Source organism: Herbaspirillum sp. NPDC087042 (genome assembly GCF_044745245.1).
GTDB lineage: Bacteria > Pseudomonadota > Gammaproteobacteria > Burkholderiales > Burkholderiaceae_D > Herbaspirillum.
Window position 1 is genome coordinate 341514 of record NZ_JBIUZW010000001.1, and the last position, 115343, is coordinate 456856.

A 115343-nucleotide genomic window follows, 5' to 3' on the forward strand; every position below is an offset into this window, starting at 1 on the left:
CTCCAGGCGGCCGATGTGTTCGGCGCTGAACTTGCGGGCGCCGTGACGCAGGGCCAGGATTTCCAGCGAACCGCGCATTTCGGCATTTTCCTTGACCGCGGCCCGGTCCACGGTGGTCACCCGTACCCCGCGACGGGGCAAAGTGAGGACCAGTCCCTGGGCTTCCAGCTGGCGAAACGCCTCCCGTACCGGGACATGGCTGGAGGCGAACTCCTGGGCCACATGATCCTGCCGCAGCGCCGCCCCGCCGGCGATTTCGCCCCGGATGATGCGTGTGCGCAAGACCTCGGCGATGCGTTCGACGGTGCTGGGATGCTCGTTTTTCAGGCTGTTCATTTATAGATAATCTATAAAAAAAGAAATTGTTAAAAGAAATTGACCGAAGATAGAATCCGCCAAAACGCAATTCTAAGCTTTTTAACCCTTGCCTCGGATTTTATCTATGAGTCATTGCGATACCCCCGCCCACGGCCAGGCCTGCACGCCGCTGCGCTTCGTCCCATCCCGGCAGCCCGCCAACGCCAGCGATTCCCCCACCCTCAGCGCCACCGAAGCCCTCTTCGAGCTGCCCTTCCTCGACCTGCTGTACCAGGCCCAGGGCGTGCATCGGGCAAACCACCCGGCCAACGAGGTGCAGTTGTCCAGCCTGCTGTCGATCAAGACCGGTGGCTGCGCCGAGGATTGCGGTTATTGCTCGCAGTCGGCGCATCACAAGGACACCGGTGTGCCGGCCGGCAAGCTGATGGCCGTCGACGAGGTGGTGGCTGCCGCCCGTGCCGCCCGCGAGCAGGGCGCGACCCGCTTCTGCATGGGCGCGGCCTGGCGCAATCCCAAGGAGCGCGACATGGCAGCCCTGACCGACATGGTCCGCGAAGTGCGCGCCATGGGCCTGGAAACCTGCATGACCCTGGGCATGCTGGAACAGGCGCAGGCCGATGCCCTGAAGCAGGCCGGCCTGGACTACTACAACCACAACCTCGATACCGCCCCCGACTTCTATGACCAGGTGATCTCCACCCGCAGCTACCAGGATCGCCTCGATACCCTGCAACGGGTACAGGAAGCCGGCCTGAACGTCTGCTGTGGCGGCATCATCGGCATGGGCGAGAGCCGCCGCCAACGCGCCGGGCTGATCGCGCAACTGGCCAGCCTGCCGGTGCCGCCGCAATCGGTGCCGATCAACCACCTGGTGCCGATCGCCGGTACGCCCCTGCAGGATGTGGCGCCGCTGGACGAGTTCGAGTTCGTGCGCACCGTGGCGGTGGCCCGCATCGCCCTGCCGCATGCGGTGATCCGCCTGTCAGCCGGGCGCGAGAGCATGAGCGACGCCACTCAGGCGCTGTGCTTTGCGGCCGGGGCCAATTCCATCTTCCTGGGCAGCAAGCTGCTGACCACGCCCAACGCGCCGGTGTCGTCGGACCTCGACCTGCTGGGCCGTCTGGGCCTCACGCCGGCAGCCGCGGCGGCCTGATGCCAGTCCAGTGGAGCCCCGCCCATTGTGGCGGCGCCTGGGTCATCAGTGGCTACGACGAGGTCGCCGGCGCCCTGCGCGATCCGCGCTTCTCGGTGCGGCGCGCGGCGCGCTGGATCAACAGCGGCCTGGGCGAGCATGCGGACAAGCCGGCGCACACCGCAGCGCAACGGCGTTTCAAGCGCATCTTTTCTCGCTCGCTGCTGTTCCTGGATGGGCGCGCGCATCGCCGCTTGCGCAGCATCCTCCATCTCGGTTTCAAGCCCGCCGCACTGGAGCACCAGCGCGACGCCATCGCTGCGCTGGCCGGGCAGCTGATCGCCGACATCCTGGCCGACGACGATGCGCGCCAGGGCTACGATTTCGTGACGCGCTTTGCCCGCCCCCTGCCGGCGCTGGTCATTGCCACGCTGATGGGCTTGCCCGAGCGGGTGCCCGATGCCTTCATCGGCTGGGCCGCGGATCTCGCCGGCTTCATCGGCAGCCCCACGCCGGATGCTGCCCAGACCGTGGCCGCGCAGGCCGCACTGGAAGCCCTGTGCGACTACTTCGAGGAAGTGCTACGCCAGCCGCAGGACCTGCCGCCGCACTGCCTGCTGGCCGATATCGTGCAGGCGCGCCAGCGGGACGCCCTCACCCAGGTCGAAGTGCTGGCCCAGTGCAGCACCCTGCTCTTCGCCGGTTACGAGACCACCCGCAACCTGCTGGGCAATGGCTTGCTGGCGCTGCTGCGTCATCCTGCGCAATGGACCGCGCTCAAGTCCCAACCGCAAGCGCTGCGCGGCGCCGTACGCGAGATGCTGCGCTATGACAGTCCGGTGCAATACACCGGTCGCCGCCTGCTGGCCGATATCACGCTGGACGGCCAGCCGCTGCGACGCGGTGACCTGGCCATCCTGCACATCGGCCAGGCCAACCATGATGCGCGCCGCTTCAGCGATCCGGCGCGCTTCGATATCGCACGCGACCAGGGCATGCACCTGTCCTTCGGCCAGGGCGCACACGTCTGCCTGGGCGCGGCGCTGACGCAGATGGAAGCCGAGATCGCCTTCACCGCCCTCATGCAGGCCATGCCCACACTGGCGCTATCGACCGAAGCGCCGAGCTGGCAGCCGGCCGGGGCTTACCGCGCGCTGCAACGATTGCCGCTGGTTTTCCAGGAATAAACACCATGATCGACTTTGACGATGCGCTGGCCGACCTGGCCAGCCAGGGACTCTTGCGCACCCGGCGCGTAGTAGATGGGCCGCAAGGGCCGTTGCTGACGGTGGAGGGGCGGGAGTTCCTGTCCTTCTGCAACAACGACTATCTGGGCCTGGCGAATCATCCGCAGATCGTGGCGGCGGCACAGGACGCCCTGCGCGACTACGGCGTGGGGGCGGCCGCCTCCGCCCTCATCAGCGGCCACGGCGTCGCCCACGAACAATTGGAGCATGCGCTTGCGGCCTTCACCGGCTGGCCGGCGGCACTTTCCTTTACCAATGGCTACATGGCCAATATCGGTGTCATCGGCGCGCTGGTCGGTGCCGGTGATACGGTGGTCGTGGATCGCCTCAGCCATGCCTCGCTGATCGATGGGGCGCGTTTGTCCGGAGCCAGCCTGAAGGTGTTTCCCCACAACGATGTCGCCCGGCTGGAGCAGGTACTGGCACGCTGCAGCAGCCCGCGCAAGCTGGTGGTCACCGATGCGGTCTTCAGCATGGATGGCGATGTGGCACCACTGGCGGCGCTGGCGGCAAGCTGTGCCCGCCACGGCGCCTGGCTGCTGGTGGACGATGCCCACGGCCTGGGCGTGCTGGGTCCGCAGGGACGCGGCAGCCTGGCCCATGCCGGCATCACGCCAGCGCAGGCACCGCACGTGCTGCTCATGGGTACGCTGGGCAAGGCCGCCGGTGTGGCCGGCGCCTTCGTCGCCGGTGAGCGCAGTGCGATTGCATGGATCATGCAGCGCGCCCGTACCTACATGTTCACCACCGCCCATCCACCGGCGCTGGCGGCGGCCACCTCGGCCAGCCTGGCCATCATCGCCCGCGACGACTGGCGGCGCGCCCATCTGCGCGCGCTGGCCGAACAGTTGCGCGCGAAGCTGGCCGGCCTGCCATGGACGCTGCTGCCCTCCGACACCGCCATCCAGCCGCTCATCGTGGGCGACAACCATGCAGCCCGCAGCCTGATGCAGCGCCTGCGTGAACAAGGCCTGTGGGTGCCAGCCATCTGTCCGCCCACCGTTCCCAAGGGCAGCGCCCGGCTGCGCATCAGCCTGTCGGCACTGCATACCGATGAGCACATTGCGCGACTGGCCGATGCGCTGGCCAGCGCCGCCCGCGAAAGCACCGCATGACGACCGCCACCCATTCCGATACCGATACCAGCCTGGTCGCCCGCAGCCTGCGCAGCGTCTGGCATCCCTGCACCCAGATGCGCCGCCATGAAAGCGCGCCACCCATCGCCATTGCCCATGCCCACGGCGCCTGGCTGCATGACAGCCAGGGCCGCCGCTACCTGGACGCCATCAGTTCCTGGTGGGTCAACCTGTTCGGCCACACCAATGCGCGCATCAATGCCGCGCTGGTGGACCAGCTGGGCAAGCTGGAGCACGCCATGCTGGCCGGTTTCACCCATGAGCCGGTGGTGGCCTTGTCGGAACAGTTGTCGGCCCTGACGGGCCACGCGCTGGGGCATTGCTTCTATGCCTCCGATGGCGCCTCGGCCGTGGAGATCGCGCTGAAGATGAGCGTGCACGCCTGGCGCAATGCCGGCCAGACCGACAAGAACCAGTTCATCTGCATCGCGGGCGGCTATCACGGCGAGACCGTGGGCGCCCTGGCGGTGACGGACACACCGCTGTTCCGCCAGGCCTATGAAGCACTGCTGCGGCCGGCCCATATCGCCGCCTCGCCCGATGCGCGGCAAGCCCGGCCCGGTGAAAGCGCTGCTGACGTGGCTGTGCGCGCGCTGGCCGACGTCGAACGCCTGCTGACGCAGCACCAGGGCCGCATCGCCGCCGTGATCGTGGAGCCGCTGGTCCAGTGCGCCGCCGGCATGGTCATGCATGATCCGGCCTACGTGCGCGGCTTGCGCGACCTGTGCGACCGCCATGGCGCGCACCTGATCGCCGACGAGATCGCCGTCGGCTGCGGTCGCACCGGCAGTTTCTTCGCCTGCGAGCAGGCCGGCGTGTGGCCGGACCTGTTGTGCCTGTCCAAGGGCATCAGCGGTGGCTACCTGCCGCTGTCGCTGGTGATGGCCAGCGAATCCATCTACCAGGCTTTCTATGATGACGATGTCAGGCGCGGCTTCCTGCATTCGCATTCCTACACCGGCAATCCGCTGGCCTGCCGGGCCGCGCTGGAAACCCTGGCCATCTTCGCCGACGAGGATGTGCTGGCACGCAACCGCGCCTTCGCGCCGGTGCTGGCACAGGCCATGCAGCCGCTGGCGCAGGAAGCCTATGTGCGCCATGTGCGCCAGACGGGCATGATCTGGGCCTGCGATGTGGTCATCGACGACGCCCAGGCGGCGGCCACGTTCTCACGCCGACTGGCCGCCGAAGCAGCCCGTCGTGAACTGCTGGTACGGCCCATCGGTACCACCATCTACCTGATGCCGCCCTATGTCCTCAATGCGCAGCAGGCCCACTGGCTGGGCCAGCAGCTGCATCAGGCCGTGGTCGCCGTGATGGAGGGCGCATGAGCGGCAGCCTGTTCGTCACCGGCACCGATACCGGCGTAGGCAAGACCCTGGTGGCATCGACACTGGTCCACCTCTATGCCGCGCAGGGCCTGCGCGTGACGGGCATGAAACCGGTCGCCTCGGGGGCCTTCCAGGCAGGCGGGCGATGGTGTAACGAGGATGTGCAAGCCCTGCAGGCTGCCGCCAATACCGACCTGCCTGCCGAATGGATCAATCCCTACCTGCTCAGGCGTGCCACCGCGCCGCATATCGCCGCCCGCGAGGAAGGCGTGCGCATCGACATTGATCACCTGGCGCATTGCCATGCGCAATTGCGGCAGCGCTGCGACCGGGTGGTGGTGGAAGGCGCCGGCGGCTTCATGGTGCCGCTGGATGAGCACAGCAACAGCGACGACCTGGTGGCGCGGCTGGCACTGCCGGTGGTGCTGGTGGTGGGGGTGCGACTGGGCTGCATCAATCACGCGCTGCTCACGCAGCAGGTCATCCGGGCGCGTGGCTTGCGCCTGCTGGGCTGGGTCGCCAACGAGATCGATGCTGCCGAGCCCTGCCGGGACGCCATGGTCGAGAGTCTGCTCTCGCGCCTGCAGGCGCCGATGCTGGCGCGCTTGCCGTGGCAGCCGGGCATGGAGGCGAGCCAGGCGGCAAGATACTTCGATAGCGCGCTGTTGCCCGCCTAGCGCCTAGCTCACACCGGTCGCACCATCCAGCACGATGCGGATCTTGCGGGCCAGTTCGTCGTGACGATAGGGCTTGTCGATGACCGGGAATTCACCATCGGCGCCATACCGCTCTATCGATTCGCTGGCGTAGCCGGTGGTCAGCAATACCTTGATGCCCGGTTGCAGGCGGCGCGCCTCGCGTGCCAGCACCACGCCATTCATGTTGCCGGGCATGATCAGGTCGGTGAACAGCAGGTCCACCGGTCGGCCGCTGCGCAGCAGCTGCAGGGCCTCGGCCGGGGCGTTGACCATGCTGACCCGGTAGCCCAGGCTCTCCAGCATGGTCTGGGCCAGCTCGGCCACTTCGATGCGGTCATCCACCACCAGGACGTGTTCGTTGCCGCCCTGGTGGTGCTGGCGGCTGTCGTACTCGAAGACGCCGCCGACCTGCTCCTGGGTAGCCGGGAAGTAGATCGCCACCTGCGTGCCCTCACGCTGGCCCGAGGTAATGCGCACCGAACCACCCGACTGCTTCACGAAACCATAGACCATCGACAGCCCCAGTCCGGTACCCTTGCCTTCGTCCTTGGTGGTGAAGAACGGATCCATCACCCGTGGCAGGATCTCGGGGGGAATGCCGGGGCCGTCGTCGCTGATGACGATGGAGACATACTGGCCGCGCTTGATGCCCAGTTGCAGTGCGCGCCCGTCGCTGTCGAGATCCTGGTTGGCGGTGTCGATGCGCACCCTGCCCCGGCCATGCATGGCGTCACGGGCGTTGATGAGCACGTTCAGCAGCGCCACTTCCATCTGGGTCGGATCGAGGCGGCAGTTCCACAGGTCTGGCGCCAGGTGGGTCTCCACGGCGATATCGCCGCCCAGGGTGCGGCGCACCAGGTCGGTAAAGCCCTCGGTGAGCGAATTGAGATTGATGGTGCGCCCTTCCAGCCGCTGCTTGCGGGCGAAGGCCAGCAATTGCTGGGTCAGCATGGCGGCCTTGCCGGAAGCCTTGCGGATGCTGTCGGTGCTGCGCGCCACGCGGTCGAGGTCAGGCACGTCGCTGCGCAGGGCCAGCTGGATGATGTCGAGATAGCCGGTGATGACTTGCAGCAGGTTATTGAAATCGTGGGCGATGCCACCGGTCAGTTGCCCCAGCGCCTCCATCTTGCGCGCCTGTCCCAGCGCCTGTTCGGCGTCGCGGCGGCGGCTGATGTCGAGCTGGGAGCTGAAGAAATACTTGAGCTCGCCACGCTGGTCATAGACCGGCGAGATGAACAGCGCATTCCAGAAGGTCGAACCGTTCTTGCGGTAGTTCAGCAACTCGGTGGCGATCTCGCGCCGTTCGGCCACGGCCTGGCGCACCTGCGCCACCACCGCGCGATCGGTCTCCGGCCCTTGCAGGAAGCGGCAGTTACGTCCCATCACCTCCGCCCGGCTGTAGCCACTCATGTTGATGAAGGCGTTGTTGACGAAGATGATGGGATTGTCGGGCTCGCGCGGGTCGGACACGATCATGGGCATGCGTGTCATTTCCACGGCGGCAAAGAAGATATCGTTGGCGTCCTCGCCCACTGCGACCTTGGCCAGGTCATTGCGCATGCCGGCGTCGTTGCTGTCGTCGGCGGGGCAATGCAGGGGCGCGCGCTTGATTGGATTGCGCATCTGATGTTCTCCGTATGGCTGGGCTTGCGCCCCCAGCCATACAGCGGCGGGTGGCAAGCCTTGACTACGGATTGGACACGGGCATGCTCAGCGGTTCCGACGCAATTGCAACAGGCTTGAAACACATGGCGGCAAGCCGCGTCAGAGGCCGGATTCCCACTGATGAGCTTGTACGGAAGCCAGCGTCCCCTGATGCCGTACATGGCCCAGATCGAGCAGATAGGCGCGGTCACTGACGAGCTGGGCAAAATGGAAATTCTGCTCGCACAGCAGGATCGCCATGCCGGCCTGCTTGAGCTTGACGATCATCTCGGCCATCTGTTCGACGATGAGCGGGGCCACGCCTTCCGAGGGTTCGTCCAGCAGCAGCAGGTGCGGATTGCCCATGAGGGTGCGGGCGATGGTGAGCATCTGCTGCTCGCCACCGCTCATGCGCCCGCCCAGCCTGTCCGGCATGGCGCCGAGGTTGGGAAAGAGTTCGAACAGGGCCTCCGGCGTCCACTGCGGCGCGCCGGGACGCGCCGGCTGGCGGCCGGTTTCCAGGTTCTCCAGCACGCTCAGTCCGGTGAAGACACGCCGGTCTTCCGGCACGAAGCCCAGGCCCAGCCTGGCCCGCTGGTAAGGCGCCAGGCGCGTGATATCGCGACCGTCGAAATGGCACTGGCCACGCGTGCCGGGCAACAGGCCCATGAGGGCCTTGAGCGTGGTGGACTTGCCCGCGCCGTTGCGCCCCATCAGCGCGACCACCTCGCCACGTGCCACCGTGAGATCGAGATCGAAAAGGATGTGGGCACGGCCGTAGAAGGCGTGCAAGCCCTGTACCTGCAGCAGTGGCGAGTTCATGCCTGCCCTCCAAAGCTGGCGCCCGAGCCGAAGTAGACCTCGCGCACACGCTCGTCGGCACGTACCGCGTCGGGCTCGCCCTGGGCAATCAGCTGGCCGCGCGCCAGCACGATGATGCGGTCGGCAAAGGCGAAGACCACGTCCATGCTGTGCTCGGTGAACAGGACCGAGAGGCCTTGGTCGGTGACCAGCCGGCGTGTCAGGGCCATCAGCTCGCGTCGTTCGCGTTCGGCCATGCCGGCCGTGGGTTCATCCATCAACAGCAGGCGCGGTGCGTTCGACAAGGCCATGGCCAGCTCCACCCGCTTGATATCGCCATAGGCCAGCACGCCACAGGCACGGTGCGCCTGGGCCGCCATACCCACCTGTTCCAGCAGGTGCATGGCCTCATCGCGCAGATAGCTGGCCGCCGGGCGCCAGAAGCGCCACAGCTGGCGTCGGTGCGAGAGCAAGGCGGCCTGGACGTTTTCCAGTACCGTCATGGAGGCAAAGGCGGCCGATACCTGGAAGGTGCGCCCTACCCCGCGCTGCCAGATGCGGCGGGCGTCGAGGCCGGCGATGTCCTCGCCATCGAGCAGCACGGCGCCGGCATCGGGCGCCAGCTGGCCGTTGATGACATTGAAGCAGGTCGATTTGCCGGCGCCGTTGGGGCCGATCAGCGCCAGCATCTGGCCGGCCGGCAGATCGAAGGAGACCCCGTCCAGGGCGGCCACGCCACCGAAGGACTTGGTGAGATTGGATACGCTCAGGAGGCTCATGCGTCCTCCTCCTGCCGGCGGCGTCGGAATACCCCGGCCACGCCACCCGGGAAGAGCAGCACCAGCAGCAAGATCACGCCGCCCAGCAAGGCGCGCCAGTAGTCGGTCTCACGCGCGACCAGGTCTTGCAGCCAGGTGAACAGCGAGGCGCCCAGCAAGGGACCCAACAGGCTTTGCACCCCGCCCAGCATGACCATCACCAGGCCGTCGACGGAGCGGCTGACGCCGGCGACTTCGGGCGAGATACTGCCCTTGGAGAAGGCGAAGAGTACGCCGGCCAATCCGCAGAAGAGGCCCGCCACGGCAAAGCCGCCCCATTGCAGCGAACGTACATCCATGCCCAGCGCCTCGGCGCGTGGGGCAGCGTCGCGGGCGGCGCGCAAGGCCAGGCCGAAGGGCGCATGGATCACCCGGCGCAGCAGGTAGACGCCCAGCGCCGCGCAGGCCAGCGCCAGGTAGTAATAGGCCAGCGGCGACGACACGGCCTCGGCGGGACGGATACCGACCAGCCCGTTGCTGCCGCCGGTGAAGTCATCCCACTGGAAGATCAGGGCCCAGACGATCTGGGCAAAGGCCAGTGTCAGCATGGCCAGGTACACGCCGGACAGCCGCACGCAGAACCAGCCGAACAGCAAGGCGCCGAGCATGGCCGCCAACGCACCTGCGGCCATGGCAGCGGGCATGGGCCATTGAAGCTTCAAGGTGACCAGGGCCGCCGCATAGGCGCCCAGGCCGAAATAGGCGGCGTGACCGAAGGACAGCATGCCGCCCGGCCCCATCAAGAAATGCAGGCTGGCCGCGAAGAGCACGGCCACCAGGATTTCCACCATCAGCACCGGCAGGTAGGGGAAATAGCCGGCCACCAGCGGCAGCGCCAGCAAGACCAGCATCAGCGCCCATCCCGCCAGCCGCGCGCCGCGACCGGCGACGTGCAATGGTGCTTCCTGCAGGCCGCTGGCACGCACGGCCGTCGGCGCCTTGCCGAACAGGCCCCAGGGCCGCACCACCAGCACGGCCGCCATCACCAGGAACTCGACCACCAGGGTCAGTCGCGACAGCGAAATTTCCATGCCGAACAGGGAGACATTGCCCAGCGCAATGCACAGGGCCTTGACCTCGGCAATCAGCAAGGTCGCCGCGAAGGCGCCGCCGATGGAACCCATGCCGCCGACCACCACCACCACGAAGGCATTGCCGATGGTGTCCAGGTCGATGGCCAGGTTGGCCGGCATGCGCGGGCCTTGCAGCGCCCCGCCCAGCCCGGCCAGGAAGCAGCCCAGCGCGAACACGGCGGTAAAGAGCCAGGCCTGGTTCACGCCCAGCGCGCCCAGCATCTCGCGGTCCTGGGTGGCGGCGCGAATGAGCGTCCCCCAACGGGTGCGATTGAGTAGCAGCCACAGCAGCGCCAACACCAGGGGGCCGATGAAGATCAGCAGCAGGTCGTATTGCGGCAGGCGTCGTCCCAGCAGGTGGACCGCGCCGGCCAGGCCGGGTGCGCGTGGGCCGAACAGGTCTTCCGGGCCCCACAGCCAGAGCGAGCCATCCTTGATGACCAGCACCAGCGCAAAGGTGGCCAAGAGCTGAAACAGTTCCGGCGCCCGATAGATACGACGCAGGACCAGCATTTCCACCAGCGCCCCCAGCCCTGCCACGACCACGGCCGACAGCAGCACCGCCGTCCAGAAACCCAGCGGCGTGGCGCCGATGGCGTTGACCAGGGTATAGGCCAGGTACAGCCCCAGCAGGTAGAACGAGCCATGCGCGAAATTGACGATGCGCGTGACGCCGAAGATCAGCGACAGGCCGGCCGCCACCAGGAACATGGCGGAGGCATCGACCAGGCCGTTGAGCAACTGGACGGTGAGGCTGGCCAGGGTCATGGAATCAGGCGCAATCAGTCGGCCGGACGCAGCTTCCTGACCTCGGCGTCGGGCAGTTGCAGGGAGGCGCCATCAACATAGCTGAAGCTGGTCATGATGCCCTTGCCATCCTTGACGCCGGTGCGGCCCACGAAGGCGCCCAGGGTCGATTGATGGTCTTGCGCACGATAGACGATGGGCGCCACGGGCGTGTCCACCTTCAAGCCCGAGAAGGCGGCGGCGAGCTTGTCGGCATCGGTGCTGCCAGCCTTGCGGATACCGGCGGCGATCGACATCAGTGCGCTATAGCCCACCAGCGAACCGTTGCGCGGATAGTCGTTGAATTTCTTGCGATAGGCGTCGACGAACTTCTTGTGTTCGGGGGTGTTGATGGCGTACCAGGGGTAGCCGGTCACGATCCAGTTCTGCGGGGCTTCGTTCTTCAGCGGATCCAGGTATTCGGGTTCACCGGTCAACAGCGACACCACTTCGACGTTCTCGAACAGGCCACGGGTATTGCCTTCACGCACGAACTTGCCCAGGTCGGCGGCGAACAGGGCATTGAAGATGGCATCGGGCTTGGCATCGGCCAGCGCTTGGGTGACCGCGCCGGCATCGATCTTGCCCAGCGGCGTGGCCTGCTCGGCCACGAATTCGACATCGGGCTGGGCTTGCTTCATCAGGGTCTTGAAGCTGGCCACGGCCGACTGGCCGTATTCATAGTTGGGATAGACGATGGCCCAGCGCTTCTTCTTCAGCCTGGCCGCTTCCTTGACCACCGAGGCTACCAGCATGTAGGTGGAAGGCCGCAGGCGATAGGTGTACTTGTTGCCGTTCTGCCAGACGATCTTGTCGGTGAGCGGCTCGGCGGCGAGGAAGAAGACCTTGTGCTGGCGCGCGTAGTCGGTCAGCGCCAGGCCGGTATTGGAGAGGAAGCCGCCAAAGAGCAGCGCCACGCGTTCGCGCGCCATCAGTTCTTCGGCCACGCGCACGGAGTCGCCGGGGTTGCCGTTGTCGTCACGCGCCACCACTTCCAGCTTCTTGCCCAGCACGCCACCGCTGGCGTTGATTTCGTCCTGTGCCATCTCCCAGCCCCGGCGGTACGGTTCCAGGAAGGCCGGCTGGGCCTTGTAGCTGTTGATCTCGCCGATGCGGATGGTGTCCTGGGCGATGGCGCCGCTGGCGGCGCTGGCCAGGATGGCGGCGGTCGTGGTCCACAGGATGCTGCGCGGGAAGTTGAACTGGTTCACGTCATTTCCTTCTGGTGAAGTTGCCGGGCGAGCCTGGCGGTCGGCAGATGCAATCGCGGGCGTAATGATAACCGCTGGCCGGTGCTGGCGCAGGACCCGGTTTGCGCCAGGTCATGCCGCCGCCATCCGGGCGGCGGCTGGTCGCGCCACTTGACCCGCTACTTGACCCGCTGCTTTTCCAGCTTGCGGGCCAGGGTGCGGCGGTGCATGCCCAGTCGGCGGGCGGTTTCGGAGATGTTGAAATCGGTGTCCACCAGCACTTCGTGGATGCGCTCCCATTCAAGGGTCTTGATGGAAGTGGCGCGGGCAGACAGCTCCACCTCGGCCAGTCCAGCGATGTGGCCGAAGGCGGCTTCGATGTCGTCGGTGTTGGAGGGCTTGGCCAGGTACTGGCAGGCGCCCAGCTTGATGGCCTCGACCGCGGTGGTGATGCTGGCGAAGCCGGTCAGGACCACGATCAGCATGGTCTCGTCATGGGCGTGCAGCATCTGCACACAGGCCAGGCCGGAGGCATTGCCACCCAGCTTGAGGTCGACCACGGCATAGCCGGGTTGATGCTGTTTCAGGTGTTCGGCCGCCTCTTCCTGATTGGCGGCGAGCAGGACGGTGTAGCCACGACGTTCGAACGAACGGCCCAAGGTGCGTGCGAAAGCGGCATCGTCCTCGATGATCAAAAGCAGGCGATCAGCCGGCATGTTGCATTCCCTATTTCTTCTATCTACTTTCCCAGACCGCTATTGTAGTGCGAGTCGGGCCCGGGCATTGGCGCCGTTACAAGAAAAAGGGAATGATCCGCATCAAACGCCCGGCCGATGCGGCTTGAGGCAGGTCAAGCACCGCCCGTAAAAGCACCCGGGTGGCCGCCGAGCGCGGGTTCGGCCGGCTCTTCCAGGCTGATCGAGGACAAGGGCAGCTCCAGCGTGACGCGCGCACCGGCGGTGGGCAGGTTGCTGGCCGAGACGCGTCCGCCCAGCTTGCGCGCCACATTGACCACGAAGAACAGGCCCAGGCCGCGCCCCGGCTTGCCCTTGGTGGATTGATAGGGCTTGCCGATCTGGTTGATCATCCAGTCCGGGAAGCCAGGCCCCTGGTCACTGACCTCCATGACCAGCGACTCTTCCTCGCCGCGCACTTCCAGTGAGAGCCAGCGTGGCGAGACTTCGAAGGCATTGTCCAGCACATTACCCAGCATCTGCTTGACGGCCGAGTCGAAGGCCACCGGCAGGTCCTGCTCGATCAGGTTGCGGTAGTCAAACATCTCGACCGGACGCGACTTGCGCCAATCCTCGGCGACGCTGTCGAGGAAGGTGTTGAGCGTGGTCTTGATGGACGACTCTCCACGTGCCTGGCCGGCCGACAGCAAGACGCCGCTGACGATGGACTTGCAGCGTTGCAGCTGGGCTTCCATTTCGCTGATGTCGTCGAGCATGTCGGGGCGTTGGCTGATCTCGGGCATGCGCTTCCAGTCGCCCAGGATGACCGAGACGGTCGCCAGCGGCGTACCCAGCTCGTGGGCCGCACCGGAGGCGAGCAAGCCCATGCGCACGATGTGGTCCTCTTCGGCGGCGCGCTGGCGCAGGTCGGCCAGCAAGGCATCTCCGGCGCGCAGGTTGCTGCTGATGCGGGTGATGAAGAACACCATCAGTCCGGCATTGAGCAGGAAGCAGATCAGCGTGCCCTCCACATATAGGCTCAGGAGACCTGCATTGTGATCCGGCGGCAGCGCCAGCGGCTCCGAAAACAGCGCCAGCCCTGCCAGGCAGGCCATGGTCACACCGACGATGGCCCAGCTCGACCAGGGCTTCAGGAGCACGGCCGAGAGGATGATCTGCATCAGGTAGAGGAAGGCGAAGGGATTGGTGAGCCCACCGCTGAGATAGAGCTGGAAGGTCAGCACGGCCACATCCACCAGCAAGGCCAGGAACAGCTCGGCATTGGTGGCGATGCGTCGCTCATGCCAGCGCAGATGGCTGGCGATGTTGAAGGCGATCAGGCAGGACAGCACTTCCAGCATGTGCGGCAAGGGCAGGTGCAGGTCGAACACCAGCACCACGAAGGCGATGGTGGAGACCTGCCCCAGCACGGCCAGCCAGCGCAGCTGGATCAGCAGCAGCATGTTCTGGTGGCCGGCCGGGTTCTGCTCGCCCTGGCGCAGACGCTGCCAGCGCTCCCGCAGTGTCTTGCGCTTGGCGACGGTATCGGCGGAGGTCATGATCTCGGTCTGTTCAATGCTGTCCAGGTGGGGACTGGCTGTCCCGGATACGCTCACGCCAGCGGCGTTCGTCGCGGATCACCCAGTAACCGGCGCCGGCGGCCATCAAGGCCAGGGCATACCAGGTCAGGGCATAGACCAGGTGGCTGTTGTGGAAGGCAATCACGGTCAGGCCGCCGACCGGCTTTTGCGCATCGGGTGCCACGGCCGCATTGGCTTCGGAGGAGGCCTTGTCGGCATCGACGAAATACGGCGCCACCGCCTCCTGCGGCAAGGCCCGTGCCTGTGCGATGGCACGCACATCACGCGAATACCAGCGGTTCTGCGCGGCGTCGTTGCTGCGCAGGAAACCACCGCCCTGCTCGCTCATGCGCATCAGGCCGGTGACCTGCACGGTCTGTGCGGCCTCGCCATCGGGCAAGGCCAGGTCGGTCAGCTTGAGCGGCGAGATCGCCACGAAGCCACGGTTGACCAGCACCAGATCGCCATCGGCGGTCTGCAGCGGCGTCACCAGCCAGGCACCGGCACCGAGGTCGGTACTGGCCTGCACCGCCGTGGTCTTGCTGTAGAGATAGCGGCCGACCAGGCTGACGCGGCGATATTCATCGCCCTCGACCGTGACCTGTGGCCAGGCCTGGCGTCCGGGTGCGGGTACCGGAGCGGCGTGGACACGGCTGTCGACCTTGGCGATCAGGTCCAGCTTCCATTGCAGGCGATAGACCTGCCAGGTTCCCAGCGCGACGAAGACCAGAAAGAAAAATCCCGCGCAAAGGGTCAGCAACAGCAGGCTGGCCTTTGAGCGGGATACCGGGGCGGCTTGCGCCGCCCCCTTTTCTTTGCCGGGCGTCACGCTATTGCGTGGCGTCGGTTTCATTTCGATTGCGGCGCCTCTGCAGGTTGCTGCTGCATGCTGTGCATGCCCTGCATCGATTGCGGGACAGTCTCGGTGGGCATGTTTTCCGGCGACATGGTCGGCATCATGTTGTGGTTCATGTGATACATGACCCACTGCGAACCGGACAGGGTGATGACCACCAGGATGATGGTGAAGATCATCGCCAGCATGTTCCAGCCACCTTCGGACTTGCCGTTCATGTGCAGGAAGTACTTGATGTGCACCACGATCTGCACGGCTGCAAAGATCAGCAGCACGATACCCAGGGTCGCCGTGCTGGAGATGGCCTTGTTGATGACCAGCCAGAACGGGATCGCGGTCAGGATCACGGCCAGCACGAAGCCGGACACGTAGTCCTTCATCGAACCGTGCGGGACGTGGTCCTCGTGACCATGACCGTGGCCATGGTCGTCGTGTTGGCCCATCGGACGGGCCGGGTGTTCTTGGTGGCCGCGGCTCATGGCAGGACTCCCATCAGGTAGACAAAGGTGAAGACGCCGATCCAGACCACGTCCAGGAAGTGCCAGAACATCGACAGGCACATCAGGCGGCGGCCGTTGGCCTCGGTCAGACCATGCTTGTTGATCTGGAACAGCAGCACGATCAGCCAGATGATGCCGAAGGAGACGTGCAGACCGTGGGTACCGACCAGGGCAAAGAACGAGGTCAGGAAACCGCTACGGGCCGGGCCGGCGCCTTCGTGGATCAGGTGCATGAACTCATAGAGTTCGAAGTAGATGAAGCCGGCGCCGAGCAGGCCGGTGATGATCAGCCAGAAGATGGTGCCCTGCTTCTTCTTGGCTTGCATCGCCAGCATGGCGAAACCGTAGGTGATCGACGACAGCAGCAGCAGCGCGGTGTTCAGCGCCACCAGCGGCAGGTCGAAGAGTTCCGCACCGGTCGGACCGCCGGCGTAGTTGCGGCCCAGGACCGCATAGCACGCAAACAGGCAGGCGAAGATCAGGCAATCGCTCATCAGGTACATCCAGAAGCCCAGCAGGGTGCCGTTCTCCGGATGATGATGGCGGACGAAGTAGCGCGAGCTTGGCGTCGCGTCGGCCGTGTGGTTAATCGCTTCAGACATGGCTATTCAACAGGCGAGTGCGCTCTGCTTCGACACGGACGACTTCGTCGGCCGGGATGTAGTAGTCGCGGTTGTAGTTAAAGGTGTGGACGATGGTGGCCACGCAGAGGGCCACGAAACCGGCCACGGCGGGCAGCCACATGTGCCAGATCATGGCAAAACCAACCGCTGCCGACAGCGCAGCGATGATGAAGCCGGCACCGGTGTTCTTGGGCATGTGGATTTCCACGAAGTCACCCAGGGGACGCTTGTAGTCATGCTTCTTCATGTCGGCCCAGGCGTCGTTGTCATGCACGACCGGGGTGAACGCGAAGTTGTAGGCCGGCGGCGGCGACGAGGTCGACCATTCCAGGGTTCGGCCGTTCCACGGGTCGCCGGTGACGTCGGCCAGCTTCTTGCGGTCGCGGATCGAAACGGCGATCTGGACGAGGAAGGAACCGATGCCCAGGGCAATCAGGCCGGCGCCGATGGCGGCGGTGACGAACCAGATCTGCAGCGACGGATCATCGAAGTGGCTCAGGCGACGCGTCACGCCCATCAGGCCCAGGACGTACAGCGGCATGAAGGCCAGGTAGAAGCCCACGAACCAGAACCAGAACGAGCACTTGCCCCAGAAGTCGTTGAGCTTGAAGCCGAAGGCCTTCGGGAACCAGAAGTTGATGCCGGCGAACATGCCGAACACCACGCCGCCGATGATGACGTTGTGGAAGTGGGCAATCAGGAACAGCGAGTTGTGCAGCACGAAGTCGGCCGGAGGAACGGCCAGCAGCACGCCGGTCATGCCACCGATGACGAACGTGATCATGAAGCCGATGGTCCACAGCATGGGCACTTCGAAACGGATGCGACCACGGTACATGGTGAACAGCCAGTTGAAGATCTTGGCACCGGTCGGGATCGAGATGATCATCGTGGTGATGCCGAAGAAGGAGTTCACGCTGGCGCCCGAACCCATGGTGAAGAAGTGGTGCAGCCACACCAGGTAGGACAGGATGGTGATCACCACCGTTGCGTACACCATGGAGGTGTAGCCGAACAGGCGCTTGCCGCTGAAGGTCGAGACGATTTCAGAGAAGATGCCGAAGGCCGGCAGCACCAGGATGTAGACCTCGGGGTGGCCCCAGATCCAGATCAGGTTCACGTACATCATGGCGTTGCCGCCCATGTCGTTGGTGAAGAAGTTGGTACCGAAGACGCGGTCCAGGGACAGCATCGCCAGCACGGCGGTCAGCACCGGGAAGGCCGCGACGATCAGAACGTTGGTGCAGAGCGAGGTCCAGGTGAAGACCGGCATCTTCATCATGTTCATGCCCGGGGCGCGCATCTTGACGATGGTCACCACCAGGTTGATACCGGAAAGCAGCGTCCCTACCCCGGCCACCTGCAAGGCCCAGATGTAGTAGTCCACCCCCACGTCAGGGCTGTACAGGATGCCCGACAGCGGCGGGTAGGCCAGCCAGCCGCCGCCCGCAACGGCCTCCCCCAATCGCGCGCCCCTCACCCCCAGCGCGCCGAAGGTGGTCATCCAGAAGCTGAAGTTGTTGAGGAACGGGAAGGCCACGTCGCGCGCACCGATCTGCAGGGGCACGACGTAGTTCATCAGGCCGGTCACCAGGGGCATGGCCACGAAGAAGATCATGATCACGCCGTGGGCGGTGAAGACCTGGTCGAAGTGGTGCGGCGGCAGGAAGCCGGCGTTGTCACCGAAGGAGATGGCCTGCTGTGCACGCATCATCAGCGCGTCGGCGAAGCCACGCAGCAGCATGACGATGGCCAGCACGATATACATGATGCCGATGCGCTTGTGGTCGATGCTGGTGAACCAGTCGCGCCAGAGCATGCCCCACAGGCGATATTTGGTGAGCAGGCCGAGTACGACGACTCCACCCAGCGCCACCATGGCGAAGGTACCGATCAGGATGGGCTCATGGTATGGAATCGCTTCCAGGCTGAGCCGCCCGAAGATCAGCTTTATCAGATCAAAATTGTCAGACATCTTTACTTCCCGGGGAAAAAGGAAATTGGGGCGCGGCAATGTGCCGCCGCGCCAATACGACTACCAGACTCGCAAACTCAGTCTTGCTTCTGCTGGCCGGGCTTCACGTTCAGGTCCGACGCCATCATCTTGTCCAGGCACACCGTGTTGGCGGCCACGCAACGATTCAGGATGGCATGGAACAGGCCGGGCTCGACGCTGCCGAACAGACGGGCGGGCTCGCGCTCGCTGGGCTGTTCCAGCTTCAGGTAATCGGCGCGCTGCATGCTGCCCGGCTCGGCCTTGGCCTTCTTGACCCAGGCGTCGAAATCAGCCTGGCTCATGCCGTGGAACTTAAAGCGCATGTGGGAGAAACCGGCACCACTGTAGTTGGACGAGAAACCCTCGTACTCGCCCGCCTTGTTGATGACGCCGTGCAGCTTGGTCTGCATGCTGGGCATGGCGTAGATCTGGCCAGCCAGTGCCGGGATGTAGAACGCGTTCATCACGTTGGAGGCCGTGATCTTGAATTCGATGGGCACGTCCACGGGCGCAGCCAGTTCATTGACGGTCGCAAAACCTTGCTCCGGGTAGATGAACAGCCACTTCCAGTCCAGCGCCACCACTTCCACGGTCAGCGGCTTGACGTCGGCCGGCAGCGGACGCTGGGCGTCGATGCGCGAGAGCGGACGGTACGGATCCAGCGTGTGGGTGGTGATCCAGGTCAGCAGACCCAGGGCGATGATGATCAGCAGGGGAGCGCCCCAGATGACCAGTTCCAGACGGGTCGAGTGATCCCAGTCAGGCTCGTAGGGAGCGGAAGTGTTGCTCTTGCGATAACGCCATGCGAACAGCAGGGTCAGGATGATCACCGGGACGATGATCAGCAGCATCAACGCAGTGGAGATGACGATCAGGCGCGCTTGCTGGTTGGCAATGTCGCCGGAAGGATTCATCACGACGGTGTTGCACCCAGCCAACAAAAGCGCAGGAAGCAAGAGCAGTCCGCGACGGAGGATTTGAGAAACCATGGAGGAAATTTCCAGTCGTATGTATCAGAGCATGGTAATGTAACGCCAATAAAGTGTGTTGGCGATTGGACGTTTTGTCCCACCCTGTCACTTGCCACCTGCCAGGTTGGGATTAGTAGTACGTACTGCGACTAAACCTCTAACAGTGGGAGACAAAACCATGGCAAGTACCAGCATCCACAACAGTCACGGTTCGGGCGAAATGAAGCAGAACCCAGACCATCCTTCCACTTCCCACGACCACGGTCATATCGAGCCGGGTGAAATCGCCGTGGGTGTCGTGCTCGGTCGAGCGGGCGAGTATTTCGACTTCTTCGTCTACGCCCTGGCATCGGTACTGGTGTTTCCGACGGTGTTCTTCCCGGACTCTCCGCGCCTGGAAGGCACCCTCTACGCATTCGTTGTCTTTTCCTTCGCTTTCCTGGCCCGTCCTATCGGGACCACGATCTTCATGGAGATCCAGAAGACCTACGGACGGGAAGTCAAACTGACGCTGGCGCTGTTCATGCTCGGTTTCTCGACTGCGGGCATTGCGTTATTGCCAACTTTTGAACACATCGGTGTCTGGGCTATCCTGCTGCTCTCGCTGCTGCGAGTGGGACAAGGCATTGCGCTGGGCGGGGCCTGGGACGGGTTGCCGTCGCTGCTGGCCATGAATGCCCCGAAACACAAGCGCGGCTGGTATGCCGCGCTGGGCCAACTGGGGGCGCCTCTGGGTTTCGTGGTGGCGGCCAGCCTGTTTGCCTACATGCTGTCAAATCTTACCACGGCTGACTTCATGGATTGGGGCTGGCGTTATCCTTTCTATGTGGCTTTTGCCATCAACGTGGTGGCGCTGTTCTCGCGTTTGCGCCTGGTATCGGCCCCGGAATACGCCAAGCTGCTGGATGAGCGCGAGCTGGAGCCGGCCGGCGTGGTCGAATTGGCGACGACGCAAGGACGCAACATCATCATCGGCGCCCTTGCCGCCCTGGCCAGTTATGCGCTGTTCCACCTGGTGACGGTGTTCCCGCTGTCCTGGATCAAGCTGTATTCGCTGCGCGATGCCTCCGATTTCCTGGTGGTGCAGATCTGGGGTGGCGTCATCATGGCGGTTGGCATCGTGGTCTCCGGCCTGGTCGCCGACCGCTTCGGCCGCCGCAATACCCTGGGCGCGATGGCCTTGCTGATCGCTATCCTGTCGGCCTTCGTGCCGACCCTGATGAATGGCGGCGAAGCTGGCCAGAACACCTTCATCCTGGTCGGCTTCGCGTTGCTGGGCTTGTCCTATGGCCAGGCTGCCGGTGCCGTGACGGCCAACTTCCAGAACCGTTATCGCTACACCGGCGCGGCGCTGACCCAGGATCTGGCCTGGCTGGTCGGGGCCGGTTTCGCACCGCTGGTGGCACTGGGCCTGTCGGCGCACTTCGGCATGGCCTATGTGAGCTTCTACCTGCTCTCGGGTGCGGTCGGTTCGCTGGCGGCGCTGAGCCTGAACCGGGCGCTGGAGGGACGGGACGACTGAGTCGGTCTTTCTTCAGCAAGCGCCAGTAAAGCAAAACCCCGGAAGCCTGCTTCCGGGGTTTTGTGCTTTTGCCGCCCCACCCCAGCTCCAGCCTAGGTCGGCGCCCTCACCTCGCCACCAGCTTCGCCGTTGACCACTGCATGGACAAAGCGCAATTTCTCCAGCACCGGAGTAGACAAGGTGAAGGGATAGGAATCCGGCATGCCGATGCTGCGGTTCAGACTGTTGAGCACATAGGTCAGCGCAAACCACTCCCGCGTCAGTTCGTCGAAAGAGCCGGCCGCCACCGGCGGCGCCGTGATGACCAGCTTCTGCTCCCCGGCATGGCGGGGCTTCAGTTGCACGCCGCAGGCGTAGGCCGTTTCCAGGGTATCGAACATGTGCAGGTAATGCGCCCAGGTCTCGGCCCAATCCTCCCAGGGATGGCTGCTGGCATAGGCACTGACGAAACGCTCTTCCCAGTCAGGCTGGGGACCGTTCTCGTAGTGGCTTTTCAGTGCCTCGCCATAGTCCTGGCGCTCATCGCCGAACAAGGCGCGGAAAGGCGTTATCCAGTCCGACGCCGCCACCAGCCGGTCGAAGTAATAGTGGCCGCTTTCATGGCGAAAATGTCCCAGCAAGGTCCGGTAGGGTTCCGCCATCTGCTCGCGCGCCTGTTCGCGATAGGCTGGATCGGCCTCGGCAATGTTGATGGTGATGACGCCGTCGGCATGCCCGGTCAGCACCCGCTCGCCGTGCGGCAAGTCCTGCAGGAACTCGAAGGCCAGCCCGGTTTCCTCATCCTCCGCCTTCGGCACCGGCTGCAGGGCCAGCGTCCACAGGGAATGCAGCAGGCGCCGCTTGGCCGTCTCCAGACGGCTCCAGAGTACGCGATTGTTGCCCTCGTCCAGCGTCGGAATCACCCGGGTGAGACGGCAGGAGGCGCACAGGTCGTGCGTTTCCTGCTCGTCGAGCATCCAGTTGCAGATGTTCTCGCGCCAATAGTTCAGGCATTGCTTGAAGACCCTGCCCTGGTTTTCCGGCTTGATGCTGCGCCAGCGGCCGGGGCCGGGCTCGACTGGCTGGACCGGAACATCTGGCGTCTCCAGCGGTGAAAAACTGGCAATGGCCTGCAAATGGGGCTGATAACCCAGTATCCACCCGCAATTCCCGCACACCGTATTCTCGAAGAAGACCTGGCTACCGCAATTGTCGCAATGGAAGGTTTTCATCTATCCCCCTGTTTCATGATCGTGGCCGCCCGTGGTGGGCGGGCGCATCAGGCACTCATTGGAAGAGTATCGTGGGCATACGTTCCAGAGCTTTCTTCAGATGAAATCAATGGAAGCTGAATACCCGATACCAGGTGCTATATTCAGAATCCTTCATCTTCTGGAGTAGCGCCATGCTGTATCTGCTCATGTACGACTTCGTCGACGACTATCTGGAGCGCCGCACCGCGCTGCGCCCGGAGCATCTGGCATTGTGCCGGCAGGCCGTCGAGCGTGGCGAAATGCTGGCCGGCGGCGCGGTCGGCAATCCTCCCGAAAGTGGATTGTTGCTCTTCCAAGGTGCGGCCGAGCATGCCGAAAAGTTTGCAGTGGCCGATCCCTATGTGACCAAGGGCCTGGTGAAGCGCTGGCAGGTCAAGCCGTGGACCACGGTGGTGGGGATTGCAGAGCTGGTCCCCAATCCGCTCTGAGTGACGCCAAGCGTTCAATCCCGCTCCGCATGGGCGGGGTCGCGACAAGCTCCCGCAAGCCCATGCTATCCCGTCCGCACCGATTAAAAACATTCATCAGCACACCCGTCCCGAACGCGCGATAATTCTGCCTACTGAATACAGATCGACGGCCAGACAAGGCCGCACACCCCCGCGACCGCAGCCAACACTGCCCAGGAGACCGCATGCCAGCGCCACAAGCCTTTGCCCGTACCGTCCGCCATCCCGGCCAACCCGAGCCTGAACGCATCGTCACCCTCGAAGGCCAGGCCATGCAGCTCGATTTCACGCTGGAAGCGGGACTGAGCCTGCGCGACGCCATGAGCATCCCGCTCTCCCGCGCCGGACTGGATGGCGGCACCGTGCGCTTCGCCAATCTACCCATCGCCGAACTACATTTCCTGATGCCGGCGCTGGCGGTGGACGACCAGCATGCCGCCTTCTACAGTGCCCCGCAGGCCATGGAGGAAGGCACCCTCATCGAATATGCCTGCGCCACCTATGGCCGCAAGGATGGCGAACCCTTCGTGCATTGCCACGCCGTCTGGCGCGGGCGCGACGGCCAGCGCCAGGGTGGCCACCTGATGATGGACAAGACCATCGTCGGCGCCGCCACGCCGGCCCAGGCCTGGGGCCTGCATGACGCCACCATGGCCACCCGCTATGACCCGGAAACCAACTTCACCCTCTTCTACCCGACCCGCCTGAGCGATGCGGCACCCGCCGCCAGTGGCAAGCGTGTGGTACTGGCCCGCATCCGCCCGGACCAGGACCTGACCATCGCCGTCGAGCAAGCCTGCGCAGCGCATGGGATAGTCCACGCCATCGTGCGCGGCAGCGTGGGCAGCATCATCGGCGCCGAGTTCGAGGATGGTCGCGTGCTGGATGACCGCGCCACCGAGATCCTGATCCTGTCAGGCGAGGTGCGGCAAGGTCGCGGCCGCCTGGAAATCGGCCTGATCAACCCGCAGGGCCAAGTCTGCGAAGGCGTGCTGGCACGTGGCGGCAATCCGGTACTGATCTGCTTCGAGCTGGTCCTCGAAGAACAATGAAAAACGGCAGCCCGCCATGGGCTGCCGTTCTCCCCCCTACTCCCCTGCCGATCAGGCGCCGACCAGCTTCTTGAAGGTCGGCAGCACGGCCTCACCCTTGAAGGGCTTGACGATCCAGCCCTTGATGCCGGCGGCCTTGCCACGTTCCTTCATGATGGGCGAGTTCTCGGTGGTCAGCATGATGATGTTCACGCTGGCGTTACCCAGTTCGCCGCGGATCTTCTCGGCCATGGTCAGGCCATCCATGTTGGGCATGTTCACGTCGGAGACGACCAGCTTGATCGACGGATCGCCCTTGAGCTTGGCCAGGCCATCACGGCCATCGACGGCCAGCGCCACGTCCAGGCCGTTCTTCTTCAGGAAGTCGCCCACTTCGGCGCGCACGGTGCTCGAATCGTCCACTACCAGGATTTGTGCCATGTTGAATTCTCTCTCGATGATGAAGATGATGATGTGTCGTTGATGGATGCGGATGGGCTCAGAACAGCTCCAGCTCACCCGATTCGAACAGGTCCTCGACCGATGCCTGGTTCTCGGAGAAGTCCTCGGGCGACCAGGAGAGGTTGAAGATGAAGCGTTGCAGCAGCACCAGGGGCGCGCCATCGTCACGCCGCAGCACGTACTTGAAGCACAGTTGCGCATCGTCCGAGCCGAACGAGATATAGCGGTGCTGGTGGTTGATGATGATGGGTACCTGGCTCAACTGCTGGATGGGCTGGCTCTGGTTGATGAAGCGGTTCTTGAACCAGCCCCAGATCAGGTTGGTCAGCTCGCCCAGGGAATTGTTGAGCTCGCGGAAATCGCCCGCCTCGCCTGGCGCCAGCGCCTGCAGGCTCTTCTGCTCGGCCTGCAGCATCATGTAGCCACGGCACCAGCTGCTCTCCAGCGGAATGAGCGTGAATACCTCGCCGAAGATGATGCGGTCACGCACCAGGTAAGGCTGTTCGATCTCCACTCTGGCGCCGGGGAACTGGTTCTCCAGCACCATGCGGCTGATCTCGGCGATGCCGCGCACCAGTGCATTCGGGTAGCGCAAGCTGAAGATCGAGGCCTCCAGCGCCGGCGCCAGGGCATCGATTTCCTCGATGCGATAGACGGCACAGAAGAGTTCGCTTTCGCCGGCACCCAGCGGTGCATCCGGTGCCTCGCGGCGACGACGCAGAAAGATCGGCAGCTCCGGGCGGATCTCGCGGATGCGGCGCGCCAGGCCACGGCCGTCCTCGCCCAGCCCGGCCAGGCTTTCCGAGAGCATGATGCCGCCCAGGTCGACGTTGCTGCGCAAGACTGCCATCACATGCTCTTCATGTGCCTTCAGGCCGACCAGGTTGTGGCGCTCGCAAAAGGACTTGATGGTGTCGTAGCAATCGGCATCCTTGTCCAGGACGAGAACCTTGCTGGTGATGGCCGTATCCAGGCTGGCGACTGTTGCTTCCATGGTGGGACGTTTTCCTTGCATCGTTGAGGTTGATGTCGATCTTGCGGCTGCCTGGTTCGGCTAGATCGGCTAGAACAATTCCAGCTCACCCGTGGTATCGACCTGCTCTTGCGCCGACACGGCAAAATCCAGCGTGTCGTAGGCCGAGACGCACAGCGAGACATACAGGCGCGGGGAATCCGGCATGTCGATGGCCAGATGGCGGATATGCGCACAATTGAGCCGTTGCAGATAGGCCGCGCATTGACGGTCGATCACATTGGGCGTGGACATGCCCAGGTGCGGGAAGAAGCGTCCCAGCTCGCGGTTGAAGATGCCGCAACACAGGTTGCCACACTCGGCGATGGCATCCATGAAGCCCTGCTCGCCCATCTCGGCCACGCTGCTGCGACTGAGGCGGGCGAAGTGCTCCCGCGTCGGCGCGTCGGGCGTGAAATGGAACATCACCATCAGCCTGAACAGATAGGACGAGATGGTCAGCACCACCATTTTCTTGCCGTCGATGTCGGCGACGTCGTCGATCACCACGATCTCGGCGCTGCTGTCGGAGGGGACCAGGCTGGCGCGCAGCGACTGCTGCAGCAACACATCGAAGCCCTCGCGTGCGGAGGCTGAGATCGGCTCCTCCTGGCTCAGTTCTTCCATGCTCAGGCCGCCTCGGCCAGGGTTTCCCTGGTTTTCCTGTTGATCAGGTCCAGGCCGATGACCGCCCCCATGATCATCTTGCCGCCCGCCTGCAGATCCTGGAAGGTGGTGGTGGTGATCAGGTCGTTCTGGTACAGGTTGGCGCGATAGCTCTTGGAGAGCTTCTCGGCGCGCTGGGCCAGGTCGCGCACCTCGGAAGCCACCACGGCAAAGCCGCGGCCATGCGCACCGGCCCGGGCAGCCTCGATGGAGGCATTGAGCGCCACGATGATGACCTGGTTGACGATGAGCGCAAATTCATCGTTCTTGTGATGCATCTCGCGGTTGTGGGCGATGAGCACGTTCATGTCATCGTGCCAGCGCTCGAAGGTGCGTACCAGGCCCAGCAGCTTGGCGATGGTGTCCTGCGAGTCGTCGCAGTTCTGCATGACACGCGTCATGCTGTCGGACTGACGCTCCTTCAGGCGCGCCACCATGGTTTCGCTGTCACGGTGCATCTGCGCCAGGTGCTGCTCGGCGGCGATGCGCTCCTCTTCCATGTGCTGCTGGCGTTCATCCCACTGCGCCTGCTGTTGCGCCAGCGCCTCCTGGGCACTTTGCCTGACGCTTTCCATCTGCGCCAGGTCGATCATGCGCAAGGCACGGATCTTTTGCCGGCGCCACATCCAGGTCATGGGCACGCCTGCCAGCAAGGCACCCAGCGCCACCAGGAGTATCGAATTGAACATGTCTTTGGGTTCCTGCCTTTGGTTCTTGCTTGGGTTGGCGAGCTCAGGCCACCTGCGGATCGCCACCTTGCGGCAGGACCTGCGGCATGGCGATCTCGTGGGCGCCCACCGGGTAAGGCACGTCGATGCCGTCGACTTCCACCGCGACGTTCTCGGGCAGCATCACGATGATCTGGAAGGGGCGCAGCGGCGCGCCTTCGGCGGTATCGGTGAAGCGGATCTCGATCTTGCCGTGTTCGCGGGTCACGAAGTCCAGTACCGCATCCATGCCCACGCCACGGCCAGAGACGTCAGTGACTTCGCTGCGGGTAGAGAAGCCCGGCTGCAGGATCAGGCGCGCCAGTTCGGCATCGCTCAGGGCCTGGTCGACGGTGATGAGATTCTTCTCGACACCGATCTGGCGCACTCTTTCCAGCGCCAGGCCGCGACCGTCGTCGGACAGGGCCATCTGGAACATGTCATCCATTACGCCCATTTCCAGCTTGATGGTGCCGGCCTCCGGCTTGCCCTTGGCCTGGCGCTCGGCGGCGTCTTCCAGGCCATGGTCCATGGCGTTGCGGATCAGGTGCATGAAGACGTTCTGCAGCAACGGCGAGGCAAAGCTATGCACCACGTAACCGTTATCCTCGATCTGCACGGTCGGGGCGTGCTTGCCCAGGTCGGCCGCCAGGGCCGGCAGCGAGTCGGTGACCGGTGCCAGCACGTCCTGCACGGTCTCGGTACCGAGCAGGCGCAGCGTGCGGCGCACATCGTTGCGCACGGCCACCAGTTCGTGCAGGTTGGCGGTGTTGACGTTTTCCAGGCGCAGCAGGCTTTGCTGGATATGCTTGCGATCGACGGTCAGGACATGGCGCTCATAGCCCGGCAGTACCGGCTCGGCGGCAGCCGAGGCAGCGCGACCCAGGGTGACGTCGTTGATGCGGGCATAGCGGTCGATCACTTCGCGTACCTGGGCCAGCTGCAACAGCAGTTGCTCCTGGTTCCAGACCGCACCGCTGTCGGCATGGCGCAGGTCGTCGTAGTGCTGCTCGGTGTGATGGACCACGTTGGCCAGGTGCAGCAGGCCATAGGTACGGCCATTGCCCTTGATGGTGTGCATGTTGCGGAACAGCTTGGCGATGGCGAAGGCGGTGGCATCCGGATTCTGATGCACGATCTGCTCGTTCTCGTCCAGGAAGCTGCGGGCGCTGGCGATGAACTCGCCGAACTTGGCCGGTGCCACGGCCAGGATCTCGCCGATCATTTCCAGTTCGCGCTTTTGCTCGTTGGCTTCGGCGGCCAGCTGGCGCAACTCGGTCACGTCACGCACGCACAGCATCAGGCGGATCACCATGTCCTGCTCGTCGGTGATCGGCGACCAGGACAGATCAAGGATTTTCTTGCTGCCGTCGGCCGTGGTCTTCTCGATCTCGCCCACCATCAGGTGTTCGTTGAATTCGAAGTTCATGACATCTTCACCGATGCAGGCGCCGCCGATGGCCTCGATCTGCGACAGCGTGTCGGCACCCAGGTTGGTGTCGGCAAAGACCAGCTCCATCACATTGCGACCGGCGATATCGCTGGTGCCGAAGACGGTTTCCAGGAAGGCCGAGTATTCCGGGTGGATGGTATTGCCCTCGACGATGGTCAGGATGCCCTGCGGGATGTTCTGCAGCATGGCCTGCATGTCGGCGGTCTTCTGGCGCACCTGGGCCGAGGCTTGCTCGATCTTCTCGACCATGCCGTTGAAGGCGACGATGGAGTGCCCCACTTCATCCATGCGTTGCACCGGCAGGCGGCGAGTAAAGTCCTGGCTGGTGGCGATCTCGCCCATCATGCCCGCCATGCGGCTGATGGGGCCGGTGATCTGGCGATACAGCAGGAAGCCGATCCCGCCCAGCAGCAGCACCGCCACCACGGTGACGATGCTGATGGTGGTGGTGGTCTGGGCCAGCTTGCCATTGAGCGAGGCAATGGCCGTGTCCTTGAAGCGGTTCTTCTCGATGCGCAGGGTATTGACGATGCCTTCGAGCTCGGTCTGGTACTGCATCACGCCGCCGAAGAACTGCGCCTGGGCAATCTCGTTCTTGCCGGCCAGCTTGAACTTGGCCACGGTATCGATGGCGCCGAAATAGTTGTCCAGGCTTTCCTTGGCCTGTTCGATCAGGCCGCGCTGGGCCACGCCTTCAGCCTGCTGGGCCTGGGCTTCCAGGGCCTTTTCCAGCACGGCCTTCTTCTCGGCCAGCTTGCCATTTTCCTGCTCCACCAGTTGTGTATCGCTCTCGGTGGCCATGACCATGGCGGCCAGTTGCACGTCCTTGAGCTGGCCCATCAGGTCCGACGACGCCAGCACGCTGGGCATGACCCCCTCGGTAACCGAGCGGACCTCGACGGCACTGCTGCGAGACTGGTACATGGCGTAGCCACCGATACCGGCGATGGCAATGAAGGTCAGTATCACCAGAAGCGTGATACGCATGCGGATGGTCATGGAATTCCCCTTGAGATGGCGGAGCGTGGCGCTGTTTCACTTTCTTCCCAGGAAAGTGAACAGACGGCCAGGCCGGTCTGGATGCGGGGCGCATTGTTGCACTCAAGTATTACTGGTGCGTGACAGGAAGATGCAAATTTTTCACCTGCGCAGGGGCTCGCATTCCTGCGTGCGGCAGGCGGCAGGTGACCATCTCGATGGGGAGGCGCGCCTGGCGGCGCGCGGGGAAGGACGGCGTACGGTCGCTCAGCGCAGGCGGCGCTTGCCGCTCCAGAGCTTGATCGCCAGCGCGACCCAGATCAGCAGGAAGAGCATATTGCCCGGCAGCCAGATCATCTGGGTCCAGACATAGTCGCTGGCCCATAGCGCCAGCACGTCGCGGCAGCCGCAGACCTGGTCGGCATACAGCCATTCGCTGCCACTGCGGGCGGCCGCAAACTGCAGCCACAGGAATCCCAGCAATACCGGAATGACGACGAAGCCGGCCATGCACCAGCGCCGTGTGTGCCGGTGGCGCCGGCACCAGTCTATCGTGCGTGCAATGTCATCGCTACCGCCGGATGAGGTGCTGCCTGCGGCCGTGCATTCCTGCATCGCTTCGCTGTGCATATTTCCCCCTTGCACTTGCATGTGTGTGTACCCCTGAGCTGCCGCACCGCCGTCACGAGGACGCCCAAGTGCGAAACGGCAACCGTTACCCGGCCTCCCTCGCGGGAAGCCAGTCAAATCTGTCTATGGTGAACGCAGGTATGGAGTCGGCCTGCCTGTGCAGGCCAGACGGGAGAGACCAGCCGCGCAATTGCGCGACTCGCATTCCCATTGGGCGATTCCGTCGCGCTTCTTTCGAAGACGAGGGAATGAAAATGACACCTCAGGTGCCATCAAGCGTCATGCACATCGCCGCCGTTTTTTACGACTGCGATTTTTTTGACGCAAAAGCTCACTTGCCCAGAACCAATACGATACGTTTCGTCTCGGATTCTAGGTGCAAATTATCTGCTACTCAACAAAATTTACGCTTGTTGACTCGAAATTTTACTAGTCGCTAAAAAAGGTTGGGAAAGCGAGATGCTTCCGAGTACCAGCTTCAGTTGGGACTGGATCTGGCGTTCATCGATGTCGGCACTGCCGGTCAGGAGTCGCTGCAGCAAGGGGGCATACAGCAGATCGAAGACCAGGTTCAGGTCGGCATCGTCCCTGAACTCGCCGCGTTGGGCACCGCGGCGCAGCACATTGACCAGCGCCTCCCGGCGCGGTGCGAGGTAATTGTCATTGAAGATGCGCATCGTCACGTCATCGAACTGGGCCAGCGCGATCATCTCGCGCACCACCCTCCCCGACTTGCCGCGCAACAACTGCGAGAACTGCATCATGTGCAGTTCGATATCGGCACGGGCCGAGCCACAGTCACCGATCGGCGGTGTCGGCTCCACCGCGCGCAGCAGGGATTCCATGGCCAGGGCGCTCTTGTTGGGCCACCAGCGATAGATGGTGGCCTTGCCAACGCCAGCACGCGCCGCCACCCCTTCCAGGGACAGCTTGTCGAAACCAATCTCCTCGAGCATCACGTAAGTGGCATCGAGGATGGCGTCATGACTGACGGCATTCCTGCGGCGACCGGTGGCCGGATCGGAGATGAAGGTGAGAGAAATGATGTGCTCCAGATGGCAATTGCATGTTTTCCGTGTCTGGTAACGGCATGCTTTGCGACAACTTGAGCGATTGACAGCAAAAAAAGCGAATATATTTGATCCAACGACCGGATCAGGACAGTGCCTCGTCGCTTGCTACCTGAATTTATTGTTGCTTTGCCGCCGGGCTGGCCTGGGCCGACTTGTCCAGCAGGCGCCCGAAGCGTTCGAAGCGGGGCCGATAGGCATTGTCCGTGTCCAGGGAAAAGGCGATCCGGGTGGTCCTGCCCATCAGCTCATTGCGCGCAAAAAAGCCGAAATAGCGCGAATCCATGCTGTTATCGCGATTATCTCCCAGCATCATGTAGTGATCTGCCGGCACCACCACCGGCCCGAAGCTGCTATGCAGGCTGGGGTGGGATTGCGAGAGGCGCACCAGGTGGTTCATGGGGCCGAACTGCTCGTCCCGATACGCGGCCTGGTCTACTCCGTCGCCCGATTGGGCTGGCAAAGCGGTCTGGCCATAGCTTGCCGGCTGGCCATTGATGTAGAGGGTATTGTCGCGCAGCTCCACCACGTCACCGGGCAGGCCGACGATGCGCTTGACCAGCAGCTCGCCGGCCTGGCGCGAGTCGACGGTGACAATGTCGCCGCGCTGTGGCTCGCCCATGCGCAGCAGGCTGATATGGGTCAGCGGCAGGCGCAGGTCATAGGCCATCTTGTCGACCAGGATACGGTCGCCGATCATCACGGTGGGCAGCATGGAGCCACTCGGAACCACGTTGTAATCCGCAATGGCACTGCGGAAAACGATCATCAAGGCGATGGTTCCCTTGTTCTCGGTCAGCAGCTTGCGGAATGTGCTCATGATGTCCTGCGCAGGCGATAAATGGTCAACTTCGCAGGATTATAAGACGCCTGTCAGCGCACAGCACAGGCGTAATTTGTGACAATTCCTAACACCGGCATCAGATCAGATTCACGCCCTCCAGCGGGCGGGACTGGCGCGCAAGGGCGACGCCGGCAGATCCCAGTGTAGTGGCGCCCCCGCCACCTGCAAGGGCGCCAGCAAACGATGGGCCGGCCCCCAGACAGTGCGCTCCACGGCCGGATCGAAATCGGCGGCCACTTCCCCGTCCAGGGCCGCCTCGTCGCTACCTTCGGGCAGCGGATAGTCGGCCAGCAAGCGCGCCGTACGCGCCAGCGAGAGCCGTGCCTGACTGCCCTTGCCGGCCAGTTGCCTGCGACTCAGGCCACGCAGTGCGGCGGCGGCCAGCACATAGCCGGTCGCGTGATCGAGCGCTTGCACCGGCAAAGGCACGGGCTTGCTGGCGCCGCGCCGCTGCATGCCGGTGTGGGCAATGCCGCTGCTCATCTGCACCAGGCTGTCGAAACCGCGTCGCCCGGCCCAGGGACCGCTCCAGCCATAGGCGTCCAGCGACACGTCGACCAGTGCCGGATTGAGTTCACGCCGCCGCGCCACGCCCAGCCCGAGCTGCTCCAGCGCCTGCGGGCGATAGCCGTGCACCAGTACATCGGCCTGCGCCAGCAGGCCTTCCAGGAGGGCGCGGTCGGCCGGCTGGTCCAGCGCCAGATGGGCGCAGCGCTTGCCCAGGGTCATCTCGGGCACCACACCCGGCTCGTCCCACGAGGCCGGATCGATGCGCAACACCTCGGCGCCGAAGCCCGCCAGCAAGCGTGTGGCGGTAGGACCGGCCAGCACCCGCGTCAGGTCCAGCACGCGAATCCCGGCCAGCGGACGAGCAGCATCGATCGCCGGCAGCGGCCTGGCACCGGCATCCCAGGCCTGCCAAGCCACCAGCGGCTCGGCGGCCACCGCCGCCCCTTGCGGATGAAGCGCCCATTGCGCCTGGCTGCGCATCTCGGCGGCACAGCCGCCGTTGGCGACGATGGCGCTTTCCAGCGCGGTGCCGTTCCAGCGCTGTACCGCCTGGGCTACCTCTTCGCGCGTGGCGCGTTGTGGATCCAGATCCAATACCTGCAAGGCAGCCGCGCGATGGTGCGGGGCATTGGTGTGCAGCCGTATCCAGCCATCGGCACTGCGATAGTCGCCGGCCACCGAATCCCAGAGTGCGGGCGGGGTCCAGCCCTGCGCACGCAGCGAGCTTGAAAACCACATCGACGCCAGGCGCCGGTCGCATTGCACCGCCGGCAAGCCAGCCCCAGCGGCCTGCATGAATTCAGCCAGCGCCAGTCCGGCCGCCGCCACCGAGGCTTGCGCCAGGTCACTGGTGGCGAACACCGAGGGCAAGCCGCCCTCACCCTGCAGGCGGACCGCTGCCAGCAGCTCGGGAGCGCCGTCGAGGGCTGACCAGATCCGGGCCAGCATGGCGTGATGGGGGGCTGCGGTGTGTTCGTCCGTGTGCGCTGACATGAGCACTCCTTGTGCAAGAGAGATGAAATGAAAAGAAAGGGCTTGAATGGCAGCTTACTCCGCTTGAATTAATCGTCAATATTGATTAATTTAATCAACCTGTCGACTTGCCAAGTGATCCCTCATGGCCACCTATCTCTCTTCGGCCGAAGCGGCCACGCTGCTGGGCGTCTCGCGCCAGACCCTGTATGCCTACGTCAGCCGAGGCCTGCTGCACGCCCATCCGGGCGAAGAACAGCGCGAAAGCCGCTACCTGGCCAGCGAGGTGGAACGACTGGCCACCAGCCGTACCCGCGGTCGCAAGCCGCGCGAAGTCGCCCGGGCGGCACTGGACTGGGGCTTGCCGGTGCTGGAGTCGGCACTGACCCTGATCGAGGATGGGCGCCTGTACTATCGCGGCCACGACGCCGTCACCGTCAGCGTCGGCGCCAGCGTGGAGCAGGCCGCCGCGCTGCTCTGGGATTGCCGGGAGGAAGATGCCTTCGGTCCGCATGCGCCGCCCCTCCCCGAGGGCGTCGATACCCTGCGCGCCCAATGGCAGGGTCGCCGTGCCGAACAGACCCTGCTGCCGCTGTTCGCCCTGGCCTGCGGCGACGACATCGGCGCCCAATGGCGCCTGCCACCCGAACGGCAGCTGGCCAGCTGCGGCCTGCTGGTACGCCGCCTGGCCGCCTGCTTGCTGGGGATAGCCCCCTCGGCAGCCCCCATCCATCTGCAATGTGCGCAGGCCTGGCAACTCGATGCCACGGGGGCCGACCTGGTCCGGCGCGCGCTGGTGTTATGCGCCGACCATGAATTGAACGCCTCCGGCTTCACCGCCCGTTGCATCGCCTCCACCGGCGCCAACCTGCAGGCGGCCGTCATCGGCGGGTTGGCGGCCTTGAGCGGCCCGCTGCATGGCGGCACCACGGCACGCGTCGAGGCCCTGCTGGATGAACTGGATACGGCTGCCGATCCGGGGATTTGCCTGCGGGAGCGCCTGGCGCGTGGCGACGATCTGCCCGGCTTCGGCCATCATCTCTATCCGCAAGGCGATGTGCGCGCCAGCGCCCTGCTGGCCGACCTGCTACCCCTGCATCCGCACTGGCGTACTGCCACCGAGGTGATGCGCGAGCTGACCGGCCATGCGCCCTCGGTCGATTTCGCCCTGGCGGCGTTGCGACGCCATCTGGGTCTGCCGCCTGGCAGTGCCTTCGGCCTGTTCGCCCTGGGCCGCTCGCTGGGCTGGATCGCCCACGCCCTGGAGCAGGGGCGCACCGGCAGCCTCATCCGGCCACGCGCCGCCTACGTTGGCGTGATGCCCATCGCTAACTGACAAAATTGTCATATTGGCGTCAGCGTGATGTCGACCGGTAACGATTACAGTTGCGACCAGTAGCAGCAGTGGCCGATGCATTCGCGCTGAGGGGCGCAGATGGCGGCCTGTCCGTCATCCGCAGCCATTTCCGTGAGCCTTATGGTCGTCCCGTTCCGCCGCAGCGCCGCCAGTACCAGCACGCGTCATTTCACACATCCCCAACATCAATCCCCCTTCCGCGCCACAAGGGGAATGAGCGTGCTGTTGCTGGCGGCGCTGCTGGGCGGATGCGCCGTCGGTCCCGACTATGTGCGCCCGCGCATGGACCTGCCGCAGGCCTACAAGGAAAACGGCCCCTGGAAAGTGGCCACGCCGCGCCAGATCGATGACAGCCAGCGCTGGTGGGAAGCCTATGGCGACCCCATCCTCAACGACCTGATCACCCAGGCCAACGCCGCCAACCAGTCCATCCTGCAAGCCGCCGCCCAGTATCGCCAGGCCCAGGCTACGGCCCAGGTGGCGCGTGCCAGCCTGTGGCCCACCGTCGGCCTGCAAGCCGGGCCGACGCGGGCACAGACCAATACCAACGGCGTGCAGCGCCTGGCCGACACCTATGCGGTGGGCCTGAACGCCTCCTGGGAAGCCGATATCTGGGGTCGCATCCGGCGCGGCGCCGAGGCTGGCGACGCCACTGCCCAGGCCAGCGCGGCCAGCCTGGCGGCGGCGCGACTGTCGATCCAGGCCACCCTGGCTCAGGATTACCTGCAACTGCGCGTGACCGACCTGCAAAAGGATCTCTACGGTCGCACCGTGGAGGCCTATACGCGCTCGCTGCAACTGACCACCCACCAGTACGAAGCCGGCACCGCCCTGCGCTCCGACGTGGCCCAGGCCGAGACCCAGTTGCGTGCCGCCCAAGCCCAGCTGATCGACCTGGACGCCACCCGCAACCAGCTCGAACACGCCATCGCCATGCTGATCGGCAAGGCCCCGGCGGCCTTCTCGCTGGCGCCGGTGTTGCCGGTCGCGGCCAGCGACAGCGCCATGGATGCCAACGCCCAGCGCCTGCAGGCCAGCCTGCCGCAGATCCCTACCGGCCTGCCCTCGGACCTGCTGGAACGTCGCCCCGACATCGCCAATGCAGAACGCCTGGCAGCCGCCGCCAACGCCAATATCGGCGTGGCACGCGCGGCCTACTTCCCGACCCTGACCATGGCCGCCAGCGGCGGCTACAGCAGCCTGGCTTTCGCGCAACTGTTTGATACCCCCAGCCGCGTCTGGTCGCTGGGTGCCCTGCTGGCCGAGACGCTCTTCGACGGTGGCGCCCGCAGCGCCCGCAACGATTCGGCCCTGGCCGCCTACGATGCCGCCGTGGCGCAGTACAAGCAGACCGTGCTGGGTGGCCTGCAGGAAGTGGAAGACAACCTCTCCACCCTGCGCGTGCTCGACCAGGAAAGCGTGGTCCAGGCCCAGGCCGTGAAATCGGCCCAGCTGGCAGAACGCTTGGCCCTGAGCCAGTACCAGGCCGGTACCACCACGTATCTCTCGGTGGTGACCGCCCAGGCCACCTCGCTGACCAACCAGCGTAGCGCCGTCACCCTGCTGGGTCGCCAGCTGGTGGCCAGCGTGGCGCTGGTCAAGGCGACCGGCGGTGGCTGGCAGGCTGGCCAGATCGACCAGGCCGCCACTGCGGCGGCAACCCCGGTGGCCGCGCGCTAGCGTCTCCATCATCCATTGCGACGTATCACGTATTCCGACTTACCCAGCGATCATTTCAGGACGAGTTTCAGGCATGACCACATCCTCCCAAGCTCCCAAGCGCTCTTCTACCGCCGTCGCCGTGGCAACGGCCCTGATCCTGGCCGCCGGTGCCGGTGGCTGGCTGCACATGCAGCGCGCCAGCGCCGCCGACCAGGCCCCCGCCAAGGCCGCACCGCCGGTATCGGTCAGCCTCACCACGGTGCAGCAACGCGACTTGCCGCTTTACCTGGCCGGCGTCGGCACGGTCACGGCCAACGCCAGCGTGACGGTCAAGACCCGCATCGATGGGCAGCTCGACAAGGTCGGGTTCAAGGAAGGCGAAGACGTCAAGAAGGGCCAGCTGCTGGCCCAGATCGATCCGCGCGCCCTGCAGGCCCAGCTGGCCCAGGCCGAAGCGCAGCGGGCCAAGGATGCAGCGCAATTGCTCAATGCGCGCCTGGACCTGCAGCGCTACACCACCCTGCGCGGCCAGGATGCGGCCACCCAGCAGCAGCTGGATACGCAAAAGGCCCTGGTGGCCCAGCTCGAAGCGGCTGTCAAGACCGATGACGCCCAGATCGCCTATGCCAAGGTGCAACTGAGCTACACCACCATCACCGCCCCCATCTCGGGCCGGGTCGGCGTGCGCCTGGTCGATCCGGGCAATATCGTCCATGCGGCCGATGCCAATGGCCTGGTGGTCATCAACCAGATCGATCCGATCACCCTGCTCTTCACCCTGCCTGAAGAAGCCGTGGGCACCATCAACCAGGCCCAGCGCGACAGCCAGCATCCGCTCAAGGTGGTGGCCTATGCCCGCGACTCGCAGGACACCCTTGCCACCGGCAAGCTGATCTTGCTGGACAACCAGATCAATACCAGCAACGGCACCGTGCAACTGAAAGCCCGCTTCGAGAATGCCGACCACAAGCTGTGGCCGGGCCAGTATGTCAACGCCCGTCTGCAGATGAATACCCATGGCGAGGTGCCGACCCTGCCGGCAGCGGCCATCCAGCGCAACCAGCAAGGCACCTATGTCTACGCCGTGGATGCCCAGGACCAGGCCTTCGTGCAGCCCGTCAAGGTGGAGCGTATCCAGGACGGCATCGCCGTGCTGGTGGCCGACGCCGCCCTCAAGCCTGAGTTGCGCGTGGTGCTGGACGGCCAGTACAAGCTCAAGCCGGGCACGCGCATCGTGGAAAGCAAGCCTGCTGGCGCCAAGCCGGCAGCAGCTGCTGCTGCCAATCCGGAAGCGAAAGGAAGCACCAAGTGAGCGTTTCCGCAGCCTTCATCAAACGCCCCATCGGCACCACGCTGCTGGCCATCGCCATCCTGCTGGTCGGGGTGGCGGTCTGGCCGCTGCTGCCGGTGGCACCGCTGCCGCAGGTGGACTTCCCGACCATCCAGGTGACCGCGCAGTTGCCCGGAGGCAGTCCCGAGACCATGGCCTCCAACGTGGCCCAGCCGCTGGAGCGCCAGTTCTCGCTCATTGCCGGCCTCTCGCAGATGACCTCGCAGAGTACCCTGGGCAGCACCCAGATCACCCTGCAATTCGACCTGAACCGCAACATCGATGCCGCCGCACTGGACGTGCAGGCCGCCATCAATGCGTCGACCGGGCAATTGCCGGCCAACCTGCCCAATCCGCCGACCTTCCGCAAGATCAACCCGGCCGACTCGCCCATCATGATCATGTCGGTGCAGTCCGATGAGCTGCCGCTGACGGTGGTCAACGACTACGCCGACAACATCCTGGCCCAGCAGATCTCGCAGATCTCGGGGGTGGGCCTGGTCAACGTCAACGGCCAGCAGAAACCGGCCGTGCGCATCCAGATCGATCCGGCCAAGATCGCCACGCTGGGCATCAGCCTGGAAGACATTCGCGGTGTCATCGCCACCACCACCGTGAACCAGCCCAAGGGCACGGTCGATGGCGCCAACCAGAGCTTCACGGTCTATACCAACGACCAGTTGCTCAAGGCCGCCCAGTGGAATGACATGGTCCTGGCCTGGCGCAATGGCGCGCCGATCCGTGTCAAGGACATCGGCGTGGCCGTGGATGGCCCCGAAAACAACAAGATCGCCGCCTGGGCGTTCTCCGGCGCGGCCGCTGGCAGCGACCACAGCATCACCAATGGCCGCTCCATCGTGCTGGCCATCACCAAGCAACCCGGTGCCAACGTGATCGAGACCGTGGGTCGCATCAAGGCCGCCATGCCGCGCCTGCGTGCCGCCATTCCGGCCGCCATCCACGTCAATACCCTGATCGACCGCACCCAGACCATCCGCGCCTCGGTCGAAGACGTCGAATTCACCCTGATACTGACCATTGCCCTGGTGGTGATGGTGATCTTCGTGTTCCTGCGCAATGTGGCCGCCACGCTGATCCCCAGCGTGACGGTGCCGCTGGCCATCATGGGCACGGCCGCCGTGATGTATGTGGTGGGCTATAGCCTCGACAACCTGTCATTGATGGCCTTGACCATCGCGGTGGGCTTCGTGGTGGATGACGCCATCGTGATGCTGGAAAACATCTATCGCTACGTCGAGGAAGGCATGTCGCCGATGGAAGCCGCCCTCAAGGGGGCGGGCGAGATCGGCTTCACCATCATCTCGATCTCGGTCTCGCTGGTGGCGGTGTTCATCCCGCTGCTGCTCATGGGCGGCATCGTCGGCCGCCTGTTCCGTGAGTTCGCCGTGACGGTGACCCTGACCATCGGCGTGTCGGTGATCATCTCGCTCACGCTCACGCCCATGCTGTGCTCGCGCTTCCTCAAGAGCGAGCACGCCAACCAGCACGGCAAGCTGTACCAGCTCTTCGAGCGCGGTTTCGACGCCATGCTGCGCGGCTACAAGCGCGGCCTGGACGTGGTGATGAAGCACCAGTTCATCACCCTGATGAGCTTCATCGCCACGGTGGCATTGACGGTGGTGCTGTTCATCTTCATCCCCAAGGGTTTCTTCCCGCAGCAGGATAACGGTGTGATCGTCGGCTTTGCTGAATCGGCCCAGGACACCTCCTCGGCGGCCATGCAAAAGCGTCTCCTGAAGGTCGCCGAGATCGTGCGCCAGGATCCCGACGTGACCGGCTTTGCCATGAGCGCCGGCTCGACCACCTTCAATACCGGCCAGTTCTTCATCGCCCTGAAACCCAAGGACGAAGGCCGCACCGCCAACGCCGACGAGATCATCACGCGCCTGCGCCCCAAGGTGGCTGGCGTACAAGGGGTGAACCTGTTCATGCAGGCCAGCCAGGACATCAACGTCGGTGGCCGCCTGGCACGTACCCAGTACCAGTACACCGTCACCGATACCGACCTGGATGAATTGAACGTGTGGGCGCCGCGCATGCTGGAACGTTTCCGCCAGCTGCCGCAATTGACCGACGTCGCCTCCGACCAGCAGAACCAGGCCGCCGCCGCCGTCATCACGATCGACCGGGCACGCGCTTCCAGCTTCGGCATTTCGCCCTCGCTGATCGACGCCACCATCTATGACGCCATCGGCCAGCGCCAGGTCGCCCAGTACTTCACCCAGATCAACAGCTATCACGTGGTCATGGAAGTCACGCCGGAGCTGCAGAAGGACCCGGCCCTGTTCGACAAGCTCTACCTGACCTCCCCCCTGACCGGTCAGCAAGTGCCGCTGTCGACCTTCGTGAAGGTCGACACGACCAAGACTTCCTACCTGTCGATCAGCCACCAGAGCCAGTTCCCGGCGGTGACGATCTCCTTCAACCTGGCCAAGGGTGTGTCCCTGGGCGAGGCCGTGGATATCATCAACAAGACCAAGGAAGAAATGGGCGCGCCGCAGACCCTGGTGGGCAACTTCCAGGGCACGGCCAAGGCCTTCGGCGATTCGCTCTCGTCGCAACCCTACCTGATCGCGGCTGCCCTGATCGCCGTCTACATCGTGCTGGGCCTGCTCTATGAAAGTTACATCCACCCGCTGACCATTCTCTCCACCCTGCCCTCGGCCGGCGTGGGGGCGCTGCTGATCCTGATGGCGGGCGGCTACGACCTGTCGGTGATCGCCCTGATCGGCATCATCCTGCTGATCGGTATCGTCAAGAAGAACGGCATCATGATGATCGACTTCGCCCTCACCGCCGAACGCACCCAGGGCATGAAGCCGGAAGAAGCGATCTACCGGGCCTGCCTGCTGCGCTTCCGCCCCATCATGATGACTACCATGTGCGCCCTGCTGTCTGGCCTGCCGCTGATGCTGGGCCACGGTGCCGGCTCCGAGCTGCGTCGCCCGCTGGGCTTCTCGATGGTGGGTGGCCTGGTGCTGTCGCAGGCACTGACGCTGTTCACCACGCCGGTGGTCTACCTGTACCTGGATCGAGCGCACTACTGGTACATGGACAAGAAACAGGCCCGCCAGGAACGCAAGGCCGCCCGGCTGGCCAAGGCACAACCGCCAGGACACTGATGACCGAAAAAAGCCGGACAGGTAGAATCCGGTCTAGGCCGCAACCGGGGAGTCCTGCCCCGGCGCGGCAGGTGGAGAGCGCATGAAGATCCTGATAGTCGAAGACGAGCAAAAGATGTCCGAATACCTCTGCAAGGGCCTGACCGAGCAGGGATGCGCGGTCGACCTGGCCTCCAACGGGGTGGACGGACAGCACCTGGCGATCCAGCATGATTACGACGTGATCGTGCTCGACGTCATGCTGCCGGGGCTGGATGGCTTCTCGGTGCTGCGCTCGCTGCGCACCATCAAGCAGACCCCGGTCATCATGCTGACCGCCCGCGACAGCGTGGAAGACCGCATCAAGGGTCTGCACGAGGGCGCCGACGATTACCTGATCAAGCCCTTCTCCTTCCTCGAACTGCTGGCCCGCCTGCAGGCACTGACCCGGCGCGGACGTTCGCAGGAGCCGGCGCAGTTACGCATCGGCGACCTGCAGATCGACCTGCTCTCGCGCAAGGCCTTCCGGGGCGGCTTGCGCATCGACCTCACCGCCAAGGAATTCGCGCTGCTGGCCGTGATGGCGCGCCGCCAGGGCGAGATCCTGTCCAAGACGGCCATTGCCGAACTGGTCTGGGACATGAATTTCGACAGCAATACCAATGTGGTCGAGGTCGCCATCAAGCGCCTGCGCGCCAAGATCGATGCGCCCTTCGAGCAGAAACTGCTGCATACCGTGCGGGGCATGGGCTACGTGCTGGAACCACGCGCCGCCGGCGAGGCCAGCGATGACTGACCAGGTCTGACCATGACCGATCCCGCCCAACCGCACCAACCCTGGCTGCGCCTGCCGCTGCGCCAATCGATCACGGCCCGGCTGGTGCTGATGTCGGCGGCCTCGGCACTGTTCATCTTTGCCCTGGCCGGGATCGTGCTCTACACCGTGCTCAAGGGCGAGCTGATGCGCCACGAGCGCGACGGCCTCTTTACCACCCTCAACGACATCAGTTACCAGATCAGCCGCGCCGGCAATACCGAGCGCTGGGGCCGGGTGCAACTGAAGCTGGCCACCCTGACCCAGGCCGACCAGCACGTCTCCTTCTGGATCGATGGCAAGGATCCGCGCTTCACCTTCGGCGACCTCACGCACCTGCATTCCAGCCACATCACCGAGGACGACGGCAAGTCGGTGGGCCGCCTGCACCTGCCGGGGCGGCAATACCCGGTCCACATCATGACCCGTACCCTGCCGGCCTTCGAGGAGAGACCCGAAGTGCAGGTCACCGTGGGCGTGGATGGCGCCCCCTACTTCGAGATGCGACGCACCTTCCTGCTGGCCACCACGGTGTTCTCGCTGCTGGGGATCGTGCTGGCCGTCATCTCCAGCTACTGGATCGCACGGGCCGGGCTGGCGCCCCTGCGGCGCATGTCGGCGCGAGCGCAGAACTTCACGCCGCGCAAGCTCTCGGCGCGCATGCCGGTGGAGTCGTTGCCGGAAGAACTGTCGGTGCTGGCTGAAGCCTTCAACGGCGCCCTCGGCCGTATCCAGGAAGCCTATACCCAGCTGGAAGCCTTCAACGCCGACGTCGCCCATGAATTGCGCACGCCCCTGGCCAACCTGATCGGCGAAACCCAGGTGGCGCTGGCGCGTGAGCGCAGCGCGGGCGAATTCAAGGATGTGCTGCAATCGAACCTGGAAGAACTGGATCGCATCCGTTCCATCATCAACGACATGCTGTTCCTGGCCCGTTCCGACCAGGGCGAGGCGGCGACCGCGCGGGTGCCGGCGCGCCTGGCCGACGAGGTGCAGAAGACCGTGGATTTCTTTGAGTTCGTGCTCGATGACGCCAGCATGATCATCACGGTGGCCGGCGATACCGACGCCACCGCGATGATGGAGACGGCCCTCTTCAAGCGCGCCCTGACCAACCTGATCCAGAACGCCATCCAGCATTCGCCGGTCGGCGCGCTGATCCGCATCGATATCGCCAGCCAGGAAGAAACCGTGCGCGTGGCCGTGACCAACCCCGGCGCGCCCATCGACGAGCAGCACCTGCCGCGCCTGTTCGACCGCTTCTACCGCGTCGACAGCGCCCGTCAGGATATCAATGGCAGCCATGGCCACGGCCTGGGCCTGGCCATCGTCAAGGCGGTGGCGCGCATGCATGGCGGGCGTGCTTTCGCCTACAGCAATGGCGGGCACAACAGCATCGGCTTCACGATCGCGCGCGACTGAGCTTGTGCGCTGTGGCGCCGTTGCTGTATCTGCAACGCGTGCAAACATCTGTACACGCCAGCCGCCGCCCGCCGCACTATCATGGAATCCCTGCACAGGACAGGCCCGGCCTGTCCCAGCGGCTTTATCAGGAAACCACCGCCATGATCGTTCGTCCCCAGCCCCACTGGTTCCGCATGCTGTTCGTCTGGAACGGCTCCGTACTGCGCGCCATCATTCCGCAGATGCTGCTGATGACGGCCGTGTCGACCCTGGCGGTCTTTACCGGTGGCAAGATCTTCGGCGACAAGCTGCCGCTCAATACCTCCACATTCACCTTGCTGGGTGTGGCGCTGGCCATCTTCCTGGCCTTTCGCAACAATGCCAGCTATGACCGCTACTGGGAGGGACGCAAGATCTGGGGCGCGTTGCTGATCGCCGCACGTGCATTGGGCTCACAATGGCTGCACTATGCCGGCGGCGACACTGCACAGCGCCAGCTGTTCATCGACCGTATCGTCTTGCTGGTGCATGCGCTGAAGCACCAGTTACGCAAGAGCTCACCGCAAGCCGACCTGGAGCGCCTGCTGCCGGCGGCGCAGGCACAGCAGCTGGGTCAGGCCCGCTATCTGCCGGTGGCGGTGATGGACCAGCTGCGCGGCCTGCTGGCCCGCGCCAATGATGAAGGACGGCTATCGGATGCCCGCCTGTGGGCCTGCGACCAGCAGCTCAACGAGATCAACCACTGCATCGGTGCCTGCGAACGCATCGCATCCACGCCCATTCCCTTTGCCTATGGCGTGCTGCTGCACCGTACCGTCTACATCTACTGCCTGTTGCTGCCCTTCGGCCTGGTCGATGCCATCGGCTATGCCACGCCGCTGATCTCGGTGTTCGTGTCCTATACCTTCCTGGCGCTGGAGGCGATCGCCTGCGACATCGCCGAGCCCTTTGCCATCAGCCCCAACGGCCTGGCACTGGAAGCCATCAGCGTGGAAATCGAGCGCTCCCTGCGCGAACTGGCCGGCCAGCCCCTGCCGCCGGCCGTACGCTGCGGCCCGGACTATCGTCTGGACTGATCAGTAGCCTCGCTTGAGATCGACGTTGGCGGGGATCTCGCCACTGTTGCGATAGTGCGCGATATTGGCCGCCACGATGGCCGAGGCGGTCTGGCAATCGGTCGGGGCCGAGCAATGGGGCAGCACCGTCACGCCCGGATGCGACCATTGCCAGGCCGTCGACGGCAAGGGTTCGATGGCGAACACATCGAGTACCGCATGACGCACCTGTCCCGCATCCAGGGCCACACGCAGCGCGGCATCGTCGATGATGGGGCCGCGTGCGAAGTTGATCAGCTGCGCCTGTGCCGGCAGTAGTGCCAGGCGCTCTGCGCCCAGCAAGCCCCGGGTATCCTCGGTCAGGGGCAACAGGCAGACCAGGATATCGCTCTCTTTCAGCAGTTGATCCAGGCCCTCCATGCCGCTATAGGTCTGCACGCCCGCCACGCTGCGCGGGCTGCGGCTCCAGCCGCTGACCGGGAAGCGCGCCTGGCGCAAGGCCTGCGCCGCCGCCTCGCCCAGCGCGCCCAGACCCAGCAGGCCGATGCGGCGCTGCTCGGGCAGGACATAGTCGAGCGAGTCCCAGCGCGCCTCACGCTGCTGGCGCGCATAGGCCGGCATGTCGCGATGCAGGTAGAGGCTCCAGGCCAGCACGGCCTCGGCCATGGTCGCGGCCAGGCGCGGATCGACCAGGCGGGTGAGCTGCAGGCCGCTGTCACCCAGGTCGGCCACCAGCCTCTCGACACCGGCCCAGACGCTATGTACCCATTGCAATTGCGGCAGCAGCTTCAGCTGTGCCGGATCGGGATTGGCAACGATGGCCAGCCGGCATTGCGCGCGCTGCACCTCGTTCAGTTCCGAAAACGCCAGCAGTTCTTCGTCTGGCATGGCCGACCGCAGGGCCTGCAACCAGGTCGCTACCGACGCGGCATCGCCCTGGCTGACGAAGGGGATTGGGGTCTTGCCGCTCATTGCGCGTAGACCTGCTGCAGGTCCTGGAAGCCCTTGACCTCGATGGGATTGCCGAAGGGATCCAGGAAGAACATGGTGGCCTGCTCGCCCGGCTCGCCGGCGAAGCGGATCTGCGGTGCCAGCACGAACTTCACTGCGCCGCTGGCAGTGAGGGTATCGGCCAGCTGCTGCCAGTCCTGCATCTGCAGGATCACGCCCAGGTGCGGCATCGGCACCATGTGGTTGCCGACCTTGCCGGTATTGCTCACGGCAAAGGGCTCGCCCAGGTGCAGCGACAACTGATGGCCGAAGAAGTCGATGTCGACCCAGGTATCGGTGCTGCGGCCTTCCTGGCAACCCAGCAGGTCGCAGTAGAAGCGGCGCGCCTGGTCGAGGTCGCGGACGTGATAGGCGAGGTGGAAGATGGATTTCATGGAATCTGGCCCGGTGGAGGTGGAAGTCAATCATGGCACGGCCGCCCATGCCCTGCATCGGTATGGCCAGGCATGGGGCGAGCGGGAACGATCTGTCAGCATAGCGATCCATGAACAAAAGAGATAGCATTTAATTCTTATTGAGTTCAAAAGGATTTCTTATGGAGAGCCGCTACCTGAAAAGCCTCATCGCGGTGGTCGACAGCGGCTCCATCGCCGATGCCGCGCGCAGCGAGCACCTCACCGCGGCCGCCATCAGCCAGCGCATCCAGGCGCTGGAACGCGAACTCGGCTGCGCCCTGCTCTCGCGTGCCGGCCATGCGGCCCTGCCCACCGAGGCTTGCCTGGCGCTGTTGCCACGGGCGCGCCGCATCGTGCGCGAGGTGGCCTTGCTGGCCGGTGACACCGACGACGAAGGCCTCACCGGCGTGCTGCGCATCGGCGCCATCTCCACCGCCCTGACCGGCCTGCTGCCGGCTGCCCTGCGCGCCCTGACGGCACAGGCGCCGGGCCTGCGGCCCACCATCGTGCCGGGGACCTCGCGCGGCCTGTACCAGGCGCTGCTGGCCGGGGACCTGGATGCAGCCATCCTGGTGGCACCGCCCTTCGCCCTGCCGCGCAGCCTGCAAGCCCGCCTGTTGCAGCGGGAAGAACTGGTCCTGCTGGCGCGCCGCAGCTTGCGCGGCGACATCGACGACTTGCTGCAACGACAGGCCTACATCCGCTACGATCCGGCCGCGTGGGGGGGACGCCTGGGCCAGCGCTACCTGGACGACCAGGGCCTGCGGCCCACCGTCCTGTGCGACCTCGATGCGCTGGAGACCATCGCCATGCTGGTCGCCGATGGCGTGGGCGTGAGCCTGGTACCGCGCTGGAACGGACTGGAGAAGCTGGCCCGGGCTTGCCGCGTGGAAGCAGTAGAACGCGCGCCGGGAGATCTCTACACCCGCGACATCCTGCTGCTGACCCCGGCCCAGAGCGAACGCCCGACCATGCTCAGGGCGCTGGCCGAGGCGCTGCCGGCGGCGTGACAACGCACCAGCCCGATATGCCGGCGGTGCTTGACGTGCGTCAATGAGCCTGTGAATTGGAGTGGACGACCTGACGGGCAAGGCCTAGTCTGAAGCTATGGCATTGCGTTGTAGATGCCGCCCCACCCCCACCTCCCGAGGAGCTAGCATGAGCTACAAGTCCATCCTGGTCCATGTCGACCAGTCGCGTCACGCCGCCCAGCGCATCCGCATCGCCGCCGAACTGGCACGCACCCAGCAGGCCCACCTGATCGGCAGTGCCGTCAGCGGCATCTCCAGCTTCATCACCATCGAAGGCGCCGCCTATGTGGCCGCACAGATGGATGGTTTCCGCGACCGCGCCCTGGCCGCCCTGGAGAATTTCGACAAGATCGCCGAGAGCGTCGGCGTGCCTTCGCACGAGAAGCGCTTCGTCGATGACGACGCCGAAGGCGGGCTGGCCCTGCAGGCCCGTTACTCCGATCTGGTGGTGGTGAGCCAGGCCGATCTCGACGACGCCGACGACAGCTTCCTTACCGACCTGCCGGAATACGTGATGCTCAATTCGCCCCGTCCGGTGCTGATCATCCCCAGTGCCGGCGAATTCAAGCACGTCGGCAAGAACGCCCTGATCGCCTGGGACGGCAGCATGGAATCGACCCGTGCCGTCACCGCCGCGCTGCCGCTGCTGCGCCAGGCCGACAACGTGACGGTAGTCATCTTCAACTCCGACAAGCGCCTGGGCACCCACGGCGAGCAGCCGGGCGCCGACATCGCCCTGTACCTGGCTCGGCACGGTGTGAAGGTGGAAGTGGCCCAGGAAAAGACCACCCTGGACATCGGCAATGCCCTGCTCTCGCTGGCGGCCGACAAGGGTTCCGACCTGCTGGTCATGGGCGGCTACGGCCACACCCGCTTCCGTGAAGTGCTGCTGGGCGGTGTGACCCTGACCATCCTCAAGACCATGACCATCCCGGTCCTGATGGCGCACTAAGCCTGTTGTCAGCGCAGGTCTGCCACCGGCCCTTCGCGGGCCGGTGTCTTTTCTGCCTTGAGGCGCGCGCGTTGCTGCAGGCGTGAACGACGCTTGCGCACCCAGATGATCACGCCGGTGACCGACAGCATCGCCACCAGCGCGCCCATGAAGGAAATCAGGATGCGCCCCGGCAAGCCCAGGATGCGCCCCGAATGCAGGGGGAACTGGGCCTGCAGGAAGATATCGCCGGCACTGCCACGGCCCGGCACCCGCCCGCCTTCGTAGGCGCCGGTATTGGCATCGAAGTACAGCCAGGCATTGCCCAGCCCGACGTCACCATGATCGTTGCCCGGCTGGAAGAAGCCCACGCCATAGACCCCGAACATGCCCGAATAGAACACGCCGCCCACCGGATCGGCCAGTCCCATCCGGCGCCCCTGCTCCGCCCCCAGCGCCACCGCCTCTTCGCGCGAGATGCGCGGCTCGCCCACCTTCTCGGGCGCGACCGGTGTACGCGTATCGAAGGGGCCCGGTGTCAGCGTGGAGACGGTCTGCAGCAAGGGCCGCATGACCTGGCGCTCCAGGTTCATCGACACCGAGGTCACCGCCAGGACCAGCAGCAACCCCCACACCCAGACACCACCGGAGCGATGCAGGTCGAAGTTGAGCTTGTGGCCGCCATCGCGCCAGCGGAAGGCAAACGATTTACGCCAGCTGCGCCAGTTGGGGAAGGACAGGTAGAGCGCGATGAAGCAATCCAGTGCCCACACGATACCGATGAGGCCCATCAGCCAGATCCCGGTCTCGATGCCACCCATGTCGGGCAGGTGCATCGTGTAGTGCAGCTTGTAGAGGAAGGGCAGCAGGTTCTCGCGCGAGAGCGAAATGGCGCCCCACATGCGCCGGCCCTGGATCTCGGCCGTCACCGGATCGACCGCGATCTGGTTGTAATCCAGCGCATACGGCTTGCCGGTGGCGGCATCGATGCGCGGCTCCACCATCATGCCGATGGTATGGCCGGGTTCGCTATCGGTGAGCACGTAGGTTACGCGCAAGCGTGGCTCGGCTTCTTCGACCAGACGCGCCAGCGCCAGCCCCGGTTGCGGCGAACCGGCGCCGGGCTGGTCGGCGCTATGGGCGTGGAACAGTTGCGGGTTCAGCCAGGCGTCGAGCTCATGGTCCCAGGAAATCACCGCGCCGGTGGCGCCGGCGATGAACAGGAACACGGCCACGGCCAGGCCGAACCAGCGATGGAGGAGGACTAGCGATGCGCGCATGAGGATGACCTGGCGAAGTAGCTGGGCGAAAAGCAATAGGACGACAGCGGCATCAGAAGTCGACCTTGGCGGTCAGGCTGAAGGTGCGCGGATCGCCGGGCTTGATGTAGTTCTCGTACTGGTACTGCCAGTAGCGCTTGTCCAGCAGGTTGTTGACCGCGACCCGGAAGGTGGTGTCGTACTTGCCGATGCGCGTGGTGTAGCTGGCGCCCAGGTTGAACAGGGTATAGCTGGCCAGCTCGATATCGTTGGCCGCTCGCAGCATGGTGTTGCCGGTGTACTTGGCATCGGCCATCAGTTTCAGGCCAGCCACCTGCGGCACCAGATAGGAAACCTGGGCCGTCGCCATGTTCCTGGGCGCACCCGCCACGCGGTTGCCGTTGTAGGTATTGCCCTTGTCGTACTTGGCATCAAGCAGCATGAGGCTGCCCGCCACCTGCCATTGCTGGGTGGGACGATAGGCCGCCCCCAGCTCCAGGCCCTGGTAGTTGGACTGGCCATCCTGCACCAGCGTATTGTTGAGCGTGTACTCGGCCGCACGCTCGATACGGAATACGGCCGCCGTGGCGCTCCAGCGCTCGTGATCAGTCTTGGCGCCGAGCTCGTATTGCTTGCTCTTGAGCGGATTGAGCTGGCTGCCGTAGTTGCTGTTGGTGATGGCCGGCGTGCCGCCCTGCTCCAGCGATTCCACGTAGCTGGTATAGAGCGTGGTCGAACGATCAGGCTTGAACATCAGCGCCACCGTGGGCGTGAAGGCCGACTTGTCATAGCGCGAGGTCAGGGCCCCGGCCGTGCTGAAGCTGTCCTGGCGGAACTGGTTGTAGCGTCCCCCGGCCAGGACCGACCAGGCCTCCGAGAAGTTGATCGTATCGCTGGCGAACAGTGCCTGCTGGGTGATGATGCCGCTGTGATAGGTCTGCAGGTCGGTCGAGCTGTCGTGGCTGTTGGTGTTCTGCGTATAGAGGTTGCCGGTGCCGATCTGCTGGTAGTACTGCGAGATCGAGTAGTCGTTGACCTGCTTCTGCCAGGAAGCACCCAGCACCAGTTGGTGCTCGAGGGAGCCGGTGCGGGCATTCCCTTCCAACATGGCTTGCCACTGGTCGAAGACATGGCCCTCGCGCGAATCCGAACGCCAGTCCTGGTAGTTGCCCGCGGCATCGGTGAGCATGGCGATGCCCTCGTTGCGGAAGCGCTTGGAGGTGCTGTGGCTATAGCTGAGGTTGGCCTTCCAGTCGGGGTTGATGCGATAGGTCAGGCCGGTCTGGTAGAGCTGGAAGTTGGTATCCAGATGCTGGCCGCCGCCCACCAGGGTCTTGTCGCCGCCGCTGACCACCGAGGGCAGGCGGCTGCCGGTCAGGCTGCTGGTGACGATGGACGGGGTCTGGTCGGTCGAATTGCTGTTTTGCCAGATGGCCTCGAAGTCCCAGGTCAGGTCGCGCGTGAGGCGCGCATCCAGGGCCAGTGACACCGAGTCACGCTGGATACGGCCCTGGTTGAAGGTCTCGCCCTGGTCATGGGTGGCATTGAGGCGGTAGCCGAACATCTGGTCGTTGCCGAAGCGCCCGCCCAGGTCGATATGCTCGGTCCAGATATTGTTGCTGGTAAAGCCCACGCTGACGCTGCGCACGGGGGTCTCGGTGGGTTTCTTGGTGACGTAGTTGATCACGCCGCCCGGGGTGCCGAAACCGTACATGAAGCCCGACGAGCCCTTGAGCAGGTCGATGCGTTCGAAGTGATCGTAGGGCAGTGTCAGGGCATAGCTGAGGAAGGGCTTGCCATCGATGCGGAAGGAATTCTGCCAGTCCGCCGGCAGGCCACGGATGGTGATGTAGGACGCCCAGGCACTATAGCCACCGCTGTTGTCGCTGACCGAGGCATCGTTGTAGAAGATGTCGCCCAGCTTGAGGATCTGCTTGTCGGCCAGCTCGGCCGCGGTCACGCTGGTGACCGAGAATGGCGTATCGAGCAGCGTGCGCGCGCCCAGCGCACCGGCCGAAGACTGCGTCTGCAGGTGCTGCTTGCCCTCCCCCTCGGCCGACACGGTCACGACGGGCAATTGCTTGTCATCGGCGTCCGGGGTTGTCGACTGGGCCTGTGCCAGCAGCGGCGAACCGGCCAGCGCCATGGTCACGAAGACCGGGCGCAAGGCACGGCACATGGCACGCGGACGCGCGCCGAGGGAGGAATGCAGGGTCAAGGAGGGGCCTTTTTTGTCTATATTTTTAAATACGAACAAGAATAGTTCTTATTTATTTTATGAAATATGACAAAAAAAGGGAACAGGTCTTACACAATTTCTCACGAGGTGGCCTGCGTTGCCAAACGCACAAGTGCCCGAGGAACCGCGGGGAGCGTGGCCGCAGCCCTCACCCCGCCGCGATCTTCCCGAGGATTTCCTGCAGCTGATCGATATCGTAAGGCTTGGGCAAGGAGTGCGACGGGAAGCCCACATTGCGTGCCACCATCGCCCCATAGCCCGATGCGAAGATCACCGAGATCTCCGGGAAACGCGCCAGCGCGCCCTTGGCCAGTTCCACGCCGGACATGCCGGGCAGGTTGACGTCCGTGAAAAGCACATCGAAGGCCTGCTCCCCCAGCGCCTGCTGGGCGTCTTCACCGCTGGCCACGCCCCTGGCCTGGTGGCCCAGCGTCTCCAGCAGTTCGCACACCAGTTGCTGCGAGTCGATATTGTCCTCCACCACCAGCAGGCGCAATCCGGCCACCGCGGTGGCACCGGGCTGTCCATGCAGCTCTGCCGCACCGCTGCCATCGGTGGTGCCATAGGCCTGCTGCTCCAGCGCGACCGGCGATACATCCGCCTGGCGCTGCCAGTCGGCAACCGGCAATTTGTGGATGGTCGCCGAGCCCTGCTCACGCTCGCGGGCCATCTGGGACAGGCCGATACGCTGCGCCCGGTTCGACAACAGGTGACGGATGCGCCGCGCCAGCTGGTTGATGCGGTAAGGCTTGGAGAGCAGCTCCACGCCCGCATCCAGCCGCCCTTCATGGACGATGGCGTCGCGCGGATAGCCGGAGGTGAACAGGATCTCGATATCCGGCAACCATTGCCTTGCCTGACGCGCCAGTTCGGTCACGGCCACGCTGCCTGGCATCACCACATCGGTAAACATCAGGTCGATCGGCATGCCGCTCTGCAAGATGGCCAGCGCACGATCGCCGTTGTCGGCCTTGAGCACACGATAGCCCAGCGAGGAGAGTGTATCGATGACCGTCAGCTGCAGGTTGGCGTCGTCTTCCACCACCAGGATGGTCTCGTCGCCACCACGAACTTCCATCTCGCGATGATCCTCGATCAGCACCTCTTCATCGACGCAGCGCGGGAAGTAGATACGGATGGTCGTGCCCTTGCCCGGCTCGCTGTGCAGGCTGATGTGGCCCTTGCTCTGCTTGACGAAGCCATAGGCCATGGACAGGCCCAGTCCGCTGCCCTCGCCTTCCCGCTTGGTGGTGAAGAAGGGCTCGAAGGCACGCTCGCGTACCTCCGGTGACATCCCCGCGCCATTATCGGAGATCTGCAGTTCGACATAGTCGCCCGCCGTCAGGTCGGCCTGCGACAGGAAACCCGGATCGCTCAGTTGCACATTGTCGATCTGCACCGTCAGGCGGCCGCCGCTAGGCATGGCGTCGCGCGCGTTGATGGCGGTATTGATGATCAGGTTCTCGACCTGATTGGGGTCCAGCATGGTATTCCACAGCTCACGCGTGACCACCGTGGAAATCTCGATGTGCTCACCCACGGCGCGACGCAGCAGGTCTTCCATGTTCTGTACCACGCGTTCGAGATTGATGCTGCGCGGCTGCAGCGGCTGGCGCCGCGCAAAGGCCAGCAGTTGCGACGACAGCTTGGCGCCCCGGTCGACGGCGCCGGTGGCGATACGGATGCGCTGTCGGCCGCGCTCGTCCAGTTGCGGATCCGATTGCAGCAATTGCAGGTTGCCACCGATGATCTGCAGGACATTGTTGAAGTCATGCGCCACCCCACCGGTGAGCTGCCCCACCGCCTCCATCTTCTGCATCTGCCGCAAGGCCGCCTCGGCGCGACTGCGTTCGACGATTTCCTCGACCACGCGCTGCTCCAGCGTATCGTTCAGTTCGCGCAGCGCTTCCTCGGCGCGGCGGCGTTCGGTGATGTCGGTGGAGACCGCGATCATGGCTTGCGGCCGGCCCTCGGCATCGACGATGCGACTGATGTCGCTGGACACCCAGAAGGTCGAGCCATCCGGCCGCAGGTAGCGCTTCTCCAGCGTGAAGGAGCGACCATCGACGATGCTGCGATTGAACAGCGACATGTTCATCGGCACGTCATCGGGATGGGTGACGTCGGCCAGGGTCATCTGCAGCAGCTCTTCTTCGCTGCGGCCGAGCATGCGGCACAGCGCCTTGTTCACGCGCAGATAGCGGCCATGCAGGTCCAGTTCGGAGAAGCATACCGAGGCCTGGTTGAAGATGGCGGTGAGACGGTTCTCGCTCCAGGACAGGGCCTGCATGCCGCGCCTGCGCTCGGTCAGGTCCACGAAGGTACACAGCGCGCCCTGCAGGCGGCCATCCTGCCAGACCGGATGGGTCTGGTATTGCACCGGGAAACTGCTGCCATCGACACGCAGGAAATTCTCGTTGTCCACCTGTGCGCTCACCCCCTCGCGCGCGGCCTTGAGCACGGCGCATTCGGTGCAGCTGACCGCCGCCGCCTCGGCTGGCACCGTGATCACTTCATGCAAGGCGCGGCCCAGCACCTCCTTCTCGCTGGCATAGCCCAGCATGCGCAGGAAGGCGGCGTTGCATAGCGTGATGGTGCCATCACGGTCGATGGAGAAGAAACCCTGGTCGGTGGAATCCAGCAGCTGCCGCACGAAGGCATTGTTGGCACGCACGCTGGCCTCGGAAGCCGCCAGCGCCTGCTCCATCAGCTTGCGTGAGGTGACATCGAAGACCACCCCCGCATAGCGGGTGCCGGCCCGTGGATCGTCCTGCACCATCTCGCCCTTGCGCGCCAGCCAGCGTTGCTGGCCGTCGGGACGGGTGATGTGGTACTCGGTGTATTCAAGCGGATTCCTGCGCGCGGGCTCCTTGATGGTGGCCGTCCCCAGGTTGGGATGGAACTGCTCGTCGATCATGGCCACCAGATCTGCTGCCCTGACCTCGCCGCTGGCCTCCAGGCCCCACAGCCGGCGGAAGCGATCCGATACCGACAGCTTGTCCGTCTGCGGAAACCACTCGAAGATGCCAATGCCGCCGGCCCGATCGACGATGCGCAAACGCTCTTCGGCGACCACGCGCTCGGTGACGTCATGCCCTTCGATGAGTATGCCCTCGACCTGCCCGCCATCATCCGTGATGGGCTGCAAGGCCAGTTCCAGCACGACGCCGGCGTAGGGGCTGTCGTCCTCGCGACGCAGGAACAGGCGCAGTCCATGCACCAGATGAGGCTGGCCACGTTCGCGCACCTGGTCCAGCAGCTTGAAGAGTTGCCCATCCAGGAGTTCGGGCAAGGCCTCGCGCGCCGGCAGGCCCACCAGCGGACGTCGCCCCAGCAGCCTGGCACAGGCTTCGTTGACGCTTTCGAACACATGCTGCGCACCGCGCACCACGGCCTTGAAACCAGGCGAAGGCCCCATCAGCGCATGCAACAGGCCATCCTGCCGCACCGGTCTTGCTGCGCCATTCCGGGCCACACCCTGCCATGTGCACAGCACACCAGCGGGTACGGCGGCATCGTCTTGCGGGATGGGCATGCAGGAGATTTCTTCGGATGCCTGGCCGGTGCTCGCCGCCAACATGACGGTACGCTGCTGCTGGCCACTGGCAAAGACGGCGTCGATCGTCGACCTCAGCAATGCCGCCATGCCGCTGGCATCGTCGCCCCACAGGGACGCACTGCCGAGGGGCGCATTGTCAAGGGGGGCCCCGAAGAGCGCCGGATGCGCACTGCCCAGCCGCGACGCCAGGGTATCGTTGTAGAGCATGTTGCGGGCGGCGCCCCAGACCAGCAGCATCGGCGTAGAGGATTGCAGCGTGATGGCCAGCGCAGCGCGCAGCGCCGGCGACCAGCCTGCCGGCTCACCCAGCGCGTTTGCCGTCCAGTCGGACGTGGAAAGAATGTGCGCGGCCAGGCCACCGTCGCGCAACCAGGAGAGTTCTGCCATGTCGTGAAACGTACCTTTTGCCTTGCGTTGAGCATTGAGGTCTGTTGATGGCGGTCTCGCACCATCCTGCCTGCGCATGTTCATGGTTGTTGTATGCGTCCGTATCCTCATCCCGGCATCACCAGAAGAGAGCAGCTCTCTCCGGGACCGGTATAGCCCTGCGAAGCATCACCGGTCGGTCACCGGCGCGCTCGATTATACGGGAAGCGGGTAGCGCGGCACGCCCCCTGTCTCAGCCCGCGAAAAACACCGTGCCGATGGCAACATCAGTCCTGGCAAGGCTTTGCGGGAGCCTCCTGTTTTCCTACAAGACGTTGCGCCACTCTCCTACACGCGCGACCCGGCGCATTGCCGGGCTCACGCATGGCGGCGCTCAACCGGATTTCTTTTTCTGGGCCCGCTCTTCGCGCAGCAGGCGATTGAGCTCGGCCAGTTCCTGTACCGCATCCTGCGTCAGGATCACCGGTTCGTTGGCATGATAGGCACGACCGCCAAGCCGGCCATTCATGCCGATGTAGGCACGCGCGCAGCGGCGCCGGTAGGCCAGGATATCTTCTTCGCCATGCAGTGGCGGGCCGGCGGCATCCTGGCCTGGATCAGGATAGGCGACGCGCGTATCATCCTCGCGCTCGTCGACCCTGTCCGGTTCCGGGACATGCCCGGCCTGGGTGGGAATGTGGTTGCCGATGTGGTTGCAATACGCCGTCCAGTCGCCTTGCTGGATGGCGATCTGGAGTTCGGACGAATGGGCGGAATCAGACTTGTCCATGAGGCTACCCTGCTCAAAGTACCGGCACATGCAGCGTGCACCGGGCTGGTTGCAACGTAAGCTTGACAGATACGGCACCGTACCTGATCCCGCAAGGCAAGCGCGCATCACCAGCGTGGTGCGCAAGCCGCGCGGAGGGTCCGGCACGACGATCGATTGCTTCCCTGAACTTCATCGCCAGCATACTGATTGACTCCCTGTGCTATCCCGTACGCTGCGCTTTCCGACGACTTCATTTTATCCCGAACGCGCAAAACTGGAAGAGCGGCGTGAGGGACACATCGCATGCGCAGTGCCTGTTTTTTCTTCGCATCATCCTCGGACGTTTCCAGCCGGCAGCATGACACCGGACTTGCACCGTTCCGGTCTGCCGACACGCAGCGCCACTATCCTCCAGATCGCTGCACAATGACGGCGATTTCCACGGCGATATTAGGACCGGGTACGGATGAGTCCTATCGGACGCCGCCGGATAAACGTGTAGGACAAAGCGAAAGCGGTCGCACTGGCGAGACAGGACGGATCGCTCTGCCCCTCTCTGCTGACGATAAAAAATGGGATGCTGACGCACGCAAACAACATGGCACGCCCGTGCTGCCTGCGGCGCCGTTTCCCTGTGACAAGGATTGCTGCGACCCCGATACGAGGCCATCACCACTGCTCAAGGCGACGGCGACGCGGCATCCGACAGCAAGGGCAGGACGACATGGAAGCTCGCCCCCTGGCCGTGGCCGGCGCTCTCGGCGCGCATGCGTCCGCCATGCGACTCCACCAGCTGGCGTGCAATCGACAGGCCCAGTCCCAGCCCGCCCGTGTTGCGCATACCGTGATCGTTGTCCTGGCTGAAGCGTTCGAAGACATGCGCCAGAAACGCCGGTTCGATGCCTTCGCCGTTGTCGGTCACCACCAGCTCAAGTTCGTCACCCCGCGGGTGCAACGTCACCGAAACCTGCCCCTGTCGCGGCGTGAACTTGATGGCATTGGTCAGCAGATTCCATACCACCTGCTGCAGGCGCGCCGGATCGCCAAGCATCAGCGTGCCAGCGGCCAGGTCGGTGGTGATGCCGATTTCCTTGGCGTTCGCAGCCGCCTGCACCGTACCGATGGTCTCCAGCACCACGGCCGCCAGGTCCATGCGTTGCACCTCCATGCGCAGCTTGCCGGAGAGGATGCGACTCATGTCCAGCAACTCCTCCACCATCTGCGACTGTGCAATGGCATTGCGCTCGATGACCTCCAGGCCGCGGCGCAACTGTTCCGGATCGGATGCGTCGCGCAGCAGGTATTGCACCCAGCCGAGGATGGCGTTGAGGGGCGTGCGCAATTCGTGCGACAGCGTCGCCACGAACTCATCCTTCAGGCCGATCATGCGCTCGGCCTGCAAGCGTGTCGCCTGCTCCGCCTGCCGTTGCAGCGCCAGCTGCTGCAGCACGCGCTCGACCGCCTCGGGCAGGTAATCCAGATAATCGCTGGTCTTGGGCAAGACATCGGCCACGCCAGCGCGCAGGGCTTCGATGATGCGCAACTCGTCCGACACCCCCGAGACCATGATGGCGGGGATGCCGATCCCCTCAGCGCGCAGTCCCCTGAAGAAATCCAGGCCGCTATCGAGTGCCTGCAGGTTGTAGTCGACGATGAGCAGGTCCGGCAACTCCAGGGCCACGGCCTCGCGCGCCGCCTCCGACTGGGCCACCGCGGTCACGCGGTGGCCATGCTTGCGTAACACCCGGCTGGCCAGCGCCAGCAGGCCATCATCGTCTTCCAGGATCAGAACATGGGCAGCACTGGCGGTCATTGCGATTCGGTTCCCTTCTGGCTCGCCGCCAGTACCGGCAGCTTGACCACCTGCAGGAAGAAGCCCAGGCGACGTACTGCCTCAATGAAGTCGTCGTATTCCACCGGCTTGGTGATGTAGACGTTGCAGCCATACTCGTAGCAGCGCCCGATCTCGCGCGGATCGTCGGTGGTGGTCAGCATGATGACGGGAATGGCACTGGTGCTCACATCCTCCTTCATCCGCTTCAGCACCTCGACCCCATTGACGCGGGGCATATTCACGTCCAGCAGCACCACGACCTGCTGCAGGTCACCGCGACTGGTACCCCCCTCGAAGAAATGATCCAGTGCCTCCTGGCCATCCCTGAAGCGCATGAAGCCATTGACCAGGCCGGCACGCCGGAGATTCTTTTCCACCAGGACGGCATGGCCGTCGTCGTCTTCGACCAGGATGATATTGACGCTCTGCTCAGTAGCCATGATGTCTTTCCCGCTCCACTTGATTGATTGTCCGTCCGGCCTGCTATCAGGATGAGGCCGGCGCCTGTGCCTGCAGGGCCAGGAAGAAGCAACTGCCCTGCCCCTGAACCGACTCCACCCAGATACGCCCTCCATGCCGCTCCACCACGCGCTTGACCAGCGCCAGGCCGATCCCCTCGCCTGGCGCGGCATTGCCATGCAGGCGCTGGAAGGCGATGAACATCTTGCCCATGTAGGCCGCCGGGATACCCAGGCCGTTGTCGCGCACGAAGAAGGTCACCAGTCCCGGTTCAGCCGCTGCCTGCTCGCCCTTGGCAAGGCCGAGCGTGATCTGGCCGGGGCGCGCGGGATCCAGGTAGTTGACCGCATTGCCCACCAGGTTGCCGAAGACCTGCTCAATGGCCGTCGGGTCGCCCCAGGCTGCCGGCAGACCGGGTTCGATCTCCACCACGGCGCCCTTGGCGCGTATGCTGCCGCTCATGGCGGCGATGATGCGCTGGCCAATGGCATTGATATCCAGCAGCACCGGCTGGAACTCCACCCGCCCCACGCGCGAGAGCCGCAGCATGGCATCGATGATGCCGGCCGAGCGCGTGACCGCATTCTGGATGAAGCGCAGCGAGGTATCGATATCGTCCTGCACCAGCGTGCGCAGCCTGGACTTGTCCGCTTCCGGCACGTCCAGGCGCTCCACCTCGCCGACCAGGTCGCGGGTGGCATGGGTGATTTCCTTGCTGAATCCCTGCAGGTTGACCAATGGCGAGCGCAGGTCATGCGAGACGCTGTAGATGAACATCTCGTTGTCCTGGGTCTGCTGGCGCAGGTCGGTATTGACCTCGGCCAGTTCGGCGGCGCGGTGCTCCAGCTCGGCGCGATAGATCAGCGCCAGCCGCGAAGCCTCGTTGAGGCGCTCGCTGCTGCGATGCAGGGCATTGTCAAGCTGGCAGATCTCGTCGTCGCCACCGACCCGCGCGGCCAGCACCTGGCCGTCGGCCAGCCGCTGGGCATTGTCGGTCAGGATGGCGATGCGGCGGCCGATACTGCGGGTGAAGGCCAGCGAGGCCAGTCCTGCTGTCACGATGGAGCCGAGCACGGCGGCGATCAACAGCCAGGTCTGGGAGGTCCGCGCCGCCTGCACTGCCTCGTTGCGCAGCACGCCCAGGTGCCGTTCTTCGGCGATGAAGCTGTTGAGGCGATTCAGGAAACTGGTGAGCCGGTGCGGCCCCTGTTCATCACGCAACTGGCGTACCAGATCATCGCGCTGCCCCCGTTGCATCAGGGCGCGGGCACTGTCGGCCCAGCTGCGGTATTGACCGATGGCGGCGTGGATCTCGCGCACCAGCGCCGACTGCGAAGGATTGTCGGACACCAGCCGGGCGAGCTCACCGACCTTGATCTCCAGGTCCGCCCACATCTCGGGACGGCCGATCGGCTCGGATTGGTCCAGCAGGATGGCATTGCGAATGCGGGCTGACTCCACCAGCATGGGTTCGCGCACCTCGGCGGCCTGATTGATCACCTGCGCCGAATGCGCGGCCCAGCGCTCGGCCTCTGCTGCATCTGCCTGCGACTTGAACAAGCTTGCCAGCAGCAGCACCTCGAACAGGCTGGGAATGGCAACGATCAGCAAGCCCTTGGTCAGTAGTTTCATGTGCCCTCGTCCGCTGGATAGCCTGCTCTCTGGCGCGGCCCTGCCTGCTGCCCAGCGCCCCCTATCGGCATTGCTGTACCGCTGCACATCATAGTGCCACCGCATCGGAAATGCAGACCTGGCAGATCACCATCGCGGTGGGTGCATTTCTGGTAATCAATTATTACGGTCAATTATAAACTCACAAAGACACACTGCGTCCATGGTGTCCGCGTCTGCTGATCCCACAACGTAAAAAAGCCCGAAGACACAAGGTCTCCGGGCCGACATGCATCGTCTGTCCAGCAAATGAACGGGCGCTATGTCCGTGTCACGGCAGTCGCCTGCGTTCTGTGCGCTCAGGCAGCCCTGGCGTGCGTCCCCCACGGACGGTTGCAGGCACGATAGCGGTGGATCAGGGCATTGGTAGAACTGTCGTGATGCAGGGGCTGCTGGTGATCGATCAACTGGCGCGCCGTACGCTTGGCCAATTGCTTGCCCAGCTCCACGCCCCATTGGTCGAAGGAATCGATATTCCAGATCACGCCCTGGGTAAAGACGCTGTGCTCGTACAGGGCCACCAGCGACCCCAGACTATAGGGCGTGAGGCGATCGAGCAGCATGCTGTTGCTGGGCCGGTTACCATCGAAGACGCGATGTGGCACCAGCGCCTCGGGCGTCCCTTCCTCGCGCACCTGCTGGGCATTCTTGCCAAACGCCAGCGCCTCGCCCTGGGCGAACATGTTGGCCATCAGCCAGTCATGTTGCTGACCCAGTGCTTCCAGCGGGCGGCAGAAGCCGATGAAATCGCAAGGCACCAGTTGCGTCCCCTGATGCAGCATCTGGTAGAACGAATGCTGGCCGTTGATGCCATTGTCGCCCCAGTAGACCGGCGAGGTCTGGTAGTCAAGCTGCTGGCCGTTGACGCTGATGTGCTTGCCATTGCTCTCCATGGTCAGCTGCTGCAGGTAGGCCGGCAGCCGCTTGAGATACTGGCTGTAAGGCAGCACCGCCTGACTGGCCGCGCCAAAGAAATTGGTGTACCACACCGTGAGCATGCCCAGGATGGCCGGCAGGTTGCGCTCCAGCGGCGTGCTGCGGAAATGTTCGTCCATTGCATGAAAGCCGGCCAGCAATTCACGGAAGTGCTGCGGCCCGATGGCGATCATGGTGGAGAGACCAATGGCACTGGTCATCGAATAGCGTCCACCGACCCAGTCCCAGAAACCGAACATGTTGCGCGGATCGATGCCGAAGCGGCTGGCCTCCTCGATATTGGTGGTCACCGCCACGAAGTGGCGCGCCACGGCCTGTTCATCGCCCAGTTGCTGCACCAGCCACTGGCGCGCGGCGTTGGCGTTGGTAATGGTTTCCAGGGTCGTGAAGGTCTTGGAACAGACCACGAACAGGGTCTCCTGCGCCGGCAGCTCGCGCACCGTTTCCAGCAAGGCCGCACCATCCACATCCGAGAGGAAATGCAGCGACAGCTCGCGCTGGCTGTAATGGCGCAAGGCCTCATGCGCCATCATCGGCCCCAGGTCGGAGCCACCGATGCCGATATTGACCACATGGCGGATCGGCCGCCCGGTATGGCCCAGCCACTGGCCATTGCGTACCTGCGTGGCAAAGGCTTCCATGCGCCCCAGTACCTCCTGCACCTGGGCCACCACGTCCTCGCCATCGACCACCAGATGCTCCTGGGCCGGCATGCGCAAGGCCGTGTGCAGCACCGAACGGTCCTCGGTGTGATTGATGCGATCGCCACGGAACATGGCGTCGATACGATCCTGCAGACCGCACTGGCGCGCCAGCTGCATCAGCAGCGCCATGGTCTCGCTGGTGACCAGATTCTTGGAATAGTCCAGGTAGATCCCCACCGCTTCGGCAGTGAAGCGCTCACCGCGTTTGTCATCGGCGGCAAACAGCCGGTCAAGACGGAAATGGCGGGCGCGCTCGCGATGATGTTCCTGCAGCGCGATCCATGCGCTCTTTGCCGTCAGGTCGTCCTTCTGGGCATACACGAACAGCGGCAACTGCAGATCGGCGGCGGGTAAGGTCGTCATGGGGAGGGCTCCTTGGGCTGGATGTTCTGGAGTGTGAGAGCGGGATTTCTGGTGCGGCGCGTCAGCACTTCTTTCAGGCTGCATCAACATCAGAAATACGCGCAAGCTCACTGATTCCGGTGACATCGGGTGGCGTGAATCACCCGCTACACGCCCAGCCAGTGGGCCGGACGGCATGCAGGGCTTGAGCGATGTTAGCGGTGCTCCGGCGCCAGCCAACATAGGACTGAGGCCCATTTGCCTGTAGGAAAAGCGGCAATTGCTGCTTTGCAACAAACGGTCAGGCACAAGCATCAGGCAAGCCGGAAAAACCTCTGTCAGCCCTGGCCAGCATTGCCTTTCCGGAGGTCAGCAAGTGACAGCCCCTGAGCATTTTCAGGGACTACTCTGCACGCATTGGCGAGCAATTGTGCCGCCATGTCCGAGGAGATGATCATGTTCATGAATCCGGTATCGGTGCCACGCAATCACCCACCCGTACAGGTCAGTTCCAGCGTCAATACCAATGTCAGTACGCAGCCGGTACAACCTCCGCCCAAGATCAATGTCCGCAATTGTGCGAAGGGATCGCGATACATTTCCGCGACGTCCTGGAGGCAAACGTGAAAGCCCTTTTTGCACTTCACGCCTGCTGTTCTCTGGCCATGTTTCTTCCATCACCCCAATCGCTCAAGACCATCACGATCACGAAATCTCCGGTGACAGCGCAGGCACCTGCTGCCGGATTGCGCCAGGCAGCAATAGACGGGCGGGATCAGGCCGACACTGCTGCATTGCCGTCATTCCTACACGCAAATCAGCCACGGGCCACCTGTTGCAGTGCAACCAGAACGGCTACCCTGCCCTCATCGTCCGACCCGCTCCTGCTGACGGTGGCAGGCGGGCCGACACGGCATTTTCATCCCTTGGAGATCATCATGTCGCAACTCAAGCATCCTTCCCACGGCGCGCTCGGTGCCCCCGCCACGGCCCTGCCGGAGCACGTCGCCGGCGCGCCTGACCAGGCGCTCCAGCACGTCAACGAGGACGTCGCTGCGGCGCGTCATCTGACGGCCATCCGCATCCGTGGTCAGCTGGCCGAACCCGACGGCGAGGCTTCTCCGGCCTGATCCGTAGCGAAACTGACCGCCCCGGCGCAGCTGGCCGCGCTCAGCGCAAGCCCAGCCGCCGCGCCAGCCGGTTGAGGTTGGCGCGGTCCAGCCCCAGTTCGCGGGCGGTGGCGGCGAAGTTGCCGCCATGGCGCTGCAGGCTCTGCTCCACCAGCCCGCGTTCATACCCCTCGACCCGCTCGCGCAGACTCCCTGCCGACGTCGGCTCGCCCTCCTCCGGCACGGCCGCACCGGGCTGCGTCGCCGCTTCTGCCGCGTGTAGTTCCAGCGCGGCTGCATCCAGCGTCAGGATCGCCGGACGTGTCTTGTGCGCCGCCAGGGCTCGCAGGGCGCTACGTCCCACCAGGTGCTCCAGCTCGCGGATATTGCCCGGCCATGGATAGTCCAGCAGCGCACGCTGCGCATCGGCCGACAGGCGCAGGCTGGCCAGGCCCAGCCGTGCGCGGTTCTCCTCCAGGAAATAACCCGCCAGCAGCAGCACGTCACGACCGCGCTCCCGCAACGGCGGCACACGGATCGGGAAGACCGAGAGCCGATGGTAGAAGTCGGCCCGGAAATGTCCGCGCTTGACCTCCTCGGCCAGGTCGCGATTGGTGGCAGCGATCAGACGCACATCGACGCGATGTTCGCGGTCCGAACCGACCCGCTGCAACTGCCCGCTCTGCAGCACGCGCAAGAGCTTGGCCTGCACGGCCAGCGGCAACTCGCCCACCTCGTCGAGGAACAGGGTACCGCCATCGGCCATCTCGAACTTGCCGCGCCGGTCCGCCACCGCGCCCGAGAAGGCACCCCGCACATGGCCGAACAATTCGCTCTCCACCAGGGTGTCGGGCAAGGCCGCACAGTTGAGGCTGACCATAGGCTTGTGCGCACGCGGCGAGGCTGCATGCAGGGCATGCGCGACCAGCTCCTTGCCGGTGCCGGTCTCTCCTGCCACCAGCACGGTCATGTCGCTGGGGGCGGCCATGCGGATTTCTTCCATCAGCTGACGCTGCGCGGGGCTCTGCCCGATCAGCTCGCGCTTGCCCTGGCTCTCTTCCAGCCCTTGCCGGTAGAGCTCGGCGCGCTGGCGCGCCTGCTCACCGGCTTGCGCCAGATCGCTGATGCGCTCGGCCACGTTGACGGTGGCCGCGGCCAGCGCCGCGAAGGCCTGCAACGAGGCCATGTCCACGCCATCGAAACGACCGCGCCCCAGGGCATCGAGAGTCAGCAAGCCCCAGGGCCGACCGTTGACGGCCAGCGCACAGCCCATGCAGTCATGCACTTCGAGCTGGCCGGAGTGGAGGTCGTTGAGCCCATCGACCAGGCCATCGTAAGGGTCAGGCAAGGGCGAGTCGGCGGCAAAGCGGGTCGGCGTGGCATTGGATAACAGGATGCCGAAACGCGGGTGGTCGGCCACGCGGAAGCGTCTACCCAGCGTGTCGCCGGCCAGCCCATCAATGGCCAGTGGCACCAGGATCTCGCCTTCCAGGCGCAGCAGGGCCGCCGCATCGCAAGGAAAGAGCGTGCGCATGGTGTGCAGCAGGCGTCGATAGCGCTCGCGGTCATCGATCTCGCGCGAGAGGTCGGCCACCAGCGGCAGCAAGGCATCCAACAGCACTTTTGAGGTCATTATGACTACCCATCCCAGAATAAGGAGTCATTATGACACGAGTCCACATGACTCCACACTGACGCAAGTCATTGATTCATAAGGATGCAGGGCATGGCACGACTCTTGTAATAACGGAGGGTAGACCGGACCGCCGGCATATCCACTCCACCATCACTGAAAGGCCTAGCATGCTTACCGATGCCCAACTCGCCATTGTCAAATCCACCGTTCCCCTGCTGGAGTCCGGCGGCGAAGCCTTGACCACGCATTTCTACAAGCTGCTCATGCGCGACTACCCGCAAGTGCGTCCGCTGTTCAATCGCGCCCACCAGGCCAGCGGCGACCAGCCGCGCGCACTGGCCAACGGCGTACTGATGTATGCCCGCCATATCGATCGCCTGGAAGCACTGGGTCCGCTGGCCGCACAGATCATCAACAAGCACGTCGCCGTGCAGGTCCTGCCGGAACACTACCCGATGGTGGGCGACTGCCTGCTGCGCGCCATCCGCGAAGTGCTGGGCGCCGAGATCGCCACCGATGCCGTCATCGATGCCTGGGCAGCGGCCTATGGCCAGCTCGCCGACATCCTCATCGGTGCCGAGCGCCAGCAATATGAAGACCTGGCCCAGGCCCCGGGCGGCTGGCGCGGTGCCCGCAATTTCGTGGTCACGCGCAAGGTGGCCGAGAGCGATGAAATCACCTCCTTCTACTTCGCCCCGCAGGATGGCGGCGAGTTGCTGGACTTCACCCCGGGCCAGTATATCGGCATGCGCATGGTGGTCGGTGGCGAGGAACAACGTCGCCAGTATTCGTTGTCGGCCTTGTTGCGCCAGCCGGGACAGGCACCGCAGTACCGCATCAGCGTCAAGCGTGAAGCAGAGGGCAAGGTGTCGCGCCAACTGCATGACCAGATCCAGGTCGGATCGGTGGTCGAGCTGTTCCCGCCTGCTGGCGAATTCACCTTGACCGAGGGTGACAAGCCCCTGGTGCTGATCAGCGGCGGCGTCGGCATCACGCCGATGATGACCATGCTGGCCGCGGCACTGCCCAGCGGCCGTCCGGTGCACTTTATTCATGCGGCGCGCCACGGCGGCGTGCATGCCTTCCGCCAGCAGGTGGAAGAACTGGCCGCGCACAATCCGCAGCTGCAGGTCCATTTCTGCTACGAGCAGCCGCGCGCGGGTGATCCGGCACCGCAAGCCACCGGCTTCATCGACCGTGCCCGCCTGCAGCAGTGGCTGCCCAAGAGCAGCGACGTGGACGCCTACTTCGTCGGCCCCAAGCCCTTCATGAAGGCCATCAAGCGCTATCTCGGCGAACTCGGCGTGCCGTCTGCGCAAAGCCGTTACGAGTTCTTCGGCCCGGCCGCGGCACTGGAGTGATCCAGGCAGCATCTTCGTCATCACAAGGCATCAGGAATCGCAATGAATCTAGACAAGTACCGCCGCGAACACGCGGACATCCTCGATCACGTGCAACAACTCAAGGCGTTGTCAGCGCAGGGCATCGCCGCGCAGGCGGCGGCCATCGCCCGCGTGGTGATCGCCATGAGCTCGGTCATCAAGCTGCATCTGTCGGTGGAGGATCGCTTCCTCTATCCGGCCCTACAGCAGGCCGATGCAACGCTGGCGACCAAGGCGCGCCAGTACCAGGAAGAGATGACCAGCATCTCGACCGAGTACGGCCAGTTCTCCCGCCAATGGAATGATGCCCAGCGCATCGCCGAGCAACCCGAACATTTCCGGACCGAGGCCAATCGGGTCCTGAAGATGCTGTTCGAGCGCATCGTGCGTGAAAACCGCGAGTTCTATCCGATGGTCGAAGCAGCCTGAGCCACGGGGCAGCGGAGCCTGGCTTCGCTGCCCTGCAACAGTTTTTTGCACTCTTTCACAATGAATTAACAAAAGTGCTTGATTCAACTGGATTAAATTGACCTTCAACAACTTTCGGCGCTGCAGCAAATGCTAATCTGAGGTTAAGCTGTACTCCCCCCTCTTCCGCCGAAAGACCATCATGAGCGAAAAACTGGGCGCCGAGCGCCACACTCCCGATGAGCTGACCCAGGAGCTGGAAGCCCTGGACATGGAAATCGTGCGTCATGCGGTGATCTGCCAGGTCCGCCTGTTCGATCCCGGCGTGCTCGACAACGTACTCAACAACAATGCCCTGGTCTGCGGCGAAGACCATCCGACCGCCTTCCAGAGCCTGCGCGGGCTGCTCTATCTGCATTTCGAGCTGCACCGGCAACTGGCCGAAACCTATGGCCAGGCCGATGCCAGCGAGATCATCCAGCGCGTACGCCAGCATCTGTTGCCACGCATCGGTGAACAGCTTGAATCGCTGTTCAACCGCCACCGCCCGGGCTCCTGATCTGGTCACGCCACCAGGCGCTCTCCCAGGCTGGCACCGGCGGCAAAGTCATCCAGGTTGTCGATGGTGGTCTGCATGATCTGGCCAATGGCTTCCTCGGTGAAGAAGGCCTGGTGCCCCGTCACGATCACGTTGGGGAAGGACACCAGGCGCTGGATCACATCATCGGTGATGATGGTCGAGGACAGGTCCTGGAAGAACAGGCTGGCTTCCTGTTCATAGACATCGATGGCCAGGCCGCGCAGGCGACCACTCTTGAGAGCCACGATGGCGGCCTCGGTATCGACCAGGCCGCCGCGACTGGTGTTGACCAGGATGCAGCCGGGCTTGGCGCTGGCCAGTGTCTGTGCGTTGACGATATAGCGCGTGCCCTCGGTCAACGGACAGTGCAGGGAAATCACGTCGCTGGCGGCGAACAGCTCGGCATGGCTCACGTAGCGTCCACCCAGCGCCTCGAAATCGGGATTGCGATGCACGTCGCTGCCCAGGATCTCGCAGCCGAAGCCGGCCATGATGCGGGCAAAGAGCGTACCGATCTTGCCGGTGCCGATGACGCCCACGGTCTTGCCATGCAAATCGAAGCCCATCAGGCCATCGAGCTCGAAGTTGCCTTCGCGGGTGCGCATGCTGGCGCGGGCGATCTTGCGGTTGACCGCCTGCAGCAGGCCCACGGCAAACTCGGCCACCGAATACGGCGAGTAATCGGCCACGCGCGCCACCGCGAGACCCAGTCGTCGTGCTGCCTGGATGTCGATATGGTTGAAGCCGGTCGAACGCGTGGTCACGAAGCGCACGCCCAGGGCCGAGAGGCGTTCCAGCACCGGCGCGCCGAGGTCGTCGTTGACGAAGGCAGCCACCGCCTCGCAGCCGGCGGCCAGCTGGGCGGTATTGATATCGAGACGATCCTGCAGGAACACCAGTTCGTGGGCGCCGCGGGCATTGGCGCGGGCCAGCAGGGTCTGGTCGTAGCGACGGGCACTGAAGACGGCAGTTTTCATGAATACCTTTCCGATCGTTGCGAAATGTTGCGAAGCGTTGAGGATGCCGACAGCATCGATGCGGCATTGCACCATGATTGCGCCGGGTGCGCATTGACGCAACGCATCTGGCAGCACCAATGCTGCTTTTTCGGACGATTTTCCTTCTGAAGCTTTCATCCAGCTATCGAAAAAACCGAAATCTGCATCACGGCCCCCTCCGACCTGTCCACATGCCGGAATTCGGGGATAGAATCGGCGGCGCAATAGCTGTCCAACAAAAAAGATCCTGACACAACCTGCCTGACCGGCTGGACGAGACAGGCGCAAGACCGGAATCAACACGGTCCGCCCACACCATAAATGAGGCACATACCATGAGTACATCCACTTCTTCGCAATCGAAGTTTTCCACTGTGCTGCGCGTGACCAGCGGCAACTTCATGGAAATGTTCGATTTCTTCCTGTTCGGTTTCTACGCGACCCATATCTCGAAGGCCTTCTTCCCCAGCGATAACGAGTTTGCCTCGCTGATGCTGACCTTCATGACCTTCGGCGCCGGCTTCCTGATGCGTCCGCTGGGTGCCATCATCCTGGGCGCCTACGTCGACCGCGTCGGTCGTCGCCAGGGCCTGATCGTGACCCTGGCGCTGATGGCACTGGGTACCATGCTGATCGCCTTCGTCCCCTCCTACGCCACCATCGGCGCGCTGGCACCGATGCTGGTGCTGATCGGTCGCCTGCTGCAGGGCTTCTCGGCGGGCGTGGAACTGGGCGGCGTCTCGGTCTACCTGGCCGAAATGGCGACCCCGGGCAACAAGGGCTTCTATGTGAGCTGGCAGTCGGCCAGCCAGCAGGTGGCCATCATCGTGGCAGCGGCCATCGGCTATGTACTGTCGACTTCGCTGACACCGGCGCAGGTCGGTGACTGGGGCTGGCGCGTGCCCTTCTTCATCGGCTGCATGATCGTGCCGGTGCTGTTCGTGATCCGTCGCTCGCTGCAGGAAACCGAAGAGTTCATGCGTCGCAAGCATCGCCCGACCACCGGCCAGATCTTCCGCTCGATGATCGACAACTGGAAGCTGGTGATCGCCGGCATGATGCTGGTGTCGATGACCACCGTGTCCTTCTACCTGATCACGGTCTACACCCCGACCTTCGGCAAGAACGTGTTGAAGCTGTCCACCGAAGCCAGCCTGATCGTGACGCTGTGCGTGGGCCTGTCCAACTTCATCTGGCTGCCCATCATGGGCGCGCTGTCGGACCGCATCGGTCGTCGCCCCATCCTGGTGGTGTTCACCGTGCTGACCATCCTGACTGCCTACCCGGCCGTGAACTGGCTGGTGCATGATGCCAGCTTCTCCAAGATGCTGATCGTGGAACTGTGGCTGTCCTTCCTGTACGCCAGCTACAACGGCGCCATGGTGGTCGCGCTGACCGAAGTGATGCCGGCCGATGTGCGTACCGCAGGCTTCTCGCTGGCCTACAGCCTGGCCACCGCGGTGTTCGGCGGCTTCACCCCGGCCATTGCCACCGGCCTGATCGAGTACACCCACGACAAGGCAGCGCCTGGTATCTGGATGAGCATTGCTGCCGTGTGCGGTCTGATCGCCACCCTGATCCTGTATCGCAACAAGGCGGCGCGCCAGGCGGCCGCTGCCTGATACGGCGATTTACCTGCACTAGCTATTGGACGGGCCGCGCAAGCGGCCCTTTTTTATTGGCGGCGCTGCACGCCTACGCGCATCAGGCCGTCCGGATCTCCTCCAGCAGGTCGGGATGCCGGTCCAGCAAGCGCAACAGCTTGACCAGCGCCAGCGGCGGCTTGGTCTTGCCATTTTCGTAGCGAGAGAAGGCGTTCACACCGCCACCGAACAATTCGGCCGCCTGCCGCTGATCCAGGTCGAGCTTGCGGCGCACCCGGGCAATGTAGTCGGGATCGACGTAGGCAGCATTCACCTGACGCTGGAAGCGTCCGATCCGCTCGCTATAGCGGTCGCCATGCTCCCGGTTGAGCAGGACTTCGCCGCACGCGGGACAGTAGTCACCCGTGACCGCCTCGATGATCGTTACCTGCCCTTTATAGGTATAAGGCAGGTCACGCGTATCACGGACCAATCCGGCCGCACCACAGCTTGGACATTGCATTTCATAGCTCCTTGAAGGACACGACAAGCAGGTCGTCGATGACCGTCAGTTTCAGATAGACCATCCGGCCACTAAGCAGCCGGGTGCGATAGACGTCCTGCCACAGGCGATGATCAGCATGTGTGGTCATGCTTTTGTGGAAGTCACGCGGTGCCAGCCTGAGGACGACCTGGCACATTCCGTCCAGGTCATCAATGCCCAGCGCACGCGCTCCCTGGTAGGCCGTCATGGTGGCCCTGACCCGGCCGGCCTGGATCAACGACCTGACGACGCTGAGCCGACAATGCGGCGTTGCTTTTTCCATGGCGATTGTAACCTAAGAGGTTTTTAAACCTAAAAGGTTAAATAACGCACCCTGCAATGGCAAACTGGCAAGGCCAAGATCAAGGCCAACATAAAAATTTCTTCAACTCTTATATAAGAGTTGAAGCTTTTCCGCCCGCTTAGGAGTAAACTACCGCTGTTTTTTGCCGCGGCCTCCAGGCACCAGTACGCCGGGATGTCGCCACCGGAGACGAGTTTCCGCGCAGCAAGCCGACAAGGAGATGGGAAATACCCAGGCCGTCAGAGCATGGGCAGCCCATCCGGCACCGCGCGGATCGCACCAACGCATATCAACACACCAACGCAAGGACATCATCGTGACTACTGGCAACCCGACCATCATCTATACGCTGACCGACGAGGCACCCTATCTGGCGACCCACTCGCTGCTGCCCATCGTCAAGAAGTTCACCGCCCCGGCTGGCATCGACGTCGTCGAAAGCGATATTTCGGTGGCCGCGCGTATCCTGGCGGAATTCCCCGAGTTCCTCACCGATGACCAGAAAGTCCCCGACAACCTGGCCGCACTGGGCGCACTGACCCAGAGCCCGGACGCCAACATCATCAAGCTGCCCAACATCAGCGCCTCCATCCTGCAGCTGCAAGCGGCCATCCGCGAACTGCAGGCACGTGGCTACAAGCTGCCCGACTATCCGGAAAACCCGTCCAACGACGAAGAAAAGGCCCTGCAGAAGCGCTACGCCAAGGTCACCGGCAGCGCCGTGAACCCGGTCCTGCGTGAAGGCAACTCCGACCGTCGCGCACCCAACGCCGTCAAGAACTACGCCCGCAAGCACCCGCACTCGATGTCCAAGTGGTCCATGGCCTCGCGCACCCACGTGGCGCACATGCATGGCGGCGACTTCTACGCCGGCGAAAAGAGCCTGACCCTGGACAAGGCCGTCGACGTCAAGATGGACCTGGTCACCAAGTCCGGCGAAACCATCGTCCTGAAGTCCAAGGTTTCCCTGCAGGCCGGTGAAATCATCGACAGCATGTTCATGAGCAAGAAGGCCCTGTGTGCCTACTACGAAGAACAGATGCAGGATGCCTTCGACACCAACCTGCTGCTGTCGGTGCACGTCAAGGCCACCATGATGAAGGTCTCTCACCCCATCGTCTTCGGCCACGCCGTGCGTACCTACTACAAGGACACTTTCGCCAAGCACGCTGCCCTGTTCGCCGACATCGGCGTGAACCCGAACAACGGCATGTCCGGCGTCTACGAAAAGATCAACACCCTGCCCGAAGCCAAGAAGGCTGAAGTGCTGGCCGACCTGAAGGCTGACGAAGCCAAGCGTCCGCGCCTGGCCATGGTCGACTCCGCCAAGGGCATCACCAACCTGCACGCGCCCAACGACGTGATCGTCGACGCGTCCATGCCGGCCATGATCCGCGCAGGCGGCAAGATGTGGAACGCCGCTGGCAAGACCGAAGACACCAAGGCCCTGCTGCCGGAATCGACCTTCGCCCGTATCTACCAGGAGATGATCAACTTCTGCAAGACCAACGGCGCCTTCGACCCGACCACCATGGGTACCGTCCCCAACGTCGGCCTGATGGCTCAAAAGGCCGAGGAATACGGTTCGCACGACAAGACCTTCGAAATCGCCCAGGCCGGCGTGGCCCGCATCGTCACCCTGGATGGTCAGGTGCTGCTGGAGCAGAACGTCGAAGAAGGCGATATCTGGCGCATGTGCCAGGTCAAGGACCCGGCCGTGCGTGACTGGGTCAAGCTGGCCGTCACCCGCGCCCGCCTGTCGGGTATGCCGGCAGTCTTCTGGCTGGACCCGTACCGTCCGCACGAAGCCGAGCTGATCAAGAAGGTCAATACCTACCTGAAGGATCATGACCTCACCGGCGCCGACATCCAGATCATGTCGCAAGTGCGCGCCATGCGTTACACCCTGGAACGCGTCATCCGTGGCCAGGACACCATCTCGGTGACCGGCAACATCCTGCGCGACTACCTGACCGACCTGTTCCCCATCATGGAACTGGGCACCTCGGCCAAGATGCTGTCGATCGTCCCGCTGATGGCCGGTGGCGGCATGTTCGAAACCGGTGCCGGCGGCTCCGCCCCCAAGCACGTGCAACAGCTGGTCGGCGAAAACCACCTGCGCTGGGATTCGCTGGGTGAGTTCCTGGCCCTGGCCGTGTCGATCGAAGAAGTGGGCATCAAGAACAACAATGCCCGCGCCAAGATCCTGGCCAAGACCCTGGACGCTGCCACTGGCAAGCTGCTGGACAACAACAAGTCGCCCTCGCCCAAGACCGGTGAGCTGGACAACCGTGGCAGCCACTTCTACCTGGCCATGTACTGGGCCCAGGAACTGGCCGCACAGAAGGACGACGCCGAGCTGGCCAAGCAATTCGCCGCACTGGCCAAGGCCCTGACCGAGAACGAGCAGGCCATCGTCGCCGAACTCAACGCGGTGCAAGGCAAGGAAGTCGACATCGGTGGCTACTACCTGCCGAATCGCGAAAAGACCTTCGCCGTGATGCGTCCTAGCGCCACGCTGAACAAGGCGCTGGAAGCCATCTGATCAGTGATGACGCCATAGCGGCCTGAGCCACACCGGGTCGCTGCAGGAAAAACCAAGGGCCGCGAACGCAAGTTCGCGGCCCTTGGTCATTGGCACGCCCGACTTCGTTCGGGCTCAGTCCTCTCCCAGCAAGAAATTGCGGCGCACATCCAGCTCCGCGCCCTCACCAGCCGTCTCATCCTTCAAGGCCACGCCTGAGAGGCTGCGCCGGTGCGCCTGCGCCATCAGGTAATGCAGCTTGTAGGCGGCCTCGGGATAAGGCAAGCCTTCGGGGCGCACATTGGAGATGCAGTTGCGGTTGGCATCACTCAAGCCGCGCGCAGGCATCCAGGTCAGGTACAGGCCCATGCTGTCGGGAGAACTGAGGCCAGGCCGCTCGCCAATCAGGATCACCACCAGCCGGGCGCCGAGCAGTTCACCGATCTCATCGGCCACCGCCACCCGCCCCTGTTGCACGATCACCGGTGGCGCCACCGACCAGCCTTCGGGGGCAATGCGCCGCCTCACCTCGGCCAGGAAAGGTGCGGCATTGCGCACGATGGCCAGCGCCGACAAACCATCGGCGATCACGAAGGCCACGTCGTAGCGGCGTTCGGCCATGCTGCCGAAACGCTCAAGCAGCTGCTGGCGCGAACGCTCGCACAGGCGCCGCCCCAGGTCCGGCCGTTGCAGGTAGACCTGGCGGTCGCTCGCCGCGCTATGTACATCGAGTACTTCCTCGGCGTTGCCAACATCCTGTTGCTGCAGGGCCATGCGCAGCGCCGCCACATCCAGCGGCAGGTGCACCGCATCGCGCGCCTGTGCATGGGCCAGCTGGAAAGCCAGTTGCGGTTGCGTCGGCAAGCTCACGCCGCTGCGGCCCAGCGCGATGCGCGCAGCCGTAAAGCGGCGCAGTGCCTCCCAGGGATTGGCCGTGACCGGTTCTGCACCGGGGCTGACGTTTTCGGCACCTTGGCCGCTGAGATCCTTGTCGTCCATGGTCAATGCAAGCGCAGCAAGGTATCGCGAAAACCGGGTGGCATGTCCGCATGCAGCCTGAAGCTTGCCTCCTCGCCACTGCGGTTGAAGATCTGCATCCGGTGCAGCCAGTCCTCGAACTCCGGGGCCGGACGCGAGCCCAGCACGCGGCGCGCATACAGCGCATCGTGAAAGGACGTGGTCTGGTAGTTCAGCATGATGTCATCCGACCCGGGAATGCCCATGACGAAGGTGCAGCCGGCCACGCCCAGCAGGGTCAGCAGCACATCCATGTCGTTCTGGTCGGCCTCGGCATGGTTGGTGTAGCAGACATCGCAGCCCATGGGCAGGCCCAGCAGCTTGGCGCAGAAATGGTCTTCCAGCCCGGCGCGGATGATCTGCTTGCCATCGTAGAGATATTCGGGGCCGATGAAACCGACCACCGTATTGACCAGCAGCGGCTTGAACGCCCGCGCCACCGCATAGGCGCGCGCCTCGCAGGTCTGCTGGTCGATGCCGTGATGGGCGTTGGCCGACAGTGCGCTGCCCTGCCCGGTCTCGAAATACATGACGTCCTCGCCCACCGTGCCGCGCTTCAAGGACAGTGCCGCTTCGCGCGCCTCGCCCAGCAGCGCCAGGTCGATGCCGAAGCCGCGGTTGGCCGCCTCGGTCCCGGCGATCGACTGGAACACCAGATCCACCGGCGCACCGCGCTCGATGGCGGCGATCGTGTTGGTGACGTGGGTCAGCACGCAGGATTGCGTGGGGATCTCGTAGCGCGCGATCACATCGGCCATCATGCCCACCAGCTTGACCACCTGCGGCACATTGTCGGTGGCGGGATTGATGCCGATGACGGCGTCGCCATTGCCATACATCAGGCCGTCGAGCATGCTGGCGGCGATGCCGCTGGCGTCATCGGTCGGATGATTCGGCTGCAGGCGGGTCGAGAGCCGCCCGGGCAGACCGATGGTATTGCGAAAGGCCGTGACCACACGACACTTCTTGCCCACCAGGATCAGGTCCTGGTTGCGCATGATCTTGGAGACAGCCGCAGCCATCTCCGGCGTGATGCCCGGCGCCACCGCCGCCAGCACGGCGCTATCGGTGTCGTCGGCCAGCAGCCAGTTGCGGAAGTCGCCCACCGTCAGATGGGCGATGGGTGCAAAGGCGACACGGTCGTGACTGTCGATGATGAGTCGGGTGATCTCGTCCTCTTCATACGGGATCAGCACGTCGTTCAGGAAAGTCTTCAGCGGCAGCGCCGCCAGCGCCATCTGGGCCACCGCCCGCTCCTCGGCGCTGGCGGCGGCCACGCCGGCCAGCAGGTCACCCGAACGGGCCGGACTGGCCTTGGCCATCAGGTCGCCAAGATCGCGGAACACGTAGGTGGTGCTCCCCACGCTATGCCGGAATCGGTGTTCGGCCATGCTCTTGCTCCTTCTTCTGCGAGACCGGGGCCATACCTGCCCCCGGCGTTGCCCCTCAGCTGGTCAGCAGCTGCGGCGTGGTCTTGCCGTACTTGATGCTGGTTTCCACCGGCAGCCAGTTGCCGGTCGACTCCTGGCGTCCCTGCAGCAGGAAGCGCGGCTTGACGGCACTGATCTGGTCAGCTGCCAGCTTGGACAGTTCGCCGATCTTGCCATTCTTCATGCGGTTCACGATGAGGCCATATTGCGTCTCGGGGAAGTCCCTCAGCATATCGTAATCGCCATCGCTGTCGCCGGCCACGAAGAGCGGACCATAGCCCTTCTGCGCCACCAGCACCTGCTTGATGGCCACCGTCTTGCCCGGCCCCCAGGTCAGCGGCCAGTCCTTCAGGTAGGCGTTGCGCAGGCGTTCGCCATTGCGCTCCAGGCGCAAGCCGATGACATTCTCGCGGGCCACGTCATAGCCATACTTGGGCTGGGTGGCGAAGACCGCCACCACATCCTCCAGCGAAGCGGTACAGACATACACGTCGATGCCGTTGCGACGCAGGCTATCCATCAGCGTCGCCACCTCGGTACACAGGCGGATACCGTGGAAATGCGACACGCTCACCACGCCGGCGCGGCCGGGCCGTTCGGCCGGACTGGTGTACTTGACCTTGGTCAGCGACGCCCCCAGGGCGGCGTCATTGGACGCCTCGGCCAGCGCGCTCACCTCGGCCACGCTCATGTTGGCAAAGAAATAGATCACCCAGGGATAGCCGACGTTGACGCCGTGGGTGTCATTGACAGCTTCATAGAGGTAGTAGAGCTTGGCCCGGAAATCCTGGAACTCGACGCTGCGGCTCACCTCTTCCAGCGACTGGCTGCCGGCCAGACCCTTGTAGCTGGCGTGCAGGTAAGCGTAGTCGGCATCAAGGTCGGCGCAGATGGCATCGAGATCGACGACGCTGCCGGCGGCGTTCTTGAAGTCCTTGCTGAACGGGCCAGGCGGCACGTTCTGGCGGATGATGGCGGCGAACTCGGACGGCGTGAGCTTGAAGGACAGCGTATTGATCTGGTACATCAGCAGCGCTTCTTCGCAGTCATTCATGATGCTGGTGTTATCCCAGTCGAAGACCGCGTAGGGACGCTTGCCGGACTGGTAGCCCGGCGCCAGCCGGCCATGCTCGGCGATCATCTGCGCCACCAGGTCGTGATTGCGCATGGCCCACTTGGCACGGTCCAGCGCCACCTCTGCGCGGGCAGCGGCCTGCCCGGGGGTGGCGATGGTCGCCAGCGCACCACCGGCGGCGGTGGCCAGCAGGCTGCCCAGGAAGCCACGGCGCTTGAGCACGGGGGCAGGCGATGTGGTCGTCGGTTTGTGTTTGTTGTTCATGATGGCCCTTGTTCGATCAATGGAATGGAATACGTCGTCCAGCAATTGCGCACTACCGCGCAGTCAGAATTCGGCCACCGGCGCGGCGCCCTCGGCACGGTGTCGCCGGGTCGCCAGGAACCAGGCGTAGCCCAGTGCCAGCAAGGCCACGAAGATGCCGAAGATCAATGGGTTGTAGTAGATCATCGTGCCCATGCAGACCAGCGCGCCGAACAGCGCGAAGGCCGGGAAGTACGGATACAGCGGTGCCCGGAACGGCCGTTCCAGTCCGGCCTCGTTACGGCGCAGGCGGAACAGTGCCAGCATCGACAGGATGTACATCAGGATCGCGCCGAACACCGACATGGTGACGATGTTGGCCGTGAGCGTCTGGCCGCCGATGGTGATGAGCTCGTCGCTGTAGATGGCGGCGATGCCCACCACGCCGCCGGCCAGGATGGCGCGGTGCGGGGTCTTGAAGCGTGGATGCACGCGGGCGAAATAGGTCGGCAGGTAGCCTTCACGGGCCAGCGCAAAGATCTGGCGCGAGTAGCCCAGGATGATGCCGTGGAAGGACGCCACCAGCCCGAACAGCCCCAGCCACACCAGCATGTGCAGCCAGTTGCTGTTGCTGCCGACGATGAGCTTCATGGCTTGCGGCAGCGGATCGTTGATATTGGCCAGCTTGGTCCAGTCACCGGCGCCACCGGCAAAGAGCATCACGCCGATGGCCAGCACCACCAGGGTCAGGATGCCGGTGATGTAGGCGATGGGGATGGAGCGTCGCGGATCCTTGGCCTCTTCGGCGGCCATGGCCACGCCCTCGATGGCGAGGAAGAACCAGATCGCGAACGGGATCGCGGCAAACATCCCCGGCACCGCCGCCAGGCTGAAGCCATCGCTGCCCGACCAGCCGCCCTTGGTGAAGTTGGCCAGCGAGAAGCCCGGCGCCACCACGCCCATGAAGACCAGCAGTTCAAAGATCGCCAGGAGCGTCACGAAGAGTTCGAAGGTGGCAGCGATCTGCACGCCCACGATGTTGAGCGTCATGAAGACCAGATAGGCGCCCAGCGCGGCCAGCTTGGGATCGAGCGCGGGGAACTGCACATTGAGATAGGCGCCGATGGCCAAGGCAATGGCCGGCGGCGCGAAGACAAACTCGATCAGCGTGGCCGCCCCTGCCAGGTAACCGCCCACCGGCCCGAAGGCGCGCTTGCTGTAGGCGAACGGGCCGCCCGCATGCGGGATCGAGGTGGTCAACTCGGTAAAGCTGAAGATGAAGGTGGCATACATGGCCGCAATGAACAGCGCCGTCACCGTGAACCCCAGCGTGCCGGCGCTGGCCCAGCCGTAGCTCCAGCCGAAGTACTCTCCCGAGATCACCAGCCCGACCGCGATGGCCCAGAGCTGGAGGGTGGACAGGACCGGCTTGAGGGTATGCCCCTGCCCTGATGAGCTTGCATCCATAGGTCTCTCCTGTTGGCGCGAAGATGGCGGCCATGGGTCGGCCGCGCTGTTGTAGGAAAACGTAGCGTCGGGTGGGCATGGCGTTTGCTTCTTTCACGCAACGCCATGCCAACGCGCCAAAATATAACAACCGCGCAGATGGAAACGTTATCGAAATTCGGCAAACCTGCAGGGCCGGCCCGGCCCCGCAGAGAGCCGGGCAAGCCATGGAGCCTCCACATGTCGCATCTCCAACTGTCCCAGACTGACACACCCGGCGCGCACACAAAGCGGGCACTGCGCACTGCAGTCGCGCGCGATGTCGACGAACACGCCCACAATCTCACTGACTGGGAGCAGCGCTACGACCAGATCGCCAGCGGCAGCTTCGAGGGTGTGCTGCAGGAATGGCAGAGTCAGGGCGTGCAGATCTTCAGCGAGTCCAGCAGCTGTGCCATCCGCCAGTCCTGCCAGGTCTGGCCGGATGCCTACTGGTTCGGCATCGAGGCGCGCACCACCGGCATGCGCATCAATGGCCGTCCGGTGGGCGAGGATGTGGTGATGACGCGCCCCGGCGCCTGCGAGTTCGAGCTGGTCACGCCCGACCACCACCAGATCTACGGCATCGTGGTGCAGCGCGATGCGCTGCAGGCCAGCGCCTCCCGTCTGGGTTGTGCGCCTGACTGGAGCCGGCTGGGCCAGGCCGAGATGCTCAAGGTCGGACAGGCCGGCCTGGACGAATGCCGCCACCACATCGCCACCCTGCTGGCCTTGGCCGGCCAGGCCCAGGGCCCGGGTGCCCATGCGGCGCTGCAACTGGGTCAGGAAGCGGTGCTGGTATCGCTGCTGGCCCTGCTGGACGATGGCGAGATCGAAGCCGAGGCGGGCGCCAGCTTCCTGCGCCGGCGCCGCATCGTCAGCGATGCCCGCGAATTTGCCATGGCCCAGCAGGAGTGCCCTGTCACCGTCCCCATGCTGTGTGAGGCTGTGCATGTGAGCCGGCGCACGCTGCAATACTGTTTCGAGGATGTGCTGGGCATGAGCCCCATGACCTACCTGCGCTCGCTGCGCCTGAACGGCGTGCGCCGGGCGCTGTGCCAGGGCGATGGCAGCCAGGCCGTGGGCAGCATCGGCGATATCGCGGCCGCCTGGGGCTTTACCAACTTCAGCCAGTTCTCGTGCGACTACAAGAAGCTGTTCGGGCAGACGCCCTCGGCCATGCTGCAGGCGCGCACCCGGCATTGAGGGCGTCTGGCGCAGACGCTGCATTTGGGCGCTATATTGCGGGTGTATGCATGTGCATGCCGACCTACACCTGAAGATATGCCACGTTATATGGCTCGTTACATGGCGAGTTTAGCCGCCCTGCTCTTGAGCGCCGCCCTCTCCTTGAGCATGGCACCAGCCCAGGCTGCCTCGCCCCCGGAGCGCCAGCCGCTCTCCCTGGGCGGCGCCACGCCCTACACCATGGCCGTCTATGCCAATGCCAACCTGCACCAGTTGCCCGCTCATGTACAGCGGGCGGTCATCATCGTGCATGGCGTCAGGCGTAATGCCGTGGATTACTTCGCCCTCGGCCAGCACCTGCTGGACATGGCGCAACTGACCCCGGCCGATACCCTGCTGCTCGCCCCCAACTTCATGGCGCACAAGGACCCGGGCCTGCTGCCGGACATGCCGATCTGGGGCAGCGATGCCTGGATGCAGGGCGATGCGTCGAACCGGGGCGTGACGGGCATCACCAGCTTCCAGGCGCTGGACGACCTGCTGCGCTGGCTGGCCGCGCCCGGCCGCTTTCCGGACTTGCATGAGGTGGTGCTGATCGGCCATTCGGCCGGCGCCCAACTGATGCAGCGCTATGCCCTGCTCAATAACCTCACCGAAGGCCTGCAACAGGCCGGCATCCACCTGCGCTACGTGATCTCCAGTCCCTCTTCCTATCTCTACCTGAGCCCCGAGCGTCCCCAGGGCGAGGACTTCGTGACACCCGCCGCCCAAGCCTGCCCGCACTATGACGACTATCGCTACGGACTCGGCCAGCCGCCCGCCTACCTGGCGCAACAGCATCTCGACGGGCGCCAGCTGTTTGCCCGCTATGCCGCGCGCGACGTACGCTATCTGGTGGGTGCACGCGACATCGACCCGCAGCACCGCTTCCTCGACCGGTCCTGCGGCGCTGCCTTGCAAGGCGCCACGCGCATGGCACGGCAAATGGCTTACCTGGGCTATGAACAATTCCTGGCGCGGCAATGGCAGATCCCGGTAAGCCACCCGCAACAGCTGATTCCGGATGCCGCCCACGGTTCGGCCAAGCTGTACCGCTCACCGCTGGCGCTGGGGCTGGTCTTCCCCTGGCTGGCCGAGCCCCGCTCCGCTCAGCGTTAAAGCACTGGCAGTGATGCGGGAGAGACGGCACAATGCCGGCTGCCTTTGCCTGATCAAGAGAACCCGCCATGACGGCCAGCCAAGACGAGATTTTCTCCCTGGAAAAATTCGAGTACCTCTGCTATTCGCGCCAGCAGGAACCGGCCGCGCGCGAACTGGTGCGCCTGCTGGTGTTGATTGACCGGCAGTATGGCCAGCTGTCCGACCAGTTTTCGCTATCGGTCTCGCCGGCCATCCCCGCCGCCGAACTGGAGCAGCACATCCTGACCCGCATCACGGCAGCCATCTCGGCGCTGTTCTCGGATCCAGGCTTCCATGTCAGTCCCGATGGCTTCGGCCAGCTGATCAATTTCCAGCGCTGGCTGGCCGCCCTGTTCGGGGCCAGCCATTTCATCAACGCCGACCATATCCTGCGCTCGCTCAATCTGGGCGGACCGCAAAACCAGGTGGTCGAAGTCAGGCCGCTGGACCTGGTGAAGTTCTGCCTGCTCTATTCGCCCGAATCGGAACTGCCGCTGGATGTGGAAATGCTGTGGGCGCAGAACAAGTCCCTGGCCGCCGCCCTGTTCCTGGCGCTGATGTCGCCGCGCTTCCTGGGTACACCTGCGGCCCATTCCAAGCGCGAGGCGCTGCTGGGCTGGCTGCCGCAGCGCCTGCTGGAGCTGGAGTCGCTGGATGGCTTGCCGGTGGCGGTGCTACATGACGTCTACATGCATTGCAGCTACGCCGACCTGCCGCAGCGCCATCGCATCAAGGGCGCCATCAACACCCTGATCGACAAGAAGCTGCGCCGGGAAGGATTGCTCGACCTGACCCACGAGGGCGATGGCCGGGAGAATGGCAAGCCGGTCATGCTGGTGCTGCTGGAATGGTTTTCCGGTGGACACTCCATCTACCGTACGCACTCCAAGACACTGGAGGCGGCGCGCCGCCACTACCACGTGGTCGCCGTCGGCTACGAAGCCAATACCGATGAACTGGGACGCGCGGTCTTCGACGAATTCGTCGCCCTGGGCAAGCCCTCCGACCTGCTGGGCTGCATGCGGCAATTGCGCGACCTGGCGCAGGAGCGCCGTCCCCAGGTGTTCTACATGCCCAGCGTGGGCATGTTCCCCATCACCATGTTTGCCGCCAACCTGCGCGTGGCGCCCTTGCAGGTGGCCGCGCTGGGCCATCCGGCCACGACCTGCTCGGCACGCATCGACTACATCAGCGTGGAAGACGACTTCGTGGGCGACCCGGCCTGTTTCACCGAACAGTTGCTGCGCCTGCCCGCCGATGGCCAGCCTTACCGCCCCTCGGCCATCCCCGTCGAGGTGCCCAGGCTGCAGCGCAGTGAGCAACCGTATGTGAACGTAGCCATTGCCGCCACCACCATGAAGCTCAACCCGCGCTTCCTGATGGCTTGCCAGAAGATCGTGGAACTGGCCGCCCAGCCACCTGGCGGACAGCCAGGCAAGCAGGTGCGGCTGCACTTCCTGGTGGGACAGGCGCAGGGGCTGCTGTATCCGCAACTGCAGCGCCTGATCCTGCGCTATGTACCGGGTGCACAGGTCTATCCGCACCAGCCCTACCAGCAATACCTGACGATCTTCAACCAGTGCGACATGTTCCTGTCGCCGCTGCCGTTCGGCAATACCAATGGCATCATCGATGCCTTCACGGTGGGTTTGCCGGGGGTCTGCAAGACCGGGCCGGAGGTGTTCGAGCATATCGACGAGGGCCTGTTCCGCCGCGTCGGCCTGCCCGACTGGACCATCGCCGCCACGCTGGACCAGTACATCCTGGCGGCCGTGCGCATGGCCACCGACTATGCGGCCCGCGCAGCACTGTACCGGCACCTGGCCGATCCGCAATATCTGCAACGACTCTTCGAGGGACGTCCGGAATCCCTGGGCGACGCGCTCATCGCCTTGCAAGGCCAGAACTAGCGGGCGGGCGCGGCCTGTTCAGCCGGCAAGGGAGCCAGCGCTGGCAGGCCCAGGCCGGTGCGCAAGCGCTGACAGATGGCATTGGGTTGGCCGTCGGCATCCCAGGCGGAGAATTCGCGGCAGGTGCTGGGACGTTGGGAATAGATACGGCAAGCGATGCCCGGTCGGCCCAGTTCGCCGGCCAGCGCGATGCAGCGGCCATGACCGGATTCCGTACCTTTCATGCAGGCGATGGTGTCGTTGACCTTGCTGGTCAATTCCACCGGCACGAGGCCGCCCGAGCCGTCGCTGAGTTCGCCGCAGTAGAAGGAGACGCGGAAGATGGCGCAGCAGGCGCCACACGAGATGCAAGGGTTACCGGGGGAATCGGGCATGTCGGCGAAGAGCCGGTCTTCGTCGACGATCCATTGGACGGCAATGTTCTCACGCATAGATCGGGCCCAGGCAACACAAAGGCCCATGATACGACAACGGCGGCCCGGGCGGCCCGGGCTCCCCGGTGTCATGGTGTTGCGAGGGATCAGCTACCCTTGCGGTCCTTGAAGACCGGCACGAACATGTCGTTCCATACGGCCGGCTTGGTCTTGATGGTGCCGGCTTTGCTCATGAAGAGCACGTATTGCATGATGTCCACGGGCGTCGTCGAGAACTCGGTACCGGGGTCGGCCAGCATCTGTTCCACTTCTTCCTGGGGCAGCTTCAGCTTGGAGACGCGCAGGAATATCTCGGCAGCCCCCTTGCGGTTCTTGGCGATGTAGCTGTTGGCCTCTTCCTGGGCAGCCATGAAGGCCTGGGTCAGCTTGGGGTTCTTGTCGGTGAAGGACTTCAGGGCGAAGACCACGTCGATGGTGATATGGCCCAGCACATCGGTGGAGTTCAGCACCCGGGTCACGCCGGGGGCCTTGGCCTCCTGGTAGGAGAACGGCGGCGAGGTGAAGTGCGCGGTGATCTCGGTCTTGCCCGACACCAGCGAGGCCATCGCCTCAGGGTGGGACAGGCTCACCGTCAGCGGGTCCAGCTTGGCGTAGTTCTCGATGCCGAAGGTCTTGGCGGCGGCCATCTGCAAGAGCACCGCCGACAGCGAAGTCTTGATGCCGGGGATGGCGATCTTGTCCTTGGGCGTGAAATCCTTCAGCGACTTGACGTTGGGATTATTGGTGTTGAGCCACAGCGGCGAGGTCGACAGCGCGCCCAGGCCCACCACTTCCGAGCGCGGGATGCCGTGCGCCTTGGACCACAGCGTCACGAAGCCAGGCGCACCGGTGCCGGCGATATCGAGGTTGCCGGCCAGCATGGCGTCATTGATGACGTTGCCGCCGTCGAGCAGCACCCACTTGGTCTTGACATCGCCCAGGCCCATCGCCTTGGCGTGCTTCTCAAGCAGGCCCTGGTCGCGGATGACCATCAGCGGCAGGTACAGCAAGCCATAGCCGTGCGAGATGCGCACCTCCGGGGCTTCGGCGCGGGCCGCACCGGCAGCGGTGGACAGCGCCAGGGTGGCGGCGATCATCATGCTGGAAAAAGTACGTCGTTTCATGTTTGTCTCCTGTAAGGCTTCAGTTTATCGGTCTGGATGAAGTCAGTCTTGGTCAGTGCTGCATGCCCCAGCGACGGATGGTGCGCTTCTCGATCTGGGCAAAGATCAGGTTCTCGACCACCAGGCCGATGATGATCACGAAGAACAGGCCCGAGAACACGTTGGCCGTTTCCAGCTGGTTGCGGTTTTCGAAGATGTACCAGCCCAGGCCACCGGCGCCGGACGAGACGCCAAAGACCAGTTCGGCCGCGATCAGCGTGCGCCAGGCGAAGGCCCAGCCCACCTTCAGGCCGGTGAGGATACTGGGGAAGGCGGCAGGGATCAGGATGGACTTCACCAGCGAGAAGCGGCGCAGGCCATAGTTCTGGCCGACCATGCGCAGGGTGTTGGACACCGCGCGGAAACCGCCATGGGTGTTCAGGGCCACGGCCCACAGCACCGAGTGCACCAGCACGAAGATGATGCTGCCGGTACCCAGGCCGAACCAGATCAGGGCCAGCGGCAAGAGCGCAATGGCCGGCAGCGGATTGAACATCGAGGTCAGGGTTTCCAGCAGGTCGTTGCCGATGCGCGAACTGATGGCCACCGTGGTCAGCAGACCGGCCAGCAGGATGCCCAGGCCATAGCCCACCAGCAGCGTCTGCATCGACACGGCGGCACGCTCCAGCAGCACGCCGCTGCCGATGCCCGAGAGGAAGGCTTGCACGGTCTCGCTGAAGCTGGGGAAGAGCAGCGCATTGTCCAGCCAGCGGCCATAGACTTCCCAGATCAGCGCCAGCACCAGCAGGATCACGGTCTTGCGCAGCCAGCCCATCCGATAGAGCGACTCAAAGGCCGACAGCGGACGCTGGACTTCGGCGGTGGCGTTGGGATTGGGTTCCACCACGATTTCGGGGCGGATGAAGGGTAGATTGTTGTTGTGCATGATCGGTGTCTCCGGGCAGCCTCAGTGATGGGCAAACAGCATGTCGTTGATGCGGGTTTCCAGCTCGGCCTGGGCGGCCGTCCCCATCTGGCTGGGCGGGATGCTGTTGAGCTCGGCACGTACCTGGCCCGGATGCGGGGTCAGCAGCAGGATGCGGGTTCCGATGCGGATGGCTTCCTCGATGGAGTGGGTCACGAAGAGCACGGTGAATTGCGTGTCATCCCACAGGCGCAGCAGTTCATCCTGCATCTTGCGACGGGTCAGCGCGTCCAGCGCGGCGAAGGGTTCATCCATCAGCAGCACATCGGGCTCCATGGCCATGCCACGCGCAATGGAAACACGCTGCTTCATGCCGCCGGAGAGCATGTGCGGATAGCTGTCGATGAACTTGGCCAGCCCCACCTTCTCGATGTAGTACTCGGCGCGCTCGGCAGCAGCGCGGCCCTGCAGGCGGCCACTGGCATGCAGCGCGAACTCGACGTTCTGGCGCACCGTCTTCCAGGGCAGCAGCTGGTCGAATTCCTGGAACACCATCATGCGGTCCGGGCCTGGCTCGTGGACCTCCCGGCCCTTGAGGCGGATCGCGCCCGAGGTCGGCTGCAGATAGCCACCGATGGCCTTGAGCAAGGTGGATTTGCCGCAGCCCGAGGGGCCCAGCAGAATATAACGGTCGCCCGGATGGACGTTGAAACTGACTTGCTGGGTGGCGGTGACCAGGGAATCGCTGGTCTTGTATTGCAGGGTGACGCGATCGATCTCCAGCAGCGGACGGGATGGATCGACGACGGATGCGCCATGGGCGTGATCGCTCATGCAAGTCTCCAAATGATTTATAGGAATTTTTGATATTGGGTCGGATGCTAGGCCCCGAAGCTGTAACGAACCTGACTAATCGCTGACGCGCCGCACCGCCAGCGGCGATCAGGCATACAATGCAGCCCTGCCCAAGCAGCGCCCACAGCTGCGGCATCGCAACAATACTGGAGATCCCCATGCGCATCCTGCTGGTCGAAGACACTGCTGACGTGGCCGAGGCCATCATTTCCCATCTTGCCCGCATCGGCCATACGGTCGAATGGGAGAGCAATGGCGCCCAGGCCAGCCAGCGCCTGGGCGACTCCTACGACCTGCTGATCCTGGATGTGATGCTGCCGCAGCAGGACGGTTTCTCGCTGCTGGAGCAATTGCGCGGACGTGGCCAGCATACGCCGGTGCTCATGCTCACCGCCTGTGCCGAGATCGAGGAACGCGTGCGGGCGCTGGACCTGGGCGCCGACGACTACCTGGTCAAGCCCTTCGACTTCCGCGAGCTGGATGCCCGCATCCGCGTGCTGCTGCGTCGCAGCGGCGGCGAATCGACCAACCAGATCCAGTGCGCCAACCTGCGCATCGACCGCAAGAGCCGCACCGCCACCCTCGATGGCGCACCCATCGAGCTGACCCGGCGTGAAGTCACGCTGCTGGAAATCATCGCCGCCCGCCCGGGGCGCATCTTCAACAAGGATGAGTTGATGGATAGGCTCTTCACCGTGGACGACACCCCCAATGCCAACACGGTGGAGCAATACGTGGCACGGCTGCGCAAGAAGCTCGCGGGCGCGGCCTTCGAGATCCGCACCCTGCGCGGCCTGGGTTACCAGCTGGTGCTGCAGGCGCCGGCCGAGGCGGGCGCCACCGCCGGCGCGCGCCTCTGATGCAGGGCCGCGCGCAGGACGTCGTTGCCGGGCGTTCGCTCTATACCCGGCTGGTGGTTCGGGTCGGTGCGGTGCTGCTGGTATCGGCCGCCGTCCTGCTGATCGCCATCTGGATCTCCACCCAGTTCGCCGCGCGCCAGGCCTACGACCGCATCCTCACCGGCAGCGCCCTGCAGATCGCCGAAAACACCTGGTACGACCACGGCGAGGTCAATGTCGATGTGCCGCTGGCGGCGCTGTCGATGCTGGGCACGGGCGACCACGCCATCTATGCGGTGTTCGATCCGCAGGGCCGGGTCATCGCCGGGGATGGCGAATTCCGCCCCGAGATTCCCTGGGACGCGCTGGAACAGGGCCCGCTGCTGCGGGATGGCGAATACCTGGGCACGCCGGTGCGCATGGCCATCATCGGCCGCCGCATGCCGGTGGCCGGCCCCCATCCCTGGGCCGTGATCGTGCTGGCGCAGACCAATAACGCCCGCATGTCCTTCGCCCAGAGCCTGGGCAGCAAGGCGCTGCTGGTGATCGTGGCCATGAGCGTGCTCACGCTGGTAGCGGCCATGTTCACCCTCTACCAGGCACTGGCGCCGTTGAAGCGCATCGAGGCCGCCATCCGCGAGCGCGATCTCAATGACCTTTCGCCGCTGGTGTTGACGGTGCCAGCCGAGACCCATGCGCTGGTATCGGCCATCAATGCCTTCATGCAGCGACTGGCCGTGCATCGCGCCACGATGCGCCGGGTCATCGGCGACGCCGCCCACCAGTTGCGCACCCCCGTTACCGCACTGGTGGCGCAGATGGAATTGCTGGAGGGGGATACCACCGAGGCGCAGCGCCGGCGCCATCTCGACCAGTTACGTGAACGCACCCGTCACCTGGGCGCGCTGGTGAACCAGCTGATCAACCACGCCATGGTCCAGCACCGCAACGACAGCCGCCTGCAGGAGCGCATCGACCTGGGCCAGCTGGTGCGGGCAAGGATGAGCGAAGTACTGTCCCACCGTGAGCGCATGCCCGCCGAGCTGTCGCTGGAAGTGCCACCCCTGCCCTGCCTGATCCTGGGCGACGCCATCAGCGTGGGCGAGGCGATCAAGAACATCCTCGACAATGCCCTGCAATACGGGGCCGTGGGATTGCTGCAGGTACGCCTGGACAGCGATGGCGCCAGCCATCAATTGCATTTCGTCGACGATGGCCCCGGTATCGATGCCGCGGACTGGGAGCGGCTGCGCAAGCCCTTCTCGCCCCGCAGTGGCGAGCGCATGGGCGCCAGTCTTGGCCTGTCCATCGTCGAGGAAGTCATGCGCGCGCATGGCGGCGAGATGCGCTTTGCCTATCTGCCCGACGGGCATTTCTCGGTGGCGCTGGTGTTCCCGGCCTGGCAGGCGGATTCAGGGCAGGCTGGCTGAAGGCTGTTACGGCACGCTACTGCTAGCGTTTTACTTCCATTCCAGGATCGCGCTGCGGCGGTCCAGCCAATGTACCTTCACGCCAGCCGGCGCGACCTTGCGACCGGCGCAGGCGCTGGCGGCCAGCGCAAAGGGCGCATCGTAATAGCGCCCATTGGCCGAGGAGCGCAAGGGCGTCTGCGGCGCATTGCTGGCGATCCAGTCCGCCGGGTTGGTACGCAGGAAGATCATGCAGGCGCCGCCTGTGGCCTCGGCTACCTGGCAGCTGCAGCTATTGCCGGAGGTGGTGATGGGCTCACTCGGGGGCGCATTGCGGTTCAGGCTGTCGGGAATCGGTACGGGGACCGGGACCGGCACAGCCTGCTGGTGCGTGCCATAGTGGCCGCCGAGGTCACGCGTGGTGACCTGGGCGACGGCCTGGAGGCTGCTTGCGGCAAGCAGCAGGACGAGGATACGGGATGCGATCATGGTAAGGGATCCAGGGCGGCAATGATGGCTCAGGCCCGCGCGCGCAGGCGCCACAAGCTGGTGGTCTCCTTGCTGCGCGCAACGAACAGCGGATCGTCGCGATCGGCGGCCTTGCCGTGGCGCGGCTTGATGTCGTGACGCGCCACCACCTCCAGCCCGGCGGCGGCGATGGCATCGGCCAGCATGCCGGGGGCACGCAAACCCAGGTGCTCGGCAAAGTCCGACATGATGAGCCAGCCCTCGCCTTGCGGTTCCAGGTGCTGCGCCAGACCATTGAGGAAGCCCAGCAGCATGCGGCTGTCCGGGTCATAGACCGCATGTTCGATGGGCGAGCTCGGACGCGCCGGCAGCCAGGGCGGATTGCACACGATCAGGGGCGCGCGTCCGGGCGGGAACAGGTCGGCCTGCTGCAGCTCGACCTGGCGCAGTAGACCCAGCGACTGCAGGTTCTCGCGGGCGCAGTCCAGCGCGCGTGCATCCATATCGGTGGCCACCACCTTGCGCACGCCACGCCGTGCCAGCACGGCCGAGAGCACCCCCGTGCCCACGCCGATATCGAACGCCAGCGTGGTCGACGGCAACGGCGCCTGCGCCACCAGATCGACATACTCGCCGCGTACCGGCGAGAACACGCCATAGTAGGGATGGATGCGACCGCCCAGCGCGTCGATCTCCACGCCCTTCTTGCGCCACTCATGCGCGCCGATCAGGCCCTGCAGCTCACGCAGCGAGACCGAAAAGGCGGTGCCGGCCAGATCCGCGCCATAGGCTTCACGGCAAGCGGCCTGCACATCGGGAGCACGTCGCAGCGGGATGCTGAAGCCCGCCTCCAGCGGGATCAGCAACATGCCGAGGATGCGTGCGCGCTGGGCCTGCATCTGGCGATGGTGATGGAAAGCCTGCGCCGGGGTCTCGGCAGCCGCCTTGCCGCGGCTCTTGGCCAGGGCGCGCTCGCGCGCACGGTCAACGCGACGGCCCAGCGCCTGCAGCAACAGCCGCGCATTCTGGAAGTCGCCGCGCCAGAGCAGGCCGGTTCCCTCGCAGGCCAGCTTGTAGGCGGTATCGGCGGCAATCTGGTCGTCCGCCTCCTGTACCCGCTTAGGCGGCGGGTTACCGGCTTCGGAATGCCAGTGCAGGCGTTGTTCGGTGGCGCCGGATTGCCAGGCGAGATAGGCGGTGGAATCGTCTTGTAAGGTCATGAATCAGGGTCAACTAGGGCCGCGCAGGAAGCGCCGCACACAAACAGCCGTCAGTGTAACAAAGCATGCGTATCCGCCGGGTCGGAACTTACTTTCGTCGATGGCGGCCAAACAAGAGAAATTTGACGCCGGGCAAACCCTGGCGGCTTTTTTTCGCCGGCTCCGTCGCAATGCGCCTATGATGGAGCCGTTCCATCATCGAAGGAGAATCTATGAGCGAGCAAGCGCAAACCCCGCGTTTCGATCACCAGCGGCTGCTGGATATGGTCGGCGAATTCGAGCAGGAATTGGCCAAACTGCCCGCTGGAAGCGCCGAGGCGCAGCAGCTGGGTGATGACATTGCCCGCCTGCGGCAACACCTGAGCGATCCGCAGCCCCACGCCGGCGCGGTGCAGGACTCCTGGCAATCGCTGCGTCGCGCAGCCGACAGCCTGGAAAACCAGGTCCTCAAGGATAGCCCCTACATCACCGAGATGGGACGCATCATCGGCCTGCTATAAACTGGGAACTGGGCCGCAGGCAACAGACGCCCCGCTCTTTCGGAAAAAAACCGCCTGACGCAGCACTGCGTCAGGCGGTTTTCTCTTGGGGGGCGTTCTCTATGGAGGGGCCGCCATCAATGCGCTGGCAAGGGAATCCACTCGGTCTCCCCCGGGATATCGGGGAAGACTTCCTTGTTACGATTGTTCCAGGCCTCCTTGGCAGCCTCGATCTTCTCGCGCGAGGTGGCGACGAAATTCCACCACACGAAGCGCGGTCCATCCAGCGGTGCGCCACCGAGCAGCATGAAGACCGTCTCGCCCACTGCCTTCAGGCGGACCGTGGCACCCGGCTCCAGGATCGCCAGGGTGCCGGCCTCCAGGGGCTCGCCATCCAGGCTCACATCCCCCTTGACGACATAGACGGCACGCTCCTGCGTCTCGGCCCCGATGTCCAGCTCGGCGCCCTCACGGGTGCTACCGGCCACGTACAGCGTCGGGCTGGCGCTGACCACCGGGGAAGTCACACCGAAGGCCGAGCCGGCCAGCACGTGCAGCCTGGCGCCACCGACCTCGGTCTCGGGCATGTCGTCGCTGGCATAGTGGCGGAACAGCGGATCACCATCTTCCTGATCTGCCGGCAATGCCACCCACATCTGCAGGCCATGTACCGGCACCTTCTGTTCGCGAATATCGTCGGGAATGCGTTCGGAATGGACGATGCCGCGACCGGCTGCCATCCAGTTCACCGCGCCCGGGGTGATGCGCTGGACCACGCCCAGGCTGTCACGATGCATCATGGCGCCCGAGAACAGGTAGGTGACGGTCGCCAGACCGATATGCGGATGCGGACGGACGTCGCCTTCGGTCGTGCCGGCGTCGAATTCCACTGGCCCCATGTGATCGAAGAAGACGAAGGGACCCACGGTACGGGCCGCAGCGGCCGGCAGCAGGCGACGTACCGGGAAACCGATGTCGCGGGTCAGGCCGTGGATCTTGTGGCGGATGTTGCTCATGTTGTTCTCCTGGTGGGGATGGGCGCCGCAGCGCCCGCCTTCGGTAAATGGACTTGCCTGTGAGGGATCAGAAACGACCGGCGCGGAAATCGTCGATGGCTTCTTCAACCTGTTCGCGGGTATTCATCACGAACGGGCCCCACTGCGCGATCGGCTCGTTCAGGGGCTTGCCGGCAATCAACAGGAAACGGCTACCCTGCTCGGCCTTGACCGTGACACCAGCGGCCCCCTCCACATTGCTCAGCACCGCCATGCGACCGGCATCTGCGGCACGGGGCTCGCTGCCCGGGGCGCCGACGGCCAGCCGGCCTTCATACACGTAGAGGAAGGCATTGTGCGTGGCCGGGATCGGCAACTCCAGCGTGACGCCGGCTTCCAGCGCCAGATCCAGATACAGCGGCTCGGTGGTGTCGCGGCGGATGGCGCCGTCGGTGCCGAAGGCACTACCGGCCAGCACGCGCACCTTCACACCCGGTTGCGGCGAGGTCTCGGGGATACCGGCCGAGGGGATGTCCTGGTAACCCGGCGTGGTCATCTTGTCGCGACCGGCCAGGTTCACCCAGAGCTGGAAACCGCTCATGAGGCCATTTTCCTGTTCCGGCAGTTCCGAGTGCACCAGGCCCCGGCCTGCGGTCATCCATTGCATGCCACCCGGCTCCAGCAGACCTTCGTTGCCAGCATTATCGCGGTGACGCATGCGGCCGGCCAGCATGTAGGTTACGGTCTCGAAGCCACGGTGCGGATGGTCGGGGAAACCGGCCAGGTAATCGCTGGGCTCGTCCGAATGGAAGGCATCGAGCATCAGGAAGGGATCCAGACGGCGTTGCAGGTCATGGGTCAGAACGCGGGTCAGGCTCACGCCAGCGCCATCCTGGGTAGGGATGCCGTTGACCAGGCGCTCGATCTGGCGGGTGTAGGGGGTGCTCATGCTGCTCTCCTTGTCATGGGCCGGCGCCGGGTAGGCGCGGGCCGCTCATTGGAATGTCGTTATGGTGTGGCTTAATCAGTGGGCTTGTTCAGGCTGGGCGTCGGGTTCGATGGAGGACACCAGCAGCAAGGCGCCGATCAGGGCCACGTTCTTCAGGAAATGAATCAGCTGGGCCTGCGCAGCGGCGCCTTCCAGGGTCCAGAAATGGTGGGCCGACAGCGTTGCGCCCACGGTGAACAGGGCAATCACCAGCGATACCGGACGTACGCCACGCCCCGTCATCAGCAGCAGGCCACCACCGACTTCGACCAGGATCGTGACCAGCACGGTCAGGGTGGGCAGCGGCAGGCCGATACTGCCGAAGTAGCCGACGGTGCCGGCGAAGCCGACGATCTTGAAGATGCCGGAAATGACGAACAGCGATGCCAGCAGGACGCGGCCGATGCGATAGGTAGTGAAATTGGTGATCATGGTAAGCCTCTCAGTATGGGATGTTGTGTTGTATTGGTTTTCTTGCGACTGCCCGGTAATGCGCCGGCCTTGTGCTTTGCCCTTTCGGCGTTTCGCTGCAGCCAGTGACGACAGAATAGGCAAATTCGACCAAACAACAAACTGATTATCTTTTTATAATCACTATCGAATTATTAGATATAGTTGACTTTCTGTCCTTTACCCATGCCCCGCCCATGAATATCGAACGCCTTTCCCTGGACCAGTTGCGGGTCTTCGTCCAGGTCGCCGACAGTGGCAGCTTCCTGGCGGCCGCCCGCAAGCTGGCGCGCGCGCAATCGGCCGTGAGCTATGCCATCGCCTCGCTGGAAGACCAGCTGGGGGTACTGCTGTTCGACCGCAGCGGCTACCGGCCGCAGCTCACCGATCCGGGCGTGGCCTTGCTGGCCGATGCCCGCCAGGTACTCGATCATGTGGATTCGCTGCAGGTGCGAGCCAGCTCCTATGCCCGGGGCCAGGAACTGGAAGTGGCGCTGGCGGTGGATGTGTTCTTCCCCAGCGATTGCCTGGTGGACCTGCTGCAGCGCTTTCGCGATGCCTTCCCTGCCGTGACGGTGCGACTGGAGGTGGAAGCACTGGGTGCGGTGGCCGAGCGGGTGCTGGACGGACGGGCGATGCTAGGCATCCTGGGCACCCTGCCGACCACGCCCCCCAACCTCTTGCGCATCACCCTGCCCAGCGTGCGCCTGGTGGCGGTGGTGGCGCCACATCATCCGCTGGCAAGCGTCAAGGGAAGGATCTCCGAAAAACTCCTGCAGCAGCAGACCCAGCTGGTACTGAGCGACCGCAGCGAACTGACCGCGCGCCAGGACTTCTCGGTGCACTCGCGCCTGACCTGGCGCATGAGCGATCTCGGCACCAAGCATGCGCTGCTGCGCGCCGGCATGGGCTGGGGCAACATGCCCCTGCATGTGGTCAAGGATGACCTGGCAGCGGGACGCCTGGTCACCATCAGTACCATCCATCATCCGCCACAGGGGGCCGAACTGCCGATCCAGTGCGTCTACAAGCCCGATCATCGTGCCGGGCCGGCGCTGTCATGGTGGCTGGATTCGCTGGCAGCGCTGAAGGCGTTGGAACCGGGCGGCTAGAGGCCAGGATGTGTATTAAGGGATATTTCCTATAATATCAATTTATAAGACAAAGACGATAATTGGTAAATATAAGTTTTTTCTTGTATTGCGTATTTATCGCTCTTGTCCTATATTCTTGCCATGAAGGACCGGCGTCGCATCACCGGCCCGACGCTGCCTCCTGGAGTCACCATGGCCAATGATTTCCCTATCAGTATCTCCGCCCAGCTCAGGGAGCATCTGCGTGCCCTGCGCAAGCAACAGCACCTGACCCAGGCCCAACTGGGCCAGCGCATTGGCGTGAGCCAGGCCCGCATTGCCGAGATCGAGGCCAATCCCGGCGCCGTGAGCGTGGAGCAGATGCTGTTGCTGCTCTCCACCTTGGGGGCCTCATTGCACCTGCACCTGCATCTGGACCCGCGCTCCGACCCGCCCGCGCAGCAGGTTGCCGAACCGGCGGCGGCCCCCTATACACCCGGCACGCCCATCCCACGCAAGCGGGGCTCCTGGTAATGCGGCAGCTCGATACCTGGATGAATGGTGAACTGGTCGGCACCTGGAGCATGGACCGCCAGTTGCACCGCTTCCGCTATGCCCCGGGCTGGTCGGCCTCGCCGCATTTCCGGCCGCTCTCGCTATCCATGCCGCTGACCGCCTCGGGCGAACTGCGCGGCGACATGGTGCGCCACTACTTCGACAACCTGCTGCCGGACAACCAGGCCATCCGCGAGCGCCTCCTCAACCGCTATCGGCTGGCCTCGACCGAGGTGTTCGACCTGCTGGAAGCCCTGGGGCGCGATTGCGTCGGCGCGGTGCAACTGCTGCCGCCCGGGCAAGCGCCACAGGGCTGGCAGAGCATCCACTGCGACACCCTGGATGAAGAACGCATCGCGCGCCTGCTGCAGGAACTCCCTTCGGCCAACCCGCCGACCGTGCAGCAGGAAGACATGCTGCGCATCTCCATTGCCGGCGCCCAGGAAAAGACCGCTCTCCTGCGCCATCGTGGCAAATGGTGTCGCCCCCTGGGTGCCACACCGACCACGCACATCATCAAGCTGCCGCTGGGCCTGATTGGCGGCGTGATGCAACGGGTCGATGCCGGGGATTCGGTACACAACGAATGGCTGTGCTCGCGCATCCTGGCCGAGTTGGGCTTGCCGGTGGCACCGGCCAGCGTGGAAAACTTCGGACGGCATACCGTGCTGGCGGTGGAGCGATTCGATCGCCAGCGCATGCGAGGTGGCTGGATCGCCCGGCTGCCGCAGGAGGATTTCTGCCAGGCCTTCGGGCTGCCGCCGTCGCGCAAGTACGAGAGCCAGGGCGGCCCTGGGCTGGAGCAATGCCTTGGCCTGCTCAATGCCAGCAGCCAGGCCGGTGACAAGACGTTTTTCCTGCTGGCGCAGCTGGCTTTCTTCCTGCTGGCGGCCACCGATGGCCATGCCAAGAATTTCTCGCTGCACCTTCATGCGGGAGGCCGCTACGAGATGACGCCACTGTATGACGTACTGTCCATGTGGCCCTATTTCGGCCGTGGTCCCAACCAGTTCAACCTGCGCCACGCCGGCCCGGCCATGGTGCTGCGCTCACGCAACCAGCACCGGCATTTCCATACGATAGAAGCCCGTCACTGGCATCAGCTGGCGCAGCGCCATGGTGGCGAAGCGACCTGGCAAGCCATGCTGGCCCTGGTGCAAGCTGCCGATGGCGCACTGGCACGGGTCGAAGCAGCCCTGCCGTCGGACTTCCCGGCCCGCACCTGGGAACGCATCGCCCAGGGCGTGCGCAACCATGCCGAGCGCTTCCTGCGCGGCAGCGCCTAGGCAACGTTCACAGCGCCGCAAAGCGCTCGCGGTACTGCCCCGGGCTCACCCCCAGCTGACGCAGAAAGACCCGCCGCAGGTTCTGTTCCTCGCCATAACCGGACTGGCTGGCGATACGCTTGATCGGCAATGACGTCTCTTCCAGCGCCCGGCGCGCCGCTTCCAGACGCATCAGCTCCACCGTACGCGCCGGTGTGCGGCCGGTCTCGGCCACATAGCTGCGGGCAAAGCTGCGCGGACTCATGTTGACCTGGCGCGCCAGGTTGTCCACGCGCAGGTCGGCATCGAGGTGGGCGGCCACCCAGGCGTGCAGCTCGGCAAAACGTCCCGTCCCCATCGATTGCGCTGCCAGCGGCGTGCTGAACTGCGATTGTCCGCCCGGGCGCTTGATGAACACCACCAGTTGGCGCGCGGTGGCGATGGCGCTCGGATGGCCCAGGTCCTGCTCCACCAGCGCCAGCGCGAGGTCGATGCCGGAGGTCACGCCGGCAGAGGTCCAGATACGCCCCTGGCGGATGTAGATCGGATCGGGATCGACCTGCAGGGCCGGATAGCGGCGTTGCAACTGTTGCGCCGACGACCAGTGCGTGGTCACCCGCAAACCATCCAGCACGCCCGCCTCGGCCAGGTGGAAGGCGCCGGTACAGACCGAGCAGATGCGCCCGGCCAAGGGCGCCACCCGCCGAATCCATGCCACCAGTGCCGTATCGAGCGTGAATTCCTCGCCATTGCTGCCACCCGGCGAGACCAGGGTATGCAGCCCCTGCCCGTCCTCCAGCAAGCCATCGATCTCGGCCAGCGACTGGGTGGCCACCGGCAGTCCGGCACTGGTGACGATGGCGCCGCCACGGGCCGAGGCCACATGCAGCCGATAGACCTCCCGCCCCTGCAAGCGGTTGGTGGTAGCCAGCACCTGAAGAGGGCCGGACAGGTCGAGCAGGTTCATGCCGTCATAGGCCAGCAGGACCACGCGATGGGCAGAAGGATGGAATGTCATGCCAGCCATACAGTGAAAACAGTGAAAATAAGGAATGAAAACCCGGTCGCAGGATCTTAGCGCAGGCCGGTCGCCAGTGCCGCGCCAGCGCTACGCTGCACCCGCATCCAGCGCACGGTGGCCAGTGCCGACAGCAGCAGGATGGGCAGGATCGCCAGGTTCAGGCTTTGCCAGCCGAAGCGTGCCAGCAAAGGGCCCGCACCCAGCGTGGCCACGACAGTGGCACCGTAGCGCATCAGCTCGGACAGGCCCTGGGTCTTGGCGCGTTCAGACGGGGTATAGGACTGCGCCAGCAAGGTGGTGCCGCCCACGAACATGAAATTCCAGCCCACGCCCAGCAGCAGCAAGGCCACATAGAAGGCCGGCAGGCTGGTCGAGCTCATGGCGGTGACGGCGCAACCCAGGTTCATCAGCAAGCCGGCCAGCAGCACACGGCCCAGCCCGAAGCGCTGGATCAGCCGCCCGGCGAAGAAGGAAGGCGCATACATGCCCATGAGGTGCCACTGGATGATGGCGGCGCCATCGTCGATGCCATGGTGGCAGGCCACGGCCGCCAGCGGCGCGGCGGTCATGATGAACATCATCACCATGGAGCCGGCCACGTTATTGGCCACCGAAGCCATGAAGACCGGCGTGCGCACGATACGCGCCAGCGGCCTGGCCGGTGCGTGGGCCTGCGCATCGGCCACCACCGTCACGGCCTGGTCGCGGTAGAACAGCAGCAGGGTCAGCACCGACAGCAAGCCCATGAGGGCCACCACCAGATAGGCACCCGAGAACAGCGTCGCCGGGAACCAGTCCTTGCTCCACGCCGCCAGCGCCGGACCGACCAGGGCGGCAATCACGCCACCGGCCAGGACGGTGGAGATGGCGCGGCCCTTGGCCTCTTCCGCCACGGCATCGGCTGCCGCCAGCCGGTAGTACTGGGCAAAGGCCTGGAATACACCCACCAGTGCCGTGCCCATGCAAAAAGTCCAGAACTGCGCATGGAATACCGACCAGACCGAGACCAGGCCACCCACGCAGCAACTGGCGGCCCCCAGTACGAAGGACCAGCGCCGTCCCAGGCGCTGGATCAGGAAGGCCGCGAACCAGGTCACCAGCGCGCCCGCCACCGTGATCAGGGCAAAGGGTAAGGTTGCCAGTGCCTTGTCGGGCGCGAGTTGCCAGCCGGTCAGGGCCGTCAGGGTCAGGTCGATCGAGATGGCGCAGGTGAACAGGCCCTGGCAGACCGCCAGGACAGTGGCGTTGCGGCTGGTAGTGGCACGAGGACGATCGGGGGAATTCATCGGGTTTTGCTCCTGGCGTTCGGTGACGTGGGGGACGTGGAAATGAAGGAAAATGATGGGAAAATTGTCGGATCGACGCAAAATGGCGTCAATGACACTAAACCTTCAATTCCTGCCAGGCAGCCTGATCGAGGCATGCCGGCAGTCCAGCCAGAGCAAGGAGGCTTTGCATGTTGATACAGGCCAGTGAATCCGCGGTACTGGTAGTCGATCTCCAGCAGAAACTGTTGCCGGCCATCCATGAGGGCCAAGCCGTCCTGGCCCGCACGGTGCGCATGGCCACCATCGCCGGCCTGCTCGGGGTCCCGGTGATCGGCACCGAACAGATGCCCGACAAGCTCGGCCCCAACCATCCCGATATCGCCCGCCTGTGTGACAAGATCTTGCCCAAGCGTCATTTCGATGCCTGCGCCGAGGGCTTGCTGCCGGCCCTGCCGACGGCGGTGCGCCAGATCATCGTGACCGGTTGCGAGGCGCACATCTGCGTACTGCAAACCGCGCTCTCGCTGTTGCATGCGGGCTATCGGGTGTTGCCGCTGATGGAAGGCTGCGGCTCGCGCCGGCCGGCCGACCGTGACGCCGCCTTCGAGCGCCTGCGCGCGGCAGGCGCCACGCTGGTCACGCTGGAAATGGTGGCCTACGAATGGATGCGTGAGAGCGGCCACCCGCAATTCCGCAACGTCCTGCAACTTATTAAATAGACAAAATTTATCTCATATGATGAGATAGTGTTGGCGTAACTGAAAAGTACTTCCGGTGTTGAAGCGATGAAAGTTTGTCTCCCGCCATGCATGGATACGTTGCAGTGCGGGGAACTGTGGTAAAACAACGGCATAAAAACATCGTGATGACGCCAAGCTACGTACCGTAGACGCCGCCACAACAAAGAGGAATTCGAAACATTTATGTCCAGCCTACCCGCTCCTTCGCCCACGCGCGCGCCTCCACCGCTGACCCTGCATGCCTTGCGTGCCAGTTGCTCGACCTGCAGCATGCACCAGCTATGCCTGCCAATGGGGCTGGACCAGAATGATATGCAACGTCTGGAGCAGGTCATCAACCGCCGCCGCAAGGTCAAGCGCGATGAACCGCTGTACCGCTTCAACGACAAGTTCGAGATGCTCTATGCCATCCGCCTGGGGCATTTCAAGACCTTCCAGCACAATCCCAATGGCGGCCAGCAGATCACCGGCTTCCAGATGGCTGGCGAATTGCTGGGCATGGATGCCATCGGTGGCGGCCAGCACCTGTGCGAAGCCGTGGCGCTGGAAGACAGCGAAGTCTGCGAGATTCCCTTTGCCAGCCTGGAAGACCTGTTCCGCGACATGCCCGCGCTGCTGCGCCAGTTCCACCGCATGATGAGCCTGGAAATCTCGCGCGAGCAACGCGTCATGCTGACCCTGGGCAGCATGACTGCCCAGCAGAAGATGGCGGCCTTCCTGCTCAACCTGTCCTCGCGCTATGCCAGCCGGGGCTATTCGTCGACACGCTTCCAGTTGCGCATGACCCGCGAGGAAATCGGCAACTACCTCGGCCTGGCCGTGGAAAGCGTGAGCCGCCTGGTCACCAACTTCAAGAAGACCGGCGTGATCGACGTCAACCACCGCGACGTCGAGTTGCGCGACCTGCCTGCCCTGCGCTCCATCGCACTGGGCGAAGACCCCTGCACCTGAGCGTGCAAGCGGCCTCTTGCACCCCGGCCATGGCCGGGGGCAGGCGGTAGAATGTTCGGATGACCGAATCCAAGCCGCCTCAAACGCTCCTGAACCGCTTCCTGCGCGCCCGCCTGGCGCCGCATCATCATCTGGGCCTGCCACTGACCACGGGCGTGTTGACCCTGCTGGCCTGTACCCTGTTCTTTGCACTGGTGGCCTACGAAGTCCACACCCATGGCGCACTCACGCACCTGGACCAGTCCGTGGCCGACTGGTTCAACCGCCATGCCTTCTCACCGCTCACGCAAGTCGTCCTCGGCTATACCCATCTGCATGGCACGATAGGTGTACTGGTCATGGGGGCAGTGCTGTTGCGACACATGCTGCGCACCCGTCAATGGCCCTGGGTAATTAATCTGATGCTGGTATTGCCCGGTGGCATGCTGTTCAATTTCACCCTCAAGCAGCTCTTTGCCCGCCTGCGACCGCATGTCGATGACCCCATCCTGGTGCTGCACAGCTACAGTTTCCCCAGCGGTCACACGATAGGTGCGACCTTGTTCTATGCCATGCTGGCGGCCTATCTGCTGCACCGGCCAGGCCGACCACCGGTCCGTGGCGGCAGGAGAGCAGTCATCATCGGCACAGCGACATTGCTGGTGGTGCTGACCGGTTTTAGCCGCGTCTATCTGGGAGCGCACTTCCTCAGCGATGTGCTGGGGGCGGCGCTGCTGGGCATGGCCTGGTTCGCGCTATGGACGACGCTGGTTTTCACGCTGCAACGGCACTATTGTGTGAGAGCGCACTCCAACTGACTTTCCCACGACCTTCGCTGCGGATGCCAGAACCGACAACCATCTACCAACATGCAGCAGCAGCCACCCTGCCCCGTCCCGAGGTGGTGGCCACCATCAACGCCCGTGCCGGTGGCGGCCATGCCCAGGCGCTGGCCGCCCATATCACCGAGCGGTTCGCCCAGCACGGACTGCACGCCACTGTCCACCTGGCCCACAGCGGTGAAGAGATGCTGGCCGTGGCGCGCCAGGCGGTCGCCGATCAGGTGCCGGTGGTGGCGGTCGGTGGCGGTGACGGCAGCATTAATGCGGTGGCCTCGACCTTGCTGGCCGCGGCCACCTGTCACAGCGCCCTGGGCGTCCTGCCGCTGGGTACCCTGAACCATTTCGCCAAGGACCTCAACATCCCGCTGGACCTAGACGAGGCCATCGCCAACATCGCCACCGGCCGACGCCTGCGGGTCGACAGTGGCGAAGTCAACGGCCAGGCCTTCATCAACAATTCCAGCCTGGGCCTCTATCCCGATATCGTGCGCGAGCGCGAAAAGCAGCAGGCCCGGCTGGGACGCGGCAAGTGGCTGGCCTTTGCCTGGGCCGCGCTGGGGGCGCTGCGCCGCTACCCCTTCCTGCGTGTACGCCTGCACATCGATGGCCAGCCGCACTGGCGACGCACGCCCTTCGTCTTCATCGGCAACAACCGCTACCTGATGCAGGGCCTGGATATCGGCAAGCGCTCCACCCTCACCGAGGGCCAGCTCAGCCTGTACGTGTGTCACCACACGGGTCGCTGGGGTTTGCTGCGCCTGGCGCTGCACGCCCTATTCGGACGCCTGGAGCTGGCCCATGATTTCGACGTATTGACGGCCACCGAGATCCATATCGAGACCCACCGCAAGCGCATGCGCGTGGCCACCGATGGCGAGGTGCTGATCATGCAGACACCGCTGCATTACCGCATCCGCCCGGCCTCGCTGGAGGTGATCGTGCCGCAGGAGGCAGCGTTGGCACCCACGCCCGGCCGCGCCGACAAGCTGTGGGCGGACGACTGATGCGTACCCTCATCCACCTCTCCGACCTGCACTTCGGCCGCACCGATGCCGCCATCATCGAACCGCTGATCGCCCAGGTCCATGAACTCAAGCCAGACCTGGTCGTGGTCTCCGGCGACCTGACCCAGCGCGCCCGCGCCAGCCAGTTCAAGCAGGCGCGCCAGTTCCTGGACGCCCTGCCGCAGCCGCAACTGGTGGTACCGGGCAATCACGATGTGCCGCTGTTCAACATCGCGGCTCGGCTGATGCAGCCGCTGCGCAAGTACCGCCGCTATATCACCGAAGAGTTGCAGCCCATCCACCTGGACGAGGAAATCGCGGTGGTCGGCATCAACACGGCGCGTGTGCTGACCATCAAGGATGGCCGCGTCAATGACCGCCAGATCGAGATGGCCCGGCGCCAGCTGGCCACCGTGGGCGACCACCTGGTCAAGATCATCGTCACGCATCACCCCTTCGACCTGCCGCCAGGGCCACAGCATCACGGCCTGGTCGGCCAGGCCCTGCCAGCCATGCGGGCCTTCGCGCTCTGCGGCGCCGACCTGCTGCTGGCCGGGCATGTGCATACCAGCTCTGCCGTCAGCAGCGCCGGACGCTATCGCATTGCCGACTATTCCGCGCTGGTGGTGCAGGCGGGTACCGCCACGTCCACACGCGGACGCGGCGAAACCAATTCCTTCAACGTGCTGCAGGTGGAGGCGCACCAGATCGTGGTGCACCGGCTGGGTTGGATGGAAGCCGAGCGCTCCTTTGCGCTGGCCGGCTCCCAGACCTTCGTGCAGCGGGGCAGCGAATGGTTCGAGCAGCAGGACGATGGCCAGCTTATCGGCTAGCCAGCTTCCAGCGCATCACATCCACCAGCAGGAACAGCAGCAGGCTGGCGCCCATCAGGGGCAGGTTCCAGCCCAGCAGGATGGCCAGCACCACCAGGCTGGCACGCGCGACCGGCGGCAAGCCCAGGAAGGCCCCGGTCAAGGGCGCCAGGCTGGATCCGGCCGCCGGACGCCGCCGCCACCACATCACATATCCCAGCACGATCAAGCCCGTCAGGGCGATGCCGAAAGCGGCCATCAGGATCTGGTTGGCCAGGCCGAAGAGCACGCCCATGTGCGCATCCACACCCCAGCGGATCAGCTTGGCGATGAGCGGGAAGCTGGCAAAATCGGCACGGCTGGTGATGCGCATGCGATCGGCGTCGATGGCCACCGTATCGACCTGCGTGGGCCAAGAACGGTCCACTTCGCGCACCGTCCAGGCCTGGTTGGCCGCACGCGGCGGCCGGATCTCGATCTCGCTGGCATCGATGCCACCGGCACGGGCGATGGCTTGCACCAGATCGAAGCGGGCCGGATCACCGACGGCAGGCATGGACATGGTCATGCCATGGGCGGCCATGTGTTCGGCATGTTCGCCCATGTCCATCGCAGGCGCGCCCGGCTGCAGCTGGGTCGAGACCGAGGGCGTGACCCAGCCCAATTGGGTACGCATCATGCTCACCCGCTCCCCGGCCCAGCGTGACCAGGTCAGGCCGGTGGCCGAAAAGAACACCAGTCCGATCACGATCCACAAGCCCACCAGCGCATGCAGGCGCCGCGCCGTCAGGGGCCGCCGCACCGAGGTGCGAGTACCGCGCTTGCGCGCCCGCCACCACAGCCAGACCCCGCCCAGCGCCCCCAGCCACAGCCAGGAGGCGGCCAGTTCACTGTAGTTGCGGCCCAGCTCGCCCAGCATCAGGTTGCGGTGCAGATAATCCAGCGTAGTGCGCAAGGGCAGCACGCCGCTGGTGCCATAGACGATCAGGTCACCCCTGACCTGCAGGCTGACCGGATCGACGAAGATGGCCCGACTCTCGGAGTCGCCCAAGCCCTTCTGGCTGAACATGACGCGGGTATTGAAACCATCGGCCTTGGCCGGGCGCACCGCAAACAGCTGCGCCTGCGGTCCCAGGAAAGCCTGGGCCGCCGCCACTTGGGCCGCCAGCGGCTGCGGCGTTCCCTGCGAGCTGTTGTACAACTGGCTGGCATAGAGCCGGGATTCGATCTGGGGCGTGAGCACGTACAGGGTGCCGGTCAGCGCCGCCACCAGGATGAACGGGCCGACAAACAGACCGATGTAGAAATGCAGACGCATCAACAGCGCCTGCCATGCGCTCACGCTCTGGCGCCGGGCGATGGCCTGGCCGTCCTGCGCGGGCTGGAAGGATTGGGTGGTCATGGAAGGAGGAAGGCCTGCGCACCGCTGGCGCACAGGCTGGCTGACTGGAATGGCGCATTGTAGGCGGCGTCCCGGCCGCTGCGAATGTGGCAATTTGTCGCACCATGAAAAAGAGCCGCCGGAAAAACCAGGCGGCTCTTGCATCCTCCAGCCGGCAGGCACGCCGTCAAGGGCGCGCCACGCGGGGCTTACAGAGGGTTTTCGTCGATCCAGTCGCCCGAAAAGTCGAGGATGTAGGCAATCGCCTCGTCTTCGGTATCGAATTCATTGGTCGGCGCCTTGCGCTGGTAGCGCAGCTTGCCGCTGCCATCCTTGCCTTCGTGAATCACGAAGCAAGCCATGATTTTTCCGCTGTCGAGTTTCTTGAGCTCCGGGATGACGACGTTTCCCCTATACGGGAAGAGTTGGGACATGAATGAAAGCCTCCTTGTTGCGAGGCGCAATGCTAGCACAAGCGCGACCAGCCTACCTAAGCGCCGCGTTTTCCTCAGCCCGTCACGATATTTGCAACTTTGTTGCATTTGTGAGATATTCGCAACTCTGTTGCATTTAAGAGATGCATTCGAGAGATCTTCCTGCCCTGGCCGGGCTCCCCTGATTTCCCTCGGCCGAGGCGCTTAACCCGATCCCGCACATCATGACCAACGCCCAACGCCAGCCCGCCGACCGCCGGCTTCCCGTCACCGTGCTTTCCGGCTTCCTCGGTGCCGGCAAGACCACCCTGCTCAACCACATCCTCAACAACCGCGAGGGCCGCCGCGTGGCGGTCATCGTCAATGACATGTCGGAGGTCAACATCGACGCCGCGCTGGTACGCGATGGTGGTGCCGACCTCTCCCGCACCGACGAAAAGCTGGTGGAGATGAGCAATGGCTGCATCTGCTGCACCCTGCGCGAAGACCTGTTGCTGGAGGTACGCAAGCTGGCGCGCGAACGTCGCTTCGACCAGCTGGTGATCGAATCGACCGGCATTTCCGAGCCGCTGCCGGTGGCCGAGACCTTTACCTTTACCGATGAAGATGGCGCCAGCCTGTCCGACATCGCTCGCCTGGATACGATGGTGACCGTGGTGGATGCCTTCAACTTTCTGAAGGACTACAGCTCCCAGGACAGCCTGGGCGAGCGCGGCGAATCGATGGGCGAGGAAGACAACCGCACCGTGGTGGACCTGCTGGTCGAGCAGATCGAGTTCTGCGATGTGATCGTCCTCAACAAGCTGGACCTGGTGCGCCCGGATGAGCTGGACCGACTACACGCCATCCTGCGCAAGCTCAATCCACGCGCCCGCATCGTCAGTGCCGAGTTCGGCAAGGTGGCACTGGACCAGGTCCTGAACACCGGCCTGTTCGACTTCGAAGAGGCCAGCCAGGCCTCGGGCTGGCTGCAGGAGCTACGCGGCGAACATGTACCGGAAACCGAGCAATACGGCATCACCAGCTTCGCCTGGCGCGCCCGGCGTCCCATGCATCCGCAGCGCTTCTTCGCGCTGGTCAACAGCGAATGGCAGGGCGTGGTGCGCTCCAAGGGCTTCTTCTGGCTGGCCTCGCGCCCCGCGCAGGCCGGGTCCTGGTCGCAGGCCGGGGCTGTCTGCCGGCATGGACTGGCCGGTAAATGGTGGGCGGCGGTGTCACGCGACCAATGGCCGCAGGACCAGGAATCAATCGATTTCATCCTGCAGCAGTGGGATGACAATGTCGGCGATGCACGCCAGGAACTGGTCCTCATCGGCATCGACATGGACCAGCAAGCCCTGCGCGAGCGCCTGGACGCCTGCCTGCTCAGCGACGCCGAGATGGCGCAAGGACCGATGGGCTGGGCGCGCATGCCCGATCCCTTCCCGCTGTGGGGCCAGGCATGAGGCCTGCCTTGCCTGACGTGGCGCGCGAGCAGCGCGCCGACATCGCCTTGCCGCTGGACTGGGTCGGCATGCGCGGCATCGCCCTGCCCGTGCGCCTACCGGATGGTGCGGCGGTCGCCGCCCGCGCGGAAGTGGCCGTGGACCTGCCCGATGCACAGGCCAAGGGCATCCACATGTCGCGCCTGTACTTGCTGCTGGAAGAATTCTCGGCACGTGCGCGCAGTACGCCGATCGCCCTGCGCAGCTTGCTGCACCAGATGCGCGAAAGCCATGCCGATTGTGGCTCGCGGGGTGCTGCCGTCAGGCTGGACTTCGAGCTGTTGCAACAGCGCCCCGCCCTGGTCACACCCGGCCTGAAAGGCTGGAAGAGCTACCCGGTGACGCTGGCGGCCGAGCTGCATGAAGCCAGCACCCGTATCACCCTGCGGGTGCGCATTGCCTATTCCTCCACCTGCCCCTGCTCCGCCGCGCTGTCACGCCAGGCCTTGCAGGATGCCTTTACCGCCGACTTCGCAACGCAAGCGAAGATAGACCAGGCAGAGGTCCTGGACTGGCTGTCGCGACGTGCCAGCCTGGCGACGCCGCACAGCCAGCGCAGCGAAGCCGATCTCAGCATCGCGCTGTCCGGGGACAGCACGCATTTGCCGGTACTGGCCTTGATCGACACCGCCGAGCAAGCGCTGGGCACACCCGTGCAGACCGCCGTGCGGCGCGCCGACGAGCAGGCCTTCGCCCTCAGCAACGGCGCCAACCTGATGTACGTGGAAGACGCCGCCCGCCGATTGCGCCAGGCCATCGAAGCGCGCTTCGGCGCCTGCGCGGTACGGGTCAGCCATGTCGAGAGCCTGCATGCCCACGATGCCGTGGCCGCCACCGCCAGTCCCGGCTGGCAGGACCAGGTACGCTGATACCCTCCGGGCAGGGTGGCACGCCGCCGCAAACCGGGGTATTGTGCAAGCCTGTCCTGCGTAAATGATTTCCATGATGTCCAACGACTTCCCCACGACGCTGCAACGCCACCAATACGCCGCCTTCGAAGCCGGCCCGCGCCTGCTGGTGCTGGGCGCCGTGCATGGCAACGAAACCTGCGGCACACAAGCCATCGCCCAGCTGCAACGCGAGCTCGATAGCGGCGCGCTGCGCCTGCGACGCGGCCTGCTGACCCTGATGCCGGTGACCAATCCGCTGGCCTATCGCAAGCAGCAGCGCCAGGGCGAACGCAACCTGAACCGCAACATGCGCGTCAATGCGGCGCCGGCCAATTTCGAAGACCACATCTGCAATGTGCTCTGCCCCTGGATCGATGAACACGAGGTCTTGCTGGACCTGCACTCCTTCCACACCGGCGGCGTCCCCTTCGCCATGCTGGGTCCGGAAGACAATCAAGGCGAGGTCGAGCCCTTCGCCCATGCCGTCGCCGAGGCGCGCATGGTGGCGCATCTGGGCTGCAAACGGGTGGTCGAGGGCTGGATGAGCGCCTATGTGCGCGGAGTGGAACGACGCCGCCAGCAAGGGCGGGCCGTTTCTCCTGACCTGCTGGACCGCCAGTATGGCGTCGGCACGACCGAATATGCCCGCACCCGTGGCCTGTATGGTGTGACGCTGGAATGCGGCCAGCACGACGATCCGCGTGCGCCGCAGGTGGCCTACCAGGCCATCCGCCAGACCCTGGCCCTGCTGGGCATGATCGACGCACAAACGGCAGCGCTGGCGCCGCCCGTGGAAGGGATCGAGATCATCCGCCTGGTCGACGTGATCGACATGGAACATGCCGCCGACAGCTTCACCCGCGAATGGGCCAGCTTCGACCGCGTACGCCAGGGCGAGGTCATCGGCCATCGCCATGGCGGCACGGCCGTGACGGCACCCGGCGATGGCTACATCGTCTTCCCCAACCCGCTTGCCTTACCGGGCAATGAATGGTTCTACTTCGGCGTGGACAGCGAGCGCCGGCTCTGAGGCCGGCACGCCGGGGTCGGGTCAATCAGGCGCAGTCAAGCGCATAGAAGCGGGTATCGACCACCATCACCGGAAAGGCCGACGGCAGTTCGGTCTTCTCGATGAGCCGGAAACCATTTTTTTCATAGAAGCGATGCGCGGCCAGGAACTTGGCCGTCGTCCCCAGGAAGACCTGGCGCACGCCCTGTTCACGCGCCCAGGCAATGGCTCCTTCCAGCAGGCGCGCCGCAGTGCCGTGCTCGCGTCCGCGATGGCTGGCAGCTACGAACATCTTGCGCAGCGCCACCTGGTCGTTGCCGATATCCAGCAGGGAAATCGTCCCCACCACCCGCCCCTGGTCCAGCGCCACCCAGAAATTGCCCCGTCCCTTCTGGTAGAAACCGGGAATGTCCTTCAGGTCGGGCTGGCCTTCCAGGGTGATGGGGATCTCGAACTCCTGTTGCTGGATGGGGAGGATGACGTCGACGACGCCAGCGGCGTGCTCGGGTGAATAGGCTTGGATCTGGATCATGACAAACAGTCGACAATATTAAAAATGCGGTGGTGGTACATATTTCGGAGGCTCGCGGGCACTCGGTTTAGTTTGAGTTGGATACTCAAACCGGAATGGGCTGGGCAGCGCGAAGGCTGCCTGGACAGAGCGAAGCGTCAGAAGTCCGTTTTTTGCCGTTAGCAGACGGTGATATTAAGGGTTAACGCGAGCAATCGTAGAAGCAGAAATAAAATCTACATCTGGCTTTCCCTGCTCGTCGGCGTCACCGTTATGAATTTGCATTTCGGCGGTTATTTCAACGACTGTATTTATCGGGAGTACGATATAACGCATGTCATCCATTTCCGCATTTGGAAGAAAGGCATATCCCCCACCAGTTCCTTGCATCAGATCTGCCTTTCCGATGAGTTGGCCGTTCTCTTCATCCAGGATGACATTAGCCTTGAGATCGCTAGATATTTTGTGGAAACGAAGTTCAAATGAATCCTTCGAATCGCGGTTTAGTTCGAACACGTAGTTTCTAGGGTTCTTTGACCTGACATGTACGACCAATAAGCGTAGATCATCACGATATGGAAGAATTTCAGTCTCAAGACGCATATTGATGGCCCAATCCGCAGATCCTGTTTGCTTATATTGGTAAGCAGTCCACCCTCCTCCTATTACAATCGCGACGAATGTCAGCAGTCGCAAAACGAAATCGGCCTTTTCGAATGATGATTTCATGAGTTTATTTCCATCGTTGGCTTGCAAGACAATCGATCGCCAATACAAAGACCACGCTAATTTCATCCAGCATCCTCTTTTATATTTTAGTGAGAAGACGCGCTTGTGGCTGGAAGCGCTCGTGGCCTCTTTACCGGTCCAAAAATCTGCTTATCTCTATTCGCTCTCTAAACAGATATCTAGTCCCGGCAAATTCTTCGAAAATTCGTTGGTGCACGTTGAAGGAGCTCGATCCAGTGCGCAGCCTGTAGGTTTTAGCCCAGTCGAACAAGTCGGAGAATGACTGTTCGCTTGCATTGCCACGCCGGCCTCTTTGTTGAATGTTTTTCATACATTCCCCTTCGTCAGGACATAGCCATATCAACGCTGTGGCATTCGCCGCAATCTCGCTGACAAGCCAGCCATAAATGCCTTCGATGACCCACTGATCTTGCGACGCCGCTGACTTGACCAAGGCTATCGCTTCGCTTCTCTCTCGGGCTTCGTTGTACCCTGTGCCCAACCAATGAAGTGAATCAAGGTCAATGTGAGGACTACCGTATTTCTCGGCTAGTCGATCAGCCAACCAGCTTTTTCCGGCGCCCGAGTTTCCAATGATCAAGGTACGGAGAAAATCCATGCGCCTGCCTCTTGATGTAGCTATTGGTCTGGACTGCATAGATACGTGCTTCTGGCCAGTGGCGGTCATTTCAGATTGCTCGATGCCCAGTTCGCCGAACTGGATATATCCACGCTACCGAATCGACTGACCACCTTCACCGAAATACGCATGCTGGCTTATTTCAGTTCATTGCCGGGCGTCAGTTCCCAGCAGCGCGGACTGTGTGTGAAGCCGATATGGCCGTAGTAATCGGCCGCATCGGGCGCGGCCAGCAGGCGCAGGCGACAGCGCGGACCGAGACGGCTGCGGGCGGCGCGGATCAGTTCCTTGCCGATGCCTCGGCGCTGGTACTGCTCATCCACGGCCAGCTCCGACATGTAGCAGGCATAGACGAAATCGGTCACGCAACGGGCCACGCCGATGAGCAGTTCACCATCCCAGGCGGTGGCGATCAGGTTGCCATGCTCGACCATGGCCTGCATGCAGTCGCGGTCATCCAGCGGACGACGCGGCCCCAGCGAGGTGCGGGAGAGAACATCAATGAATTGCTCCACCGTGAGGCGAAGATCAGTGCGATAGACGATGGACATGCGCTGGCTCGGTAAGCGTCGAAGGGGCTTACGTTAACACAAAGTGGCCCCGCACATCGGACAGCCTTTCCAGAAGGCAAAAAAAACCGGTCTCAGGAGACCGGCGTTTTTCACATCGCTGGTGCGGCAAGAAGGCTCAAGCATTCTTCCAGACCGGACTGCGCTTGTCGAGGAAGGCATTGACGCCCTCCTTCTGGTCTTCGGTATCGAACAGGTCCACGAACAGCTCGCGCTCGGTCTGCAGGATGGTCCCCAGCGGATTGTGGCGTGCGCCCTGGATCAGTTGCTTGCTGGCCGCCACCGACGAGGGGCTCTGTTTTTCCGCCTGCAGGGCCAGCGCCAGCGCACGTTCACGCGCCTGGCCCTTGGGGACGACTTCTTCCACCAGGCCGATGCGCAAGGCGGTCTCGGCATTGACGCGCTCGCCGCACAGGATCATGCGCTTGGCCCAGCCTTCGCCGACCAGCCAGGGCAGGTTCTGCGTACCACCGGCGCAGGGCAAGAGGCCCACGGCGGCTTCCGGCAAGGCCATCTGTGCCTGTTCCTCGGCGATGCGGATGTCGCAGGCCAGGGCGCATTCCAGGCCGCCGCCCATGGCATAGCCATTGATGGCGGCGATGGAAACACCACGGAATCCCGAGAGCGCCTCGAAGGCTTCGCCAAAGCGGCGTGCCATGTCACGCGCACGGGCCTTGTCGCCATCGGCAAACAGTTTCAGGTCGGCGCCGGCCGAGAAAAATTTCTCGCCCTCGCCGGTGACCACCAGCGTGTAGATGTCGCGGTCGGCGTTGAGGTCCTTGACCAGGCGCGTCAGGTCCACCAGCGCTTCACGCGTCCAGGTATTGGCCGGCGGGTTGGCCAGCGTCAGCAGTGCGGTGTGTCCGTGTTTTTCCAGCTTGAGGTTGGTATAGGTAGCCATGCTTTCCCTTCGGTTCAAGAATGATCAGCGGATGTCGTCCAGGTTGTCGCGGCCCAGCAGGCTGCGCGCGATGATGACGCGCATGATCTCGTTGGTACCTTCCAGGATCTGGTGTACGCGCACGTCGCGGAAATAGCGTTCCAGCGGGTATTCGCGGATATAGCCATAGCCGCCATGCAATTGCAGTGCTTCGTTGCAGATGCGGAAACCCAGGTCGGTCGCCAGCCGCTTGGCCATGGCGCAATACGTGGTCGCGTCCGGCGCGCCGGCATCAAGCCGGGTGGCGGCCAGGCGCACCATCTGGCGGGCCGCGACCAGTTCGGTCTGCATGTCGGCCAGCTTGAATTGCAGCGCCTGGAAGTCGGCAATCGGTCGTCCGAACTGCTTGCGCTCCTTCATGTAGGCATGCGCGGCATCCAGCGCCGCCTGTGCCGCACCGACCGAACAGGTGGCGATATTGATGCGCCCGCCATCCAGGCCCTTCATGGCAAAGACGAAGCCCTGCCCTTCCTCGCCCAGGCGATGGTCGGCCGGCACCCTGACGTTGTCGAAGCTGATGGTGCGGGTGGGCTGGCTGTTCCAGCCCATCTTGCTTTCCTTCTTGCCGTAGCTCACACCAGCGGCATTGCCCGGTACCGCGATGGCCGACACGCCACGCGCGCCCTCGCCACCGGTACGCGCCATCACCACCAGGATATCGGTGCTGCCCGCGCCCGAGATGAAGGCCTTGGAACCGTTGATCACGTAGTGGCCATCGACCAGGCGCGCCGTGGTCTTGAGCGATGCCGCATCGGAACCGGCACCCGGCTCGGTGAGGCAATAGGAGCCGATCTTGCGGCCGCTGGCCAGCTGTTCGCACCAGTCGGCCTTCAGCGACGACTGGCCCCAGGTAGCAACCATCCAGCTGACCATGTTGTGGATGGTGATGTAGGCCGCCGTGGAGGGACAGGCGCGTGCCAGTTCCTCGAAGACCACGGTGGCGTCCAGGCGCGAGAGCCCCAGCCCGCCTTCGGCTTCAGGCGTATAGAGGCCGCAGAAGCCGAGTTCGCCCGCCTTGGCGATCACATCCAGCGGAAAATGCGCCTCCTCGTCCCACTTGGCCGCGAAGGGCGCCATCTCGCCGACGGCAAAGTCGCGCGCGCTTTGCTGGAAGGCCACCTGGTCTTCGTTGAGTTCGAAATCCATGCTTGTCTCCTGTTCGTTGTCTTTGTTCTGCCATGCGGGCTCAGGGCATCCCGCCAGTGGCCTGTAGCTTAATGGAAATCGCGCCGGGCAGTTGTCACCGGCGCGACATTGACAGGATCGTCAGTGCCGGTCAGGCTGCCACCAGCGCGGCCTTGCCAGCCTGGTCAAAATCCGCCAGCAGCCTGGCCTGACGCTCGCGCATGGCTTGTACCGCCTGCAGCTTGACGTGACCGTAGCCGCGCACCTGTTCCGGCAACTGCGCCAGTTCGATGGCCGCCGCCAGGTTCGCCGCTGTCAGTCGCGGCAGCAGGCCCAGTACCAGCTGCCGATACTCGACCACCAAAGCACGCTCCATGCGTCGCTCCTCGGTGCGACCGAACAGGTCCAGGGCGCCGCCGCGCAAGCCCTTCATGCGCGCCAGCAGCTTGAAAGCGCTCATCATCCAGCTGCCATAGCGGGCCTTGACCAGGTGGCCCTGGCCATCCTTGCGGGAGAAGATCGGCGGTGCCAGGTTGAAGCTGAGGCTGAAGTCACCCTCGAACTGCTGCGCCAGCTCCTTCTGGAACTGGCCATTGGTATAGAGGCGCGCCACCTCGTATTCATCCTTGTAAGCCATCAGCCTGGAGAGGTTGCGTGCCACCGCCATGGACAGCTTCTCGCTGCCCAATGGCGCTTCCACGGCGCGCACGGCCTCCACCACCTCGGCAAACTGGCCGGCATAGCGGGCATCCTGGTAGTCGGTGAGGAAGGCCACGCGGCGCTTGACCAGTTGATCCAGCGACTGTGGCAGGTGCACGACCACCGGCTGCGCCGGCACGGCAATGCGTTCCACCTTCAGCAGATCGACGGCGGCGCGGCGTCCCCAGCGGAAGGCGGTCTTGTTGGCGTCCACGGCCACGCCGTTGAGCTCGATGGCGCGCAGGAGCGCTGCCTCGGTCAGCGGCAATTCGCCACGCTGCCAGGCGTAGCCCAGCATGAACAGGTTGGTCGCGATGGAGTCGCCCATGAGCGCCGTGGCCAGGCGCGTGGCATCGATGAAGTCGGCCTGCTGACCGACCGACTCGACGATCAGGGCCTTGACCTCCTCGAAGGGGAATTGCCAGTCCGGGTTCTTGGCGAACTGGCCGGGCGGCTGCTGGTGCAGGTTGACCACGGCGCGGGTGCGGCCCGGGCGCATCTTGGAGATGGCGTCGAAGGCACCGGCGGTGAGCATGTCGCAGCCCAGTACCAGGTCAGCCTCACCGGTGGCGATACGCTGGGCGCGGATGCCGCCACGACGGGCGGCGATGCGCACGTGCGAGGTCACCGAACCGTTCTTCTGCGACATGCCGGTCATGTCCAGCACCGAGGCGCCCTTGCCTTCCAGGTGCGCGGCCATGCCCATGAGGGCGCCGATGGTGATGACGCCAGTGCCACCGATGCCGTTGATGAGGATGTTGAACGGCGTCTCGCAGGACGGCAGCACCGGTTGCGGCAGCGCGCCGAAATCATCGATCGCATCCTTCTTCGCCACGCCGGTACGCGACTTCTTGAGCTTGCCACCAGTCACCGTCACGAAGCTGGGGCAGAAGCCCTTGACGCAGGAATAGTCCTTGTTGCACGAGGATTGATCGATGACGCGCTTGCGACCGAACTCGGTTTCCAGCGGCAGCAAAGAGGTGCAGTTGGATTGCACGCCACAGTCACCGCAGCCTTCGCAGACGGCGGAGTTGATGAAGAGACGCTGGTTGGGGTCGGGGAACTCGCCCTTCTTGCGGCGGCGGCGCTTCTCGGCGGCGCAGGTCTGGTCATAGATGATGACGGTCACGCCGGGCAACTCGCGCAGCTCGCGCTGGACCGCATCCATCTCCTTGCGGTCGTGCAGCGTCACCGCCGCCGGCAGCGCGGAACGGTCGCTGTAGCGGCTGATGTCCTCGGACACCAGGGCGATACGCTGCACGCCTTCGGCCGCCATCTGCTGGGCGATCATCGGTACCGACACCGTGCCATCGACGGGCTGGCCACCGGTCATGGCCACCGCATCGTTGTAGAGGATCTTGTAGGTCATGTTGACCCGTGCCGCCACTGCCGCGCGGATGGCCAGATAGCCGGAATGGAAATAGGTGCCGTCGCCCAGGTTGGCGAACACGTGCGGCACCTGCGAGAACGGCGCCTGGCCGATCCAGGGCGCGCCCTCGCCACCCATGTGGGTGGTCAGCTTGTTGAATTCGGGATAGATGGCCGTGGCCATGACGTGGCAGCCGATACCGGCCAGCGCGAAGCTGCCCTCGGGCACGCGCGTCGAGGTATTGTGCGGACAGCCCGAGCAATAATAGGCCGGACGCGGCGGCGTATTGACCGCCTTGGAGAGCACCGCATCCTTGGCATCCAGGAAGGCCAGGCGCGCCTTGATCAGGTCGCTGGTATGGAAACGCGCGATACGCGCGGCGATCACGCGGGCAATCTGCGCCACCGAGAAATCAGCCTTGGAGGTCAGCAGCCATTCACCACGCGGCGCCACCCACTCGCCCTTCTCGTCGAACTTGCCGATCACGCGCGGACGTACGTCATCGCGCCAGTTGTAGAGTTGTTCCTTCAACTGGTATTCGACCATCTGGCGTTTTTCTTCCACCACCAGGATCTCGTCGAGCCCCTGGGCGAATTCGCGCACGCCATCGGGTTCCAGCGGCCAGGGCATGGAGACCTTGAACAGGCGTAGTCCCAGTTCGGCTGCGAAGGCTTCGTCGATACCCAGTTCGGAGAGCGCTTCCAGCACATCCAGATAGGACTTGCCCGAGGCAATGATGCCCAGGCGCGCCTTGGGGCTGTCGATCATGACGCGGTTGAGCTTGTTGGCGCGGGCATAGGCCAGCGCGGCATAGATCTTGTAATCCTGCATCAGCGCTTCCTGCTTGCGCGCCTGTACGCCCAGCGTGTCGGTGGAGAGCCGCGCATTGAGGCCGCCCTCGGGCATGACGAAATCGGTCGGCAGCCGGATATCGACACGGAAGGGATCGGCATCCACCGAGGCGCTCGATTCGACCGTATCGGCCAGCGCCTTGAAGCCCACTACGCAACCGGAATAGCGCGACATGGCCCAGCCATGCAGGCCCAGGTCCAGGTATTCCTGCACGTTGCAGGGATAGAGCATCGGGATCATCGATGCCGAGAAGATGTGGTCGGACTGGTGTGGCAGCGTCGAGGAATAGGCGCCATGGTCGTCGCCAGCCACCAGCAACACGCCGCCGTGGGCCGAGGTGCCGGCATGGTTCATGTGCTTCAGCACGTCGCCGCAGCGGTCCACGCCGGGGCCTTTGCCATACCACATGGCATAGACGCCATCGTATTCGGAGGGGCCGATCAGCTTGACCTGCTGGCTGCCCCAGACGGCGGTGGCGGCCATGTCCTCGTTCACGCCCGGCTGGAACTTCACGCCATGCGCGGCCAGGTGCGGCTGGGCATGCCACAGGGCTTCATCCAGCCCGCCCAGCGGCGAGCCACGATAGCCTGAAATGAAACCGGCGGTATGCAGCCCGGCCTGGCGGTCGCGCAATTGCTGCAGCATCGGCAGGCGTACCAGGGCCTGGATGCCGGAGAGGTAGATCGCCCCTGAGGTGGCGGTGTATTTGTCGTCCAGGCTGACCGGAGCCAGCGGGACATCCCCTGTCGGGGTGGCAACGACGGTGTGCACGCCGTCTGTCGCGGGGGTGCCGGATTCCCCGGGGGGAAGCGGCCTGTGAGCGCTCACTTGGGTCGCAGCCTGTGCGCAGTCGTGGCCGCCTTCTACGGTAGGCGTCAACGCTGCGGCAGGCTCAGCTGCCGAACGGATTTCCATTGCTTGTCTCCAAAATTTTGATTCAGATAGCGTCTGTCATTACTGCGCCGGGTACGGTGCATCACTGCCAGACACTTCGACCGTGGTAGCGGTCAACACAACAATCTCCGTCACGAAAACTGCTGTGACTGAAGTCTATCCGCCCGGCGCCTGGAGACGGAAATACCGAATGAGGATAGGGGTATAAGGAAAAACGATAGCCCCGTCGCCCGCGCGCCACATGCATCACGACAACAATGCCGGCGGGCATATTTTTTCTGCGCAACGAACGGCGGCGGGTTATGCTTGCGCGCGCGTCGAAAAAAGGCGGAAACGCCCAGCCCGCCTGCTTGCCGCACGGAAACCCATACAAACAGACTGC

The 115343-nt window shown here is 64.2% G+C and carries 101 protein-coding genes (1 of these 101 only partly in view); 40 read left to right on the forward strand and 61 right to left on the reverse strand.

The genetic code is table 11. The features are described from left to right. Positions 1-336: the 5' portion of a GntR family transcriptional regulator gene (locus ACIPHN_RS01530; protein WP_400431735.1), read on the reverse strand. It extends 306 nt beyond the left edge of the window; only the first 336 of its 642 coding nucleotides appear in the window; the start codon lies at positions 334-336; its stop codon lies off the left edge, out of view. Between the two features lie 106 nt (positions 337-442). Here ACIPHN_RS01530 and bioB point away from each other — a divergent pair, with 106 nt between their 5' ends. From bioB to bioD, 5 genes are read left to right on the forward strand one after another with little or no spacing between them, the layout of a single operon-like run. Further along, positions 443-1471, forward strand: coding sequence for a biotin synthase BioB (bioB, locus tag ACIPHN_RS01535; protein WP_400431738.1), 1029 nt, complete (start codon positions 443-445; stop codon positions 1469-1471). Then, positions 1471-2637, forward strand: coding sequence for a cytochrome P450 (locus ACIPHN_RS01540; RefSeq protein WP_400431741.1), 1167 nt, complete (start codon positions 1471-1473; stop codon positions 2635-2637). The genes bioB and ACIPHN_RS01540 overlap by 1 nt, the downstream gene beginning before the upstream one ends. Next, positions 2634-3812 (forward strand): 8-amino-7-oxononanoate synthase, encoded by a 1179-nt coding sequence (gene bioF, locus ACIPHN_RS01545; protein WP_400433137.1) that lies wholly within the window; start codon positions 2634-2636, stop codon positions 3810-3812. The genes ACIPHN_RS01540 and bioF overlap by 4 nt, the downstream gene beginning before the upstream one ends. Then, a complete protein-coding gene (gene bioA, locus ACIPHN_RS01550) occupies positions 3809-5164 on the forward strand; it encodes an adenosylmethionine--8-amino-7-oxononanoate transaminase (RefSeq protein WP_400431744.1) in 1356 nt (451 codons plus the stop codon). The genes bioF and bioA overlap by 4 nt, the downstream gene beginning before the upstream one ends. Continuing rightward, complete coding sequence (gene bioD / locus ACIPHN_RS01555; RefSeq protein WP_400431747.1) at positions 5161-5841, forward strand: dethiobiotin synthase; 681 nt, start codon at positions 5161-5163, stop codon at positions 5839-5841. The genes bioA and bioD overlap by 4 nt, the downstream gene beginning before the upstream one ends. 3 nt (positions 5842-5844) lie before the next feature. Here bioD and ACIPHN_RS01560 read toward each other — a convergent pair whose 3' ends face one another. From ACIPHN_RS01560 to cyoA, 12 genes are all read right to left on the reverse strand, one after another. Beyond that, positions 5845-7485, reverse strand: a complete 1641-nt coding sequence (locus tag ACIPHN_RS01560; protein WP_400431750.1) for a histidine kinase famiy protein — start codon at positions 7483-7485, stop codon at positions 5845-5847. A gap of 141 nt (positions 7486-7626) precedes the next feature. Then, positions 7627-8328: an ABC transporter ATP-binding protein gene (locus ACIPHN_RS01565; RefSeq protein WP_400431753.1), complete on the reverse strand. Its 702-nt coding sequence runs from the start codon at positions 8326-8328 to the stop codon at positions 7627-7629. Further along, positions 8325-9086, reverse strand: coding sequence for an ABC transporter ATP-binding protein (locus tag ACIPHN_RS01570; RefSeq protein ID WP_400431756.1), 762 nt, complete (start codon positions 9084-9086; stop codon positions 8325-8327). Before ACIPHN_RS01570 ends, ACIPHN_RS01565 begins: the two co-directional genes overlap by 4 nt. After that, positions 9083-10966 (reverse strand): ABC transporter permease, encoded by a 1884-nt coding sequence (locus ACIPHN_RS01575; RefSeq protein ID WP_400431759.1) that lies wholly within the window; start codon positions 10964-10966, stop codon positions 9083-9085. The genes ACIPHN_RS01570 and ACIPHN_RS01575 overlap by 4 nt, the downstream gene beginning before the upstream one ends. Before the next feature lie 14 nt (positions 10967-10980). Then, positions 10981-12195: an ABC transporter substrate-binding protein gene (locus tag ACIPHN_RS01580; protein ID WP_400431762.1), complete on the reverse strand. Its 1215-nt coding sequence runs from the start codon at positions 12193-12195 to the stop codon at positions 10981-10983. Between the two features lie 158 nt (positions 12196-12353). Beyond that, on the reverse strand, positions 12354-12890 hold the full coding sequence (locus ACIPHN_RS01585; RefSeq protein WP_400431765.1) for a response regulator transcription factor: 537 nt from the start codon (positions 12888-12890) through the stop codon (positions 12354-12356). A gap of 134 nt (positions 12891-13024) precedes the next feature. After that, the gene (locus ACIPHN_RS01590; protein WP_400431768.1) at positions 13025-14407 is read right to left on the reverse strand and encodes an ATP-binding protein; all 1383 of its coding nucleotides are present in this window, start codon (positions 14405-14407) and stop codon (positions 13025-13027) included. A gap of 13 nt (positions 14408-14420) precedes the next feature. After that, positions 14421-15281, reverse strand: coding sequence for an SURF1 family protein (locus tag ACIPHN_RS01595; protein WP_400431771.1), 861 nt, complete (start codon positions 15279-15281; stop codon positions 14421-14423). Next, complete coding sequence (gene cyoD, locus ACIPHN_RS01600; RefSeq protein ID WP_400431773.1) at positions 15278-15763, reverse strand: cytochrome o ubiquinol oxidase subunit IV; 486 nt, start codon at positions 15761-15763, stop codon at positions 15278-15280. Before cyoD ends, ACIPHN_RS01595 begins: the two co-directional genes overlap by 4 nt. After that, a complete protein-coding gene (gene cyoC, locus ACIPHN_RS01605; RefSeq protein ID WP_400431776.1) occupies positions 15760-16386 on the reverse strand; it encodes a cytochrome o ubiquinol oxidase subunit III in 627 nt (208 codons plus the stop codon). Before cyoC ends, cyoD begins: the two co-directional genes overlap by 4 nt. Further along, the gene (cyoB, locus tag ACIPHN_RS01610; RefSeq protein ID WP_400431778.1) at positions 16379-18382 is read right to left on the reverse strand and encodes a cytochrome o ubiquinol oxidase subunit I; all 2004 of its coding nucleotides are present in this window, start codon (positions 18380-18382) and stop codon (positions 16379-16381) included. The genes cyoC and cyoB overlap by 8 nt, the downstream gene beginning before the upstream one ends. A 77-nt stretch (positions 18383-18459) precedes the next feature. Next, positions 18460-19392, reverse strand: coding sequence for a ubiquinol oxidase subunit II (gene cyoA, locus ACIPHN_RS01615; RefSeq protein ID WP_400431781.1), 933 nt, complete (start codon positions 19390-19392; stop codon positions 18460-18462). A gap of 160 nt (positions 19393-19552) precedes the next feature. Here cyoA and ACIPHN_RS01620 point away from each other — a divergent pair, with 160 nt between their 5' ends. Continuing rightward, entirely contained in the window at positions 19553-20896 is a 1344-nt protein-coding gene (locus ACIPHN_RS01620; RefSeq protein WP_400431784.1) for an MFS transporter, read from the forward strand. Between the two features lie 92 nt (positions 20897-20988). On the opposite strand, the gene ACIPHN_RS01625 is transcribed toward ACIPHN_RS01620, so the two are convergent. Continuing rightward, on the reverse strand, positions 20989-22107 hold the full coding sequence (locus tag ACIPHN_RS01625; RefSeq protein ID WP_400431787.1) for a putative zinc-binding metallopeptidase: 1119 nt from the start codon (positions 22105-22107) through the stop codon (positions 20989-20991). A gap of 173 nt (positions 22108-22280) precedes the next feature. Between ACIPHN_RS01625 and ACIPHN_RS01630 the strand changes: the two genes are divergently transcribed. Continuing rightward, positions 22281-22577 (forward strand): YciI-like protein, encoded by a 297-nt coding sequence (locus ACIPHN_RS01630; RefSeq protein ID WP_400431790.1) that lies wholly within the window; start codon positions 22281-22283, stop codon positions 22575-22577. 206 nt (positions 22578-22783) lie between these two features. Further along, a complete protein-coding gene (locus ACIPHN_RS01635) occupies positions 22784-23650 on the forward strand; it encodes a PCC domain-containing protein (protein WP_400431792.1) in 867 nt (288 codons plus the stop codon). A gap of 51 nt (positions 23651-23701) precedes the next feature. Here the strand turns inward: ACIPHN_RS01635 and ACIPHN_RS01640 are convergent, their stop codons facing one another. The 9 genes from ACIPHN_RS01640 to ACIPHN_RS01680 all read right to left on the reverse strand — a co-directional run bounded on the left by ACIPHN_RS01640 (position 23702) and on the right by ACIPHN_RS01680 (position 32954). Continuing rightward, the gene (locus tag ACIPHN_RS01640) at positions 23702-24070 is read right to left on the reverse strand and encodes a response regulator (protein WP_400431795.1); all 369 of its coding nucleotides are present in this window, start codon (positions 24068-24070) and stop codon (positions 23702-23704) included. 58 nt (positions 24071-24128) lie between these two features. After that, on the reverse strand, positions 24129-25085 hold the full coding sequence (locus tag ACIPHN_RS01645; protein ID WP_400431798.1) for a chemotaxis protein CheX: 957 nt from the start codon (positions 25083-25085) through the stop codon (positions 24129-24131). Positions 25086-25154: 69 nt separating this feature from the next. Beyond that, entirely contained in the window at positions 25155-25730 is a 576-nt protein-coding gene (locus ACIPHN_RS01650) for a hypothetical protein (RefSeq protein WP_400431801.1), read from the reverse strand. A 2-nt stretch (positions 25731-25732) separates the two neighbouring features. Further along, the gene (locus tag ACIPHN_RS01655) at positions 25733-26458 is read right to left on the reverse strand and encodes a methyl-accepting chemotaxis protein (RefSeq protein WP_400431804.1); all 726 of its coding nucleotides are present in this window, start codon (positions 26456-26458) and stop codon (positions 25733-25735) included. 43 nt (positions 26459-26501) lie between these two features. Continuing rightward, the gene (locus ACIPHN_RS01660) at positions 26502-28928 is read right to left on the reverse strand and encodes an ATP-binding protein (RefSeq protein WP_400431806.1); all 2427 of its coding nucleotides are present in this window, start codon (positions 28926-28928) and stop codon (positions 26502-26504) included. A 246-nt stretch (positions 28929-29174) separates the two neighbouring features. After that, the gene (locus ACIPHN_RS01665) at positions 29175-29417 is read right to left on the reverse strand and encodes a hypothetical protein (RefSeq protein WP_400431807.1); all 243 of its coding nucleotides are present in this window, start codon (positions 29415-29417) and stop codon (positions 29175-29177) included. A 524-nt stretch (positions 29418-29941) separates the two neighbouring features. Next, positions 29942-30592, reverse strand: a complete 651-nt coding sequence (locus ACIPHN_RS01670) for a TetR/AcrR family transcriptional regulator (RefSeq protein ID WP_400433140.1) — start codon at positions 30590-30592, stop codon at positions 29942-29944. 133 nt (positions 30593-30725) lie between these two features. Further along, positions 30726-31427, reverse strand: coding sequence for a signal peptidase I (lepB, locus tag ACIPHN_RS01675; RefSeq protein WP_400431810.1), 702 nt, complete (start codon positions 31425-31427; stop codon positions 30726-30728). A gap of 111 nt (positions 31428-31538) precedes the next feature. Continuing rightward, complete coding sequence (locus tag ACIPHN_RS01680; protein ID WP_400431813.1) at positions 31539-32954, reverse strand: CoA transferase; 1416 nt, start codon at positions 32952-32954, stop codon at positions 31539-31541. A 124-nt stretch (positions 32955-33078) separates the two neighbouring features. On the opposite strand from ACIPHN_RS01680, the gene ACIPHN_RS01685 reads away from it, so the two are divergent. The 7 genes from ACIPHN_RS01685 to ACIPHN_RS01715 all read left to right on the forward strand — a co-directional run bounded on the left by ACIPHN_RS01685 (position 33079) and on the right by ACIPHN_RS01715 (position 43698). After that, the gene (locus ACIPHN_RS01685) at positions 33079-34269 is read left to right on the forward strand and encodes a citrate synthase family protein (protein WP_400431816.1); all 1191 of its coding nucleotides are present in this window, start codon (positions 33079-33081) and stop codon (positions 34267-34269) included. A gap of 234 nt (positions 34270-34503) precedes the next feature. Continuing rightward, complete coding sequence (locus tag ACIPHN_RS01690; protein WP_400431819.1) at positions 34504-35970, forward strand: efflux transporter outer membrane subunit; 1467 nt, start codon at positions 34504-34506, stop codon at positions 35968-35970. Positions 35971-36043: 73 nt separating this feature from the next. Further along, the gene (locus tag ACIPHN_RS01695; protein ID WP_400431822.1) at positions 36044-37264 is read left to right on the forward strand and encodes an efflux RND transporter periplasmic adaptor subunit; all 1221 of its coding nucleotides are present in this window, start codon (positions 36044-36046) and stop codon (positions 37262-37264) included. Beyond that, on the forward strand, positions 37261-40425 hold the full coding sequence (locus ACIPHN_RS01700; protein WP_400431824.1) for an efflux RND transporter permease subunit: 3165 nt from the start codon (positions 37261-37263) through the stop codon (positions 40423-40425). Before ACIPHN_RS01695 ends, ACIPHN_RS01700 begins: the two co-directional genes overlap by 4 nt. Before the next feature lie 82 nt (positions 40426-40507). Further along, positions 40508-41200 (forward strand): heavy metal response regulator transcription factor, encoded by a 693-nt coding sequence (locus ACIPHN_RS01705; RefSeq protein WP_400431826.1) that lies wholly within the window; start codon positions 40508-40510, stop codon positions 41198-41200. A 12-nt stretch (positions 41201-41212) separates the two neighbouring features. Then, positions 41213-42640 carry a heavy metal sensor histidine kinase gene (locus ACIPHN_RS01710; RefSeq protein ID WP_400431829.1) on the forward strand — a complete coding sequence of 476 codons (1428 nt, stop codon included), beginning with the start codon at positions 41213-41215 and terminating at the stop codon, positions 42638-42640. A gap of 143 nt (positions 42641-42783) precedes the next feature. Continuing rightward, a complete protein-coding gene (locus ACIPHN_RS01715; protein WP_400431831.1) occupies positions 42784-43698 on the forward strand; it encodes a bestrophin family protein in 915 nt (304 codons plus the stop codon). On the opposite strand, the gene ACIPHN_RS01720 is transcribed toward ACIPHN_RS01715, so the two are convergent. After that, entirely contained in the window at positions 43699-44649 is a 951-nt protein-coding gene (locus ACIPHN_RS01720; RefSeq protein ID WP_400431834.1) for a 2-hydroxyacid dehydrogenase, read from the reverse strand. It abuts the gene before it with no gap. Then, positions 44646-45062 (reverse strand): VOC family protein, encoded by a 417-nt coding sequence (locus ACIPHN_RS01725; protein WP_400431837.1) that lies wholly within the window; start codon positions 45060-45062, stop codon positions 44646-44648. Before ACIPHN_RS01725 ends, ACIPHN_RS01720 begins: the two co-directional genes overlap by 4 nt. Before the next feature lie 161 nt (positions 45063-45223). Here ACIPHN_RS01725 and ACIPHN_RS01730 point away from each other — a divergent pair, with 161 nt between their 5' ends. Together ACIPHN_RS01730 and ACIPHN_RS01735 are read left to right on the forward strand one after the other, a co-directional pair. Further along, positions 45224-46093, forward strand: coding sequence for a LysR substrate-binding domain-containing protein (locus ACIPHN_RS01730; protein WP_400431839.1), 870 nt, complete (start codon positions 45224-45226; stop codon positions 46091-46093). A gap of 148 nt (positions 46094-46241) precedes the next feature. Next, complete coding sequence (locus ACIPHN_RS01735) at positions 46242-47066, forward strand: universal stress protein (RefSeq protein WP_400431842.1); 825 nt, start codon at positions 46242-46244, stop codon at positions 47064-47066. An 8-nt stretch (positions 47067-47074) separates the two neighbouring features. On the opposite strand, the gene ACIPHN_RS01740 is transcribed toward ACIPHN_RS01735, so the two are convergent. The 8 genes from ACIPHN_RS01740 to pgi form a co-directional block, all read right to left on the reverse strand. Then, entirely contained in the window at positions 47075-48325 is a 1251-nt protein-coding gene (locus ACIPHN_RS01740; RefSeq protein WP_400431844.1) for a PepSY-associated TM helix domain-containing protein, read from the reverse strand. 52 nt (positions 48326-48377) lie between these two features. Further along, positions 48378-50483 (reverse strand): TonB-dependent siderophore receptor, encoded by a 2106-nt coding sequence (locus tag ACIPHN_RS01745; RefSeq protein ID WP_400433143.1) that lies wholly within the window; start codon positions 50481-50483, stop codon positions 48378-48380. Positions 50484-50691: 208 nt separating this feature from the next. Then, positions 50692-54489, reverse strand: coding sequence for a PAS domain S-box protein (locus tag ACIPHN_RS01750; protein WP_400431847.1), 3798 nt, complete (start codon positions 54487-54489; stop codon positions 50692-50694). Between the two features lie 373 nt (positions 54490-54862). Further along, entirely contained in the window at positions 54863-55258 is a 396-nt protein-coding gene (locus tag ACIPHN_RS01755) for a hypothetical protein (RefSeq protein WP_400431850.1), read from the reverse strand. 661 nt (positions 55259-55919) lie between these two features. After that, complete coding sequence (locus ACIPHN_RS01760) at positions 55920-57053, reverse strand: ATP-binding protein (protein ID WP_400431852.1); 1134 nt, start codon at positions 57051-57053, stop codon at positions 55920-55922. Beyond that, positions 57050-57514: a response regulator gene (locus ACIPHN_RS01765; RefSeq protein WP_400431855.1), complete on the reverse strand. Its 465-nt coding sequence runs from the start codon at positions 57512-57514 to the stop codon at positions 57050-57052. The genes ACIPHN_RS01760 and ACIPHN_RS01765 overlap by 4 nt, the downstream gene beginning before the upstream one ends. Before the next feature lie 46 nt (positions 57515-57560). Further along, positions 57561-59165, reverse strand: a complete 1605-nt coding sequence (locus ACIPHN_RS01770; protein ID WP_400431858.1) for an ATP-binding protein — start codon at positions 59163-59165, stop codon at positions 57561-57563. 338 nt (positions 59166-59503) lie between these two features. Beyond that, positions 59504-61207: a glucose-6-phosphate isomerase gene (gene pgi, locus ACIPHN_RS01775; RefSeq protein WP_400431861.1), complete on the reverse strand. Its 1704-nt coding sequence runs from the start codon at positions 61205-61207 to the stop codon at positions 59504-59506. A gap of 917 nt (positions 61208-62124) precedes the next feature. On the opposite strand from pgi, the gene ACIPHN_RS01780 reads away from it, so the two are divergent. Continuing rightward, complete coding sequence (locus ACIPHN_RS01780) at positions 62125-62316, forward strand: hypothetical protein (RefSeq protein WP_400431864.1); 192 nt, start codon at positions 62125-62127, stop codon at positions 62314-62316. Positions 62317-62356: 40 nt separating this feature from the next. Here the strand turns inward: ACIPHN_RS01780 and norR are convergent, their stop codons facing one another. Beyond that, positions 62357-63928: a nitric oxide reductase transcriptional regulator NorR gene (gene norR / locus ACIPHN_RS01785; protein ID WP_400431867.1), complete on the reverse strand. Its 1572-nt coding sequence runs from the start codon at positions 63926-63928 to the stop codon at positions 62357-62359. Positions 63929-64098: 170 nt separating this feature from the next. On the opposite strand from norR, the gene hmpA reads away from it, so the two are divergent. The 3 genes from hmpA (at position 64099) to ACIPHN_RS01800 (ending at position 66280) form a co-directional block, all read left to right on the forward strand. Then, positions 64099-65292, forward strand: a complete 1194-nt coding sequence (gene hmpA, locus ACIPHN_RS01790; protein ID WP_400431870.1) for an NO-inducible flavohemoprotein — start codon at positions 64099-64101, stop codon at positions 65290-65292. 42 nt (positions 65293-65334) lie between these two features. After that, the gene (locus ACIPHN_RS01795) at positions 65335-65742 is read left to right on the forward strand and encodes a hemerythrin domain-containing protein (protein WP_400431873.1); all 408 of its coding nucleotides are present in this window, start codon (positions 65335-65337) and stop codon (positions 65740-65742) included. A 181-nt stretch (positions 65743-65923) separates the two neighbouring features. Beyond that, positions 65924-66280, forward strand: coding sequence for a hypothetical protein (locus tag ACIPHN_RS01800; RefSeq protein ID WP_400431876.1), 357 nt, complete (start codon positions 65924-65926; stop codon positions 66278-66280). A gap of 5 nt (positions 66281-66285) precedes the next feature. On the opposite strand, the gene ACIPHN_RS01805 is transcribed toward ACIPHN_RS01800, so the two are convergent. Then, a complete protein-coding gene (locus ACIPHN_RS01805) occupies positions 66286-67278 on the reverse strand; it encodes a 2-hydroxyacid dehydrogenase (RefSeq protein WP_400431879.1) in 993 nt (330 codons plus the stop codon). Positions 67279-67634: 356 nt separating this feature from the next. Here ACIPHN_RS01805 and ACIPHN_RS01810 point away from each other — a divergent pair, with 356 nt between their 5' ends. Continuing rightward, positions 67635-68921, forward strand: coding sequence for an MFS transporter (locus tag ACIPHN_RS01810; RefSeq protein WP_400431881.1), 1287 nt, complete (start codon positions 67635-67637; stop codon positions 68919-68921). A gap of 82 nt (positions 68922-69003) precedes the next feature. On the opposite strand, the gene ACIPHN_RS01815 is transcribed toward ACIPHN_RS01810, so the two are convergent. Further along, positions 69004-69405 (reverse strand): type II toxin-antitoxin system MqsA family antitoxin, encoded by a 402-nt coding sequence (locus ACIPHN_RS01815; protein WP_400431884.1) that lies wholly within the window; start codon positions 69403-69405, stop codon positions 69004-69006. Position 69406: 1 nt separating this feature from the next. Continuing rightward, positions 69407-69709 carry a type II toxin-antitoxin system MqsR family toxin gene (locus ACIPHN_RS01820; protein WP_400431887.1) on the reverse strand — a complete coding sequence of 101 codons (303 nt, stop codon included), beginning with the start codon at positions 69707-69709 and terminating at the stop codon, positions 69407-69409. A 337-nt stretch (positions 69710-70046) separates the two neighbouring features. Between ACIPHN_RS01820 and ACIPHN_RS01825 the strand changes: the two genes are divergently transcribed. Next, positions 70047-72275, forward strand: coding sequence for an NADP-dependent isocitrate dehydrogenase (locus ACIPHN_RS01825; protein ID WP_400431890.1), 2229 nt, complete (start codon positions 70047-70049; stop codon positions 72273-72275). Positions 72276-72389: 114 nt separating this feature from the next. Here ACIPHN_RS01825 and eutC read toward each other — a convergent pair whose 3' ends face one another. From eutC to eat, 4 genes are all read right to left on the reverse strand, one after another. Then, positions 72390-73259 (reverse strand): ethanolamine ammonia-lyase subunit EutC, encoded by an 870-nt coding sequence (gene eutC / locus ACIPHN_RS01830; protein ID WP_400431892.1) that lies wholly within the window; start codon positions 73257-73259, stop codon positions 72390-72392. Beyond that, positions 73256-74662 carry an ethanolamine ammonia-lyase subunit EutB gene (locus ACIPHN_RS01835; protein WP_400431894.1) on the reverse strand — a complete coding sequence of 469 codons (1407 nt, stop codon included), beginning with the start codon at positions 74660-74662 and terminating at the stop codon, positions 73256-73258. Before ACIPHN_RS01835 ends, eutC begins: the two co-directional genes overlap by 4 nt. A gap of 55 nt (positions 74663-74717) precedes the next feature. Beyond that, positions 74718-76040 (reverse strand): HAD family hydrolase, encoded by a 1323-nt coding sequence (locus ACIPHN_RS01840; RefSeq protein ID WP_400431897.1) that lies wholly within the window; start codon positions 76038-76040, stop codon positions 74718-74720. Between the two features lie 63 nt (positions 76041-76103). Continuing rightward, positions 76104-77486 (reverse strand): ethanolamine permease, encoded by a 1383-nt coding sequence (eat, locus tag ACIPHN_RS01845; protein WP_400431900.1) that lies wholly within the window; start codon positions 77484-77486, stop codon positions 76104-76106. A gap of 219 nt (positions 77487-77705) precedes the next feature. Here eat and ACIPHN_RS01850 point away from each other — a divergent pair, with 219 nt between their 5' ends. The 3 genes from ACIPHN_RS01850 (at position 77706) to ACIPHN_RS01860 (ending at position 81781) form a co-directional block, all read left to right on the forward strand. Further along, positions 77706-78710, forward strand: a complete 1005-nt coding sequence (locus ACIPHN_RS01850; protein WP_400431902.1) for a helix-turn-helix domain-containing protein — start codon at positions 77706-77708, stop codon at positions 78708-78710. Positions 78711-78812: 102 nt separating this feature from the next. After that, positions 78813-79850, forward strand: coding sequence for a hypothetical protein (locus tag ACIPHN_RS01855; RefSeq protein ID WP_400431905.1), 1038 nt, complete (start codon positions 78813-78815; stop codon positions 79848-79850). A gap of 68 nt (positions 79851-79918) precedes the next feature. After that, positions 79919-81781, forward strand: coding sequence for a peptide transporter (locus ACIPHN_RS01860; protein ID WP_400431908.1), 1863 nt, complete (start codon positions 79919-79921; stop codon positions 81779-81781). Here the strand turns inward: ACIPHN_RS01860 and ACIPHN_RS01865 are convergent. From ACIPHN_RS01865 to ACIPHN_RS01880, 4 genes are all read right to left on the reverse strand, one after another. Next, entirely contained in the window at positions 81778-82155 is a 378-nt protein-coding gene (locus ACIPHN_RS01865) for a YkgJ family cysteine cluster protein (protein ID WP_400433146.1), read from the reverse strand. The genes ACIPHN_RS01860 and ACIPHN_RS01865 overlap by 4 nt on opposite strands. 146 nt (positions 82156-82301) lie before the next feature. Beyond that, a complete protein-coding gene (locus ACIPHN_RS01870; RefSeq protein WP_400431911.1) occupies positions 82302-83318 on the reverse strand; it encodes an ABC transporter substrate-binding protein in 1017 nt (338 codons plus the stop codon). Between the two features lie 52 nt (positions 83319-83370). Beyond that, positions 83371-84243 carry an ABC transporter permease gene (locus ACIPHN_RS01875; protein ID WP_400431914.1) on the reverse strand — a complete coding sequence of 291 codons (873 nt, stop codon included), beginning with the start codon at positions 84241-84243 and terminating at the stop codon, positions 83371-83373. Between the two features lie 21 nt (positions 84244-84264). Beyond that, a complete protein-coding gene (locus ACIPHN_RS01880; protein WP_400431917.1) occupies positions 84265-85056 on the reverse strand; it encodes an ABC transporter ATP-binding protein in 792 nt (263 codons plus the stop codon). Between the two features lie 179 nt (positions 85057-85235). Here ACIPHN_RS01880 and ACIPHN_RS01885 point away from each other — a divergent pair, with 179 nt between their 5' ends. Continuing rightward, positions 85236-85937 carry a response regulator transcription factor gene (locus ACIPHN_RS01885; protein WP_400431920.1) on the forward strand — a complete coding sequence of 234 codons (702 nt, stop codon included), beginning with the start codon at positions 85236-85238 and terminating at the stop codon, positions 85935-85937. Continuing rightward, a complete protein-coding gene (locus ACIPHN_RS01890) occupies positions 85937-87346 on the forward strand; it encodes a sensor histidine kinase (RefSeq protein ID WP_400431922.1) in 1410 nt (469 codons plus the stop codon). The genes ACIPHN_RS01885 and ACIPHN_RS01890 overlap by 1 nt, the downstream gene beginning before the upstream one ends. A gap of 30 nt (positions 87347-87376) precedes the next feature. Here the strand turns inward: ACIPHN_RS01890 and ACIPHN_RS01895 are convergent, their stop codons facing one another. Continuing rightward, positions 87377-87814 (reverse strand): hypothetical protein, encoded by a 438-nt coding sequence (locus tag ACIPHN_RS01895; protein WP_400431925.1) that lies wholly within the window; start codon positions 87812-87814, stop codon positions 87377-87379. A 29-nt stretch (positions 87815-87843) separates the two neighbouring features. After that, positions 87844-89013 carry a methyltransferase gene (locus ACIPHN_RS01900; protein WP_400431928.1) on the reverse strand — a complete coding sequence of 390 codons (1170 nt, stop codon included), beginning with the start codon at positions 89011-89013 and terminating at the stop codon, positions 87844-87846. 212 nt (positions 89014-89225) lie between these two features. Between ACIPHN_RS01900 and ACIPHN_RS01905 the strand changes: the two genes are divergently transcribed. Continuing rightward, positions 89226-89513, forward strand: coding sequence for a hypothetical protein (locus ACIPHN_RS01905; protein WP_400431931.1), 288 nt, complete (start codon positions 89226-89228; stop codon positions 89511-89513). A 116-nt stretch (positions 89514-89629) separates the two neighbouring features. On the opposite strand, the gene ACIPHN_RS01910 is transcribed toward ACIPHN_RS01905, so the two are convergent. From ACIPHN_RS01910 to ACIPHN_RS01920, 3 genes are all read right to left on the reverse strand, one after another. Next, positions 89630-90508 carry a pirin family protein gene (locus ACIPHN_RS01910; protein ID WP_400431933.1) on the reverse strand — a complete coding sequence of 293 codons (879 nt, stop codon included), beginning with the start codon at positions 90506-90508 and terminating at the stop codon, positions 89630-89632. 67 nt (positions 90509-90575) lie between these two features. Further along, on the reverse strand, positions 90576-91436 hold the full coding sequence (locus ACIPHN_RS01915; RefSeq protein WP_400431936.1) for a pirin family protein: 861 nt from the start codon (positions 91434-91436) through the stop codon (positions 90576-90578). 75 nt (positions 91437-91511) lie between these two features. After that, positions 91512-91907, reverse strand: a complete 396-nt coding sequence (locus ACIPHN_RS01920; RefSeq protein ID WP_400431939.1) for a DoxX family protein — start codon at positions 91905-91907, stop codon at positions 91512-91514. A 215-nt stretch (positions 91908-92122) separates the two neighbouring features. Here ACIPHN_RS01920 and ACIPHN_RS01925 point away from each other — a divergent pair, with 215 nt between their 5' ends. The 3 genes from ACIPHN_RS01925 to ACIPHN_RS01935 all read left to right on the forward strand — a co-directional run bounded on the left by ACIPHN_RS01925 (position 92123) and on the right by ACIPHN_RS01935 (position 94839). After that, positions 92123-93037 carry a LysR family transcriptional regulator gene (locus ACIPHN_RS01925; protein ID WP_400431942.1) on the forward strand — a complete coding sequence of 305 codons (915 nt, stop codon included), beginning with the start codon at positions 92123-92125 and terminating at the stop codon, positions 93035-93037. 174 nt (positions 93038-93211) lie between these two features. Further along, a complete protein-coding gene (locus ACIPHN_RS01930; RefSeq protein ID WP_400431945.1) occupies positions 93212-93532 on the forward strand; it encodes a helix-turn-helix transcriptional regulator in 321 nt (106 codons plus the stop codon). Then, on the forward strand, positions 93532-94839 hold the full coding sequence (locus ACIPHN_RS01935) for a HipA domain-containing protein (RefSeq protein WP_400431948.1): 1308 nt from the start codon (positions 93532-93534) through the stop codon (positions 94837-94839). Before ACIPHN_RS01930 ends, ACIPHN_RS01935 begins: the two co-directional genes overlap by 1 nt. 7 nt (positions 94840-94846) lie before the next feature. Here the strand turns inward: ACIPHN_RS01935 and ACIPHN_RS01940 are convergent, their stop codons facing one another. Next, positions 94847-95836: a GlxA family transcriptional regulator gene (locus ACIPHN_RS01940; RefSeq protein ID WP_400431951.1), complete on the reverse strand. Its 990-nt coding sequence runs from the start codon at positions 95834-95836 to the stop codon at positions 94847-94849. 56 nt (positions 95837-95892) lie between these two features. Beyond that, the gene (locus ACIPHN_RS01945; protein ID WP_400431954.1) at positions 95893-97125 is read right to left on the reverse strand and encodes an MFS transporter; all 1233 of its coding nucleotides are present in this window, start codon (positions 97123-97125) and stop codon (positions 95893-95895) included. 170 nt (positions 97126-97295) lie between these two features. Between ACIPHN_RS01945 and ACIPHN_RS01950 the strand changes: the two genes are divergently transcribed. The 5 genes from ACIPHN_RS01950 (at position 97296) to ACIPHN_RS01970 (ending at position 101456) form a co-directional block, all read left to right on the forward strand. After that, positions 97296-97826, forward strand: coding sequence for an isochorismatase family protein (locus tag ACIPHN_RS01950; protein WP_400431957.1), 531 nt, complete (start codon positions 97296-97298; stop codon positions 97824-97826). 204 nt (positions 97827-98030) lie between these two features. Continuing rightward, a complete protein-coding gene (fnr, locus tag ACIPHN_RS01955) occupies positions 98031-98798 on the forward strand; it encodes a fumarate/nitrate reduction transcriptional regulator Fnr (RefSeq protein ID WP_400431959.1) in 768 nt (255 codons plus the stop codon). 59 nt (positions 98799-98857) lie between these two features. Further along, complete coding sequence (locus ACIPHN_RS01960) at positions 98858-99595, forward strand: phosphatase PAP2 family protein (protein ID WP_400431962.1); 738 nt, start codon at positions 98858-98860, stop codon at positions 99593-99595. A 23-nt stretch (positions 99596-99618) separates the two neighbouring features. Further along, positions 99619-100623 carry a diacylglycerol/lipid kinase family protein gene (locus ACIPHN_RS01965; protein ID WP_400431965.1) on the forward strand — a complete coding sequence of 335 codons (1005 nt, stop codon included), beginning with the start codon at positions 99619-99621 and terminating at the stop codon, positions 100621-100623. Continuing rightward, positions 100623-101456, forward strand: coding sequence for a metallophosphoesterase family protein (locus tag ACIPHN_RS01970; RefSeq protein ID WP_400431968.1), 834 nt, complete (start codon positions 100623-100625; stop codon positions 101454-101456). The genes ACIPHN_RS01965 and ACIPHN_RS01970 overlap by 1 nt, the downstream gene beginning before the upstream one ends. Here ACIPHN_RS01970 and ACIPHN_RS01975 read toward each other — a convergent pair. Together ACIPHN_RS01975 and ACIPHN_RS01980 are read right to left on the reverse strand one after the other, a co-directional pair. Further along, complete coding sequence (locus tag ACIPHN_RS01975; RefSeq protein ID WP_400431971.1) at positions 101446-102837, reverse strand: PepSY-associated TM helix domain-containing protein; 1392 nt, start codon at positions 102835-102837, stop codon at positions 101446-101448. The two genes, ACIPHN_RS01970 and ACIPHN_RS01975, sit on opposite strands and share 11 nt — an antisense overlap. Before the next feature lie 188 nt (positions 102838-103025). Further along, positions 103026-103250: a hypothetical protein gene (locus ACIPHN_RS01980; protein WP_400431974.1), complete on the reverse strand. Its 225-nt coding sequence runs from the start codon at positions 103248-103250 to the stop codon at positions 103026-103028. Between the two features lie 224 nt (positions 103251-103474). Between ACIPHN_RS01980 and zigA the strand changes: the two genes are divergently transcribed. The 3 genes from zigA to ACIPHN_RS01995 all read left to right on the forward strand — a co-directional run bounded on the left by zigA (position 103475) and on the right by ACIPHN_RS01995 (position 106654). Beyond that, positions 103475-104695 (forward strand): zinc metallochaperone GTPase ZigA, encoded by a 1221-nt coding sequence (zigA, locus tag ACIPHN_RS01985; protein WP_400431977.1) that lies wholly within the window; start codon positions 103475-103477, stop codon positions 104693-104695. Then, positions 104692-105603: a GTP cyclohydrolase FolE2 gene (folE2, locus tag ACIPHN_RS01990; RefSeq protein ID WP_400431980.1), complete on the forward strand. Its 912-nt coding sequence runs from the start codon at positions 104692-104694 to the stop codon at positions 105601-105603. Before zigA ends, folE2 begins: the two co-directional genes overlap by 4 nt. A 76-nt stretch (positions 105604-105679) precedes the next feature. Next, complete coding sequence (locus ACIPHN_RS01995; RefSeq protein WP_400433149.1) at positions 105680-106654, forward strand: succinylglutamate desuccinylase/aspartoacylase family protein; 975 nt, start codon at positions 105680-105682, stop codon at positions 106652-106654. A gap of 25 nt (positions 106655-106679) precedes the next feature. On the opposite strand, the gene ACIPHN_RS02000 is transcribed toward ACIPHN_RS01995, so the two are convergent. From ACIPHN_RS02000 to ACIPHN_RS02030, 7 genes are all read right to left on the reverse strand, one after another. Then, on the reverse strand, positions 106680-107165 hold the full coding sequence (locus ACIPHN_RS02000) for a GNAT family N-acetyltransferase (RefSeq protein WP_400431983.1): 486 nt from the start codon (positions 107163-107165) through the stop codon (positions 106680-106682). 174 nt (positions 107166-107339) lie between these two features. After that, positions 107340-107873, reverse strand: coding sequence for a hypothetical protein (locus tag ACIPHN_RS02005; RefSeq protein ID WP_400431986.1), 534 nt, complete (start codon positions 107871-107873; stop codon positions 107340-107342). A gap of 130 nt (positions 107874-108003) precedes the next feature. Further along, the gene (locus tag ACIPHN_RS02010; protein ID WP_400431988.1) at positions 108004-108492 is read right to left on the reverse strand and encodes an adenylate kinase; all 489 of its coding nucleotides are present in this window, start codon (positions 108490-108492) and stop codon (positions 108004-108006) included. A gap of 158 nt (positions 108493-108650) precedes the next feature. After that, complete coding sequence (locus ACIPHN_RS02015) at positions 108651-109064, reverse strand: GNAT family N-acetyltransferase (RefSeq protein ID WP_400431991.1); 414 nt, start codon at positions 109062-109064, stop codon at positions 108651-108653. A 136-nt stretch (positions 109065-109200) separates the two neighbouring features. Next, entirely contained in the window at positions 109201-109983 is a 783-nt protein-coding gene (locus ACIPHN_RS02020; protein WP_400431994.1) for an enoyl-CoA hydratase, read from the reverse strand. A gap of 24 nt (positions 109984-110007) precedes the next feature. Next, positions 110008-111168: an acyl-CoA dehydrogenase family protein gene (locus ACIPHN_RS02025; RefSeq protein WP_400431997.1), complete on the reverse strand. Its 1161-nt coding sequence runs from the start codon at positions 111166-111168 to the stop codon at positions 110008-110010. Positions 111169-111298: 130 nt separating this feature from the next. Continuing rightward, positions 111299-114838 (reverse strand): indolepyruvate ferredoxin oxidoreductase family protein, encoded by a 3540-nt coding sequence (locus tag ACIPHN_RS02030; RefSeq protein WP_400432000.1) that lies wholly within the window; start codon positions 114836-114838, stop codon positions 111299-111301. Positions 114839-115343: the final 505 nt, after the last annotated feature.

Coding starts and splice junctions, on each gene's coding strand:
- ACIPHN_RS01875 (WP_400431914.1), bottom strand. CDS start 84,243: ATGCACAACAACAATCTACCCTTCATCCGCCCCGAAATCGTGGTGGAA.
- ACIPHN_RS01880 (WP_400431917.1), bottom strand. CDS start 85,056: ATGAGCGATCACGCCCATGGCGCATCCGTCGTCGATCCATCCCGTCCG.
- ACIPHN_RS01840 (WP_400431897.1), bottom strand. CDS start 76,040: ATGAACAACAAACACAAACCGACGACCACATCGCCTGCCCCCGTGCTC.
- ACIPHN_RS01950 (WP_400431957.1), top strand. CDS start 97,296: ATGTTGATACAGGCCAGTGAATCCGCGGTACTGGTAGTCGATCTCCAG.
- ACIPHN_RS01740 (WP_400431844.1), bottom strand. CDS start 48,325: ATGCGCGCATCGCTAGTCCTCCTCCATCGCTGGTTCGGCCTGGCCGTG.
- ACIPHN_RS01760 (WP_400431852.1), bottom strand. CDS start 57,053: ATGACCGCCAGTGCTGCCCATGTTCTGATCCTGGAAGACGATGATGGC.
- ACIPHN_RS01745 (WP_400433143.1), bottom strand. CDS start 50,483: ATGTGCCGTGCCTTGCGCCCGGTCTTCGTGACCATGGCGCTGGCCGGT.
- ACIPHN_RS01965 (WP_400431965.1), top strand. CDS start 99,619: ATGCCAGAACCGACAACCATCTACCAACATGCAGCAGCAGCCACCCTG.
- ACIPHN_RS01725 (WP_400431837.1), bottom strand. CDS start 45,062: ATGAAATCCATCTTCCACCTCGCCTATCACGTCCGCGACCTCGACCAG.
- ACIPHN_RS01835 (WP_400431894.1), bottom strand. CDS start 74,662: ATGGCCGAACACCGATTCCGGCATAGCGTGGGGAGCACCACCTACGTG.
- ACIPHN_RS01640 (WP_400431795.1), bottom strand. CDS start 24,070: ATGGCACAAATCCTGGTAGTGGACGATTCGAGCACCGTGCGCGCCGAA.
- ACIPHN_RS01980 (WP_400431974.1), bottom strand. CDS start 103,250: ATGTCCCAACTCTTCCCGTATAGGGGAAACGTCGTCATCCCGGAGCTC.
- ACIPHN_RS01890 (WP_400431922.1), top strand. CDS start 85,937: ATGCAGGGCCGCGCGCAGGACGTCGTTGCCGGGCGTTCGCTCTATACC.
- eat (WP_400431900.1), bottom strand. CDS start 77,486: ATGGATGCAAGCTCATCAGGGCAGGGGCATACCCTCAAGCCGGTCCTG.
- ACIPHN_RS01705 (WP_400431826.1), top strand. CDS start 40,508: ATGAAGATCCTGATAGTCGAAGACGAGCAAAAGATGTCCGAATACCTC.
- ACIPHN_RS01800 (WP_400431876.1), top strand. CDS start 65,924: ATGAGCGAAAAACTGGGCGCCGAGCGCCACACTCCCGATGAGCTGACC.
- bioB (WP_400431738.1), top strand. CDS start 443: ATGAGTCATTGCGATACCCCCGCCCACGGCCAGGCCTGCACGCCGCTG.
- ACIPHN_RS01685 (WP_400431816.1), top strand. CDS start 33,079: ATGGCCACCTATCTCTCTTCGGCCGAAGCGGCCACGCTGCTGGGCGTC.
- ACIPHN_RS01625 (WP_400431787.1), bottom strand. CDS start 22,107: ATGAAAACCTTCCATTGCGACAATTGCGGTAGCCAGGTCTTCTTCGAG.
- ACIPHN_RS01970 (WP_400431968.1), top strand. CDS start 100,623: ATGCGTACCCTCATCCACCTCTCCGACCTGCACTTCGGCCGCACCGAT.
- ACIPHN_RS01870 (WP_400431911.1), bottom strand. CDS start 83,318: ATGAAACGACGTACTTTTTCCAGCATGATGATCGCCGCCACCCTGGCG.
- ACIPHN_RS01695 (WP_400431822.1), top strand. CDS start 36,044: ATGACCACATCCTCCCAAGCTCCCAAGCGCTCTTCTACCGCCGTCGCC.
- ACIPHN_RS01885 (WP_400431920.1), top strand. CDS start 85,236: ATGCGCATCCTGCTGGTCGAAGACACTGCTGACGTGGCCGAGGCCATC.
- ACIPHN_RS01945 (WP_400431954.1), bottom strand. CDS start 97,125: ATGAATTCCCCCGATCGTCCTCGTGCCACTACCAGCCGCAACGCCACT.
- ACIPHN_RS01765 (WP_400431855.1), bottom strand. CDS start 57,514: ATGGCTACTGAGCAGAGCGTCAATATCATCCTGGTCGAAGACGACGAC.
- folE2 (WP_400431980.1), top strand. CDS start 104,692: ATGAGGCCTGCCTTGCCTGACGTGGCGCGCGAGCAGCGCGCCGACATC.
- ACIPHN_RS01925 (WP_400431942.1), top strand. CDS start 92,123: ATGAATATCGAACGCCTTTCCCTGGACCAGTTGCGGGTCTTCGTCCAG.
- ACIPHN_RS01780 (WP_400431864.1), top strand. CDS start 62,125: ATGTCGCAACTCAAGCATCCTTCCCACGGCGCGCTCGGTGCCCCCGCC.
- ACIPHN_RS01715 (WP_400431831.1), top strand. CDS start 42,784: ATGATCGTTCGTCCCCAGCCCCACTGGTTCCGCATGCTGTTCGTCTGG.
- ACIPHN_RS01850 (WP_400431902.1), top strand. CDS start 77,706: ATGTCGCATCTCCAACTGTCCCAGACTGACACACCCGGCGCGCACACA.
- cyoD (WP_400431773.1), bottom strand. CDS start 15,763: ATGAGCCGCGGCCACCAAGAACACCCGGCCCGTCCGATGGGCCAACAC.
- ACIPHN_RS01935 (WP_400431948.1), top strand. CDS start 93,532: ATGCGGCAGCTCGATACCTGGATGAATGGTGAACTGGTCGGCACCTGG.
- bioA (WP_400431744.1), top strand. CDS start 3,809: ATGACGACCGCCACCCATTCCGATACCGATACCAGCCTGGTCGCCCGC.
- ACIPHN_RS01710 (WP_400431829.1), top strand. CDS start 41,213: ATGACCGATCCCGCCCAACCGCACCAACCCTGGCTGCGCCTGCCGCTG.
- norR (WP_400431867.1), bottom strand. CDS start 63,928: ATGACCTCAAAAGTGCTGTTGGATGCCTTGCTGCCGCTGGTGGCCGAC.
- ACIPHN_RS01540 (WP_400431741.1), top strand. CDS start 1,471: ATGCCAGTCCAGTGGAGCCCCGCCCATTGTGGCGGCGCCTGGGTCATC.
- bioD (WP_400431747.1), top strand. CDS start 5,161: ATGAGCGGCAGCCTGTTCGTCACCGGCACCGATACCGGCGTAGGCAAG.
- ACIPHN_RS01795 (WP_400431873.1), top strand. CDS start 65,335: ATGAATCTAGACAAGTACCGCCGCGAACACGCGGACATCCTCGATCAC.
- ACIPHN_RS01655 (WP_400431804.1), bottom strand. CDS start 26,458: ATGTTCAATTCGATACTCCTGGTGGCGCTGGGTGCCTTGCTGGCAGGC.
- ACIPHN_RS02020 (WP_400431994.1), bottom strand. CDS start 109,983: ATGGCTACCTATACCAACCTCAAGCTGGAAAAACACGGACACACCGCA.
- ACIPHN_RS01975 (WP_400431971.1), bottom strand. CDS start 102,837: ATGACCACCCAATCCTTCCAGCCCGCGCAGGACGGCCAGGCCATCGCC.
- ACIPHN_RS02015 (WP_400431991.1), bottom strand. CDS start 109,064: ATGTCCATCGTCTATCGCACTGATCTTCGCCTCACGGTGGAGCAATTC.
- ACIPHN_RS01895 (WP_400431925.1), bottom strand. CDS start 87,814: ATGATCGCATCCCGTATCCTCGTCCTGCTGCTTGCCGCAAGCAGCCTC.
- ACIPHN_RS01815 (WP_400431884.1), bottom strand. CDS start 69,405: ATGCAATGTCCAAGCTGTGGTGCGGCCGGATTGGTCCGTGATACGCGT.
- ACIPHN_RS01645 (WP_400431798.1), bottom strand. CDS start 25,085: ATGGAAGCAACAGTCGCCAGCCTGGATACGGCCATCACCAGCAAGGTT.
- pgi (WP_400431861.1), bottom strand. CDS start 61,207: ATGACGACCTTACCCGCCGCCGATCTGCAGTTGCCGCTGTTCGTGTAT.
- ACIPHN_RS02000 (WP_400431983.1), bottom strand. CDS start 107,165: ATGATCCAGATCCAAGCCTATTCACCCGAGCACGCCGCTGGCGTCGTC.
- ACIPHN_RS01730 (WP_400431839.1), top strand. CDS start 45,224: ATGGAGAGCCGCTACCTGAAAAGCCTCATCGCGGTGGTCGACAGCGGC.
- cyoC (WP_400431776.1), bottom strand. CDS start 16,386: ATGTCTGAAGCGATTAACCACACGGCCGACGCGACGCCAAGCTCGCGC.
- ACIPHN_RS01690 (WP_400431819.1), top strand. CDS start 34,504: ATGAGCGTGCTGTTGCTGGCGGCGCTGCTGGGCGGATGCGCCGTCGGT.
- ACIPHN_RS01820 (WP_400431887.1), bottom strand. CDS start 69,709: ATGGAAAAAGCAACGCCGCATTGTCGGCTCAGCGTCGTCAGGTCGTTG.
- ACIPHN_RS01810 (WP_400431881.1), top strand. CDS start 67,635: ATGAGTACATCCACTTCTTCGCAATCGAAGTTTTCCACTGTGCTGCGC.
- ACIPHN_RS01570 (WP_400431756.1), bottom strand. CDS start 9,086: ATGAGCCTCCTGAGCGTATCCAATCTCACCAAGTCCTTCGGTGGCGTG.
- ACIPHN_RS01595 (WP_400431771.1), bottom strand. CDS start 15,281: ATGAAACCGACGCCACGCAATAGCGTGACGCCCGGCAAAGAAAAGGGG.
- ACIPHN_RS01575 (WP_400431759.1), bottom strand. CDS start 10,966: ATGACCCTGGCCAGCCTCACCGTCCAGTTGCTCAACGGCCTGGTCGAT.
- ACIPHN_RS01755 (WP_400431850.1), bottom strand. CDS start 55,258: ATGGACAAGTCTGATTCCGCCCATTCGTCCGAACTCCAGATCGCCATC.
- ACIPHN_RS01910 (WP_400431933.1), bottom strand. CDS start 90,508: ATGAGCAACATCCGCCACAAGATCCACGGCCTGACCCGCGACATCGGT.
- hmpA (WP_400431870.1), top strand. CDS start 64,099: ATGCTTACCGATGCCCAACTCGCCATTGTCAAATCCACCGTTCCCCTG.
- ACIPHN_RS01630 (WP_400431790.1), top strand. CDS start 22,281: ATGCTGTATCTGCTCATGTACGACTTCGTCGACGACTATCTGGAGCGC.
- lepB (WP_400431810.1), bottom strand. CDS start 31,427: ATGAGCACATTCCGCAAGCTGCTGACCGAGAACAAGGGAACCATCGCC.
- ACIPHN_RS01665 (WP_400431807.1), bottom strand. CDS start 29,417: ATGGCCGGCTTCGTCGTCATTCCGGTATTGCTGGGATTCCTGTGGCTG.
- ACIPHN_RS01680 (WP_400431813.1), bottom strand. CDS start 32,954: ATGTCAGCGCACACGGACGAACACACCGCAGCCCCCCATCACGCCATG.
- zigA (WP_400431977.1), top strand. CDS start 103,475: ATGACCAACGCCCAACGCCAGCCCGCCGACCGCCGGCTTCCCGTCACC.
- ACIPHN_RS01805 (WP_400431879.1), bottom strand. CDS start 67,278: ATGAAAACTGCCGTCTTCAGTGCCCGTCGCTACGACCAGACCCTGCTG.
- ACIPHN_RS01720 (WP_400431834.1), bottom strand. CDS start 44,649: ATGAGCGGCAAGACCCCAATCCCCTTCGTCAGCCAGGGCGATGCCGCG.
- ACIPHN_RS01660 (WP_400431806.1), bottom strand. CDS start 28,928: ATGACCATCCGCATGCGTATCACGCTTCTGGTGATACTGACCTTCATT.
- ACIPHN_RS01900 (WP_400431928.1), bottom strand. CDS start 89,013: ATGACCTTACAAGACGATTCCACCGCCTATCTCGCCTGGCAATCCGGC.
- ACIPHN_RS01855 (WP_400431905.1), top strand. CDS start 78,813: ATGGCGAGTTTAGCCGCCCTGCTCTTGAGCGCCGCCCTCTCCTTGAGC.
- ACIPHN_RS01960 (WP_400431962.1), top strand. CDS start 98,858: ATGACCGAATCCAAGCCGCCTCAAACGCTCCTGAACCGCTTCCTGCGC.
- ACIPHN_RS01940 (WP_400431951.1), bottom strand. CDS start 95,836: ATGACATTCCATCCTTCTGCCCATCGCGTGGTCCTGCTGGCCTATGAC.
- cyoA (WP_400431781.1), bottom strand. CDS start 19,392: ATGGTTTCTCAAATCCTCCGTCGCGGACTGCTCTTGCTTCCTGCGCTT.
- ACIPHN_RS01920 (WP_400431939.1), bottom strand. CDS start 91,907: ATGATCACCAATTTCACTACCTATCGCATCGGCCGCGTCCTGCTGGCA.
- ACIPHN_RS01750 (WP_400431847.1), bottom strand. CDS start 54,489: ATGGCAGAACTCTCCTGGTTGCGCGACGGTGGCCTGGCCGCGCACATT.
- ACIPHN_RS01565 (WP_400431753.1), bottom strand. CDS start 8,328: ATGAACTCGCCACTGCTGCAGGTACAGGGCTTGCACGCCTTCTACGGC.
- ACIPHN_RS01995 (WP_400433149.1), top strand. CDS start 105,680: ATGTCCAACGACTTCCCCACGACGCTGCAACGCCACCAATACGCCGCC.
- ACIPHN_RS01585 (WP_400431765.1), bottom strand. CDS start 12,890: ATGCCGGCTGATCGCCTGCTTTTGATCATCGAGGACGATGCCGCTTTC.
- fnr (WP_400431959.1), top strand. CDS start 98,031: ATGTCCAGCCTACCCGCTCCTTCGCCCACGCGCGCGCCTCCACCGCTG.
- ACIPHN_RS01590 (WP_400431768.1), bottom strand. CDS start 14,407: ATGACCTCCGCCGATACCGTCGCCAAGCGCAAGACACTGCGGGAGCGC.
- ACIPHN_RS01650 (WP_400431801.1), bottom strand. CDS start 25,730: ATGGAAGAACTGAGCCAGGAGGAGCCGATCTCAGCCTCCGCACGCGAG.
- ACIPHN_RS02025 (WP_400431997.1), bottom strand. CDS start 111,168: ATGGATTTCGAACTCAACGAAGACCAGGTGGCCTTCCAGCAAAGCGCG.
- ACIPHN_RS01635 (WP_400431792.1), top strand. CDS start 22,784: ATGCCAGCGCCACAAGCCTTTGCCCGTACCGTCCGCCATCCCGGCCAA.
- ACIPHN_RS01905 (WP_400431931.1), top strand. CDS start 89,226: ATGAGCGAGCAAGCGCAAACCCCGCGTTTCGATCACCAGCGGCTGCTG.
- ACIPHN_RS02010 (WP_400431988.1), bottom strand. CDS start 108,492: ATGGATTTTCTCCGTACCTTGATCATTGGAAACTCGGGCGCCGGAAAA.
- ACIPHN_RS01915 (WP_400431936.1), bottom strand. CDS start 91,436: ATGAGCACCCCCTACACCCGCCAGATCGAGCGCCTGGTCAACGGCATC.
- ACIPHN_RS01735 (WP_400431842.1), top strand. CDS start 46,242: ATGAGCTACAAGTCCATCCTGGTCCATGTCGACCAGTCGCGTCACGCC.
- cyoB (WP_400431778.1), bottom strand. CDS start 18,382: ATGTCTGACAATTTTGATCTGATAAAGCTGATCTTCGGGCGGCTCAGC.
- ACIPHN_RS02005 (WP_400431986.1), bottom strand. CDS start 107,873: ATGAAATCATCATTCGAAAAGGCCGATTTCGTTTTGCGACTGCTGACA.
- ACIPHN_RS01620 (WP_400431784.1), top strand. CDS start 19,553: ATGGCAAGTACCAGCATCCACAACAGTCACGGTTCGGGCGAAATGAAG.
- ACIPHN_RS01930 (WP_400431945.1), top strand. CDS start 93,212: ATGGCCAATGATTTCCCTATCAGTATCTCCGCCCAGCTCAGGGAGCAT.
- ACIPHN_RS01560 (WP_400431750.1), bottom strand. CDS start 7,485: ATGCGCAATCCAATCAAGCGCGCGCCCCTGCATTGCCCCGCCGACGAC.
- ACIPHN_RS01865 (WP_400433146.1), bottom strand. CDS start 82,155: ATGCCCGATTCCCCCGGTAACCCTTGCATCTCGTGTGGCGCCTGCTGC.
- ACIPHN_RS01770 (WP_400431858.1), bottom strand. CDS start 59,165: ATGAAACTACTGACCAAGGGCTTGCTGATCGTTGCCATTCCCAGCCTG.
- ACIPHN_RS01860 (WP_400431908.1), top strand. CDS start 79,919: ATGACGGCCAGCCAAGACGAGATTTTCTCCCTGGAAAAATTCGAGTAC.